Consider the following 107,957-nt stretch of genomic DNA (forward strand, 5'->3'; position numbering starts at 1 on the left):
ATAACCGGCGACACAGCCGTAGCGCTCGATCAGGCTGGCGAGAGCCTGATAAGCCCAGTCGGTTGGGTAAACATCAGAAAACTGGGTAATGCTGGTGACCTGCTCTTCGACGTCCACGCTGTCCGCGTAGTCGGTCACGCCGTCGATGTTCAGGTCTGCGGCATGTGCTCCACTAGCCAAAAGGCCAAGAGCAGCAGGCGCTACCAGCAATTGCTGGAAGAGTTTCATGAGATTCCTCACACAGGAAGTGCCCACATGGTGGGCTTATTTATTTTGGAGAGAAAAGTATTTTCGACTACATAAAACGATATTGACGAACGTGACTTTTTATACATGCATTCGGCTTAATTCGGAAAATCAGGCCAATCACAAGACCGGCCCGACGGGTTGGTGTGAGTTATCCGTCAGGACAACTCAGATTTCATAGCAGCAATGCATTCTTTTGCCATTGCCTTTTGTTCGACACCAAAGTGATTTTTTTTACAAGGCGGTTTGGTGTGTCAATTGTCTGTTTAAGAAGGATGAAACCCTTGGGCGTGCAGCATCAGTGGTGCTAATTTTGTCAGGTGTCTGTCATGAATGATGACGCGCGCTGAAAAGAACATCCTTGTGGGAGCACCAATTCAGAAAAAGAAAGGATGTAAGAAGTCAAAATGTTCGAAATGGAAGGGTGGTTCCTGCCGTTGTGGTAGAGATTAATCAGACAGAAAAATCACGACCGTTTCGCGTAGTTCATCGATTGTAATTTGTCGCTCTTTTCTCATTGCGCTTAATGTTCTGCTGACGGTTGATCGCGTAGCGCCAATCATTTCGGCTATTCGGGCATGAGGCAATAAAAATTCAAGTTGAAATCCTTCTGATGTTCTCTTTCCAAATCGTTCTGAAAGTAATTTAAGTAGTGCTAAAAGGCGATCCTCTGCTTTGGCTGGATTGCGTACGAAATGCAGAGCAAGAAGCCAATCACTCAAGAAGTCATCGTCGAGGTGCTCATGTTCTGCATCGAAGCAGATCGAAAGGTTTGTGTCTGTTAATGCTTCAATTGATAGCTGGCAGGACTTTGGATATCGAAATTTTCCACATTCCATCGGTGACATGATTGCCATGGTCACATCGGCTTGCTCGATTTCGTGGGATGTTGAAACTCTTAAAAGCCCTTCTTTGATATCGATGTCGATCCATTGATTCCTCGATGGTTGTGATAAAACGAGTGATTGAGCTTTTCTGAGGCTCAGATTGCTCGAATTGCTCCGCACGCCTGGTGAAGATGTGCCCATTAAGCCGAGGCCTCGTAGCATTTGTTACGGGGATTGGTGATTATTGAATTGCTAAATGATCTTAGGCTTGTATGTATGTCAATACGCATTGATTTCGCCTTTTAATTGTTGTCGATGTTATCAGCTCGGCTCTCAATCGTTGCTCTTTTTGCTCTTGTCGCTTCGGCTTTTTTCGGCTTGCGTCTGTCTCCTAAATCCGTCGACAATAGCTTTAGTTCGTCCCCGCGGCCTTCATCCAAAGAGTTGATTCGGAATCGTCAGATCTGAGGATTTCAAGATACTCATTGGTCATGGCTTGAGCATCTAGGTCTGAGCCTTTTAGTGACAGAAAAGAAATCCTGTTCATGCACCAGTCTTTCAGGTTGTTGAGATTGTGGATTCTTGCTCCAGGTAGGTTGTTTGGCTTCGCTGTCACTTTCCCTTTAAGTAGTTTTAGGCAGGTTGCATGTTTGGACGAAATCCCGTTGTTGATGCTCTACGAATTGGAGTGATGTTTGCTACTGGTTTGGTGACGTCGCTCTTTGCTGGTTATTTCAGTGTTGACCCTGGGTACCCCCTTGGGGTGACCATCCGTCCATCGCGGGCATATGTGCTGCTGTTTCCGATCAGAACAAGCGTGAGCATGTCTACGGAGTTGGGGTCCAGATTCTTCAGCGTGCTGTGTCGGATGTGTTCCTCCTGTCTGCCGAGTTGACGTGCCAGGACCACCGGGGTGCTTCCCGGTCGTTCCGCCAGCAGTAATTCTTTTGTCCGTTCCAGTTGCCAGTCACGATCCTTGGAACGTGGGTTGTAAAGCGCCACGACGAAATCCCCCGTCGCTGCAGACTTGACCCTCTGTTCGATCACCTGCCAGGGCGTGAGTCGATCGCTGAGGCTGATGGTGCAGAAATCATGCATCAGCGGTGCCCCGGCCTTGGCTGCAGCAAGCTGTAAGGCAGAAATTCCTGGATGCACCGTGAAACTTGGCCTCTCATCGGGAGGCTCTTGCAACCACAATTCCATTGCAAGCCCTGCCATTCCATAGATGCCGCTGTCTCCGGATGAAATCAGTGCCACGCGTGCTCCCTGCTTGGCCAGCGCCAAGGCCTCTGCGCAGCGATCCCATTCACGCGTCAGCTGGCCGTCGACGCGTACTTGTTCGGGTTGTCTCAACGGCTCGAGCAGGTCGAGATAAAGGCTGTACCCCACCCAGGCGACACAGCGTTCGAGAGCCCGACGGGCGTCGCCGCTCAACAGGGATGGGTCCCCTGGCCCACTTCCGATCAGGTGTAGTTCGCCTCGCTGGGGAGCGAAGGGAGCCACTGCTTCGGCAATGGCCACTGTGACGGCTCCCCGTTCCCCCTCGCCCGCGTAGGTGATCCGCTTGGCTTGCCTGAGAATGCCGTCATCCCCAGCGGCCAGCAGGGCAGCGGCTTCCGCCACCGAAGCCGTTCCCATTTCCTCCAGCACCTGCTGCGAGGGCGTCGGCACCGCGACCTGATGGAGTTGTTCAGAGCTGTAGGTCCGCATCGGCCACGACTCCTGCTTGCAGAGCTGCAGCAGTGCGGCTTCGTCGTTCTTGCGGTCAGCACTGGCCAGCCCAGCGATCGCTTCAGGGGCCAGGCCGGCCTCTTTCAGACTCTGTTGAATCGCCCGATCCACCAGCCGCTGGCTCGTGTCTCGTTCACATCCCACCCCAATCCAGAGGCTGGCCGGATGCCAGCGGCAGGGAGCAAGCAACTTGGGGCCGATGCTGAGCTGAACGTCCGAATGATCGATTGTTGGCGATGTGATCTGGCGAAGCAGTGTGTTGTCGCAGCCTTGATGCCATGCCTTGTTGCCACTGCTCTGGCTCGATAGGGCCTCTTCTCCCCGTGCCTGAGCCTTCATCAGGTCGCGCCAGGCTTCGACGCTGCCACCCCGCCGCCATCCCCAGAGATAGCCAAGACAGTCCAGGGCCAGCCGCCGCTCACTGGAGCAGGCGCCCGTCAGCACTGCTGCACCGCCAAGTTCAGCAGCGATTTCGCGTGCCAGTTGTTCCGCTCCGCTGCTGTGTCCGCCCAGCAGCGGAATGCACCAGCGCCCCTGAGGATCCAGAACGATCACAGCCGGATCATGCTGTTTGCCACGGATCTGCGGAGCGATCAGTCGCGTGACGGCGCCAACTGCTCCGACGATCATCAGGACATTGTTGTTCTGCCAGTGGCTCTTAAAGAAGTCAGAGCCATCATGTCCACTCTCCGCCAGCGCGTCGAGATGCCCGCGCTGCTGAAGGCGTTGCAGCAGATTCTGGCCGGACGATGACAGACCAAGGCCCAGGCGCCTGCCGGGAGAAGGCACAGAAATAGTCCTCAGTTCAGCTCAAGGAGTTCACGTGCTGATCCTCCCAGGCTGGACTGCGGGACCAGCAGCGGCTCCTCGCTGGAGGCTTGAACTCGTTTCAGGGTGTCTGCCTCTCGATCGGCTTCGGCCTTGATCTCTGGCTCAGGCTGACCGGACTCCAGGCTGAGGCCTGTCTCGGATTCAGCTCGGGACTCAGAAACGTCGTCCAGCTCTTTTGAAGTCGAACCTTGCGATTCAGAGTCCCCGGATTCAAAGCCCCCAGATTCAGACTCTTTGGAGATTGAAGCCCTGAAGTCCGTGTCTGAGGAATCGGAAGCTATCGACTCTGAGGCTGTTGTCTTTGAGGCTGTTGTCTCTGAGGCTGTTGCCTCTGAAGCTCTGGACTCTGTCGTTGATGAGATCAACGGTTCATCACTGTCGAGAACCGGCTCGGGTTGATCAGATTCATCTGCAATCGTCTCTGGATCCTGAACCGGAACGGCTGACTGCTCAGGAGCTGTTCCACTCAGGGTCGCCAGTTCACCATCGCTGAGATGGTTCTTGTACCAGGCAGCTCGCTCGGCTGAGCGGCCCTCGATGTGGATCAGTCGATTGTTGAAAACAGGGGTCAACGGTTCTCCCAGGCCATCCAGCAGCTCCATCTGCACGCTCACTCCCCCTGGCTGACTCGGGCCTTTCAGCCAAATCGCTTCCTGCTGGTCGACAAGCACGCTGTTGCCATCCAGGCTCAGGCGCAGTTTCCAGCGTTGATCACCCTCACGCAGATTCTGTAAAGGTGCATTCCAGATCAGCCAGTTGAGCAGAATCGGTTGGCCGCTGCGCCAACTCGTTGGGACAATGGGAACCAGCCAGGGAGCCTCCTGATCAGGCTGGGTACCAGGCAGGGACTGCCAGCGATGAAGCCGCCAGCTGATCGTTGCCCCAGGGGAGTTCACCGCTTCTCCCCAGGGGTAGGCGGCCCAGGCGCTCAAACGATGGCTGCCCGGATTCAGCTCGGCCAATGAAACCTTGAGCAAACCGTCATCGGACTCAGACAGTCGTCGGGGAGGCTGATCATCGATCTGCAACACCACATGGGGCCCGAATCCCAGGGCTGAGTCCTGATTGAGCGGCCAGTCCGAAATCTCCATCTCCAGAGTGATCGGATCCGCATCCACCACAGCGCCATCGACGGGAGAGAGGAGTCGCAGCTTGGGGCGATGTTTGTCGAGGGATCTTCGAAGTTCCTGAACGCCGCCTGGAGGTGCAATCTCCTGAAGTTTGTAACCAGTCCTTGGACTTGCCTGCGATGCCTGGCTGGCCTTGTTCGGCAACCAGTTCGGCAGGGCGTTGGCGGTTGAGACAGGGAGTATCAAGAGGGCTGCCACCAGCAAGCTTCCGAGCCATGGCCTCAGTGCGAGTCGTGCCATCGGGCGGCGGAGAATCCATCCATTCTGATTGCGACAGCTGTGTCGGTCAGTTGTTGACACTCAACAAGGAAAAATCCCCTTAATTGTATTAGTCAGGGTTTGAAGATTGTTTCTTCCCGCTGATTTCTAGCCTTCTTCAGACGCCAGTCGCTGACTGGCGCGCGATGGGATTGAACCTTTGTAACTCATAGGCATAGAAGGTCATCGTGCGCGCCTATGCTTCCGCAAGAGGTCCCCTTGTCGGGGCCCAAGCACCAGTTCGTACAAGAGGTTTCGGCCTCCGATCGAGCTGGCGCCCGGCGGTTCCGTCTCTATGAGGCGAGCTGTCAGGGCCCCGACAGGCTCAGGCCTTTCGGAAGGGGTGTCCCATCACCTCGATCCCGTCCCCTCGAGGAACGACTCGATGACCATCAGCCCACCAGAGCGTGGGAGCAGCGCGAAGAATCAGGTCGAAAAGGTCGACAATCCAGCGACCTTCGAACTGTTCGGCAAGCCCGGACATTTCGACCGATCCCTCGCCAAAGGTCCCAAAACCACTTCATGGATTTGGAACCTCCACGCCAACGCTCACGACTTTGACGCTCACACGAGTGACCTTCAGGAGGTCTCTCGGCGGATTTTCTCCGCACACTTCGGCCATCTGGCCGTCATCTTCATCTGGCTGAGCGGTGCCTTCTTCCACGGCGCTCGCTTCTCTAACTATTCCGGTTGGCTTGCCGATCCCACCCACGTGAAGCCCAGTGCTCAGGTGGTGTGGCCGATCTTCGGCCAGGAAATTCTTAATGGCGATATGGGTGCCGGCTTCCAAGGCATTCAGATCACCTCAGGCCTGTTCCACGTTTGGCGTGGATGGGGCATCACCAGCGAAACCCAACTCATGGCTCTGGCCATCGGTGCCCTGGTGATGGCCGGCCTGATGCTCAACGCCGGTGTTTTCCATTACCACAAGGCTGCGCCGAAGCTGGAATGGTTCCAGAACGTTGAGTCAATGTTGAACCACCACCTGGCAGGTCTGCTGGGTCTCGGTTCATTGTCCTGGGCTGGTCACCTCATCCACGTGTCCGCTCCCGTCAGCAAGCTGATGGATGCCATCGACGCCGGCCAGCCGCTGGTGGTCGATGGCAAAACCATCGCCACCGTGGCGGACATCCCCCTGCCGCACGAGTTCTTCAACCAGGACCTGCTGGCACAGCTCTATCCCGGCATCGGTGCAGGGATCGGTGCCTTCTTCTCAGGCAACTGGGCCGCCTACAGCGATTTCCTCACCTTCAAAGGTGGGCTGAATCCTGTCACCGGCAGCCTCTGGATGACCGACATCGCCCATCACCATGTGGCGATCGCCGTCCTGTTCATCGTCGCCGGTCACATGTACCGCACGAACTGGGGCATCGGTCACTCCATCAAGGAGATCCATGAAGGTCAGAAGGGTGATCCCCTGCTGTTCCCGGCTCCCAACGGTCATGACGGTCTCTATGAATTCTTGACGACCTCCTGGCACGCCCAGCTGGGCCTCAACCTGGCCATGCTCGGCTCGCTGAGCATCATCGTGGCTCAGCACATGTACGCCATGCCTCCGTATGCGTACATCGCCATCGATTACCCAACACAGATCGGTCTGTTCACCCACCACATGTGGATTGGTGGATTCCTGATCGTTGGTGGCGCCGCTCACGCGGCCATCGCCATGGTCCGCGACTACGACCCCGCCAAGCACATCGACAATGTGCTCGACAGGGTGCTCAAAGCACGCGACGCGATCATCAGCCACCTGAACTGGGTGTGCATCTGGCTCGGAGCCCACAGCTTCGGCCTTTATATCCACAACGACACCATGCGTGCCCTGGGCCGTCCCCAGGACATGTTCAGCGATTCGGCGATTTCAATTCAGCCGATTTTCGCCCAGTGGATCCAGAACGCCCACGCTGCTGCCGCTGGCAGCACAGCTCCCAACGCCCTTGCCGGTGTGAGCGAAGTGTTCAACGGTTCAGTGGTTGCTGTCGGCGGAAAAGTCGCCGCTGCACCCATGCCGCTCGGCACGGCCGACTTCATGGTCCACCACATCCACGCCTTCACGATTCATGTGACGGTGTTGATCCTGCTGAAGGGTGTGCTCTACGCCCGCAGCTCCCGCCTGATTCCAGATAAGGCCAACCTGGGCTTCCGTTTCTCCTGCGACGGCCCCGGTCGCGGTGGCACCTGTCAGGTGTCTGCTTGGGACCACGTGTTCCTGGGTCTGTTCTGGATGTACAACTCCCTGTCGATCGTGATCTTCCACTTCAGCTGGAAGATGCAGAGCGACATCTGGGGGACGGTGAATGCCGACGGTTCCGTCCAGCACATCACCAATGGCAACTTCGCCCAGAGCGCCATCACCATCAACGGCTGGCTGCGTGACTACCTGTGGGCTCAAGCCGTGCAGGTGATCAACAGCTACGGCTCCAACACCAGTGCCTATGGCCTGATGTTCCTTGGTGCCCACTTCATCTGGGCCTTCAGCCTGATGTTCCTGTTCAGCGGCCGCGGCTACTGGCAGGAGCTGATTGAGTCCATCGTCTGGGCTCACAACAAGCTGAAGGTGGCACCTGCCATCCAGCCCCGTGCGCTGTCCATCATCCAGGGCCGTGCCGTGGGTGTCGCCCACTACCTCCTGGGCGGAATTGCGACCACGTGGGCCTTCTTCCACGCCCACATTCTTGTGGTCGGCTGACCTCACTGACCTTTCCCTCTAATGGCAACGAAATTTCCTTCGTTCAGCCAGGGTCTGGCTCAGGACCCGACAACCCGCCGTATTTGGTACGGGATCGCCACGGCTCACGACTTCGAGAGCCATGACGGAATGACGGAAGAGCGTCTTTATCAGAAGCTCTTCTCCACCCATTTCGGACACCTCGCGATCATCGGCCTGTGGGTTTCGGGCAACCTGTTCCACATCGCCTGGCAGGGCAACTTCGAGCAGTGGGTCGCCGACCCCCTGCATGTGAAGCCCATCGCACACGCAATCTGGGATCCCCACTTCGGTCAAGGTGCCATTGACGCCTTCACCCAGGCGGGTGCTTCATCCCCGGTGAATATTGCGTTCTCCGGTCTGTACCACTGGTGGTACACGATCGGTATGCGCAGCAACGCCGAGCTGTATCAGGGATCCATCTTCATGATGATCCTTTCGGCCTGGGCTCTGTTTGCTGGCTGGCTGCATCTTCAGCCCAAGTTCCGACCCTCCCTGGCCTGGTTCAAGAACGCTGAATCACGCCTGAATCACCACCTCGCCGTACTTTTCGGCTTCAGCTCCATCGCCTGGGCCGGTCACCTGGTTCACGTGGCCATCCCTGAAGCCCGTGGTCAGCACGTTGGTTGGGACAACTTCACCAACGTTCTGCCTCACCCCGCCGGTCTTGGCCCTTTCTTCACCGGCAACTGGGGTGTGTATGCCGAGAACCCTGACTCCTTGAATCAGGTGTTCGGCAGCTCCGAAGGAGCCGGTACCGCGATCCTGACCTTCCTTGGTGGTTTCCACCCCCAAAGCGAAGCGCTCTGGCTCACCGACATCGCCCATCACCATCTGGCCATCGGTTGCATCTTTGTGATCGCCGGCCACATGTACCGGACCAACTTCGGCATCGGTCACTCGATCCGCGAGATCCTCGAAGCCCACAACCCACCCAAGGGCACCCCTGGTGACCTGGGCGCTGGCCACAAGGGTCTTTACGACACGATCAACAACAGCCTGCACTTCCAGCTCGGCCTGGCTCTCGCCTCCCTGGGCGTGGTCACCAGCCTGGTGGCGCAGCACATGTACTCGATGCCGTCGTATGCCTTCATCGCGAAGGACTACACAACCCAGGCAGCCCTCTATACCCACCACCAGTACATCGCCATTGCGTTGATGTGCGGCGCTTTTGCCCACGGTGCGATTTTCTTCATTCGTGACTACGACCCCGAAGCCAACAAGGACAACGTCCTGGCTCGGATGCTCGAGCACAAAGAAGCGATCATCAGCCACCTGAGCTGGGTGTCACTGTTCCTTGGCTTCCACACCCTCGGCCTTTACGTCCATAACGACGTGGTCGTGGCTTTCGGAACGCCTGAGAAGCAGATCCTGGTGGAGCCCGTCTTTGCTCAATTCGTCCAAGCCGCATCCGGTAAGGCGATCTACGGCTTCGATGTGCTGCTCTCCAACGCGTCCAGTTCAGCCAGCCTGGCCTCCCAGAACATCCCTGGCGAGCACTACTGGCTGGATGCCATCAACGGCAACACGGATGTCTTCCTGCCCATTGGCCCTGGAGACTTCCTGGTTCACCACGCCATTGCTCTGGGTCTGCACACCACAACCCTGATCCTGGTGAAGGGAGCTCTGGATGCCCGTGGCTCCAAGCTGATGCCAGACAAGAAGGACTTCGGTTACTCCTTCCCCTGCGACGGCCCTGGCCGTGGCGGTACCTGCGATATCTCGGCCTGGGATGCCTTCTACCTGGCGGTCTTCTGGGCTCTGAACACCGTGGGGTGGGTCACCTTCTACTGGCATTGGAAACATCTGGCGATCTGGTCCGGCAACGTGGCTCAGTTCAACGAATCCAGCACCTACCTGATGGGTTGGTTCCGCGATTACCTCTGGCTCAACTCCTCCCAGCTGATCAACGGCTACAACCCGTTCGGCAGTAACAACCTGGCCGTTTGGGCCTGGATGTTCCTGTTCGGTCACCTGGTGTGGGCCACCGGTTTTATGTTCCTGATCTCCTGGCGGGGTTACTGGCAGGAACTGATCGAAACCATCGTCTGGGCTCACCAGCGAAGCCCCATCGCCAACATGATGGGCTGGCGCGACAAGCCTGTCGCTCTCTCGATTGTTCAGGCCCGTGTGGTTGGTCTGGCCCACTTCTCAGTGGGTTACGTGCTCACTTACGCGGCATTCCTGATCGCGTCGACGTCAGGCAAGTTCGGTTGATTCATATCTGATCAACAGTCCATCTTCGAGTCGTTCTTGATGATTTCCTCGCCCGTTCGTCGGGCGAGGTTTTTTATGGCTCGACTCTCAGGATGGTTCAGGTTGTGCCGTGAAAGATCAACTGGACTGGAAGTTTCCGGTCTGAAAAGGAACCAGCTGTGAGACCAGTCATGCTGATGAGATAACGCCGCCCACGAAAAAGCCCCCTGGAGTGGGGGCTGGAGCAAGTGAATTTGGATAGTCGGCGGAGCGTTCAGGCTGCGCCGAGAAGCACATCTGTCAGCGAGCCGCTGTCAGCTGGGTCGACGGAACGATGATCATGCCCGGAGTGGTCATGGCCTTCATGATCATGATCATCTTCAACAGTAAATGGCTCGTCGGGAACGATATTCTTGTTGGATCCGCCTGAGTACTGAAGATCACCTTTGCTGAGCTTCGTGTCGAGAACTTTTGCGAGTGTGTGCTTGCCGGCTTTGATCAGTGAATCACCTTTTTTATTGGTGATCTTAATGTTGCCTTTGCCGTATCCATCAACCCGGATCACATCTTTTTTCTCATAGTCCTTGATCAGAGATGTGCCACCTCCTTCGATGTAGAAATAATCCTTACCGTTGCCGCCGATCATCGTGCAATCATCTCCGTCGGCATAGAGATGGTCGTTTCCATCGCCTCCGAGAAGGGTGTCTTTCCCGTACCAGGTGAAGATTCTGTCATGGCCCTTCCCTCCCTCGTATTTGTGCTTTTCCCAATGACCTGACATCAGGTCATCTTTGTTCGATCCTTTGACGAAAGTCTTTTTTGCTTTCGGAACTACAACATTGAAGTCGGCATAGTCAAGGACTTTGTCCGTCCAGGGATCGATGTAGTTGCCTTTGACATCGAGATTGTCATAGCCCTTCTCATAGAGTTCCTGAATGTCGTCATATAGGTCGCCAAGCTTGTCCTGGATATCAAGATCGGGGATCCATCCTTCGACTTCGTCCTTGACGTTGTCCAAACCATCTTGAACGTTGTCAGGAATTGCATCATCAACAATGTCGGTGACGTTGTCTTTGATGTTGCCTTTGCCCATAACTTGGTAGTTGGTTTGACAATTTCATCTTTAGCAAAGGCGGCGACGTTTCAACATGTTTCGCCGGCTGCGACCTGAAAAAAGGTGATTTCTGGATCAACTCCGTTGGCGGTTCTGATGCTTAGCGTTCCGGCGTTGCTACAGGTGGATGTTGGATCAATGGGAGCTTTTGCTGCGAAACATCGGCGAATGGCATGGCAGCTTCAACACCTACGACAGCGGGCTTCAGCTCAAAAGGCGTCAACCCTCGATCCTCACGCTTGAGCCAGCAGCGGCGGGTGTTCCGGTCAACCTCAGCCTGCTGTTCTGGCCGGACAATCCCTTGCCAGCTGAGAACCCCTATGGCGGTGAACCGGTCAAGCAGATCCGTCAGAGCTTTTATCAGCCGGATCAACAGCTCACCTTTTTCCCGACGGGAAGCTTCTGCCGCGGATCCCTTCAGCTGGCTCCCTTCATCAGGTTCTACGCCGAGTTCTGCTTCCTGCTCGGCGATCGGCGTCATCGCCAGGTGTTGCTCTGGGATGGCTCGGGACGCTTCGACCATCCAGTGCTGATCAGCGAAATGCGTGCTGGCAGCCAGGCTGGTCAGCTTCCACAGCTTCAGCCCGAGTGGCTGACAGGGCAATGGCAGGGGCGCCAAGTTGTGATCACGGCAGAGGGCGGGCCCGCGGACACGCAGGAGTCGGCCTGCTCGCTGCGGCTCACGCCCTCTGATCTCACCACGCTGCGTTGCCTTCCCGATGGTGGTGGCTTCATCGCACCCAGTCCGGTGACGCAGCGTTCTGGTTTCACCGTTGAGGCGTGGTGGCTGGCCTCTCCGCAGCATCTGGAACGCCTGCTTCGCCACTACAGCGACAGTGGATCCTTGCTGGCTTCACAACAGCAGGTGCTGCAGAAGCTGGTGGCCTGAGGACCCAGTCGCTATCGATGGAGGGTTGTCTCCTGCCGTTGATGCATCACCGCTCGATCTGGACGTTCGTCGTCTTGCTGCTGTCCTCTGCTGCATCCATGCCCTCGGCACATCCGGAGACGCGGCAGGTGTTCTGTCATCTCAATGTGAAGTCGTCGGTGATCAAGAAGACCCAGAACGCAGCCCGTTGCCAGTTCAGTCAGTACCAGGGCAACGCCTATGTGGTTCTCTACCCGGGCAATCGTTCACCGCTCGAATTTCAGTTCCCCACCAGCAAGCAGAACCTCACTTACCAGCGCACCAATGAAGACGGTGGCATCAAATTCAGCACGCCGACCCTCACGCTGAAGGTGTTCTGGGCTGATCCAGGCACCAATCATCGCTTCTGAGCAGGACGGCCCAGTTGATTAGCTGAGGCTTCGACGTTTCAGGATCAGATACACGGCCGGCACGACAAACAAGGAGAGCAGTGACGACACCAGCAGGCCGCTGAACACCACCGTGCCGATGCTGATCTGCTTGGCGGACCCCGTACCCGTCGCCAGTAAAAAGGGCAGGAAACCCGAAAGCGAGGTGATCGCCGTGAGCAGGATCGGACGCATCCGGCTCACGGCTGCACCGTGAATGGCCTCCCGCAAGGCAAGTCCAGCGGCCAAACGCTGATTGGCGAATTCCACGATCAAGATGCCGTTCTTGGCCGCGAGGCTCACCAGCACCAGAAGACCCATTTGGCCATAGACATCCAGCGGTAAACCGCGCAGCTTCAGGCCGATCAAGGCACCCATCAGCGCGATCGGCACCGTGAGCAGGATGATCAGTGGATCGACGAAACTTTCGTAGAGGCCGGCCAGCAGCAGATAGATCACCACCACGCCGAGGCTGAACAGAATCCAGGTCATCTCTGCGGCCTGGCGTTCCTCCTGGGCAAGCCCTGTAAAGGCGAGGCTGATGTTGTTGCCCCCTACCGAGTCGCCGGCTTGCTCAAGCAGCTCAATCGCCCGGCCCGTGCTCACACCCTCGTTGGGAACAGCTGTGATGGTGATCGAGCGGTTGAGGTCGTAATGCGGAATGCTGTTCGCTCCCTCTTCTCGCGTCAGGGTCGCCACAGTCGCGACCGACACCAGCTCGCCACTGCGACTGCGCACCTTCAATCCCGTTAAATCCTGGGGGCCAGCCCGTTCTCTCCCGTCAAGCTGGATATAGATCCGTCGGATTTCTCCGCCTTCGTAGGTGTCATCGACATAACGGCCTCCGATGGCGGTGCCGATGTTCTGCAGGGTGCTGGCCACATCCAGATCGAGAGCTGCCATTAGCTCACGATCCAGTTCCAGTCGCCAGCGTGGCGAGCTGGCATCAAATCTGGTGCTTACCCGCTCAAAGGCTTCGCTCTGTTTGGCCGTCTCAATGAAGCGTTGGGCCACCGATTCAAAGTTCTGGAGACTGAGACGTCCGCCACTGCGGTCGAGCAGCTCCATCGAGAGAGCCGATTCGCTGCTGAAGCCACGCACCGTTGGAGGGGTGGTCACAACGACCCTGGCGTTATCGATGCTGGAGCGGAGCGCTGAACTCAGCCGCCGTTTGACCGCTTCACTGCTTTGCTCCGCACCAGGCCGTTCCCGTTTGGGCAGGAGCCTGAGAAAGAAGGCCCCTTTGTCTTCACCGCTTTGGCCGAAGGAGAAGCCGGCATAGAAATTACCGGTACGGATCAAGGGCTCTTTGGCAATCACGCCACGGATCTGCTCCATCACGCGGCTTGTGCGCTCCAGACTGGCGCCCTCGGGGAGGCTGAAATAGCCGCGGATCTGGCTCTGATCTTCGTTGGGGATGAAGGCTGTCGGCATGTTGACGAGCCCGATTCCTGTCAACAGCAGGCCTGCCATCAGTAAAACTGCCACCAATCGACCGCGTTGCAGCCAGCGCTCCAGCAGCCGGGCGTAGCGCTCCTGCAGTGCTCCCATACCTCGGCGCAGGCCCCTGGAGACCCGTCGCAGCGCGCCGGGCAAGCGTCCATCCCCCCGATGCAGCACCCTGGCGCAGGCCATCGGTGTGAAAGTGAGGGCGTTCAGCGTGGAGAACAGGATCGCTCCGCTGATCGCCAGGGCGATCGGTTGATAGAGGCGGCCGATCGAACCTGGAATCAACAGAACGGGCAAGAACACCGCCGCCAGCACCAGCGAGGTGGCCACCACGGCACCGGCGAGCTCCGCCATCGCATCTTCCGACGCTTGCTGCGGTTCATCTCCGCGCTCGATGCGGCCGGAGATGTCTTCACTCACCACGATGGCGTCGTCCACCACGATTCCTGTGGCAAGCACCAGGCCGAAGAGGATCAAGGTGTTCAGTTCCGACCCGCTGAGGCGCACCACCATCAGGCTGCCCACCAGAGCCACAGGAACGGCGAGGCCTGGAATCATGGCCAGGCGCCAGCGCCCGAGGAACAGCAGCAGCACCATCAGCACGAGCAGCACCGCATCCCGGAGAGCCGAGAAGGTGAGCATCAGGTTGTCGCGAACCGTGTCGGCAACATCCGTGATCACCTGCATCTCCACGCCAGGCGGGTAGCTGGGCTCGCGTTCCTTCAACAGGGCCATCACGCGCTGGCTCACCTCGATGGCATTGGCGCCGTCCCGCTGATAGATGCCGACTCCCATCGAGCGTTGGCCCTCAAGGTTGATGGCCGTATTGCTATAGCGGCTCTGGCCCAGTTCAACCCGGCCGACATCCCGCAGTCGCAGCGTTCCTCCATCCCCCAGGCTTTTCACCACGAGGTTTTCAAGGTCCTCGACGCTGCGCAGTCGTCCTTCGGCATCGACGGGCAAGCTGATCAGCTGCCCCTCGGGAGCAGGTGACGCTCCCAGGTTGCCGATTGCAGCGAGCACGTTTTGTTCGGCAAGAGCCTGGGTGACGTTGTTGATCGTGAGATTCGCCTGCTCTAGTCGGCTGGCATCCAGCCAGAGGCGAAAGGCCAGTTCATCTCCTCCGAAAATGAACACCCGCCCAACGCCTGGAATCGTGAGCAAGGCGTTCCGAACGCTCTGATCGATCCAGCCGCGCAGGTAGGTCGAGGAATACAGCCCCTGCTCATGACTGAAGCCGAGGATCATCAGCAGGTCATCGGAGGAGCGGCTGACCTGCAGACCCTGACGAGAGACCGACTGGGGCAAGCGTCGGGTCGCCAGATTCACTTCGTTCTGGACCTTGATCGCATTCAGTTCAGGGTCTCCTTCGCTGAAGCGCAGACTCACGCTGGCGCCACCCTGTCGGCTGCTTGAGGTGATGCTTTCAACGCCCTCCAATCCGTTCAGCTGCTGTTCCAGGACGGCCGTGACGCTCTGCTCCACGACCTCAGGCGAGGCGGCTGGAAAGGTTGCTCGCACGCTCACCCGTGTTGGGGCGAGCTGGGGCATGTCCTCCAGTCCCAGGCCCATCATGGCCGTGAAGCCCGCCAACAGAATGAGCAGGCTGCAGACGATGGTGAGGACCGGTCTGCGCAGAAACGGCTGGGAAAGCGACCGCACCGACGGCACGCAGCTGGCAGGTGAATCCTGGCAGCAGAAAACCCCTGGTTGACGTTCACCGTCCCCCAGGGGTTTTGCTTAAGCGTAGATCTCAGTGATTCAGGGACCCTGAATGTCAGCCGACACTCCAGACACCCGAAGCGATCTTGAACAGATCCTGAACGTGCACTGTGCTGCACAGGAACCAGGCGAACACGGCGCCGCCGCAGCCGCCGAGCCAGAACCCGCTGGTGAAATCGGCCCAGCCGGTGCGGGTGAACAGGTCGGCCGGTGGATTGCCGACGGTGGCATCGGCAGGAGGAATGTTGGGCTGTTTGCCGGGCTGGTTGTACAGCAGGAACAGCAGGGTGAGGATGTGAACCGCTCCGATGGCCGCAAGAAGGCCAGCGGTCTGCTGGTATTCGGTGTTGCGCAGCGGGCCGCAGATGGTGAACGGTCCGAAGAGCAGATATCCGAAGGCCGCACCGGTCTCAAGACCGCGGAAGTTCGGTGAAATGCCCTGGCGGTACAGGGGCAGGTTGTTTATCAGCCCCTTGATGAAGTAACCGCTGTTCACCGGGGTGGCGAGGTTGCCGACGCAGGGGTCGGACACTGGAGTGACAGTCATTGACGTGAAGTGCTGAGGGTTGATGGCGATCCGCAGCCTGCGGTCACTCGGCAGCGGTGATCACTCGACCGACGAGGACGATGAACACTGCGGGAAAAACGATTCCTGTGATGGGGACGAAAATCGCAGGCAGCCATGCAGCGGCGAAATCTCCAGTCATGTCGAGGCCAAAAGCTTCGCCGGTACTGTAGAGATCACTGATCTGAAGGCTTCTCCCAAGCCCGATCGGCGACATAAAAGTTCAACCCAGATGCAGAACGTTCTCCTTCCAGGCGCCGCAGTTCTCCTGGTTGTTGCGGTGTGGTGGCGAGGCCGCTCGGGGCGACCGATGCTGCGCAGCACCGATGCCAGCAATGTTGCTGCGCTGAACAGGGTCCAGTTGTCGAGGGTGATTTCAGAGCCTGAAACCGCAGCCGCGGATCAACCGGTCCCTGTGGAGGTCTGGCAGCCCCCACGCACGGAGCGTGAGTGCCTGGAGCTCAAGACCCGTCTGCGATTGGCCATGAACGGAGGACCGGAAGAGCGCCTGGAAGCCGTCCGGATTGCGGCGCGCTGGGGCTCGGCGATGGCGCTGCCTTTGCTGCGGCGCGCCTTGCGCGATAGCGACAGCCGTGTTGTGGAGGAAGCCGCTGCTGCCATTGCACCCCAACGAGGGGCGACGCGACGCCTGCCTGTTCAGCCCGCTCGCCCGCCTCGCAATGTTGCCCGCACCCGATAAATCGGCCGGTCCTGACTCTCGTGATACGTGCGGATGAGTAGTTCCCCCAGCAGTCCGAAGCAGAACAGCTGGATCCCCGCCAGGCCCATCACCACTGCAAGGGTGAGCAGGGGGCGATTGCCGATGTCCTGCCCCATCAGCTTGATCACCAGCAGGTAGGTGCTTGCGATCAGGCTGGCAACGATCGCGAGCAGTCCACCGAAGCCGAAGACATACATCGGCCGGGTGAGAAAGCGCTTCATGAACCACACCGTGAGCAGGTCCATCAACACCCGGAAGGTGCGGTCGATCCCGTATTTGCTGCTGCCGAACTGACGTGCCCGGTGGTTCACCTTTACCTCGGTGATGCGGGCTCCTTCGATAAAGGCCAGTGCCGGCAAAAAGCGGTGCAGTTCGCCGTAGAGGCGCATGTCTGCCAGCACCTCCCGCCGATAGGCCTTGAGGGAACAGCCGTAATCGTGGAGGCGAACACCGGTGACGCGTCCGATCAGTCGGTTGGCGATCTTGGAGGGAAGCTTGCGCTGGATCGCTGCGTCCTGACGCTGGTGCCGCCAGCCACTCACCAGGTCGTACCCCTCCCTGAGCTTGCTCAGCAGCATCGGGATGTCGGAGGGATCGTTCTGCAGGTCTCCATCGAGGCTGACGATCACCTCGCCGCAGGCCGCATCGAAACCGGCTGCCATGGCTGCGGTTTGTCCATAGTTCTTGCGCAGCAGCACTGCCACCAGCTCTGGAATCTCGCCACTGAGTTGTTCCAGCACCTTGGCCGTGTCGTCGCTTGAGCCGTCGTTAACCAGCACCAGCTCGAAGCGTTCACCGCTTGGACGCAGAGCCTGCAGCAGCTGCTCCACCAGGTGCGGAAGACTTTCTTCCTCGTTGTAAAGGGGCACCACCACCGACAGATCCAGGTGGGAGGTCATTAACGACGGACGAAACACGGCCAGCAACTTAGGCGGCCTCTTTCCAACGAAGTTCTGCATCGGTCGCCTGGATCGCAATCTCTCCAGCAGACCTGCGTTAGGTGTGGATCACTGATTCCGCCGTCGACCATGGCTCTGCTCTGGGAGAACTTTGTTAGCCAGCTCGATTCCGTGCGAGCCAGCAGTTCGGTCTGGGCCCCGCCCGCCTCAGCCGATGCGATTGAGGACACCCGTGAGCAGCGTCTTCGTAAAGCCCTCGAAGCCGTGAAGAACACCGGAAACACCCAGATGATCGAGTCCTTGCAGGCGGCTCTGGAGGGGCGTCAGGCCAATCTCGAACTCCCAGATCTGCCGATCCCAGGGCAGACGGCCCTCAGCGGTCCGGAGACCTACCTCTCCCAGATCTCCGACAGCTTCAAGCCGAAGCGCTGATCCAAGCCTGCGCTTCAGTCCAGATGGCGTCCGTCATGGCTGCGCATCACCCGGCCGGCACCCCGCAGCTCGGCTCGGTAATGACAGGCAACGGGGTGATCATCACGGCTGTGAAGGCTGTCCACCCCGATGCCATCGCGGCCATGGTCGCGGCCGGAGCTGTGGCGGTAGCGCCCGCCACCGAGATAAAGGCCGACATGGGTGCATCGCCGCACTGATCCGAAGAAGAGCAGATCTCCTGGCAGAAGCAGCTGGACGTTGTCGGGACTCACGGCTACAGCACTGCAGAAGCGTTCCTGTTGATAGGCATCCCTCGGGATCCAGATCCCTTGGCTGGCGAAGGCCAGTTGCATCAGCCCGGAACAGTCGACGTTGGGACGCAGGGTTCCGCCCCACACGTAGACATTCGGCATCGCTTCAGTGGCTTCGCTCCAGCTCAGTACCGCCGGCAGTCGCTTCCTGATCATTGCTCGATCAATAGTTGGGGGTTGCCATGGCGCACAGCCATAGGCCTTGCCGACGAGATCCTCCGGATCCATCCAGCAGTGGTAGCCGTCCTCCAGTAACTCCACCCGAAGACGGGGCCCCATGGCTTCCAGAATCCGCAGTCGGCGGCCCCGCTGCGCCTGGGTGGCGAGTCCATGGCCAACGCTGCTGGCGTAGCCGTTCACATCGGTCTCCAGCTGCCACAGGCTGCCTGGAATCAGGCGGTCAGAAGCACACAGGGTTCCTAGGGTCGCCATGGTCTGTCGCAGTCGTCATGGCGTTCTACCGTCCTGATCCCGAGATGGCGTCACGACTAGAGACGCTGATGGATGAGCTCTCCGCTGACGGGCGTCCGGGCCTGCGGAACAGCCTGGCGGTGACCTGGATCCGCTACGAGGATCAAAGGCCTGAGGCAGGCCAGGGTCTTGGAGCTGGCTGGAACCAAGACCGCCTTCTCTATCCCGCCAGCGTGGTGAAACTGTTTTATGCCGTTGCTGCCGAGCGCTGGCTTCAGCAGGACCTCATTCCCGATGGCGAGGAGCTTCAACGGGCGCTGCGGGACATGATCGGTGATTCCAGCAATGACGCCACCGGTTTGGTGATGGATCTGCTGACCGGCACCTGCAGTGGTCCTGCTTTGCAGGAAAACGCCTGGCACCTCTGGCAGCGGCAGCGGCAGCTTGTTAACGAGTGGCTGGCCAGCCTTGCTTGGCCAGAGCTGGAAGGGGTGAACTGCTGCCAGAAAACCTGGGGGGATGGTCCCTATGGCCGGGAAAAGCTGTTTTACGGAGCCGACAACAGCAACCGCAATGCCTTATCCACGCAGGCCACCGCCAGAATGCTTGAAGCCGTGATGACCGGGGCCGTTGTCTCTCCACCTGCCTGCAGAAGGCTGCGAGAGCTGCTGGATCGCTCCCTTGATCCTGAACAGCGCAGGGCTGACCCTGAGAACCAGGTGGATGGATTTCTCGGAGAGGGACTGATTGAGGGCGCATGCCTTTGGAGCAAGGCCGGCTGGATGAGTCAGGCCCGGCATGACGCGGCGTGGTGGCAGCACGGCGACCAGCCGCCGATGTTGTTGGTGGCTTTCAGTTCAGGCCCGGATCGCGCCCGGGATGAGCAGCTCATGCCGGCATTGGCCCGCGCTCTGTGTGTCTTTCAGCCATCCGAGGGGGTATGAGCCGCCCCCAAAGGTGATTGCTGGGCTTGATTCGCAATTCAGAGACGCAGTCTTGGCTTGAGGTCTGAGGTCAGGTTGCATCAACCGTCTTTTGCCTGTTCCCGAGCCCAGGCTTCGCTGAAGCCTGCCGAAATAATGCCGATTGGAATTGCAATCACGGCGATGCCACTGATGGCAGTGACTGACGCGACCAGTCTCCCTCCGGGTGAGACCGGTATCGCATCACCGTATCCCACTGTTGTCACTGTGATGATTGCCCACCAAAGGCATCTTGGAATCGATCCAAATTGCTCTTGCTGAATTCTTCCTTCGGCGATATACATCAACACACTGCTGATGCAAATCACGACCCCGGAGTAGATTGCTGAAATTTGCAATTCTTCCTTTTTTGATGAAAGAATTCGATTGAAATATCTGATGCTTTTCTGTAGGTTTTTTGATCTGCCAACACGGGCGATGCGAACCAGGCGAAAAATCCTGAGCAGATAGAGTTCAGGGCTGACAATTCCCAAGATGGTTGGTGCAATAGCGAGCAGATCGAGAATAGCCATGGGGGTCACGGCATAGTAGGCAGCCCCGCGTATGCCTGGACGAGCGTTGGGTCTTAAGGGTGCAATCCAAAGGCGTAGAAGATATTCAATCATGAAAAGTATGGCGATAATTGTGTCTAAAATCTCTAAAAGATCTGCGTGATCAGCACGGATCACGGGCTCGGTCGCCAGCACGGCCACGATGATCGAAAAGGCAATGAGAAACCGGATGGCTTTGTTAAGCCACGTGGATGTCTTCGTTCCCTGATCCAGTTCAAGCCAGCTGAAAATTTGTTGTCTTAGGCCATTCACCTTGTTGTCACGGCGATGTGAAAACATTGTGGCCATCTCTTCTCTTCAATGCCATTCAGCCCGTTTGCATTCTTGATGGCACGTTGAAGCCAGCGTCATTGGAGTTGACGCTTGATTTGCATGGATCCGAGGGTTTTGTCGGCCTCAGGCTGACTTAGGGATCAAAAACTGGCCCTGAAAGAGAATGAATCTTTCAGGGCAGGTGTTGGAACGGAGAGGGAGGGATTCGAACCCTCGACAGAAGTTGCCTCCTGTAACTCCTTAGCAGGGAGCCGCTTTCAACCACTCAGCCACCTCTCCAGTGGCCAACCCACAGTATCAAGAGGTGGCGCGATCAACAGCCTCTTCTCAGACTTCGATGCGTGGCAATCGCTGCTTAAATCCGCAAAGGATTTCCCAGGGGATGGAGCCGCAGAGTTCGCTCCAGTCCTGGGGACTGATCTCAGCATCACCGTCACGTCCCAGCAGTGTCACGGTGCTGCCTGTCTCAAGAGATGGAGCTTCGGTGGCGTCCAACAGCACCTGATCCATCGTAATCGCACCCACCTGAGGCAGTCGCTGCGAACCGTGCAGGCCATGAATTTTGCCGCTCAGGGCTCGCAGAATGCCGTCGGCATAGCCAATGGCCACCACCGCCAGGCGGGTGGGTCGTTGGCTCACGAAACGGTGTCCGTAACTCACGCCAACCCCAGCCGGGATGTTGCGGATCAGCGTCACCCGGGCCCGCACGGCCAGGGCTGGCTGCAACGGGACCACATCATCAAGGTGTTTTGCCGGAGCCTGTCCATAGAGAGCCAGTCCCACCCGCACCATGTCGTGATGTAAGTGCCGGTTCAGCAGCGTCCCCGCCGAGTTGGCCAGATGGCGGCAAAGCCCCCTCCCTCGTTCAGGTAATTGGTCGAGCACCTCCTGGAACCGGCGCTGTTGCTGAGCTGTCACCGAAATGTCGTCGTCTTCGTGATCGTTGTCAGCGCAGGCCAGGTGGCTGTACAGGCCACAAAGCTCCAGATTTTCAAGCTGGCGAATCGCCTCCACCAGCCTTGGCCCCTCCTGCCAGTCGCATCCGAGGCGAGACATGCCTGTATCCAGCTTGAGCTGAACCGCAAAGCGCCGCCCGCTGCCCTCGGCAAGGTTTTGGCAGAGCAGGGCTTCACGCATGCTGCTCAAGGTCGGCATCAGTCCCCAGTGCATGCAGCTCCGTAGCTCTTCGGCTTGGGTGAGGTTGCCGAGCAGCAGCATCGGTGCCTTCAGCCCGGCGCGGCGCAGTTCAATTCCCTCCTCAAGCGTGGCGACCCCGAGGCTGGTGGCTCCACCGTTCAGGGCGGCCCTGGCCACCGTGATCGCGCCGTGGCCGTAGCCATCGGCTTTCACCACGGCCATCAGGTCGCTTGTCGCGCCGAGATGGCTTTTCAGGGCTGCGGCGTTCGCTTCGATCGCCTTCGGGGCCACTTCCACCCATGCCCGCTGGCGTGGGTCGATGGCCGCACCCACCTCCCTGGCCCCATCTGTCGCAGCGCGACTCAGCTCTGACATGGGTTTTCGGTGCTCGGGGTTACCGAGAAAGACCTTGTGTGCTCGTTAACATGACATCTAATCAGGGAGCTGGCATGGGCCAGGTTCTCGTTCTCAATGCGTCCTACGAGCCGTTGAACATCACAACCTGGCGTCGCGCCATGGTGATGATGCTCAAAGGAAAGGCTGAAAGTCTCGAGCAGGACCCCACCCGCGAGATCCGTCAGGGCACTCTTCTCCCAACGGTGATTCGTCTTCGGCAATACGTCCGGGTTCCCTTTCGACAGCTGCCTTTGACACGTCGCAATGTCTTTCACAGAGATGGACATTGTTGTCAGTACTGCGGTGGTCGAGGCGAACAGCTTTCGATTGATCATGTTTTTCCTCGCAGCCGAGGTGGTGATGACACATGGGAGAACGTCACCACCGCCTGCCTCAGTTGCAATGTTCGCAAGGGCAACCGCACGCCTAAGGAGGCTGGGATGCCTTTAAGGCGGGTTCCACGCCGGCCCTTGAGCAGTCTCAGTTTCGAAGCGACGCGCCAGATTCATTCTGGGAAGCACAGTGAATGGGCCAAATATGTGATCGGAGCCTGATCAGAACGCATCAGCTCTCATCCTGAGTTCCAAGCGCTTCCAGCTTGCGTCGTTGCTCCTCGGCGATGCAGGCTCCGATCAGATCCTCGAGTTGCCCCTCCAGCACAGGCTCGAGCGAGAAATTACGGCCCAGCCGGTGATCCGTGGTGCGGTTGTCTTTGTAGTTGTAAGTGCGGATCTTTTCACTGCGGTCGCCGCTCCCCACCTGAGCTCTGCGATCGCTGCTTTCGCGCTCTGCGGCGGCTGCCAGTTCACGTTCCAGCAATTTTGCGCGCAGGATCTCCAGCGCTCGTTCGCGGTTTTGCAGCTGTGATCGTTCCTGGGTGCAGAACACCCGGATTCCTGTGGGCTTGTGCAGCAAGTCCACTGCGGTTTCGACCTTGTTGACGTTCTGCCCGCCGGCGCCGCCGGAGCGGGCAGTGCTGATGTCGAGGTCCTTGGGATCAAGCTGGACTTCCACGGCGTCGGCTTCGGGCATGACAGCGACGGTGGCGGTTGAGGTGTGAACCCTTCCCTGGGATTCGGTGGCTGGAACCCGCTGGACGCGATGGACGCCAGCTTCAAATTTCAGCTGGCTGTACACGCTCTCCCCCTTCACAGAGAGGATCAATTCGCGAAAGCCACCCAGATCGGCTTCCGTTGAACTGACAGGTTGAACACTCCAGCCGAGTTTCTGGCTGTAGCGGTCATACATGCGAGCCAGATCACCTGCCCAGAGACAGGCCTCATCGCCGCCAGCCCCGGCGCGAATTTCCAGCATCACGCTGCGGTCATCCCGTGGATCACGAGGCAGCAGCGCCAGGGTCAGCCGCTCGATCAAGTCGCTGCGGCGGAGGTCGAGATCCTCTAATTCCTCCTGGGCGAGAGCCTCCATGTCCTGATCGCCACGACTGTCCTTCAGGAGTTGCCGGGCGTCGCTCTGTTCTCGCTCGAGGGTCTGCAGAGCCTCAAAATCCAAAACCAGAGGCTCTAGACGTGCGCGCTCACGAGCGATGGTCTCCAAACGCTTCGGATCAGCTGCCACATCCGGATCGGCCAACTGCCGTTCGAGGTTGCGGAAGCTGTCAGTGGCTGTCTCCAGTCTGGAGAGAAGGGTCGAGGCGTCCATGCCCCGGGCTCAGGATCAGGATTTGGCGTCAGCCTTGGCCTCAGCATCGGCCTTGGCCTTGTCGCCACCTTTCTTTTTGCTGCCCATGCCGTATTTGCGCATGAAGCGATCCACCCGTCCCTCGGTATCGAGGATCTTCTGGGTGCCGGTGAAGAAGGGGTGATTGCCACTCCACACATCAACGTGGATTTCGGGTTGGGTTGACCCTGTGGTCATCACCACTTCACCGTTGCAGATCACCTTGGCGTCGGGATACCAGGTGGGGTGGATGTCGGGCTTGGGCATGAAACGTAAGCGGTGGAAAATCTTGGGCTCAGCGCTTGGAGAACTGAGGGGCCTTACGGGCTTTCTTCAAACCGTACTTGCGGCGTTCCTTGGCCCGCGGGTCACGGCTGAGATGGCCTTCGGTCTTCAGCGGTTTGCGGTTGTCAGCCGAGAGTTCACAGAGGGCACGGGCCGCCCCCTGTTTGATGGCTCCGGCTTGGCCGGTGAGGCCACCGCCACGCACATTCACCAGCACGTCGTACTCAGTGGTCAGCCCAAGCGTCTCGAGGGGAGCTTTGACTGCGGAGATGTAGGCCGGGTTGTAATTCAGATAGTTATCACCGGGACGACCGTTGATGGTGATCGTTCCATTGCCGGGGACCAGGCGGACACGGGCTACGGACGTCTTGCGGCGACCGGTTCCCCAGTAGACGACGGAATTGCTGCTCATTGGGCTGAAGCGGATGGGTTGAGCTGAAGGGGCTGGGGCTTCTGGGCGGAATGTGGATGCTCGCTGCCCTTATAGACCTTCAGCTTGCGGAACATCTGGCGTCCAAGCGCGTTGTGGGGAAGCATGCCTTTGATGGCCTTTTCCACAATCCGTTCAGGGATCCGTTCTTGTAACGCAGCGAACGTCTCTGTTTTCATGCCGCCGGGGCGTCCCGAATGGCGGCGATAGAGCTTTTGCAGAGGTTTTTTGCCGCTCACCCTTACCTTGTCGGCGTTCACCACCACCACGAAGTCACCGGTGTCCAGGTGTGGTGTGAAGTTGGGATTGTTCTTGCCGCGCAGCACGGCAGCCACTTCTGTGGCCAGACGGCCAAGGGTCTGATTCTCGGCATCTACCAGATACCACTGGCGTTCGATCGAATCGATTGGGGGGAGTGAGGTCTTGTTCATCAAACCGGCAGGCCGGATCGGGAATGCATCTACGCAGGCGCAGAGGCTGGGCAGGACACCAGATCCAAGAGTTGGACCTGGAAAGGGCTCAAATAAAGAGCTTACTCCTTCACCGACACCCTTCTTCCAGGATTTGGTGTTGCTGATCGATTGTGCTTATCGACTCTCCGGCAGGGGGGGAGGATCGGGTGGTGAATCATTCCCGTTCAGTACGAACTGTGGCTGGCAGTCGTACCAGCCGGATTGGCTGAAGATCAGCTCTGGGTATCCGGCACGCAGCAGGCAGAGTCCTCGGGCAGGGGCCGCTTCCTTGACTTCGCTGCGACGTCGCTCCCGCCAACGCTCCTCAAATTGAGCCACGGTCTGGCGGTGCTCACCCACAGCAACAAGCTGGGCCATCAACAAGCGCACCATGCCGTACAGAAATCCACTGGCCTGGATCTCGACGACCACCAGATCGCCGCAACGATCCAACTGAATCTCCTGCACGGTGGTTCGGGCATGGGCTCGACGGCTGCCGGCGCGCATGTAGGCGCTGAAATCGTGGAGACCCAGGAGTCCACTCAGAGCCCGTCGCATGCGCTCCTCATCGAGACGATGGTGGTAGCGATGCCATGTCCACGGGGTCAGGAACAGATTCGGCCGTCGCCCGTTGTGGATGACATAGCGGTAGCGGCGATAAATCGCGTCGTAGCAGGCATGCCATTCCCGTGGCCTGGCAACGGATTCGCGCACCCGGATCGAGCCCGGTAGACGTCCATTCAGTGCAGGAGCCCATTTTTCGGCAGGAATCGGCCCGCTGCAGTCAAAGTGGACAACCTGGCCTGCAGCGTGGACGCCGGAATCGGTGCGGCCAGCCGCGAAGCTTTGAATCGGTCGATGCGGATCAAGTTGTTGGATTGCGTCTTCAAGAACCGCCTGGACACTGCGACCGTTGCGTTGCCGCTGCCACCCACAGAAATCAGTCCCGTCGTACTGAAGGCTCAGGGCAATCCTGCGAAGGCCTGGAAGCTCAGGAGCATCAGTCGAGAGGGCTTGCACTCAATGTCGGGGAGACGACATCGTCGTCTGGCTTCAGACCAGCTCGATGATGGCCATCTCGGCGTTGTCACCACGCCTGCGCACGGTGCGCGTGATGCGGGTGTAGCCGCCACGGCGGTCGGCGTAGCGATCAGGTGCTTTGTCGAACAGAGCATGCACCAGCTGCTTGTCGTAGATGTAGCCGAGAGCTCTGCGACGCGAGGACAGGCTGCCGTCCTTGGCCAGGCTGATCATCCGCTCAGCTTCGTCCCGAAGGGCCTTGGCACGAGCTTTGGTTGTGGTGACCCGCCCTTCACGGATGAGTTGGGTGGTCAGGGCCCTCAACATGGCCTTGCGCTGATCAGCAGGACGGCCTAGCTGCGGGACTCGGCATTGGTGTCGCATGGTTTGGAGGGAACGAGATCAGGGCGAAGGGATGGTTGGAAATCAGGCGGTGGTCCGGCTCTGAGGAATCGAGATGCCGATGCGCTCAAGGGCCTCAATCACTTCGTCCGCTGATTTAGAGCCGAAGTTCTTGATCTCCAGCAGATCTTCGTAGCTGAAGCCCATCAGATCGGAGACGGAGTTCACCTGAGCACGCTTCAGGCAGTTGTAGGCGCGCACCGAGAGGTTCAGTTCCTCAAGAGGAATCTGAGCTTCGGTGGAGGGCTCCGGCTCGATACCCGGCTCTTCCACCAGTGTCACGGTGGCGAGGGGCTGGAAGAGTTCAATCAGCTGATTCGCTGATTGCGCCAGGGCATCATCCGGGGTGATGGATCCATCGGTGACGATTTCCATCCGAAGCCGTTCGCGTGCCGATCCGCCTTCAGCGACGGCGGTTTCATCGATGGTGAAGTTCACCCGCTGCACTGGCATGAACACTGCATCGATCTGCAGGAGATCAATCGCACTGAGGTCCTCGTTGTTGCGATCAACCGGGCGGTAGCCAATACCGCGCTCGACATGAACCTCCAGTTCAATGCTGTGGCCATCGGCCACGGTGGCGATCGGACGATCTCCGTCGACTACCTGTACCTGGGAGGAGAACTGAAGATCCTTCGCCTTCACCTCGGCGGGCCCGGCAATCACGAGCCGTCCAATCTCCATTTCGGAGGAACGGCTGTTGACGGACAGCTGTTTGCAGTTCAGCAGGATGTCCAGAACGTCCTCACGAACGCCTGGGATCGTGGCGTACTCATGGTTGACACCCGCGACGCGGATGGCGGTCACAGCGCTGCCTTCAAGTCCCCCCATCAGCACGCGACGCAGGGAGTTGCCAAGTGTGGTGGCCTGGCCTCGCTCAAGGGGACCGATCAAGAACACGCCTGTCTGGGCGCGATCTTCGGCTACCTGATGCTCGATGCGATCGATCTGATACTGCAGCACGGTCTGATGCGGGAGTAGGGAACGGAGCTGAAAGCAGAGACGGTTCAGACGCGGCGGCGCTTGGGCCGACGACAACCGTTGTGAGGCAGAGGAGTGACATCCCGAATCAGGGTGATCTCCAGTCCGGCCACCTGAAGGGCGCGGATTGCGGTTTCACGGCCGGAGCCTGGACCACGCACCAACACCTCGATCTGACGCATGCCCTGGTCAAGGGCGCGGCGTGCCGCCGCTTCGGCGGCTGTTTGAGCAGCGAATGGCGTTCCCTTGCGAGCACCCTTGAATCCACTGGCACCGGCGGACGACCAGGAGATCACCTCGCCTGAGGTGTCGGTGATCGACACGATCGTGTTGTTGAACGTGCTCTGGATATGTGCAACGCCGTTGGGAACGTTGCGCTTGGCCTTCTTGGGACCTGATTTTTTGGCTGGTTTGGCCATGGGCCTGAAATGCTCGGGGGCTTTGGGAATAGGTGGGGCTTATTTCTTCTTGCCGGCGACGGTCTTACGGGCACCACGGCGGGTGCGCGCGTTGGTGCGGGTGCGTTGGCCCCGGACAGGCAGGCTCATCCGATGGCGGCGACCGCGCAGACAGCCGATGTCTTGGAGTCGCTTGAGGGCCATGCCCTCCTGTCGGCGCAAGTCACCTTCGATCGTGAAGGATTCAGTGGCACCTCGAAGTTTCTGAACATCTCCATCATCGAGATCCTTGACTCGGATGTCGGGATTCACACCTGATTTTGACAGGATGGTTCGTGCCCGGTTCGGGCCGATTCCATAGATGTAAGTGAGGGCCACTTCAACCCGCTTGTCGCGGGGAATGTCAACGCCGGCGATCCGTGCCAATGAATTTCAAGAGGGAAGGTACAGAGGCCTCCAGTTCGTAGGAGGCGGCAAACAGAGTGGCAGGGGCACATGTGACCCAAGCCTGGAAATCTCGCCGAGCTTCAGCCCTGGCGCTGCTTGTTGCGAGGACGCTTCTTATTGATCACGTAGATGCGACCTCTGCGCCTGACGATTTGATCGTCAGGACTAATTTTCTTAACCGACGATCGCACCTTCATGAGGCGTGGCTCTCCAGATTTCCAAACGACAACCCTAACACGCGGGTCAACTGAAGCTTTTCTCCAGCCGTTCAGCAATTGCGTCCATGCTTCCTTGTGCCTCAATGGAGGTCAGCAAACCCTTGGCCTTATAGAAGTCAATTAAGGGTGCAGTTTTGTCGCGGTAAACCTCAAGACGGTTGCGGATCACTGCTTCCGTGTCATCGGCACGGCCGCGGGCCAGCAGACGTTCGATCAGCACACCGTCATCCAGCTCCAGCAACACAACAGCATCAATCGGCTGCTGCAGTTCTGACAGGAGTTTGTCGAGAGCTTCTGCTTGCGGAACGGTTCTTGGGAAACCGTCCAGCAGCCAGCCACCCCCATTCAGGGCTTTCATCTGACTCTCGACGATGGCCAGCACAAGGGCATCGCTCACCAGTTCTCCGCGATTCATCACGGCTTCCGCCTCCTGCCCCAGAGCGGTTCCAGCGGCCACCTCGGAACGCAGAAGATCCCCCGTGGACAGATGTTTGATGCCGTGTGCCTGGCAGAGGCGGGCGGCCTGGGTGCCTTTGCCAGCTCCAGGCGGGCCAAGGAAAAGGAGGCGGGATTTCATGGCAGATGGATCGAAAGGCAGGGATGGTTGGTGGCGTCGCTCGCGTTAACGCCTGTCGCGTTCACTGACGCACCAGGCCCTCATATCGCTGGGAAATGACATAGGTCTGAACCTGTTTGGCCGTGTCGATGGCAACGCCAACAAGGATCAGCAGGGACGTTGCACCGAGCCCCTGGAAGGTCTGGACGTTGGTGGCTCTCTCAACAGCTGCAGGGATGATCGCCACCGCGCCAAGGAAGAGTCCCCCCAACAGGGTGAGCCTGTTTTGAACGCCAGAGAGGTAGTTCGCCGTGGCACTTCCCGGCCGTACGCCCGGGATCGCCACACCACCTTTTTTCAGGTTGGAGGCGATGTCTGTGGGGTTCACCGTCAACGAGGCGTAAAAGTAGGAAAAACCCAGAATCAAGGCAAAGAAAGCCAGGGCGTAGGGCCAGGGGTTTGAGGCGCTGGGATTGAGGGTGCTCGCGAAACGGATCAACAGTTCGCTCTTCGTGAAATTGGCGATCGTGCCTGGGATAAAGATCAACGCTGACGCGAAAATGATCGGCATCACTCCGCCCGCATTGAGTTTCAGGGGCAGGTAGCTCTGGCGTGTTGGCAGAACCCCGGCACCTCCCACCTGACGTTTTGCGCTCACGATCGGCAGACGGCGAGCACCTTCCTGCACAAAAATGATTCCGACGATGGTGACGAGAAACACAAGCAACAGCACGATGATTCCCAGGACATCGCTGCGGTCGCCTGTTTGCGCTTTCTCGATTGTTGAGCCAAGAGCTGTTGGCAGGGTGGAAACGATGTTCAGAAAAATGACCAGGGATGCTCCCTGACCGATGCCGCGCTCGGTGATCACCTCACTCAGCCACATCACGACCATTGAGCCCGTCACCAGGCACAGCGCCGTCTGCACCACAAACACCACCTCACTGAGGCTTTCCAGGGCGTACTGCCTGAGAATCATCGCGAACACCACGCTTTGGATCAGCCCCCAGCCCAGCGCGACATACCTGGTGATTTGAGCGATCTTGCGTCTGCCGGCCTCTCCTTCGTTCTTCTGGAGATCCTCCAGTTGCGGCAGAGCGGCCGTGAGCAACTGAAGAATGATGGAAGCGTTGATGAATGGAAGGATCCCGAGGGCAAAAACACCAAGGGTGGATAAACCTCCACCAGTGAAGATGTCGAGGAAGCCGATCAACGACCCACCCTGCTCAATGAAGCTGCGGAAAGCTTCGCGATCAATTCCTGGAATCGGGATGTAAATCCCAAGCCTCACGAGCAACAGAAGTCCCAGCGTGGTGAGCACCCTGTTGCGCAACCCTGGGTTGGTGACCAGCTGGTTGATCACCTCAGCGGCGTTGGGGTTACGTCCCCGACTGACGAGCATGTCCGGAAAGAAAAAGTTGAGCTGAAAGCAGCAAAGCCGCCCGTGGATGGCAATCCAACGAACGGCTCAGACCCTAGTGCTGAAGAGTGGTTGAACCACTGTTTTCAGTCGGGGATTTCGCAAGTACCACCGGCGGCCTCAATCTTGCTGCGGGCGGAGGCGGTGAAAGCGGCGGCCTGAACCGTCAGTTTCTTGGCGGTGAGCTCGCCGTTGCCAAGGATCTTGAGGGGATGCTTGGGGTTGGTGACCACGCCGTCTTTGACGAGAGAGTCGATGTTGATGGTGCTTCCATCCTTGAGGCCGTTGAGAGCCGAAACATTCAGCACTGTGAAGTGCTTTGGGTTAACCAGAGGGAAGTGCTTCAGCTTCGGGACCCTGCGGTACAGGGGCATCTGTCCACCTTCAAACCCTGGTCGGGTCGGGCGTCCAGAGCGTGATTTCTGGCCTCGCATTCCGAAGCCGCAGCTGGCGCCTTGACCAGCGGCAATGCCGCGGCCCTTGCGCAGTTTGCGGCGACGGGCGCCCTTGTTGGCCTTGAGGGAGTCGAGTCGGAGAGTCATCGCGAATCAGGAGTAGATCTGCTCGAGGGAGATTCCCCGTTCCTTGGCTGTCTCCTTATGGGTGCGGAGAAGCGAGAGGGCCACCATGGCAGCCCGGGCATTGTTCAGGGGTGTTTTGCTGCCGAGGCGTTTGGCCAGGACGTTTTTGATGCCGGCCAATTCGAGCACGGTGCGGATCGAACCGCCCGCGATCACACCCGTACCTGGGGCGGCGGGGCGGATCAGCACACTGGCTGCACCATCGCGTCCGTTGGACAGCGTCGGAATGGAGTTGTGACGGGTGAGAGGAACCTTCACCAGGTGCTTCTTGCCGTCGGCGACGCCCTTGCGGACAGCACCAATGACATCGCCGGCCTTGCCAACACCGACGCCGACCTGGCCCTTTTCATTGCCGACAACAACGATGGCTCGAAAGCTCATCTTCTTGCCGCCCTTCACGGTTTTGGACACGCGGCGGATCTGAACCACGCGTTCCTGCCATTCGGAATCACGCTCCTGGCCGCGGCGATCACCGCGTCGGCCACGCCGTTCGCCGCGATCGCCGCGGCCTCCACGGCGCTGTTCCTGCTGCTGCCCTTCGGCTGCGGCAGGAACATCAGCAGCGCCTGGAACGGCGTTGGGGTTTGTTTGCGAAGAATCAGTCATGGTGAGAGCAGGGATCAGAACTGAAGGCCCGCTTCCCGGGCGGCGTTGGCAAGGGCCTTGATTCGGCCGTGGTACAGGTTGCCGCCACGGTCGAAGACCACCTGTTGAATGCCCTTGGCGATGGCACGTTTGGCGACGAGTTCGCCAACGGCAACGGAGGCATCGCAGCAGCTGCCATTGGACTTGAGGCCGGTACGTAGCTCCTTGTCGATGGTCGAGGCGGAGCAGAGCGTGCTCTGAGCCTCATCATCGATGAGCTGGGCGTAGATGTGGTTGTTCGAACGGAACACAGCCAGGCGAGGTCTGGATGCGGTTCCATTGAGATCGCGACGCAGCCGACGGTGGCGTTTCTGCGTTTGTTGTTTGCGGGAAAGGGAGGACATGGGGAAAGAAGCGGAGGAACGTCAGGACAAGGGTTATTTCTTGCCGGACTTGCCCGCCTTGCGCAGGATCCACTCGCCCTCGTACCGGATGCCCTTGCCTTTGTAAGGCTCAGGGGGACGAATGGCGCGAACCTTGGCGGCTTCATTGCCAACCAGTTCCTTGTCGATGCCGGAGACAATCACCTTGGTGTTGTTCTCAACCTTGAAGGTGATGCCTTCAGGGGCATCCATCTCGACTGGATGGCTGTAGCCCGCGCTGACGACGAGTGTCTTCCCCTTGACCTGGGCCCGGGAGCCCACGCCGATGATCTCCAGACTCTTGCTGTAGCCGTTGCTGACGCCTTCGATCATGTTGGCGACCAAGGCACGGCAGAGTCCGTGACGTTCGCGGGATTGGCGCTTTTCACTGGTGGGAGACACCACAATGGTGCTGTCGACCTGGCTGACACTGACGCCCTCAGGCAGGGTGCGCTGCAGTTCTCCTTTGGGTCCTTTCACTGTGACGGTGAGGCCGTCGAGGGACACGGTGACCTTGTCGGGGACAGGGACCGGGTTTTTGCCGATGCGTGACATGGTTCTGCTCCTGATCAGTAGACGTAACAGAGCACTTCGCCACCAACGCCCTCGCGCCGGGCATCTCGGTCGCTCATCACCCCTTTGGATGTGGAGATGATGGCGACACCGAGACCCCCAAGGACCTTGGGCAGGCCACGGGTGTTCTTGTAGATGCGCAGGCCTGGCTTGCTCACCCGCTGCATCGAGCGGATGGTGGGGAGGCGATGCTTGCCGCTGTACTTGAGGGCGAGCACCAACTGGGTGCGCACGCCTTCGCCTTCCTCGCTGATTTCAGAGATGAAGCCTTCTTGTTGCAGCACCTTGGCGATGCTGCGGGTCATCCGCGAAGCGGGGATCTTGGTGCTTTCGTGACGTTTCTCACTCGCATTGCGAATGCGGGTGAGCATGTCGGAAATGGGGTCGTGGTTGGCCATAAGTGTCGACGGGGAGGGCTCAGTTGCTGCGGAACGGCATTCCCATCTCGCGGAGGAGGGCCCGGCCCTCTTCGTCTGTACGGGCAGTGGTCACGATGGTGATGTCCATGCCCCTAATTGCATCGATCTTGTCGAAGGAGATCTCAGGGAAGATGAGCTGCTCCCTAACGCCGAGGGTGTAGTTGCCACGCCCGTCGAAACTCTTCGGGTTGACACCACGGAAGTCACGGATTCTGGGGAGGGCCAGATTGATCAGGCGTTCCAGAAAGGCATACATCCGTTCACCCCGCAGGGTGACGGCACAGCCGATCGGCATGCCCTGGCGGATTTTGAAGGCAGCGATGGCTTTTTTGGCTCGTGTGACCATAACCTTCTGGCCAGTGATCTGAGCCAGCTCACCCACCGAGGCCTCTAGGGACTTGGCGTTCTGAGCGGCTTCACCAAGGCCCCGGTTAACGGTGACCTTGAGAACCTTCGGGACTTCGTGGACGTTCTTGAGGGAGAGATCTTTCTGCAACTTGGGCTGAATGGTCTCCCGGTAGCGCTTTTTCAGTGACATGTGGGGGAGTGGGGTGCTTCTGGTCGTGGTCAGAAGTCAGGCGAGCGACGCCGGACGGCATGGGTTGATCAGTCGATCAGTTCGCCGGTCTTTTTCAGCCGTCGCTTCTTGCTGCCGTCTTTTTCAACGACGATTTCGACTCGGCTGGCCACCTTTTTGGAGGTGGAGTAGAGCATCACGTTGGAGGCATGCAGGGCGGCTTCCTCGGTCACGATGCGACCGCTCTCGCCCTCTTGGTTGGGCTTCTCGTGGCGAGTGCGCATGTTGACGCCCTCCACGATCAGGCGGTTTTCATTGGGCAGGGTCCGAAGCACTGCACCGGTTTTTCCCTTGTCCTTACCGGCGATCACCTGAACGGTGTCGCCTTTGCGGATGCGCATCTTGATGCGATCGGTGGACGCGGCCTTGGGAGTTGCTGTCGCCATGGTCAGATCACCTCCGGAGCGAGAGACACGATTTTCGTGAAACTGCGATCGCGAAGTTCACGGGCCACCGGTCCAAAGACGCGCGTCCCTTTGGGGTTGTTGTCGGTGTTGATGATCACCGCTGCGTTGTCGTCGAACCGGATGGAATTTCCGGTGTCGCGACGCAGGGTTGCCTTGGTGCGAACCACCACGGCTTTCACAACATCCGATTTTTTGACACCCATGTTGGGCATCGCATCTTTCACAGTCGCGACGATGACGTCGCCGACATGGGCGTAGCGGCGATTGGTGCCCAGAACACGAATGCACTGGATGCGCTTGGCGCCGCTGTTGTCAGCGACCGTCAGAAAACTTTCCTGCTGGATCATTGGCTCACCTCCTTGGCCCGGGCCTCAGCTTTGGGGCTGTGACTCAGAACCTCGGCGATGGCCCAGCGCTTGTGACGGCTCATCGGGCGGGTCTCGGTGATTCGGACCCGGTCGCCGACGCGGCATGTATTGCCTTCGTCGTGGGCTTTGTAGCGAGTGGTTCGGCTGACCGTTTTCTGATAGATGGGATGGGGGAAGCGGCTTTCCACCGCGACCACCACCGTTTTTTCCATCTTGTCGCTGACGACGGTGCCGACCCTTTCTTTGAGTGCCATAGGTGGTTCTCCTTAGGGATCAGGACGCAGTGGAGCGCTGGCGCTCCGATTGCACCGTCAGCAGCTGGGCCAGCTTGATGCGGACCTCTTTGAAACGGTGCGTGTTGCTGAGCTGGCGAGTGGCCTGCTGGAAGCGCAGCTGAAACAGCTCGCGGCGCAGGCCGTCGATCTGTTCAGTGATGTCCGAATCGGACAGCTTGCGCACATCGGTGGCGTTGGGACGGGCCATGGTCAGGACTCCACGGTGACGGCTTCAGCAGCAGCCGGGGCTTTGGCACCTGCTTTCTGCTCAGATTCATCCAGCTGGATGAATTTGGTTTTCACGGGAAGCTTGTATTGCGCGAGGCGCATGGCTTCCCGGGCGATCTCCGGGGTGATCTCCTCGCCGCCCATCTCGAAGAGGATCCTTCCGGGTTTGATCACCGCCACCCAGAATTCGGGGTTGCCCTTACCGGAACCCATACGGGTCTCGGCGGCGCGCATGGTGACCGATTTGTCCGGGAAGATCCGGATCCAGATCTTTCCGCCACGTTTGACGTAGCGGGTCATGGCCCGGCGGCTGGCCTCGATCTGGCGCGAGGTGATCCAGCCGCACTCTTGGGCTTGCAGGGCGAACTGCCCGAAAGCGATGGTGTTGCCCCGGGTGGCGATGCCGCGCATGCGGCCCCGCTGCATTTTCCGGAATTTGACGCGTTTTGGACTCAGCATGGTTCAGGCCTCCTGTTCACCCCTCGTTGGAGCGGTCTTCGAACTGTTGGGGCCGACGGCTGGCCCGGCGGCGGGGAGATGCCCCCACCGGCATTGGCGGGGCTTCATCGCCCAGCACTTCACCCTTGAACACCCAGACCTTGATGCCCAGCACCCCGTAGGTGGTGCTGGCCACCTTGGTGGCGTAGTCGATGTCCGCCCTCAGGGTGTGCAAGGGGACCCGGCCTTCGCGGGTCCACTCTGTACGGGCGATTTCGGCACCGTTGAGGCGACCGGAGACCTGAATCTTGAGACCCAGGACGCCAGCACGCTGGGCGCGCTGCACCGCCATGCGGATGGTGCGGCGGAAAGCCACGCGTTTTTCCAGTTGCTGTGCGATGTACTCCGCAAGCAGAAACGCATCGCCGTCGACACGTTCCACTTCGACCACGTTGATTCGCACCTGGCGGCTGCGGTCGCCAACCGTTTTCTGAATGCCGGAGCGGAGTTCTTCAATACCGCTGCCCTGACGTCCAACCAAAACGCCTGGACGGGCTGTCTTCAACTCCACTTCAAGCTGATCAGCCTTGCGGGCGATCAGGACATCACTGATGCCGGCGGAACCGTATTTCTTGTGGATGAACTTACGGATCCGGTCATCCTCCTGAAGGAGGGCCGGATAGCTCTTGCTGGGGGCGTACCAGCGTGACCGGTGTTCCTGGGTGATTCCCAGGCGCAGACCGGTTGGGTTGATTTTGTGTCCCATGGGTCAGTGTCCTCGGGGGTCAGGAGTCGGTCTGAGCTGCCACAGCGATGCTGATGTGGCAGGTCTGCTTTTTGATCTGATAGGCGCGACCCTGAGCCCGCGGCCGGTATCGCTTCATGGAGGGCCCCATGTCGGCACTGGCACTGGAGATGACCAGTGACGCCGGATCAAGTCCGAGATTGTGCTCGGCATTGGCCACCGCGGAGCGAAGCACCTTGGTGATCGGCCCCGTGGAGCGGTATGGCATGAACTCGAGCATGATCAGAGCATCGCGGTATGTGCGACCTCGGATCTGATCGAGCACGCGCCGTACTTTCGATACGGAGCCACGGATAAAGCGTCCGTGGGCCTGAGCTGTTGCGGCATCAGGGGCCGCCGTGGATGACGTGGTCATGGCGTCAGCGGCCTCCTTTTTTGTCTTTGATGTGGCCCTTGAAGGTTCTGGTCGGAGCAAACTCCCCCAGCTTGTGACCCACCATCTGCTCGGTGATGAACACCGGGATGTGGGTTTTGCCGTTGTGAACGGCAATGGTGTGGCCAATCATCATCGGCAGGATCGTCGAGGCCCGAGACCAGGTTTTGATCACGGACTTGTCGTCGTTCTCGTTCTGCTTCTCAACCTTGCGAAGAAGGCTGTCAGCGATGAATGGACCTTTTTTGAGTGAACGTCCCATAGCGGTTTAAGCAAGCGGCAAAACGATGGTTGGCATCAGGAATCACGTCCGCCACGGCTCCGCTTGGACGTCTTGCGACGTTTCCGGAGCACGTATCGGTTGCTGGGCTTATTCCGCTTACGGGTCTTGAGACCGAGGGCGGGTTTGCCCCAGGGGGTGACCGGCCCTGATCGACCGATCGGTGCCCGACCCTCACCACCACCATGGGGGTGGTCGCAGGGATTCATCACACTGCCTCGGACCTGGGGGCGACGCCCCAGCCAGCGGCGGCGACCCGCCTTTCCGAGGCTGGTGTTCCTCACCTCGGAGTTGCCGACTTCACCGAGGGTGGCGTAGCACTCACGGCGGATTAGGCGCACTTCGGTGGAGGGCAGTTTCAGAGCGACGTAATCGCCCTCCTTTGCCATGACCTGTGCGCTGGCGCCGGCTGTGCGCACCATCTGACCTCCGCGACCGGCATACAGCTCGACGCAATGGACACTGGATCCCAGGGGGACTGACGAGAGCGGCATGGCGTTGCCGTTCTCAATCGGTGCCTCGGGTCCGGAGACAACGGTTTGACCGATCTCAATGCCGGCGGGCGCCAGGATGTAGCGCTTCTCACCATCGGCGTAGAAGAGCAGAGCCAGGCGAGCGTTGCGGTGCGGGTCGTAGTGAATGGCCGCCACCTTGGCGGGAACGCCGTGTTTGTTGCGGCGGAAGTCCACCAAGCGGTAGCGCCGCTTATGACCACCACCGCGATGGCGGCAGGTGATCACGCCGCGGTTGTTACGACCCTTGCGGCGATGTTTTGACACAACCAGGGTCTTTTCCGGCTTGCGACCGGTGACCTCACTGAAATCGGTGACCACCCGGGTTCGGGTTCCGGGGGTGTAGGGGCGGTAGTTACGGATTGCCATGACGAATCAGACCCCTCAGGACTCAGGGAAGAGTTGGATCGAGCTGCCCTCCGCCAAGCGCACCACGGCCTTTTTGACCTGGGCGCGCTTACCGGCGAAACGACCCATCCGGCGGCTGCGACGGGGAGGGTTCATGGTGCTGACGCCAGTCACCTTCACATCGAACATCTGTTCGATGGCGGCTTTGATGTCCGGCTTGGCAGCACGATGATCGACTTCAAACGTGTACTGGTTGAACTCGAGGGCCCGGGTGGCCTTCTCGGTGATCAGCGGCCGGCGGATGACATCCGCCAGACGTCCTTGGAAACGCTCAGTCATTTCCGTAGACCTCCTGGATGGTTGCAAGCGCGTCCTCGCCCAGCACCAGGGTGTTGGCGTGGAGCAGGTCAAAGACGTTGAGCTGATCAGCGGCGATCAGCTTCACCGTTTCGAGATTGCGCACCGAGCGACGCATCACATCGCTGGGCGTCTTCAACACAATCAGCACCTTGGAAGTCGCAGCAATGCCGAGACGGCCCAAAGCGTCCGTTACCTCACGGGTTTTCGGGGCCTCAAGCGCTGCTCCGAAGTCCTTGACGACTTTGACGTCCTCGATACGGGACATCAGAGCAGTCCTTAGAGCGAGGCGGCGCTCCTTGCGATTCATCGCAAGGTTGTATGTCCTTGGCTTGGGCCCGAAAATGATGCCGCCGCCCGGACGAAGCGGTGTGCGGATGGAACCCTGCCGGGCACGTCCGGTTCCTTTCTGTTTGTAGGGCTTGCGGCCACCTCCACGAACTTCCGATCTGGTGAGCGTGCTGGCCGTTCCCTGGCGGCTGTGCGCCTGCTGGCGGAGCACCGCCCGGTGCATCAGATCGACAGCTGTTGTCTCCTTTGCGACCTTCAGATCCAGGGTTGCCTTGCCGGCTTCCTTGCCCTGCCAGTCATGAACAATGCAGCTAGCCATCATTGACCTCCTTTGGCGCCCACGCGCTTGGCAGGCCGGATGTTGAGGAGGGCGCCGGGTTTGCCAGGAACGGAACCCTTCACCACCAGCAAATTGCGGTCGCTGTCAATTTTCAGGATTGTCAGCCCACGCGTGGTGATCTTCTTGCCGCCGAAGCGGCCGGCCATGCGCTTGCCGGGATAGATCCGACCTGGCGTCGTGCCGGCACCAGTGGAACCTGGTTCCCGGTGATTCTTGGAACCGTGGGTCATTGGGCCGCGGCTGAAACCATGACGTTTCTGGTAGCCCGCGAAGCCACGCCCCATGGTGTCGCCGCTGACGTCGACTTTCTGGCCGGTTTCGAAATCACCGACGGTGATCGCGCCACCGAGCTCCAAGCCCTCAACGGCATCGACGCGGTATTCGCGAAGGTGACGCAGCAGCTCATCGCCGGATTTGGACAGGTGGCCCTTCGCAGGGCGGTTGATCAGTTTCTCGCGTGTACCGCCGAAACCGATCTGCACCGCGGCATAGCCGTCGGTGTCATTGCTCTTCAGTTGGGTGATTCGACAGGGACCCGCCTCGATCAAGGTGACCGGGACGGCTTTGCCCTGCTCGTCGAAGAACTGGGACATTCCCAACTTCTTCCCAAGGATGCCGATGGACATGGGAGGTAAATAGCGCCAGCTGGACGACCGCTGTCCGGTGACCCGAACAGGGTTTGGCGTGCTGATCGTGTGGACGCAGTCGTGAACGAAACAGTCGTTCTGAATTGTTCAGAACAATGCTTCGAAGGGGCTAGCGAGCGATTCAGCAAGGCTGGGACTTGAATGACGGCTGTCAAAGACGACCGTTCAGTTTCCCGGCGTCTCCCAGGGGAGTCGCGCTGGCCTGGAGATCCGGCGCAATCGCCGAATCTGTCCCATCGACTGGAGGCCCGGCTAGCGGACGGGCACAGAACAATGGAACAAACAAAAACCATACATGACCGTCGATACCCTTCTGCTATGGGCCTCGCTCCTGCCAGACTCCTGCCAACACATGCCCAGCCATGCCGCTGCTTCTGACCGGTCGAGGATTCCGTCGGGATCTTGAAGCGAACGGCTGCCTGGCCGTCCACGCACCCCTAGAGGGAGGCGCTGAAACCCGGTTGCTGCGCCGTTTGCGGGGATCCGGCTATCAAACCCGCATCCTTTCGGCTCGAGGTCTCGGAGATCCCGAGGTGTTCCTGACTCAGAAACACGGCATCCGGCCGCCGCATCTTGGTCATCAGAGTGTTGGCCGGGGAGCGGCTGTTGGAGAGGTTCAGCAGGTTGTCCCGATGCTCGGAGACCTCTTTGAGACTGATTTACCCGTCGCGGTGTGGCTCCTGGAAGGTCAAGTGCTCTCCCGATCCGAATTGTTGTCTCTTTGCGATCTCTGTCGACGGGAGCCGCGCCTGCGCATCGCTGTTGAGATGGGAGGAGCAAGGAGCCTGAGATGGCAGCCGATGCGCGATCTGCTGCAAAGCTGAGTCCCGAGACGGCTCTGGCTCAGGGACGTTGGGTGAAGTTGATCTGTGGTGCCAGCAATCAGGACCTGCCGGCCATCACCGATCTCTGCACCGTGTTCGGTGCTGCAGGAGTTCACTGCATTGATGTGGCCGCAGACCCTGCCGTTGTTCAAGCGGCCAGAGTCGGTCTCGACTGGTTGTCTGCAAAAGGCCTGGAATCTCCCTGGCTGATGGTGAGCCTCAGCGATGGACGGGATGTTCATTTCCGCAAGGCATGGTTCGATCCTGCGCAATGCCCTTCGGACTGCCCGAGGCCATGTCAGACGGTGTGTCCGGCTGATGCGATTTCGATGCAAGGAGCTGTGAATGCCCAGCGCTGCTACGGCTGCGGACGCTGCCTTCCGGCTTGTCCCCGGGGGTTGATCGAGGAACACGATCACCACGTCAGCCTTGCTGATGTGAGCCGGCTGCTGGCGGAACTCTCTCCTGATGCCGTCGAGATTCACACGGCACCAGGACGGGAGGAGGCATTTGATGGCGTTGTGGGTGCACTGGCCTCAGCGGATGTTCCTCTCAGGCGTCTGGCTGTCAGTTGTGGCCTTGAAGGACACGGTTGGACGACGAGGCAGCTGAGCCGGGAGCTCTGGCAGAGATACCGAAGCCTCCGCCGTTTTGGCTTTCGCCCGCTCTGGCAGTTGGATGGCCGTCCAATGAGCGGTGACGTCGGGGCCGGCACGGCCCGTTCAGCGGTGCAGCTTTGGAGGGTCATGCGATCGCTGGCTCCTCCAGGGCCACTGCAACTGGCCGGCGGCACCAACGCCAGCACTCTTGGGTATCTCGCCCCGACTGATCGACCAGCCGGCATCGCCTTTGGAGGCGTGGCAAGGCGTCTGATGATGCCCTTGTTGCAGGAAGCACAGCTCCGCGGCGTTTCCCTCAGGGCATGGCCGGAAGGGTGGGATGAAGCCGTGCAACAGGCCAGAACGCTGATCCAGCCCTGGAGGAATCGTCCCTTGTCGTCCTTCAACTGCTAGAAGGCAGTCAGGGTCTGGATTCATGACGACAGAGCGGATCACTGATGACCTAGATCGTCTTCTCGATCTCCTGCCTGAACCCGTGCAGGTGGCGTTGACGTCGCTGGAGCGACGTGACCAGCTGCTGGAAGTTGTGCTCGATCTTGGACGTCGACCGGAAGCCCGTTATCCGGGCCGCGCACTCGAACTGGACGACACTCCCCTGTCACGGGACGATCTTCGGGCTGTTGTGTCCAGGCTCGGCCGTTTCGGTGCAGACAACAGGGCGGGAATTGAGCGCACCCTGCATCGCATCAGTGCGATCCGAAATCGTCAGGGGGAAGTGGTTGGTCTCACCTGTCGGGTTGGACGGGCCGTTTTTGGGACCGTCGCCATGGTGCGCGATTTGCTCGATTCGGGTCAGTCGCTGTTGCTCATGGGGCGTCCAGGTGTTGGTAAAACCACAGCACTTCGCGAGATTGCCAGAGTCCTCGCGGACGATCTGCACCGCCGCGTTGTGGTGATCGACACGAGCAATGAAATTGCCGGCGATGGAGACATTCCCCATCCAGCCATCGGTCGGGCACGGCGCATGCAGGTGGGCCGTCCCGAGCTGCAGCACCAGGTGATGATCGAGGCGGTTGAAAACCACATGCCCGAGGTCATCGTCATCGATGAAATCGGAACCGAGCTAGAGGCTCAGGCCGCCAGAACCATCGCTGAACGCGGGGTGATGCTTGTGGCCACGGCCCATGGCAATGCCCTGGCCAATCTGATCAAGAACCCCACCCTGAGCGATCTCGTCGGCGGTATTCAGTCCGTGACTCTCGGGGATGACGAAGCCCGCCGACGCCGCAGTCAGAAGACCGTGCTGGAGCGCGCCGCAGAACCGACCTTCCCCCTTGCTGTGGAAATGCACAGTCGCCACCGCTGGGCCGTTCATACAGATGTGGCCGCCACGGTGGACCTTCTGCTGCGAGGTCAGGTGCCCTTGGTTCAGCAGCGCGAGCTGGCCGTGGATGGTTCGGTGCAGTTGGTTGATCCTCCGGAACCCAATCGTCCAAGGCGTCCTGTTCTGGCTGCGGTGCCGATGCCACGTCCGGATGCTTCGAGGCCTGAGGAGTCAACGTCCAGTTCTGCGTCGTTGCCTGAGGACGTTGTGTCCAGTGACGACCTGCAGATCTTCTGTTGTGGCCTTTCCGTTGCGAACGTGGAACAGGCGATCCGGCGGCGTTGCTGGCCAGTGCAGGTAGTGGAGGACCTTGAAGAGGCCGATGTGGTTCTGAGTGTTCGACAGGGGTTGGGACGGGAACCGCAGCTCCGCCGCCAGGCCAGGGATCTTCGGGTCCCGATCCTGGTGATCAAATCCGACACGCTTGCTCAGATCGAGCGTGCTCTCGAGCGACTGCTGTCGCGTCGAGCTGATTCACCTGAGACAGGGGCTGACGCTCGTGACGACCATGACGATGAGCTGGCCGGCCTTGAGGAATGTCGGTTGGCCGTTGAACAGGTCGTGATGCCGGAGGGGCGGCCCGTGGAGCTGCTTCCACGCAGTGAGCGTGTGCGTCAGATGCAGGCTGATCTCGTCAGTCGTTATCGCCTGCGCAGTGATGTCTTTGGACAGGAAGGAACGTGTCGCCTCCGGGTGTTCCCGCCCTGACAGCTTGATCGGCGGACTCCGGCAATTGACGAAGGTGGCGCCACTGTGAGTAACTATTCACAAGCCGGAGCGTAGTCCGATTGCGGAGCCGCCCGGATCATTGGGCCGTCGCCAAGCGGTAAGGCAGCGGGTTTTGGTCTCGCCATTCCTAGGTTCGAATCCTAGCGGCCCAGTTTTTCCGTAATGACTGACCGTCCACTGCTCGTCTTCGATTTCGACGGGGTCATCGTCGATGGGATGGCTGAGTACTGGTGGAGTGCAAGCACGGCAGCTCAATCTCTGCTCCCCGAGGTTGAGCCTCCTGCCACCGCGATTGTCCCCGAGGCCTTCCGGCAATTGCGGCCGTGGGTACATCACGGCTGGGAGATGGTGCTGCTTGCAGCCGAAGTGGCTGATCTGGAGCCAGACGCCTGGATCCGTGATTACGACGCGATGCAGCAGCAGGCGATGCAGCGGCGCGGATGGGAGGCTGAACAACTGCAGGACGCCTTGGACCGGACCCGTCAAAAGGCGGTGCAAACCGATCGGAACGCCTGGCTGGCGCTGCATCAGCCTTACCCAGGCATGGTGGCTCGTCTTTCTGCTTTGGCCTCGGAAGGGGCTGACTGGGCGGTCCTGACAACCAAGAGCGAGGCATTCACGGCTGAATTGCTGGCGTCCATGGGTCTGCAGCCCTGGCGGCTTGATGGCCGAGAGTCCGGCTCCAAGCCTGAGGTGTTGCTCAAGTTGCAGCGTGAGCGTCCCCTGCGGGCCTTTCTCGAGGACCGTCGTATCACCCTTGAAACCGTCCTCGCGACTCCGGGGCTTGCGTCCTTGTCCTGTCTGCTGGTGAGCTGGGGCTACCTCAGGCCGATGGATCGATCTGATCTGCCTGAGGGCATTCATGTTCTGCAGCCGGCTGATCTCGCGGCCCCCTTGGCGGAGTGGCCTTGATCCGGTAGCGTACGCCTGTACTACTTGAGACGATTCGGCGCTTTCGTGGCATTGGATCTCTCGTTCTTTAGCTTCAGGTCGTTTCCATGCCTGCAGAGATGAAATCCAACGCTTCCGGTTCCGATCTCCGTTCCGGTGAAGGGCGTCCCGGCGAGCGTGACAAAGCCTTGAATTTGGTGCTCGGTCAGATCGAGCGCAACTTTGGCAAGGGGTCGATCATGCGTCTGGGAGATGCATCCCGCATGCGGGTTGAGACCATCTCGACCGGGGCTCTGACCCTGGATTTGGCCCTTGGTGGTGGCTATCCGAAAGGCAGGGTCGTTGAGATCTATGGCCCGGAAAGTTCCGGTAAAACCACGCTCACCCTGCATGCCATTGCTGAGGTGCAGAAACGAGGTGGCGTGGCTGCTTTCGTCGATGCTGAGCACGCTCTCGATCCCGTCTATGCCGCTTCGCTTGGTGTGGACGTCGAGAACCTGCTGGTATCCCAGCCCGATACGGGTGAGATGGCTCTCGAAATTGTTGATCAACTCGTGCGTTCGGCGGCCGTCGACATTGTTGTTGTCGACTCCGTTGCGGCTTTAACGCCCCGGGCTGAGATCGAGGGCGAAATGGGAGATCTGGCTGTCGGAAGTCAGGCCAGACTGATGAGTCAGGCGATGCGCAAGATCACCGGCAACATCGGCAAGTCGGGTTGCACGGTGATTTTCCTCAATCAGCTGCGTTTGAAGATCGGCGTCACCTACGGCAACCCCGAAACCACCACCGGTGGTAACGCTCTGAAGTTCTATGCCTCAGTGCGGCTCGATATCCGTCGCATTCAAACGCTCAAACGCGGTACTGAGGAGTTCGGAATCCGGGCAAAGGTGAAGGTGGCCAAGAACAAGGTCGCCCCCCCATTCCGCATTGCTGAGTTCGACATCCTGTTTGGCCGAGGGATCAGCACGGTTGGCTGTCTTCTGGATCTCGCTGAAGAGACGGGTGTCGTGATCCGCAAAGGCGCTTGGTACAGCTATGAGGGTGACAACATCGGCCAGGGTCGGGACAACACCATCATTTGGCTGGAACAGAATCCTGAAATCGCTTCAACGGTCGAACAACTTGTGCGACAGAAGCTGACGGAAGGCTCTGAAGTCACCTCCAACTCGATGCGTCCGCTGGCAGCAGCTGCCAGTCGCGGCACAGCTGAAAAAGCAGAGTCGAGTAAGCCGTCCAAAGCCGCTTAAGAGGGCGAGCTCGATTGGATCGCTGCCATCGCCGAGTGAGCTGTTTGAGCTTGCTCGGTTTTTTGGTTCTGGTGAAGCATCTGGGCGATCCTTTGGAGCTCCTGGATTGCTTCAGCACCTTCGAGTTTTACAAGTTCTCGCCCGTTCCTTGATTCGACCCAGCTGATCCCGAAGTCAGAGACGCGGAACCGAACCATGTGAGCGTCTCCGAGATCTGCAACAAAGGAGGCTCCGTGACCATCGCGGCCGTCTCCACAGACATAACAACTCGCTGTGACTCCTTTGCTCTGCAAGCCATCCGCTAGCGCCTGGAGGCTCATCACCAGATCCTGAACGACGGAGCGATAGTGCTCGGCAAGGCGTGGAAACATGCCTGAAGTCCTGATGCAATTCACGCTAAAGGTTTTCTTCAGGATCGTGGCGTCTCAGGGGGTATCCATCAGCGTCCACCAACCTGCCGCCGGTCCAACGAAGCGAACCGTGATCCAGAACACCACCAAAAGGGCAATGCCGATCCAGGCACCTCGCGTGGTGATGTTCACGAACTGCTTTGTCTGGTTCTGGGTCAGCGGCAGCCAGGGCACAAACCGTGGCGAATCATCCGCTTTCTTTTCTGGCTTCTGCAGTCGGGGTGGGAGTCCCTGGGCCGCTCGACGACGTGCTTCTCCCATTCTGTGCCCAGACGGTTAGAGCCAAGACTAAGAACGTTCGATCGCTCTCGCCTGTCAGTCTGGCAGGAGTCGATGCAGGGGAACCCAGGGTTGAAGGCACTGCAACACCAGTTCGCCCCAGCCGCGTCCACGCACCCGTCCGTCCAGGATCGCCAGACGACCACCGTTCCGCCGCAAGGGAGATGTCGCCGCGGGGATCAGGCTCAGTGCCTCAGGTAGCAACAGGTTGCGGAACCAGTCCTGACCTCGCTGTTTCAGCTGTTCCACCCGTGCCGATGTCAAAGGGTTCTCGAGGCTGGCGATCGGCAGCAGCCCGATGATGATCTGCTCCGGCTGGGGGAGTTGGTTCTGATGCTCCAGCCACCAGGTCCAGCGGGTAGCGATCACCCCGTTCGGCTCTGGAGCGGTGGATTCCTCGACGACGCGTGTGCCGAATTCAGCCGCCAGGGCGCTGGTCAGTCGTCTTCGCAGGTTCTGATCATCGAGAAGCAACACCGTCAGACCTGAGCGGCCGAGAATCAGGCGCCGGCTCTGTTCGAGCAGATGCTCCGCATAGATCTCTGTGTTTGGAAGTGGTTGACGTCTGGGAGCGAAAACTGACAGTGGCTCATCCAGATCTGGCTCCCTCAGGCAGGCGCTGACGTCAGGATGAAAGCCGGCCTCGTCAAGCTCCCGATCAAGGGAACTGCTTTCACCTCCGGTATTGAGGAGCAGCGCGGGACGGCTTGATAGCAGACCTTGAAGCAAGGCCAGCGGTTCCAATGGTTCCAGGCACCACGTCCACTGGAGCAGTTTGTGGTCAAGTTCGGCCCAGCTGCCCCATTGCGTGGGGTTCGCGTCCAGCCAAGTTGACCAGGGTTCAGGACAGGGACCGATCAAACGCAGGAGGTCTCTGAGTGCCTGTGGATCTCCACCCCTGAGCCGCACCTTTGCATCAACACGCGGTGCTTCGCTGAACAACCGGCGACCGATCCGGTCATGCAACTGCGTCAGGGCCTGATCAACCGCCGGATGGGCGCGACGCAGTTGTTCCCAGTCGCCGCTTCGAATGCGGATGGCCATGCTGCGGCGCAGCCGATGGCTGAGCTGCTCAATCTGCGGTACGAGCAGCTGTCGGTTTTCAAGTCTGTTGTGGCGCCAGGCCCGAACCAGCTCCTTGGTGTTGAGGAGCCAGAGCCCTTCTTGGGGAGGGGGCGAGTCCCCTTCCCAGCAGGGCAATCGGAAGCCGAGTTCCCGAAGCCGAGGCAGCTCAACTTGAAGCAGCTGTTGCCGTTGTCGTTCGTTGAGGACCAGAGCGGTGTTGCGCACCTCCAGGCACAGGGGCACGAGCAGGCCAAGCCACCAACGCTCCTGGTTGCTTGGGGCCAAATGGATCAGTGTTCGATCCTCGCGTCGCAGGCTGCGCCCCACCAGTCGGCTCAGGGTCAGATGGTGGGGCCAGTCGCAGGCCCCTTGTCGCAACAGCGACTTGAGTTGGAGGTGGGACTGCGCTTCCAGCATCGGGGCACATTAAAAGGAGTTGTCGGTGCAAACCGTGCATCGCAATCCATCGAGCAACATGACGGCAGCCGAGGGGGACAGCGATGGCGGCACAACAGAGAGTGGGGGTCGTCGGTCTTGGCCTGATCGGCGGTTCTCTTGGACTTGATCTTCAGGCCAGGGGCTGCTGGGTGCAGGGTCTTGTGCACCGTCATGAAACAGCGGAGAGGGCCATCGAACGTGGGCTTGTGAGTGCCGTCAGCACCGATCCGGCTTGCCTCGCTGGCTGCGACCTGGTGATCCTGGCCTTGCCGATTCCTCTGCTGCTCAAGCCGGATCCCGCGCTTGTTGATGCGTTGCCCAAGGACGCTGTGGTGACGGATGTGGCGTCCGTGAAAGCACCTGTTCTGGGGGTCTGGCGCGACTGTCACCCCCGTTTCGTTGCCAGTCATCCCATGGCAGGGACGGAGCAGGCGGGCGTTGAAGCCGGTCGACGGGATCTTTTCAAAGGACGGCCATGGATTGCCACGCCCGATGGCTCAACGGATTCAGATGCCCTCTCCAGCGTGAAGGCTCTGGCATCCGGCATCGGCTGTGTCTGGAAAACGGCTGCGGCCAGCCAGCATGATCAGGCGGTTGCTCTGATCTCGCATCTTCCCGTTCTGGTCAGTGCGGCACTGCTCCGTGCGGTTGGGGACGAGCGCGATCCAGGGGTGCGTCAGCTGGCGATGGATCTGGCTTCCAGCGGTTTCGAGGACACCAGCCGGGTCGGGGGAGGCAATCCGGCATTGGGAGTGGCCATGGCTGCTGGGAATACGGATGCTGTCCTGAAAGGTCTGGCGGCCTATCGCTGGAGCCTTGAACAGCTTGAGGAGGCTGTGCTCAATCAGAACTGGGAACAGCTTCGTCAGGAGCTTGAACGCACCCAAGCACTGAGACCCTCCTTCCTGGATGGTCGACTGGTCAGTTCAGACTGAAGGAGGCACCGCGATTCGCCATCAGCTGACGGCAGGCATTCAACGCTGAGAGGGTTACTCCCGCTGTCCCCTCACCTGGATAGAGGCTGTCGCCACAGAGCCAGAACCCTGGCATCGGCGTCCGTCCCGCCAATCCAAAGGGGCCGAAATGCCGGGGATGTTGGCCAAGTCCGCCAACGATTCCCTGAGGACGCCCCGTCCAGCCTGCGAAGCCGCGGGGGGTCGCGAGTTCAGCGTGCAACCACGCGGAAGGATCAAGGCCGAGCCACTGTTCCAGTTGCGATTGAATCGCCGTCAGCACCTTCCCCTTGCGACGCTGATAGGTCTCTTCATCCAACTGGCACCAGTCAGAGGTTGGCGTGAACACGCTGGCGATCAGGGTGGCCTGGCCGATGGGTGCACGCCCATCGCCATCGCGACTGATGGACACGAACAGCGAGCCCGGATCGTCACAGCTTCTCTGCAGATGGCCTGGGCAGTCGTTCGGCAGGGCCTGACGTTTCACAACGCCGTAGAACACAAGTGCGCCGCTTGGCTTGGGCAAGCGCTCCAGCCGCCGGCGGTATCCCGCCGGCATGTCCGCGGGCATCAGCTCAGTCAGGCATTGGGGCGGCAGGCTGCAGATCACCTCTTCAGCCTCCAGTTCCTTGACCCCTCGGGGACTTTTGACCGTCAGCCTCCACCCTGCTGAGCATCGGCGGATGCCCATCACCCGATGCCGCAGTGCAAGGGTGCCGTTGTGTTGTTGCAAGGCTGAGACGAGCCGATCGCTCAGGATCTGCATGGAGCCGTGCAGATGCCAGAGGCCCAGTGGCGCCTGAGCCATCTGCAGCACGGTGGCGCCGTAGAGAGCTGCCGTGCGATGGGCTGGCTCCTGGGAATAGAGCTTCAGCTGAAGATCCAGAAAGTGACGCAGCCGTCGATCACCCTCGCAGCCACAAAGGCCCTGGAGATCGGCCATGGTCAGCCCCGTCAGCAAGCTCGAGGCAAAGGTTTCTGGACGAAGAGACTTCAGCAGTTGTTGAAGGTCCCATCCGTTGCGGGGTGTGACGACCGGATCACGCGATGCAAAAGCCCAGTTGCTCTTGTGGATGGCAAGGCAGACCTGCCAGAACCTCTCACTTCCAGGGAACTGACGCTCGCGTTCGTGGGCCCATCGCTCGGGGTCGTTCCACAAACGGATCGGTTCTGAGCCATCGGCGAGATCCACCTCGCAACCAGGATCGAGGATGTCCGCCTCTGGGATCTGGACGCCCAGATGTCGGAAGACCCGTTCATGGCTGCCCCCCGGCTCCAGTCCTGCGACCTGGGTTGCCCCGACATCAAAGGTCCAGGGCCCACGTTTGAAGGTGCCAGCGCAACCTCCCGGCTGATGATGGGCCTCCAGCAGGGTGACCTGCACGTCCTGCCTGGCGAGCAGTCCAGCCGCGGTGAGGCCGGCAATGCCGCCACCGATCACAATCACATTGGTTGTGCCCAAGCGGTTCGCCTCCACCGCGGCATGCTGGCAACAGCAAAGGCCCTCTGCGGATGGACTCAAGCCTGCAAGAGGCCCTTGTCGCCCCCAACGGGCTTCTTGCCGGGGAAACCCTGGAGTCGGTGCATCCCGTGAGTGGTGGTTGCATTCATCGAGCCTGGCGTTTGTCCCTGCGTGGCGGTCGGACCGTGTTCGCCAAAAGTGGAACGTCGCAGGCGATCGATCTGTTCGAGGTTGAGGCGGATGCTCTGGAGTCCTTGCATGACCATGCCTCTCCAGAGTTGCTGGTGGTGCCTCGCCCTCTGGGCTTCTGCCAAACGGAAGCCCATGCCGTTCTGCTGTTGCCCTGGCTGGAGTTGGGCGCCGGCAATGCGACGGCTCTTGGACGTGGATTGGCGTTACTGCATCAGAGGTCGTCGGTTGCCCCCGAGTCTCACCGCTTTGGTTGGCATCGCGACGGTTTCATCGGTGCTGGCCCCCAGCCCGGTGGATGGCGTGATCGATGGGGGGATGCCTTCACAGAGCTGCGATTGCTCCCTCAGCTGAAGCTTGGTCGATCCTGGGGCTTGAACCTCGAGGACTGTCTCCCACTCCTGGAGGCTCTCGCCAGCCATCTGAATCGGCTTTTGATCACCCCCTCACTGGTGCATGGAGACCTCTGGGGGGGCAATGCAGGTGCTCTTTCGGACGGCCGAGGCACAATTTTCGACCCCGCAGCCTGGTGGGCTCACCACGAAGTTGATCTGGCAATGACGCACCTGTTCGGTGGATTTTCAAAGGATTTCTATCGTGCGTACAACTCAGTGATTCCTGCTCAGCAGGGATTTGAAGATCGAATCGAGATCTACAACTTTTATCACCTGCTGAATCACGCCAATCTCTTCGGCGGTGGCTACATCGAACAATCAAAGGCTTGTTTGAGAAGCCTTGTCAGACGCCTGATTTGAGCGTCATGGATCAACCGAGATATTCCTGCCTGAGGGTTTGAACTTTTTTGATCAGAGCGTTGCGCTTGTCGCTGGTGGTGAGATTTTTCCAGCTCCATTGACCGACGACGACCACACCCAGGAGTTCCAGCAGACCGGGAACGACAGGAAGAAGATTGATGGTGTCCAGAATCCCTTTGATCAGAATCTGGGCAACGATGACGGCAGCGAAGATTCCGACGATCTTGCCGATACGCCCCATCTGATTCCAGTCAACTTGGTCGAGGGTCTCGTTCACTTTCCCGAGCACATCGCTGTAGCGCTCCGCGAACGATGTGCCCTCATCAGGGGCCCCAGTTCCGCTATCAACTGCCGAATCCTGAGTTTCAGCGGCATCCTTCACTTCAGTGGTGGCGTCACTCATGGGGTCGAGGGGCTCACTTAAATGGTCAGCTGAGCGTATCGGTGAGATGCACTTTGTGCCATCGCTGCTGTGCCTGAATCATCAATGCCTCACGGTTCTTGATTGCAATTTCCGTGCAAGATATCCAGAGGAGGGATGCGCCCTGTTGCTTGGTCCCATCCCAACGCAATCGCATTGGCTGGTGAACACGGTCTGGCCCTGTTGCAACGTCTGGCAGCCGCCAGAGGAGCGGACCAGCTGTTTTGCCATTGATCCGCGGGAACAGCTGGCAGCACAGCGCTGGGCACGTGGCAAGGGCCTGCAGCCACTTGCCGTGGCCCATTCACATCCCGGAACAGCGGCGTTCCCATCAGAGCAGGACCGGCGGCTTGGTCTCCCCGAAGCACTGATGCTGATCACGGATCGCGATGGTCTTCCGCGCGCCTGGTGGCTGGATGCGGATCGTCGGGTCACGTCGATCCCGATGGAGGTCTGGGACAGTGGTCGAAGCCAGGGGGCCTGCTTGTGACCACCTCCTCGACAGGAAGCAACAACGATCTGACGCCCGCTGAACGGGAGCGTTACTCCCGTCATCTGCTGCTCCCTGAAGTGGGAACCGATGGTCAGAAGCGTCTCCGAGCTGCATCTGTCCTGTGTGTTGGTTGTGGAGGACTTGGCTCGCCCCTTCTTCTTTATCTCGCTGCAGCTGGTGTTGGTCGTATCGGCATTGTGGACGGTGATGTTGTCGAGCTCTCGAACCTGCAGCGTCAGGTGATTCATGGTGAAGGCTGGCTGGGTCGCTCGAAAGCGCAATCCGCAGCCAGTCGCATCGCTGATCTCAATTCGGGTTGCCGGGTCGACGTCCATGAGCAGATGCTCTCGATCGAGAACGCTCTGGATCTGATCGCTCCCTACGACCTGGTGTGCGACGGAACCGACAACTTCCCGACCCGTTTTCTGGTGAACGATGCCTGTGTGTTGCTTGGCAAGCCACTGATCTACGGCTCGGTGCAGCGGTTCGTCGGACAGGTCAGTGTGTTTAATCGAACGGCTGACAGCCCCAACTACAGAGATCTGTTGACGGAACCCCCGCCGCCCGGGGAAGTGCCCTCCTGCGCAGAAGCCGGTGTGATGGGCGTCATGCCAGGGCTGATCGGTTTGCTCCAGGCGAGCGAAGCCATCAAGCTGATCACAGACATCGGTCTCCCCCTCGATGGCCGTCTGCTTGTGGTGGATGCCCTGACGATGCGTTTCCGGGAGTTGACCCTCAAGGTGGATCCGGCTCGGCAGCCGATCGAGAACCTGATTGACTACCGCCAGTTCTGCCGCCCGGAGTTGCTTGCGATGGACAGCATCAGTGTCACCGAGCTCAATGCATTGCTGGAGGCCGAAGCGGATGATGTGGTCCTCATCGACGTGCGGAACCCCTCCGAGGCAGAGGTGGCGTCGATTGCGGGGAGTCATTTGATTCCCATGTCAACCATCGAAAACGGAGAGGCCGTGGATCAGGTGCGATCGCTGGCGCAGGGCAAACGTCTTTACGTGCACTGCAAGCTGGGTGGACGCTCGGCTCGTGCCGTTCAGATGCTGGGGAGCCACGGCATCGAGGCCATCAACGTCGACGGCGGCATCGACGCCTGGGCTCAGCTCATCGATGCGGAGATGGCCCGCTATTGATGGAGGTCAGTAGTCCACCCCGCGTTTGAGATCGACGCCCTGCTCGGCGTAATGCTTGTGGCACACCATTTCGGAGTGAATGCTGGCGAGGTCGAAGTAGGCAGGTGGCGTTTTGCACCGGCCCGTGATGATCACTTCCGTCTCCAGGGGTTTGCGCAGGAGTGTCTGAACAATCGGTTCTACCGGTAGAAGCTCAAGATCCACCGTCGGGTTGAGCTCATCGAGAATCACAGTTTTGTAGAGACCACTCGAAATGGCAGCCCGTGCGATTTCCCAGGCTCGCTCCGCTTCCACGTAATCGATCGGTTCTTGCTGGCCGCGCCAGACGATGGCATCCCGCCCGGAGCGCAGGTGATCCACCAGATGTGGGTAACTTTCCCGCAGGGCGGCGATGGCCGCGTCCTCGGTGTATCCCGTTCCCCCCTTGAGCCACTGCAGGATCAACACCCTGTGACTTTTGTCCTGACTGATGCCTCGCCCGATGGCCTGCAGCGCTTTGCCCAGGGCACTGGTTGATTTGCCTTTTCCCTCGCCGGTGTAGATCTCGATCCCACTGCTCATGGTCAAAGGGATCACGTGGTCGTTGTCCAGACCCGGACGACGATGGGCCCGCATTTCCGAATGGAGATCTGCCTCCTGGATCAGAGGGGCTGGTGCGGCACGACCGGTGACGATGATCTCCATTCCTTCCGGACGGTTCGCCAGGGTTCTGACCACGTCATCGATGTCCAGCAGTCCGAGATCCAGCACTGGATTCAGTTCATCGAGCACGACGACGGAGTAAAGGGCGCTGGCGATTGCCCCCTTGGCGATCACCCAACCCCTCTCGGCCTCTTCCCGGTCAAAACGGGTGGATTCCTCAGCGGTGAAATGGTCAGCCCGCCCTGTGCGGAGCTGATCGATCAGATGGGGAAATCCCTGCTGTAGTGCTTCTATCGCAGCATCTTCGTCGTAAGAGCGGCCAGGTCCTTTGAGGAAACGCAGCAGCAGAACCCGGGTCCGACGCTGTTCACAGATGCCGAGTCCAATGGTTCGAAGCACAACACCAAGGGCGGCCTGGCTTTTGCCCTTCCCCTCTCCGTCGTAGACGTGCAGCTGTCCCTGGCTGCGTTCTCGGCTGTCCGCCGCGGTAACAATGCCGATGCTCCGGGGCATGGACGCAGCTCTTACGGTTGGAGCCTAACGAGATCGTTCAGGTTGTCCCGCTGATGTTCCGGCTGCAGGAAACGTTGCCAGCTCGGGAGGCCGAACAGCTTGAGCGGCTGAGGCATTGGTTCAGGCAGTGGCAGCCTGATCGTCCATTGATCTGTGTGGCCTATTCCGGTGGTGTCGACAGCACCTTGGTGGCTGCAATCGCCCATGAGCAGCAGGGCGAATGTGCCCTTGCCGTGACTGGAGTGTCTCCCGCCCTGGCCCCCCACCTGTTGCAGGAGGCGAGAACTCAGGCAGGTTGGATCGGAATCCGGCACCAGGAGTGCAGGACCCGCGAACTTGATAATCCTGCGTACCGCAGCAATCCTCAGGATCGCTGTTACGCCTGCAAGCAGGAACTGCATGAGCACCTGAGTCAGGTGATTGCCGCTGCCGAGGGCGGCTTGGTGATCGATGGTGTCAATCTCGACGATCTCGGGGATCACCGGCCTGGAATCCAGGCCGCACGGGAGGCTGGCGTTCGTTCTCCCCTGGCGGAATTAGGAATCGACAAGGCCGCGATTCGCCAACTCTCACAAGCGCTGGGTTTCCCTTGGTGGGATAAACCTGCGCAGCCATGCCTGGCATCGCGGTTTCCCTACGGAGAATCGATTACGGCAGATCGTCTGCGCCGGGTTGGAGCTGCTGAGGCATGGCTGATCCAGCGAGGCTTCAATCGCATCAGAGTGCGTAGTCAGGGATTGGCGGCGCGCATCGAAATTCCGCGCGATCAGATCAGCACCCTGATTGCACTGGCCGAAAAAGAGCCTTTGGTGTCTGAGTTGATGGCTCTGGGATTCACGTCGGTGAGTGTTGACCTTGAAGGTCTGGTCAGCGGCAAACTCAATCGCCGCTGATCAGTTCAGAGTCATCTCAGAGCGGCATCCTCTCGATCACAACGGATCAGATCGAGATGGACATCGGGCTGGGCGTCCGAATTTCCGTTGTCAATGCAGCTGGCGTTTCCCGCAGAAAACTTCTGAGGGCATGCCGGCTTGCCCGTAGTTCTTCGCTCATCACACGGCAGGCTTCCTCCGGCATGGTGTGATCCCCACAGGTGAACACGTCAACGGCGGCGTAGCCGTTCTCCGGCCAGGTGTGAATCGAGATGTGGGATTCGGCCAAGAGAGCAAGGCCTGTCACACCCTGGGGCTCAAACCGGTGGGTGATGAGATTGAGGAGAGTGGCGCCAGCACGTTTTGCAGCGGTCGTGATGGCGGTTCTCAGAAAAGCTTCGTCGTTGAGTCTGGTCTGGTCGCAGTCGTAGAGCTCGAGGATGCAGTGTTTGCCAACCATGTCAGTGGCACCGGATGTGGCAGCTGGCTCGCTTCCGTTGGGTTGGTTGTCACCCCATCCCGGGTTGGGATGCAAGTCAGACAGGCTCTGCTTCATCAGGCGTCAGCGCAAAATGGCCTCAAAGACTATCTGACGTTCAGAGCATTGTTGAGGTCTGATTCATTCAGGATCTGAGCTTCCTGACGCCAGCCCCCGTCGAAGGCCTCGAGATGGGTGGCACTGACCAAACACTGGTGTGACGTCCCAACAGCTTCCAGCAGAAGCTGCTGTCGCGTGGGATCGAGTTCGGCCAGAACATCGTCCAGCAGAAGCAGTGGTGGTTCCCCGCAGAGCTGAGTCAAAAGCTCAAGTTCTGCCAGCTTTAGCGCCAGCACCAGAGTGCGCTGTTGGCCGGCCGACCCGAATCGACGCGCCGGAGATCCACTCAGCATCAGCTCGATTTCATCGCGGTGAGGTCCCACCCTGCAGCTGCCCAGCCGTTCCTCTTCGGGCCGCTGTTGTTTGAGCTGTTCTTCGATGGCCAATCGCCATGGCTCTTCAGCCTCGTCCGCCTCGAGGGTGCTGCCGGGCCGATACCTCAGTTCCAGTTTTTCGGTGCCTTGGCTGAGATGCTCCTGCCATTGCCGTGCCAATGGCTCCAGTCGATGCAGGGCACGTTGTCGCCGCCTGTGGATGCGCGTGCTCACAAGAGCCATCTGCAGGTCAAAAGCATCCAGTAGGCCGGCCCGCTCCTGGTTGCTCACGGTGGCGATGCGTTTCCACAGCTGACTGCGTTGACGCAGCAAGCGACTGAAGCGGCTGATCAGGTCGGCATAGATCGGCTCCAGCTGCAGCACCACGCGATCCAGCCACTGCCGCCTCAGGGCGGGCTCCCCCCGCACCAGGTCGAGATCGAGCGCGCTGAAACCGATGCAGCGCAGGGGGCCGATCAGATCCATCTGACGGTTCAGCAGCTTTCCGTTACGGCGGGCCTGGCGTCCCCCACTGCGCCGCAGTTCCAACTCCAGGCGATCTCCTTCTCTGAGCTCGGCTCGCAGTGTGGCCTGGGAGGCGGACCATTGGATCAGATCCCTGTCCTGGCTGCAGCGATGGGATCGCAGCGTGCCCAGCAGTTCCACGGCCTCCAGGAGGTTTGATTTCCCAATCCCGTTCGAGCCGATCACCAACAGCCTGGGGTGGGTCAGTTCCAGCTGCAGGTTTGTCTGGTTGCGGAACCCCCGCAGCGTCAGCTCTTTAAGCCGGATGGGTCCCTGAGCAACGTGTGGGTAAGGTACCCGTAACGGAACGACCTAGGGTCGATCTTCCGCTGCGGCCCCGTGCCGTTCAGTGGGCATGTAGCTCAGTTGGATAGAGCATCAGATTCCGGTTCTGAGGGTCGGGGGTTCAAGTCCCTCCATGCTCGTGTTTCATTCCGGCTTGCGGGCTGGCTTCAAAGGCAGTCCCATCGCGCGGATACCGCTCGGGTCGATCACAAAGCCATGGGTTTCGAGGGCGGCCACCGCCATTTTGGGCGCCGACACCGACAAACTGCAGCCCGGCAGATCCCTGCGCAGCATGTTCAGTGATCTGTGAACGAGCACGCTGAGGATTTGCTCTTGATCGGGCCCTGGCTTTGAACAGAGATTCCAGAGGTTGGCATTGAGTGCAAGGTCACTGGTGGCACGAACAAAACCAACCAGTTCGCCGCTGCTTTCTTCGAGCACGCTCAGCTGCCAGAGGCTGTTGTCGAGGGCGCGCTGCCAATCGTCTTGGGAATGCGTGGTTTCCTGGCAGAAGGCCAGCAACTTGTTGAGAGACTCTGGCGTCGGGGCGCTTGATGTCTCCAACCGATAGCCGTTGGGGAGCTTTGGTGGGACAGATTGCTGGAGGAAAGGAAGCACGAGCGGGCCCTCAGCCTGTGTTCCGCATGCCGGCAGCGATGCCGTTCAGGGTGAGCAGAGCCCCGCGCAGCAATTCGCTGCGGCTATAGGTGCGACGGTCCTCTTCCATTCCTGGCGCTTCACTCATGGGGGGTTGCCGGTTCTGATCACGCAGTCGTTTCAGCAGAGCAACCTGGAGGAAGCCGAGGGGCACGATCGTGCGGTTGCGCAGATCGACTGAGAGTTGCAGCGCTTGATCTGCCCCAAGCAGCCGCGACTGCCCGGTGATGTCCAGCACCAGGGAGCGCGTTAGCTCGTATTCATCAGCAATGGTGCGGAAGATCCGCTCAAATGCCTCTCGGTTTTCGGAGGCCCCCAGGCTGGTCATGTAGTGATGGGCCAGATCCAGGTCCACCTTCGACAGCGTCATCTCCACTTTTGAGATCAGCATTCGGAAGAACGGCCATCGCTGGTGCAGGCGCCTGAGCAGATCCAACTGCTCAGGGTCGTCTTTGACCTCCGTGGCCAGTGCGGTCCCAAAGCCAAACCAGCTGGGCAGCAGAAAACGGCTCTGGGTCCAGCCGAAGACCCAGGGAATGGCCCGCAGGCTGGAGAGATCCTTGGCGCCTGTCTTGCGCCGAGCCGGACGACTGGAGATCTGTAGCTTGCTGATTTCTTCGATTGGCGTGACCTGCTGGAAGAAGGGAACAAGATCGGGGTTGTCGTGCACCAGAGCGCGATAGTGCTCGCGCGAGTGACCGGCGAGGCGGGTCATGAGCTGGTTCCAGCTCGGCGTCGCATCCAGCTGATTGGTGACGAGGCTGTTTTGAACCACCGCCGTGGTCATCGTTTCCAGGTTGTACAGCGCCAGTTCGGGCAGGCTGTATTTGGAGGCCAAGACCTCTCCCTGTTCAGTGATCTTGATGCGTCCCTGGAGTGTTCCACTCGGCTGGGCCAGGATCGCCTGGTAGGCCGGGCCACCGCCCCTGCTCACCGATCCGCCGCGTCCATGGAAGAGGCGTAGGGCGACACTATGGCGGCTGGCCAGCTCCTGCAGGGCCATCTGGGCCTGGTGAATCTCCCAGTTGCTGGATAGGAAGCCGGAGTCCTTGTTGCTGTCCGAATAGCCCAGCATCAGTTCCTGAAGCGGCAGACGCTGCCCCCCGATAAGTGGCAGCAACTGTCTGTAGAGGGGGGATTCGAACAGCTCCTTCATCACCTCTGGAGCCCGCTGCAGATCTTCGACGGTCTCGAAGAGGGGGACAACCAGTAATGAGGCGTGGTGGGCCGTTGGATCCACCAGGCCTGCCTCCTTCGCCAGCAGCAACACCTCAAGGAGATCGGAGCCCGTGTGACTCATGGAGATCACATAGGAGTTGCAGATGCGTTGCCCGAACTCCTGTTGAAGCCGTCGCAGCATTCCGAAGACCGCCATGGTCTCGGCTGTTGCGGCTGACCAGTCGACACCAGTGGGGACGAGAGGACGGCGGGTCTGAAGTTCGCGATGCAGCCAATCAACCCGTTCGGCTTCGTCCATCTCGCCGTATGGCCTGGGGAGTTCCAGGTAGCGAGTCAGTTCATCGATGGCGTCGCTGTGCCGGGTGCTCTCCTGCCGGATATCGAGGCTGGCCAGGGAGAACCCGAAGATATGCACCTGATTCAGGAGCGTCTCCAGTTGTTCACAACTCAGCTCGGTGCTCACCAGGCTGTTGCGAATCAGCTCGAGATCGCTGCGGAACTCATCAACCGCCATGTAGTGAAGGGTCTCTCCGACCTGCAGCCGGTCGATCCCCTGTGAGGCCACCTCCTGGGGGGTCTGCCAACCAGCTTCCGACAGCTGGTTGTTGCGCAACAGCGTCAGTTGCAAACGCTCGAGCACATAGCTCAGCTTCAGTCGATAAGGCTCAAGCCGATACCGGGCTGCTCGGTCTTCGTAGATTTCCGGGAAGCGCAGCCGGTCCATCTCAAGGGACTCCAGCAGCGCAGGAGCCACCTGGCTCCATTGCATCGAAATGCTGAGTTGATTGCGCAGATCCTGTACGGAGCGGATGTACCGCTCCAGCATCAGCTGACGCTGGTAGCAGGCTGTTTGCCAGGTGATCTCGGGGGTGACAGAGGGATTCCCATCCCGATCTGAGCCAACCCAGGAGCCGAAGGTGCAGAAGGCAGCCTGCGGAAATCTCACATCCGGGTAATGACGGCTCAGGGCTGAGGTGAGGCGCCGCCGCATCTGGGGCATGGCATCGAACAGCACCTGCTGGAAGTGATGCAACGTCGAGTCGACTTCGTCCAGCACAGTCGGCTTGAACTGGTGCAGTTCGTCGGTGCGCCACCAGAGACGAATCTCCTCCTCGAGTTGCTGGCGCAGCACCTCCTGTTCCTGACTGTTCGGCAGGGAATCCGATTGCAGGCGCTGCAGCAGATTCGCGACCCGCCTTTGCTTGCGACGCACGGTGTGGCGCACGATCTCGGTGGGATGAGCCGTGAAGACCAGACGGATGTCCAGTTCCTGAAGAAGGCTTTCGATCTGAGCAGGGGGAACATTCAGTCGACGCAGCCTTTCAAACAGTTCCCCGAAGGTGGCGGGATCGGTCTGGCTGGCCAGAGGGGGAGCAAAGGGATCGAAGGGTTGGCCCTGGTTCTGCGGTTGGCTCCGCGATGGAAGCAGGCTGTCGAGGTAGCCGTCCTCCTCGATTCGCTGTTCAACGATGTTGATCAGCTGGAAGTACAGCGAGAAGGCTCGGGCGGCCGCGATGGCTTCAGCCAGATCCATCGCCGTGATCAGATCGACAATCGCCTGACTGGTGCTGTCGCCGTCGCGCCCTTCCAGAGCAACAGGGTCGCTGAGTTGTTTCAGGCGAAGAACCCGTTCGCTCTGTTCGGCAGGACATTCACTGCGAAGAACCGTCTGCCAGAGATCCTCAATGAGTTCGAGACGCTGTTGCAGCAGCCCGCCCTTGCCGGTGACCACACCGTCGGCCCTGAGCAGGTCGCCCCCGGGAGCGTGGACGGTGGGCTGTTGCATCGACGCTCCGCAGGACTCTTCTTTGGACATGATCATCCCAAAGCGGCGCTTTCGCCGTGAGCCACCAGTTCTTGCTGCTCCATCGCGATGGCCCCATCGCGCAGCAGTGCACTGATGGAATGGCCCTGAGAGTGCACATCCAACCACCGCATCGCCTGGTTGCCCTGTTTCAGAAGCGTTCTGATCGGTTGCAGACGCTCCAACAGGCCAAGGCTCTCAGCCAGGGGTTCCATGCTTTCAAGCAGCTCCAAGATCCAGTCCCGGCAACGGATCGAGCGCCCGTCTTGCCAATGATTCAGGCGGGCCTCCAGGCTGGTCTGGGACGCGGCTGCATCGTTTTGATCGGCAAGTGTGGCCAGTTCTGCCAGCGATAGTTCACTGCTGCAGAGAGGATCCAGGCGTGTTTGTTGCTCAATCAGCGCCATCACGCGCAGTTCCAGGAAAACCGTGATCGCCATCAGATCGGCCGGGTCTGTCACGAGATCGCAGATCCGCAGCTCCAATCGATTCAGGGAGTAGGGACGTTCGGGTCCGTTCGGGCGCACGGAGGTCCAGAGATGGCGTTCGTTGCGCATCGCACCGCTGGCCAGTTGCTCCTCAACCCACTCGATGTAATGCCGATGGTTGATGAACAGTGGAACGTGCTCCGGGGTCAGCGGGAACTGCTGCCAACGTTGTGAGTGTTGCCCGCTGAGTTGTCCACCGATGAAGGGTGAGCTGGCGCTGAGGGACAGCAGCAGGGCGGCCTCGCAACGAATCAGCCGTACCGCTGCGAACAGCAGCTCCGGATCCGTCAGACCAAGATTGATGTGGACGCTGGCGGTCACGACCCGGGTTCCGTAGGTCGATTCGATCAGCGAGTGATATGGATTGGTCGGATCGGAGCGTTCGAAGCGCTCGCTGTCTCCGAGACTGAGTGTGCTTCCAGGAAGCAGGGTCAGGCCCTGGGGCGCCAGCCACTGCCGGAGCGTTCTGCGAGGTTGCAGCAGAGCTTCCTCGATGCGGTCATAGGACGCCTCGGGTTCGGTGATGTATTCCAGATTCCGCCGGTCTGGTTCTGTGACGAAGCCCGGCAGCTCTTGGGCAACCTGAGAAGCCACACCAACGTTTTCTCCGGAGGGTCTGCCGGTGAACAACTCCACCTCAAAGCCTTTGAGCAACAGGGCAGGGCTCATGAACCCGGAGGATTGAGACAGGCAAGTGCCGTGAGCATGCCGCGTGCCTTGTTGAGGGTCTCCTCGTATTCGGCAGCCGGGATTGAGTCTGCAACGATCCCAGCGCCGGCTTGCACTTTGACGTTGGTTCCTCCATCAGCTGCGGGCTGAACAACCATGGTGCGGATCGTGATGGCCGTATTCAACGCACCACAGAGATCCACAGATCCATACACGCCGGAATAGGGACCGCGGGCATCGGGCTCAAGGGCATTGATCAACTGCATTGCCCGAATCTTGGGCGCTCCGCTGACAGTGCCGGCGGGGAAAGCCGCTTTGAGGAGCTCCCAGACATTGTTCGTGGCGGTCAGTTGACCTTCCACCTCGCTCACGATGTGCATCACGTGGGAGTAGCGCTCGATGACCATGAGGTCACTGACTTTGACACTTCCCGGTCGGCAGACGCGGCCAAGGTCGTTACGGCCTAGATCCACAAGCATCACGTGCTCGGCCCGTTCTTTCGGGTCTGCGAGGAGATCGATTTCCAGTTCCCTGTCTTCAGAGGATGTGCGCCCACGGGGCCGGGTGCCGGCGATCGGTCGCAGGCTGGCGCGGACCCCTTCAGCGGCCGGTTCCGCATGCACCATGACTTCAGGACTGGAGCCGATCAGTTGCCAGTCTCCGAAATCGAAGAAGGCCATGTAGGGAGACGGATTCACCATCCTCAAGCTCCGGTAGAGCTCGAGGGGCTGCTGAGGAACGGTGGTTTCCAGCCTTTGACTGATCACGAGCTGGAACACATCCCCTGCAGCGATGTGATCGCGGGCGGTGCGAACGGACGATTCGAACTCTGCGCGACTTCGATTGCTCCTGACATTCCTGACCTCCGACGTGGCGGGTGTCCATGGCAATGCTGCGACGGAGGGCAGCGGCGCATTCATGCGACGACGCAGGTCATGGATTCGCCCAAGCGCGGCTGTCCAGGCCTCCTCTTCGCTCTCTGCCCGATCGATGTCGGCGTAGGCAACAGCGGTGATCAGCCGTTTCACCTGATCAAAAATCAGGACGGCATCCATGAGCATCCAAATGCCATCAGGAGGATCGTCTGCTGCTCTGGGATGAACTGGAACCGTTGACTCAATCCACTGGATCAGTTCATAGCCCCACATTCCGTAAAGCTGCCCCAGTGGGGGAAGTCCAGGCAAGTTGCCACAGCGATAGTCGCTGAGGCACTGCTGGAGGGCCTCCAGAGGGTTGCCCTGAAAGGTGTCCTGATCACCATTGCGCCACCGCCTGGTCAAGCAGTCGCCCCTCGCCGATGCGGTCCAGAGTGGATCGCAGGCCACAACGCTCCACCGGCCCAGGGTCTCCCCACCCTCCACCGATTCGAGGAGGACTCCGGGAGGATGATCCGCTCCCACCTTGATCCAGGTGGTGAGAGGAGTCTCCAGGTCTGCCGGCCAGCTTTCCGCCAGTGGAATCAGGTTGGCGCCAGCAGCAGCAGCCTCGCGAAAGGCACTGCGATCAGGATTGAACATGCGCGCATCCTGCCAGCTTCAGCAGTGTTCAAAAAACACTGAAGAGTCTGGGATTCAGCCGTCGTAGGTGTTGCGGCCGCTGAATTTGATGTTCGCTGGATTGACGTTCTGGCCGATACGACGGGGATTGTGCCCGACTATGGGGCGACCTTCGTTGACCTTCTCAGGGAAAACGCCGTCGGCAGGGTGCAGGAACTCGGTGTCTCCGCCAGGGAAAATCCGGTAGATCTTGTAGTTCTCGATCCGAGGCTTGAACTTGGTTCTCAGCTGTGTTCCCAGTGCCAGGCACTGCTCTTTGCGGGCGAAATACATGAGGTTGTCGCCCTCGTTCATCATCGCCGCGCCTCCCGTTGGGAGCTCGAAGGCCTGGGCGCTCGCACTGTTCCAGGTGATCGCGTACTTCTCTTCGGTCTCAGCGGAATTCAACAGGCCGCCAGTGCTGCCGATGTACTGAGGAAGTTGACCGTTCAACGCCGATGCTGTCATGGGCTGCAGGACTCCAGACGGGCCATTACGACTGGAAAGTAGCACTGCGACCGGGCCCTGATTCCCACTCTGATCACAACCGTCACACCCCTTCATCCAGTCTCGAACGCAACAGGGAAAAACACAGTGAGATTTCGGTCTTCCCGTTGCCGGTAGCGTCCGCCAAGGCTGGCCAGCAGCTGGCGGGTTGCCTGCTGGCTCAGCTGGAGGCTGCCGGTACTGGGGTCCCAGCTCAGGACGGCACCGACCTTGGCTGTCTGGGAGGGCTCCTGTCCCGTCAGCTCGGATGGACCCGTTTCCCGACTCGGTGGCTGCGCAAGGATCTCAAGCTTGAGGCGAGCGCCTGCGGCACCAAGCAGCAGCGTCAGGCCGCTGCCCGACGGGAGCCCGCGACTGGCCCGGTCAATCAAACCGCCGAGCATCGGCTCCAAACGCCTTGGATCACTGAGCACGAGCGGAAGCCCTGCTTCCAGATCGAGTTTGAGCTCGATTCCTCGCCGTTCCAGCTGGTTGGTCCAGGCTGGCTCGAGCGACTCGAGAATCTGAGCTAAATCGGTGCGGGCCAGATTCGAAGGCTGCGGTTGCCTCTGCAATTCAGCGGCATGAAAGATCAGGCCGAAGCGGTCGATCTGTTCGCTGCATTCCACATCGATCTGGCGGAGCCGTTTCATCACCACCGACGGCAAATCGCGCCGTCTGATCAGGGAGCGGATCAGGGTGCGGATGGTTGCTAGCGGTGTGCGGACTTCATGGCTGAGTGCCTCCAGCAGGCCCAGGTCGTCCTGCGGATCGGATTCGCGTTGCGCGGAGTTTGTGGGTGTTTGCAGCGTGATGCTGGGAGCCATCGTGGTGAGCCTCTCCGCCAGTTGTGGCCAGAACCGCTTTGGCAGCGTTTCATCGGTGTGGAGTGGTCCGAGCTGTCTCAGGTCGTCCTGAAGTTGTTCCGCCATGGCGGGGTCCAGCTCCTGCAGCTGACGTCCAATCAGAGCCAGGCTGTCCCCAAGCGTGGTGGGGTCACTGCTCATCAGCAGCTGACGCTTGCCCTCTGATCCCTGCAGTGCCAGAGCCAGTTGAAGCTGGGGCGTGATCAGGATCAGCAGTGGATCCCTGCAATCCTCAGGATGCAAAGCCAATCGTCTGTAGTTGCGTCCAGTTGGGTGACGCACCGCAGTTCCGGTCCCGGGCAGAGCTGCCGAGACGGGCAGGAGTTGCTCCAGCTCCTCCGGAGCCCAGACCCAGCCGTGCAGCGATCCCAGCAGCTGAGGTTCATAGAGGGCTGGCAGCGGAGCCGCCAACCAAAGTCCGTTCTGAACATCCTCTGGAATGAGCAGATCCTGTTGCAGGGTTTCCAGTGCTGCCCACCAGAGCCGTCGGACTGAGGCTTCGTCGCAGCGGCCGATCGGGCGGTCGGCTGCCAGGCGCTGACGCAGCTCCTCGAAATGGAGGCCTGTCCCGCTCAACGTCGTCCCGGGCTCAGCCCTCGGCTCTGACGCACGACGGACAGGCAGAGGCCAAGAGCAATGAAGTTGACCACCATCGCCGAACGTCCGTAGCTGAGAAAGGGGAGGGGAATTCCTGTGACCGGTCCCAGGCCGATGGTCATGAAGATGTTCACAACCACCTGAAACATGATCATCGTGCCGATCCCGATCACCACCAGTGCCTCGAAATCGGAGCGGGCATGACGAGCCACCTGCAGGAGTCGGGCCATGAGCAGTGTGAAACCCACCACCACAAGGATGCAGCCGATGAAGCCGGTCTCCTCCCCAAGTGCGCTGAAGATGAAATCCGTGTGTTGCTCAGGAATGAATCGCAGCTTGGTCAGCTGACCCTGCATCAGTCCGGTCCCGAACAATCCGCCTGAGCCGATCCCCACCGTGCTCTGAAGCAGGTGATAGCCGCCTCCGAGTGGATCCTTGGATGGATCAAGAAACAGCACCAAACGATCCCTTTGGTAGTCCTTCAGCCCGTGCATCCAGAGCCATGGGGTCACGAAGGCCATGCTTCCGTGGACCAGCACTGTGACCGTTGCGGCCAGGCGTTTCCAGGGAAGTGAGCGGTAGGCCAGAAGCGCCATCAACGGAATCCAGATGGCCATTCCCCAGGGAAGCAGCCCGGCGAACAACGCTGTCAGCAGTGGTGACAGCAGCAGCACAACCCATTCGATGGGCATCCCCGACCAGTACAGCATCGTGAGCATCAGAGCCCCGAACACCAGTGAAGTGCCGAGATCGGGCTGGATGAAAACCAGCAGCCATGGGATCGAAATCACCCCGAGGGGGCGCATCAGATCAACGGGTCGTTCGACTGGATGGCGCGAGAGAACAGCGGCCACAAGCAGGATTGCGGCGATTTTCGCGAATTCCGATGGCTGCACGTTCACCCCTCCGATGCTGATCCAGCGCTGGGCTCCGAGTGCGGTGGTGCCAATCACCTTCACCGCCACGAGGCTGATCAGCGTCAGTCCGTAAATGGGGATCAGAAGTGGTTTCAGACGGTTCAACGGCAGCCGCTCCAGCACCAGCGCGATCAGCACACCGGCACCGGCTGTGATCCAGTGGTGGTACCAGTCGGCGTAGTTGGCCTGGCGCTGGGTGCTGGCGATAAGCAGGCCCGCAACCGCCACCATGGCCAATGGGACGCCCCAGAGAACCCATTCCCGCCGTCGTCTCCGACCCTTGCGGCTGGAGTACATCAGGCCCTGATGTCCGCCTGTTGCAGCACTGCGTCTGCCAGCGCCCCGAAGGCAGACGCGCTGGCGGATTCGCTGCGGCTGAGAACAATCGGCCGGCCTGAATCCCCACCCTCCTGAACCGGCATTTCCATGGGGATCTGAGTCAGCAGAGGGACGTCGTATTCATCAGCCAGGCATTGGCCTCCGCCGCTGCCGAACAAGGCGTATCGCTTGTCAGGCTGATCAGGGGGGATGAAGGCGCTCATGTTCTCAACCACCCCCAGAACAGGGATGTCGAGCTGACGGAACATGGCCAGCCCGCGGCGGGCATCCTGAAGCGACACCTGTTGCGGTGTCGTCACGATCACAACGCCTGCCATGGGAACAGCCTGTGCCAGAGACAACTGGGCATCGCCTGTGCCAGGGGGAAGGTCAACCACCAGGACGTCTCGATCACCCCATTCGGCCTGATATAAGAACTGACGAATAATTCCATTGAGCATCGGGCCACGCCAGATCACCGGTTGGTGCTCATCGATCAGAAGGCCCATGGACACCATGGCCACCCCGCAGCTGCTGATCGGGATGATCCGTTGGTCATCACCGCTGCCGATGACCTCCGGCGTCTGATCAGCGACCCCCAGCATGGTTGGGGCGTTGGGGCCGTAAATGTCGGCGTCAAGAAGGCCCACCCGTTGGCCCTGTTGGGCCAACGCGCAGGCCAGATTGACGGCGACGGTGCTCTTGCCGACACCGCCCTTGCCGCTGCTGACAGCGATGACCCGCTGAACACCTGGGATGCTCTGTCGCTCGGACTGCTGTCCATGACCCGCCTGGCCGATGCCGCCTTGACTGGCAGGTTGTCCGAGTTCGATCTGGATGTCGCTGATGCCATCCAGAGAATTCAGCAGCTCTTTGGCTTCTGTGGCGATCCGCTCTCGCTGGCTCTGGGCAAACCCGGGAAGCGAAAGTCGGAATACCACTCTCGGCGGTGCAACACGGACATGCTCGATCCATCCCAGATCGATGGCGGAGCGGCCGCTGCCGGCATCCTTCACCTGTTCCAGGCAGCTCAGCGCCTGCTCCGCCGTAACCATCTCACGTGGTGTCGTGAGCTGGATCCTAGGGGTGGCGCCCATGACAGTCCCTGACGGGTCCTTGTCGGTGTCTCCCCCGACCTGTTTAGGTGCTCAGATCCCCACCAGTTGCCTCCCATGGTTCGCAGCCTGCTCCGACGCGTCTTCGGCCCTGCCGGGAAGCAGGCTGGCGGCGCGTCCAATCCTGCGCCGGAGCCGCCCCCCAAGGATTCACGAGAGCGCGCTCGCAGCATGGTGATGGGCCTGCAGGACGAGATCTGTTCGGGTCTCGAAGCCCTTGATGGGGAGGGCCGTTTCACTGAGGAGAGTTGGGAGCGACCAGAGGGTGGTGGCGGTCGCTCCCGGGTGATGCGTGATGGTCGGGTCTTTGAACAGGGAGGCGTGAACTTCTCCGAGGTGCAGGGCCAGGAGCTGCCTCCTTCGATTCTGAAACAACGCCCGGAAGCCAAGGGGCATCCATGGTTTGCAACCGGGACGTCCATGGTTCTGCATCCCCGCAGCCCTTATATCCCCACAGTCCACCTCAATTACCGCTATTTCGAAGCCGGTCCGGTGTGGTGGTTCGGAGGTGGAGCCGACCTGACCCCCTACTACCCCTTTCTCGAGGATGCTCGCCATTTCCATCGCACGCTTCAGGCTGCCTGCGATTCGGTGCATCCCGATCTCCACAAGGTGTTCAAGCCCTGGTGCGACGAGTACTTCTTCCTGAAGCACCGCGGCGAGACCCGTGGCGTCGGAGGCATCTTCTACGACTACCAGGACTCCAATGGGATCCTTTACAAGGGGCAGGATGGCGGCGGTCCGGCTGCTGCAACGTCGTCCGAGCTGGGTCCGTGCCCCCTCGGCTGGGAGCAGCTCTTCTCGCTCGGACAGGCCTGTGGCCGAGCGTTTCTGCCCTCATACAGCCCCATCGTCGAGAAGCGGCAGGCGCTCCCCTATGGCGAGCGGGAACGGAATTTTCAGCTGTATCGGCGCGGTCGCTATGTGGAATTCAATCTCGTTTGGGATCGGGGAACGATCTTCGGGCTCCAAACGAACGGTCGCACTGAGTCGATTCTGATGTCGCTGCCCCCTCTCGTGCGCTGGGAGTACGGCTATCAGGCCGAGCCTGGGTCAAGGGAGGCGCTGCTGACAGAGTTGTTCACCAAGCCGCAGGACTGGCTGGGAGATCATTCTCTTGAGGATCGTTGCCGACCTCATCACGCGGTGTACTGACGCGGTTCAACGACAGGAACTCCAGCTTCATGGAGTTGGGTTGGGCCCGATCAGCTGCGACCCACACCCCTGGCCAAGGCATCCACCACGCGGCTGGCCAGGCATTGGATAGTTTCCTCGCGTCTGCTTGGATCCCTAAGCCGGTTTTCCAGCTCCCCCTGGAGCATGCCGATTTCAAGGATGCCGATGCCGCGGCGAGGACCGCCAAGGCCACCGCGGAAATTGCTGGGGAAGCGGCCGAAGGCGATGGCCAGGCTTTCATCCACCACATTGAGCCTGCGGTTGATTGCCGGAATCAGGCCCGAGCCGAAGCCATAGGGGCTGTAGGCATCGAAGTGAATCTCCAGGATGTAATCACCACGTGCCGACCGCATCTTGGCCTGGGTCCAGTTGGTGGCTGGGTCCCTGTGATTGCGGATCGTGAGTGACGGAGGCGTGTAGCCGCTGATGTTCAGGCCCCGTTGCCGTCCCAGCTGCACAACCTTCTGTTGCACCTTGAAGTTCCAGTACAGCTCATCGCGCATGCGGCCATCCATCGGACGCTGCTTCAGCACATCAACGGCATACCCAGGGGTGCCGGACCCATCCATGTTCTGGGAATCGGCATGGCCTGCCATCACGACAATCGGAAGATCGGGGCTGACTGGCGCGACGCCCTTCCAGCGACCTGGTATCCGGGTCCGCGGCCCCATCAGGGGATCGGGGTTGGTGATGGCAGGACAACTGGCAACGACGGGCTCTTTGCGCTCTGGAGGATTCGGCAGCCAGTTGCGCGGAGTTTCTGCCGCTTTGGCAAGCACGAGCAGCGACAGGGTTGTCAGGGAGATCGTGAGGGAGATCCGACGACTTCGGATCCAACCGGGTAATGGCATCGATCAGATCGGTGATGAAAGCAGTGAGCCATCACTGGCGAGCTCAAGGGACTCCGAGAGTTCGAGCTCGATGGCGATCAGCTCGTCGCGATGAGCACGCAGACGCAGGTAGCTGCCCGTGGTGAGAGTGGTATCGACGTCTTCAAGAAGACGAAGTTCGAGGTCTTCGATGCGTGCAGCCCGTTTGTCGTAAACGAGTCCTGCGACTGGACCAAGGCCAATCAGGAGGAGTGGCCAGCCATGCCATTGGGGGTTCAGCTGCTGAAGCACCAGGCCAAAGCAGGCGCCTCCGATGGCTGCCAGAACGGACAGCAGAACCGCCAGCGGACGACTTGCCGCCACCTGGCCACGGAAGCGCAAGACCTGACGTTCTGCATCGCCTCCAATGCGGCTCCAGCCGCGCTTCTCAAGCCACTGAGTGAGCGTCTCAAGCACCTCGAGAGGAGGTTTCGGAGAGCTCACATCCACAACCGTGGTCCGGTCTTTGCTGGCCGCCCGCAGGAAAAACACCAGCCCGATGGCCAGCAGCACCGTCAGTAGAAGGGTGGATTGAAATCCTGCGGGCATCTCGCCGAGGCGGCGTTGGCAGGAACTTATTCCACCGTCGCCTCAGGAAGCGTTCAGCTGAGCACGAGGCGATGCGAGTCGAGCCAGCTGTGCCAGGGAGACATCAGCTTTTCTGCCTCATTGCGGGCTGTCGGCTGCAGGTGGAGCATCCGTCTTGGTCGCCCACGGCTGGGGCATCGCTGGGTGTATGTGGTGATGGATCCCTGTTGCTCAAGGAATTCCAGCGCTTGTTGCAGGACGGTCTCGGAGAGCCGCAGCTGGGGCTCTTCACGGGTCAGTTTCTGTAGAAGTCCGGAGGGATAGTTGTCATCCTTCAGGAGGCATTCGAGAACCCAGCAGACCGCAAGTTCCAGATCGAGGAACTGTGGTGGCGGCTGCTGGAAGTACTGCTCGATATCCGCAAGGCAGTTGCGCGAGGGCTTTCGTCTGGAGAACAAAGCGGCTGTGTCGCTTTTTCCATGAAAGTCGATCTCATTTTGAGATTCAAGAGGGAATTTTGATCTTCTTGGTCATTCCGGCGGGCACACTGGCCGCGATCCATCCGTTCGCGCTTCCCAATGGCTGAGCCGCTGCCCGCTGCCGCAGAGTTTGCCGTCTTCGATGGGGACCTGGATCCGCTCTGGACCGAGCGTTATCTGGGGGTGTCTGCCCTGGCGGTGGACACCGAGGCGATGGGCCTGATCCACGGCCGCGACCGGCTCTGCCTGGTGCAGATCGCCGATGAGCACGATCGGGTGGCCTGCATCCGCATCGCTCTGGGGCAATCCGAAGCTCCGAGGCTCAAAAGTCTCATGGAAGCCAAGGATGTGGAGAAGGTGTTCCATTACGCCCGTTTTGATGTGGCAGCCCTGGCCAGCGGGCTAGGTATCGCTGTCAATCCTCTGTTCTGCACCAAGGTCGGCAGCCGTTTGGCCAGGACATACACCCCGCGCCATGGTCTGAAGGATCTGGTGATGGAGCTTGTCGGCGTGGAGCTGGACAAAGGTGCTCAGAGCAGCGATTGGGGTCGGGTTGATCAGCTGTCAGAGACCCAGCTCGCCTACGCGGCCAACGACGTCCGCTACCTGCTCCCCGCACGCCAGAGGCTCGAGGAGATGCTGCGCAGAGAAGGGCGCTGGGACCTGGCTTGCCGCTGCTTCAGCTGCATTCCCGTTGTCGCTGAGCTGGATCGTCTGCGGTTTCACCAAACCTTCGAGCACTAGTTTCGAGTGCTGGACAAGCTTCTGGCCGGATTAGTCCTCAAGCTGGAAATTGCCGTCCCCTTCACTGTTACTGAGCAGCGTGTTGAGTCGTGCTCTGGCTGCATCGCCATCCCGTCTCGCCTCCTCCAGCAAGGTTGCGGCAAGGGTTCTCCTGCGCTCGTTGTCGCGGGTTCCTTCCCGCGCTGCCATCTGATCAACTTTGCGGCGAGCACTGGCCAGACTGATTCCCAGCTCACTGGCCAGCTGGGCGCAAAGTTTCACGTAAGCGTGATCTTGGATCGCAGCCATCAAAGGTCCCCGCAGAGTTGCTTGAGAACCAGCCTCGCAAGCCGTTGGCTTCCCCCTGGCGGGCCCATCCGTCGTTGCCCGATCCTGCCGAGTCGTTCAACCAGCTCATCGTCGCTGAGCAGGCGGTCAAGCTTGCGGGCGAGCTCGATGGTGTCTCCGCAGGGATAGACGGCTCCTCCGAGAAGACGACTCTGACGTCTGGCAAATCCTTTTTTGAACTGTGGGCCAGGGCCTGGCAGGGACACAGCTGGGATGCCCAATCCCACCAGCTGTTCCGTCGCCGTACCGGCTGTAGCCAGGCCGGCTTCCACCCAGCCCGCCCAGCGATCGAAGCAGCGGCGCCCGATCAGAACCAGCAGAGGCCCTTTGACCCAGCAGGCTACGGCTCCCAGCTCGTCTGATGGCGGCAGGCTGCGCCGGAAACCGTCTTGCTTCAACAGTTGTTCCAGGACCTCGAGAGGGGGCTGGGATCCCACGGCCACCAGCAGTGCCACAGGTGTTGGGGAGGTCTCCAGTTGATGGGTCGCTGCCAGAAGACGGCGGAAATTGCTGCTCGCTTCCGGCATCCGACTGCCGCAGAGCATCAGGATCCGTCGGCAACGCTTCAGCGCAGCTGGTGGCGATTCCCGACACAGGCCATCCATCATCGGGTTCCCTGGCGCGACCGCCGATACCCCATGACGCTGGAGTCCTCGAGCCGTGAGGCGGTCTCTCATGGCCACCAAACGGCAACGTCTGGAGGTCATCAAGGCCCACTCCCAGGGATCCCATTCGCTGCCTTTCAAGCGGTGATACACATCGCTGAGGGCATGACCTGGGCCGCTGCGCCAGGTGTAATCGCTCTTTGGAGTTCCGAGGAACCCGAAGCATGCTCCACTGCTGCGAGCCAGCAGAAGCGGTAACAGGTCACCAATGGCCAGCATCACTCTGTTCTGGCGAGCCAGTCGTCGGCACAGCCTCCACTGCCGCCAGCTCAGCAGTGGCAGTCCGGCTGAGAGGTCTGAAAGGAGCCCCTTGAAGCTCTGGTTGCTGAAGCCTCCACTGGGCAACGTCGCCGAAGGACCGATTTTCTGCAGCCAGCCGCCCTCGACAGCCGCGTCAAAGGCTCGCCCCTTCCCCACCAGGGGCATCACTTCCAGAGACAGCTGAGGACGCAGCCGGTGGACGGCCTCGAGCACTCTGAGGGCAATCAGATCCTCACCATGACCGTTGCAGAGCACCAGCAAGGTGGTCCTGATGTGGCTGATACGATCGCCTGATGGGGACTGAGGTTCCCGTTCGGCGGCATGGCCAAGTGGTAAGGCAGAGGATTGCAAATCCTTTATCCCCAGTTCGAATCTGGGTGCCGCCTTCGATCGCATCTCAAAGTCTGGCTTCTGCGCTCAGGGTCCAACCGCTGCGCGATTGACTTCGGCAAGCGATCAGCTCCTGTGAAATCTTGCATGTCCCGCGCATCGGCCAGGCCTTGGGGAGGTTGTCCGGCAGCCCCCGAGCATTGAACTGGGCTGTGGAACCACTGATCACCGTTGCGGCCCATGGCGTGCCTGAAGGTTTGCAGTTCCCTTTATCGCAGGCAAGCGCAAGTTCTCCAGTGGGGTGGCTGGCGATGAACGTCACCCTGCTAGTAGATCCTGGTTCTCCTCCGGGGCCGGAGAAACGGATTCGCAGCCCAGTTCTGCCCCGTTGGGTCAGCTGAACACGGGAACAGTTGTTGACGGTTCCATTGCGATCCATCGAGCAATGGCTGGCCGTGGTTTCAAAGTTGCCGAAGTTGGGTTCCTGGACAGGCCTAGGTGCCTGGGCCATTGCCGACCGCTTAGACAGGACCACCAGCTGCATCGTCAAGAACAACGAGACCTTGATCAATCGCAGCATCAGTAATCACTGTCCGCAACGCACATTCCCAAACATCGGATTCCATTGGTTGCCGTGCGCTTGCAGTGCTGACAAAGCACTTTGTCGCTGTTGGACGTCTCACCTGCTTCAGCGGACAGGCTTGCTGAGGCCTCAGCTGAGGCTTGGACTGGCCTGCCGGACATGGTGACTGCAGAAAGTGAGACGATCATGGCTCGTAGCAGTGTGTTCCGGTTGAGCGGGATCGGATTCGGCACCTGGGCCTGGGGGAATCAACTGGTCTGGGGGTACGACCCAGAGAGGGATGACGATCGTTTGTCCCACACCTTTCGTGAGGCTGTGACCGCTGGCCTGACGCTGGTGGACACAGCTGATTCCTATGGAACAGGGCGCCTCAACGGGCGGAGCGAGACCTTGCTAGGTCGCTTCATCGCGGCATTAGCGCCAGCTCAGCAGGCCGGGCTCGTTGTTGCAACAAAACTGGCACCGTTTCCCTGGAGGTTGGGCCGTCGCGGGTTCCATCGCGCCTTCCAGGCAAGTTCTTATCGCCTGCAAGGACATCTTCAGCGGGTGCAGTTGCACTGGAGCACGGCTCGTTATGCCCCCTGGCAGGAGTCCGCGCTGCTTGACGGCATGGCGGATCTGGTTCTTCAGGGCAAGGTGCAGGAACTGGGCGTGTCCAATGTCGGGCCGTCACGCCTGGCCTGGATGCACAACCGACTGGCGGATCGGGGTGTGGTTTTGCGCAGCTTGCAGCTCCAGTACTCCCTTCTGGCTCCTGATGATCAACGCCTGGATCGGCTGCTGCGCCTCTGTTCTGAGCTCAAGATTGAGGTGCTGGCCTACAGCCCCTTGGCGTTTGGGATGCTTGGGCAGCTGCCCGATGCCAGCCCGGCACCTTCAACCCCTCTTCGCCGAGGTTTGTTCCGTCGACTCCTGCCTGCAAGCCTTCCACTCCGACGTGTGATGGAGGAGATCGCCCTCAGCCATCGGGCCTCGATGGTGCAGGTGGCTTTGAACTGGTGCCGATCGCATGGAACAACACCGATCCCCGGTTTGCGCAGTCCGGAGCAGGCCCGTGATGTGGCCGCGGCGCTCAAATGGTCGTTGACCGACGAGGAGGTTCAAAGACTTGACCTGGAGCGACAACGTTGCGGGGAAAGGATGCCGTCCAATCCCTTTCAGAGTTCCTGAATGTCAGTTATGCCCCGGCGGCGTTGTCCTCAGGGTCTGGACTGACCACAACCGGGAGACTGGCTTTGTCCTGGCGGAGAGGAACAACCTTTTCCGGTTTTGGGGTCTCCTGGACTGGCTTTTGTCGCTGTTCGCAGGCTGTGAGCGCTTCCTGAAGCAATGAATCAAACGTTGTGCCCGGGAGGCGATGTCGTGCAACCTCGAGGAAGGTTCTGGGCAACGACTCACCTGCCGCTCGACGCAATGCAGGGTTGTTGCGACGTTGCTCCTGTTCGCCCTGGATGGCACGAATGAAACGACGCGTGACTTCAAGCTTGGTTGATGCCTTGATCAGGGTGTCGCGGTCCTGCGCCGGCTGATTGGGATCCTGCTCAAGTTCAGTGACCCTACGCTCCAGGCTCACCAGCACTTCTTCAGCTTCCTTGCCGATCTGAGCTAGTTGTCCATCGGAGAGGTAAGGCAAATCAGCCACGAACACCTTCCCGTGATCTCTCAGGGTCAGAAAGGTCGGTCGCGGGCCCTGTCTGTGGCCGAGGCCCCGATCGTGAGCTGTCGGTAACGGACGGCGGGGAGGCGTCGGACCTGCAGACGAACGACGGCGCGTGACTCGTTGAGATTTATCAAAAGGCATCGGAATTAACCTGATGTATCGACGCTGCTATCGGATTGGCATCCGATGTGCTTTGCGCACCTTAATTCATCTGCTGGGCTTGATGTTCGGCATGCAGCTTCTTGATCAACACTGACGCAATCAGGAGCAATCAGGACGGAATGCCGATGAGTCCTGGTTTGCAACGTTCTGGGCCGGCTGACACCTCGCCGATCGGCCAGCTCTGAACCCCGTTGTTGTCACAGATCGCCATCGCGTCATTCACTTGATGGTCCGAAAGCACGAGGCAGAAGCCGACGCCAAGGTTGAAGGTCTGCCACATGTCCTGCTCTGGAATCGCACCGTTCTCCTGCAGCCAGTTGAAGAGCGCCGGTCGCGGCCAGCTCGAGGGATCAATCACAGCCAAGGTGCCGTCCGGTAAACAGCGCGGCAGATTTTCGGGAAGCCCTCCTCCAGTGATGTGAGCCATGCCGTGGATGTCGATGTCGCCTTCCAAAAGGCTTCTCACAAGTGATGGGTAGAGACGGGTGGGGCAGAGCAGATCCTCAATGAGCCGCCGGCCCTCGGGTCCGTAAGTGGTGTCTGCTGTTACTTCAGCGCTGTTCAGCACACTCCTCACAAGGCTGAAGCCGTTGCTGTGAACCCCGTTACTGGCAATGCCGATGATGCGATCGCCAGGTTGAACGCGCTGAGAAACGATCAGATCCGACTCCTCCACAACGGCGACACAGAATCCCGCCAGGTCGTAGCGACCCGCCGGGTAAAAACCGGGCATCTCGGCTGTCTCTCCGCCCAGCAAGGCGCATCCGCTCTGGCGGCAGCCATCAGCGATGCCGTCCACAACCTCCGCCATGGCTGATGGCGTCAGCGCTCCTGTGGCCATGTAATCCAGGAAGAACAGGGGGGAGGCCCCTGATGTGATCACGTCGTTCACGCACATCGCGACCAGATCAAGGCCGACTCCACGATGTTGGTGATGGATCTGAGCCAGGTCGAGTTTGGTCCCGACCCCATCGGTTCCAGCAATCAGGAGTGGCTGGCGCATTCCGGATGGAAGCCGCATGATGCCTCCAAACCCTCCAAGGCCCCCCAACACCTCAGTTCGGCGGGTGGATTCCACGGAGCCACGGATCCGATCAACAAAGTCTCGTCCGGCTTGCACATCCACGCCGGCAGCTTTGTAATCCATGGATTGCGGTCTTCCTGCACTTGATCCTGCACCGTCATGCGTTGAATGACGGTGAGCCAACTGTCTCGCCAGGGAATCAATGGCGCTTTTGGCTGTCATCAGCTCGGCTGATCGTTCGGTTGTTCTCGTCGGACGACAGACGCCAGTGTTGTAGGGCTTTTGGAAGGGATTCAGTCCCTGTAGATGGCTGTTCTTGGATGGGTTGAGGCCAGCCCAGGTGTTGTCAATTTTCTTACTTTTTTGAAGCTGTTTGACACGAAAAGGTTCAGGTTTTTCGCGGTCATTTGACAGCGCTCAGATCTGAATCGTTGGTTTTGCGCAATCTGATCATCCTGTTCGGTCTCTGTGGGACCGTGTCTGCCAGCCCAGCTCTGTATCCGGTTGTCGCAGGCGACCTTGAGGCTCGCGATCAAACGAACCCACTGGCGGAGACGGAGCGCGTTCAGGCTGATGCTGAGACTCTTTCCGCTGAGTCTCAAAAGGAAGAGGCCTCAGGTGAGTCATCGGCCTCATCCACGGAAACAATCAATTCAGAAGCAACCAACTCAGAAGCGAGCAGTTCTGAAGCGGCCACTGCTCAACCGGCTGCTGATCAACCGGCCGCTGATCAACCGGCCAAGGACGCTAATTCTTTGAAAGCGACCCTGACTCCAGTTGAGTTGAACGAATCACCCGAGCTCGAGCCGGCTCCCCCAGCGCCGAAGGTCAAAACGGTGCCTGATGTGGTGAAGATCATCACGGGAGAGGCCAGCTGGTACGGCCCTGGCTTTTACGGCAACCGCACGGCCAGTGGTGAGATCTATCGCCCCGGAACGATGACGGCCGCCCACCGCACACTGCCCTTCGGGACAAAGGTTCGGGTGACCAATCTCTGGAATGGTCGCTCGGCGGTGATTCGGATCAATGATCGGGGGCCCTTCGTGGGACATCGCGTCATTGATCTCGGCCATGGGGCTGCCAGCAGCCTTGGTCTGACAGCATCCGGAATCGCTCAGGTGCGTCTCGAGGTGTTGCGCTGACCCCGGTTCTGCTGCAAACAGCAAAGGACCTCCACTCCTGGTTGGCCGAAGGCCATGCCCCTCTTTCCTTGGTTCCCACGATGGGAGGCCTCCATGAGGGTCATGTCCGTTTGATGAGGCTGGCCACATCAAACTCCGACGGTTCGACTGTCGTCAGCCTGTTCGTCAACCCGCTCCAATTTGGTCCTTCGGAGGATTACGACCGCTACCCGCGCTGCTTGCAGGAGGATCTCGCCCTTGCAGCATCCGCCGGCGTGGACGCTGTATGGGCGCCGGACATCAGCGAGGTCTTCCCTGGTGGCCCCGAACACTGTTTTCGTCTTCAGGTCCCAGCTTTTCTTCAATCCCATCTCTGTGGACGGATGCGCCCGGGGCATTTCGATGGTGTTGCCACTGTTGTGGCTCGCCTCCTGGCCTTGGTGCAGCCTGATCGCCTGATCCTTGGAGAAAAAGACTGGCAGCAACTGACCATTCTCCGGCGTTTGGTGGCGGATCTGAATCTCCCGATCACGTTGTTGGGAGTGCCAACGGTGCGCGAGGCCGACGGCCTCGCGATGAGTTCACGCAATCAATACCTCTCTCCGGAGGACCGCGAACGGGCTGTGGCGTTGCCCCGAGTGCTTCAAGCGGTCCGTTTTGAAGACGATGTGACCGATGTGCGGCAGGCTCTCATCACCGCTGGGCTCGAGGTCGAGTATGTAGAAAGGGTTGCTCCTGCAAGCCTGCAGCCCTGCGGTCAGGAGACGGCGATTTCGCTGCTTGCAGCCGCAGTTCGCTGCGGAAGCACCCGTTTGATCGATCACGTGTTTCTGATGAGTCGAGCTCCTCTTGTCGCCATTGACGGACCTGCAGGGGCCGGCAAGAGCACGGTGACCCGTGCCTTCGCCGAGCGTCTCGGGCTGACCTATCTCGACACCGGGGCGATGTATCGCTCGGTGACCTGGTTGGTTCAACAACGCAAGCTCGATCCTGCTGATGCCGTTGCGATCGAGTCCCTGCTGATCGATTTCAAGCTTGATCTCCGTTCTCTGCCAGGAGGAGGCCAGCAGGTGCTGGTGAATGGGGAGGATGTCAGCAGTGCGATCCGATCACCGGAGGTAACAGCTTCTGTGTCGGCTGTGGCCGCCCATCGTTGCGTCCGCCAGGCGCTTACGGCTCAGCAGAAGGCCATGGGTGCCAAGGGTGGGTTGGTGGCTGAGGGCCGGGATATCGGCACCGCCGTGTTCCCCGATGCAGACCTCAAAGTGTTTCTCACCGCCACGGTCAGTGAGCGGGCACGCCGGCGGGCTTTGGATCTGGAGCAACGTGGATTCGAGCCCCCGAACCGCCAGGAACTCGAAACTCAGATCGCCGAGCGCGACCGGATGGACAGCAGTCGTGAGGAGGCTCCGCTGGTACAGGCGTCAGACGCTCTGGAACTGGTGACTGACGGCATGACGATCGATGCGGTGATCGACGAGCTGGTGGGACTGTTTCGTGCCCGGGTGGCTGAAGAGGCTTGGCCTACGCCGGAGGGCTGAGATCGTCGAGCAAGTTGGAGCAGGCATTCTCCAGCAGATCTAGGACGTGCTCAAAACCTTCTTCACCGCCGTAATAGGGGTCAGGGACTTCGGTTTCACTGAACTGACTCGTATAGCTCAGTATTGGCTTGATCTTGGCTGTGGCCCGGCGGCCCGCTTCGCTGGCAAGGCTCGTCACGGCCGCCAGGTTGGCATCGTCCATCGTGAGGATCAGATCAAATTCACTGAGATCGTCGAGGCTGATCTGTCGTGCGCAGCTGGGGAGCTGAATCCCTCGACGGTTCGCGGCAGCCTGCATGCGCCGATCAGCTGGATTGCCGACATGCCAGCCCCCTGTGCCGGCTGAATCCACCACGAAATGCTCGTTGAGCTCTCTCTCAACGAGCTGATGTAGAAAAACACCTTCGGCAGCCGGTGAGCGGCAGATGTTGCCGAGGCAGACGAACAAAATCTTCATGGCGCTTTGGGCTTTTGTTCTTGAATGGTATGGACAGATGTTGTTTTCGAAAGAGCTAATCCAATCCGTTCTTTGACTAAAAAGTCGTTCTCTGTTTCATAGGCATCAGCTAAGGACATTCGCGCATCATGATTTGCGATCTGTTCCAAAGCTGTAGTAGCGCTGTATCGCAATCCCCAATCTTCAGGATGAACAATCGTCCAGGTCAATTTGTTGACGATTTGACTGCGGATGGAAAGATCAATCATTTCAGATCCGATGCGCCCAAGCCCGCAAGCGGCAACCCTGCGGATGTTGCCTTGGCAGTGGTTGGCGATTTCAAGCCCAATGGCTTCCATCAGCACAGACGAAAACTCAGGACATCCTGTTGATGTCATGGTTTTGATCAGGCCCATAATCACGTCCTGGTCAGTTTCCTTTTGGTGGAGCGAAAGAATCATGGCAGGATCCTGACGGGACAAAGCACTCAAGAGATGAATTCCATACTCTCGATCAAAGGATGTACGACTTTTTAAAAGCCCAATAGCTTCGGCAATGATGTCTTGTACTGATTGTTTCTCATTTGAAACATCTGGTGGGTGAGGTGAAATTTGATGTTTCTGATTCAATAAATTTCCATTCGTTGTTTCTGCCACCAGTTGATCCATTGTCGCCATCCATTTGATTACTTGACTTGATAAAGGCTTTGCACTTGTTTGCCTGTTTTCAATGTTTGATGTGATTGATCGGCTCAAGATTTCTTTGAGTACATGCAACTTGATGTTGTTTGGAATATTGGCATTTTGAATGGACGAACCTTCTTCGAGTGTGGCTACCCGAGCCAAGTCAAAAGCTGCTGATTGTCGAGCGAATGGGTTGTCATGGCTTAGTAAGGAAAAGATCTGCGCTAGGTGAGCTTTGTCGTTCGTGCAGGCGTAGAAATAGGCGCTCGCAGCACCTTTTATTCGGGCAGAGTCGTCAAGAAGGTAAGGTCTTATTTTGTCTTTAATGCTCCATGCCTTGAAAAGAGTGAAGGCTTCAATCAAGGATTCAATGGGTTTTCCTTGCACTTCGGAATTGAAGTAACTGATAAGGGGGGCGATACATTCTTTTGATCCAAGGTTAATGAGAGAGCGAATACTCGCTTCGTGTAATTGGATGTCGTCGCTTTCTGTCAATGTCTTGACAAGTTCTTCGACGCAGATTTTGTTTTTAATCAGCCCTAATGATCGTGCTGCTTGACGCCTAAGGGGGAAGCCGCCGGTTGATGTTTCATCACGTCGATCGTGGAGGCAGCGAATCAGTGCGGGAACAGAATTCTGTACGCGATGTTTCCCTAGCCACCAGGCCGCGTGGTAGCGAATTCCAGGATCGTTGCTCTCAAGTGCAGCAAGTGCTGATTGCTCGGAGTTGATCAAGCTCAAAAGACTGGGTCGCAAACTCGACTCTTGCCATTATCTTAGATGGCACGATTTGGTTGCCGGAGCTGATCTGTTAAGACAGACGTCAATCCTTGTTGCTTACGCTGCAGCTCTCTCAGTGCGTGGGAACATGAGATCGCATTTGAAAGTGGTGACGTTTTTGAGGTCTTCGCAATCGCGTTGATCTCTCGAGGCAGATCAGTGGAAGCTCAAGAGCGGTCACATTTACTTGCCTCCACGAATTGATCCATTGCCTTTTTCAACCTGAATTCATGTCAAGCACGCAATCTCGGGCTCTTGATTTCGTCGCAGAAGCGGGAGGTCAGGTTTCACGCTCCTATCAGAGTCGCTTTTCAAAAACGAACAAGCCGGCTTTGACAGTTGCTGAATTCAAGCTGAAAAGCTGCAGCAACATGTCTATCGGCCTCGGTCCCAGAATTCACGAGGAATGCCCTTTTGGCAGTGTCTTTGGCGAATTGACGTCATTGGACACGTCCTCATTGGATGCCGTGATCACTGCTGCTTACAAGCAGGTTTTCGGCAATGTGCCACCAACACTGAATGAGCGCTGCACGGAGTTGGAAGCGTGCCTTCGTCAAGGTGACATCAATGTGAGGGGGTTTGTTGCAGGCCTTGCTAAGTCTGAATTTTATAAAAAGAATTTCTTTCATCAGGTTTCACCCCAGCGTGGAATTGAGTTGAATTACAAGCACCTTTTCGGTCGTCCTCCTGTAGATCAGGCGGAGATGTCGAAGAGTATTGCTCTACTTGCAGATCAAGGTTTTGATGCACTGATCGATCACCTCACCGGTTCAGCAGAATACGCTGAGGTTTTTGGGGACAACACGGTTCCTTATGTTCGAGCTTTTAAATCAGCGGCAGGAGCTTATACCTCGACCTTCCCATCGATGGTTGAGCTGCACCATCCATCGGCTTCAAGTGATCGGTCGCTTGGAAATAGAAGTTTGATCATGGGAAGGGTCGCTTCCCTGGGTCGTATCAAGACATCGACCAACCCAAATTATGTCTATACGAAGGCAATGGCTCCACAAATTAGCCCGAACTTCTTTGACAAGTATGCCAAAGCAAGCGTTCCTGTGAGTTATAACAATTTTAGTTATGCGAAAGTGGCTCGTGCATGAGTCAGTTGCTTATCAGGTGATATAAAGCCGGTCAATTGACCGGCTTTTTTATGAACAACTAGTTTATGAACGGCAAAATAAAAGCCCCCTTGATAGGGGGCTGACTGATCTGATCAGTTGTTTTTTGAAAAGAACTTAGATCAGAGCGTTGATGGCGTAATCGATGTAGCTGTTGGCTTCTGTAGCCGCATCGCCACTGAGGCCGTGGTTGCCCTTGATGTGCCTGAGAGATTCCACATACCAGGATGGGGAGAGCTCAAAGGTGCGGTTGATTTCAGCCAGACCAGCGATCAGGTAATCGTCCATCGGACCTGTTCCACCTGCTACCAGGCAATACGTGATCATCCGCAGGTAGTAGCTGATGTCGCGCGAACATTTCTCTTTGCCACGTGCATCGGCGGCGTAGTTCGCGCCTTGCATTTGAGTGGTGAAAGGGAATTTTGTGTAAACAGCTTGCGCTGCACCTGCAACCAGAGAGTCAGCTTTGCTGGTGAGCACTTTGGCGGCTTCGAGGCTGGCCTGGGCCCGGGTGAAACGGCCTGAAGCACCCTGGATTTCAGTGTTGCTCAGAAAGCGACCCTGGGAATCAGCAGCTGCTACAGCCTCGGTGAGAGGGGTTTTCATGATGGAGTGGGGAAATGTGGTGTGTCGTTAAAAGCGCAGAACCTGATTCAGGCCACAGAGGCGGCAGCGCGATCGAAGTAGGTACCGATTTCGCTGCTGAGTGAGGCGCAGTCTCCAGCTGTGATTCCGGCGCGGTCATTCACCAGGTCGAGAGCAGAGCTCTTCATCAGGTTCACACCAGCAGCCACGGAAGCTCCAGGAGTTCCGAGGGCCAGGTACGTTTCGCGAAGGCCGTTGAGGCAGCGATCTTCCATCACAGAAGCGTCGCCTGTGAACACGGAATAAGTGACGTAGCGGAGGATGATCTCCATGTCCCGCAGGCAGGCGGCCATGCGGCGGGAGGTGTAGGCGTTACCACCCGGTGCGATCAAGGCAGGCTGTTGAGCGAAGAGCTCGCGAGCAGCGTTAGCAACGATGGTGGACGCGTTGCTTGAAATACGGTTCACGGCGTCCAGACGCTTGTTGCTGTCGGAAACCACCGAGGCGAGAGCATCAATCTCACTGGTGCTGATGAACTGTCCCCTGGCATCGGCCTGGGCGACAACCTTGGTGAAGGCGTCGAACATTTGGAACTCCTTTGGGCAGCGTCTAAATGGGTGTCACAGACACCGGAGGGGACATCCTAAGGAGAGTCCCATCGGGTCGAGACGATTCTCGCGAAAGCTCCGAGGAGCTCTCGATGCCGGTTCATAATGTTTAATCCGTCTGTAGCAATTGCTGTTTTGCAGTTCGCTGAACCGAGCTGACGCCTACAGGTCAAAGAGCACGCTGTGGATGTAGGCCTCTGTCCATTCGCCGCCGTGAAAGCGCGTCAACATCCCCCGCGCAGGATCTTTCTCCGCTCTGTACGTGGTGTAGCGACGCTGCCCAGCAAGGAGATGCTGCTGCCGCTCCGCCGAGACGGCCTCCGCTTCTGAGGTGAGTTCGAGGTAGAGGTTGAGGTAGTCGTTGAAGGCTGGCCGAACGATGGACGCAATGATCTGATCTCCTTCCTCTCCGAGCGGTAGTCGTGTCCAGAGAAAAGCTGGTGAGAAGTAGGGCTGAGCTTCCTCCGGAATCGGTCCTCCATCAGGGAGTTCCTGGCGCCAACGTTCAAAGATTGGCATGAGTCGATCCCACACCGGCTGCGTGTGATCGGGATCGTTTTTGTCCGCTGGCTGTAGATCCAGAGCGAGGAGATGTCCTGAGGGAAGAGTCACCAGATCTCCACCGAAAAAAGGAAGATCGAACTGGCTGGACGGGTTGATCACAAAATTAAGAACCGATGCCGCCCGACCTGCATTCACACAGGCGGCCCGAACCTGTCGGTACTTCTGGGTTTGGCAAGCCCAGGTCGCTGTGGTGACGGGAAAGGGGTTGGCCTTCGAGCCCGTCTGGTCGTCCCGTTGCAGGAATTGGTTGTCAACGGGGTAGGGCTCAACGTTCAGGGGCTGCAAGGCCTGAACGGCGTCGTCCAGAAAGGGTTGCCAAGTCCAGCCAGCTAGGCGGACCGGGTCAGTGCTTAGAACACGAGATGTGGACATTCAGACCGTGGCAGGAAAGAGGAACTGATGAAGAAAGCGATCGGACCAGTCCTTCCCAAAGTGGCTGGTGAACAAGCCATGGGCCGGATCGCGCTCAGCGCTGTATCGGTCGTAGTCAATTTGGAGCTGTTGAACTTTTGCGGGAGCCATTGATTCGTTACCGCCAGAATCTTTGTCAGTTAGGTCCCAGTAACACTGCATAAAAAGGTCAAAGGCCTCGGGAAGTGAACCCGAGGCCTGTTCAGCTCCTCCACGACAGAACAACAACCATGGGGAAAAGTACTGATTTGGATCAAAGGACCGCATCGTCTCCTCACCACTCAGATCGGGATACCTGGCGTGCAGCTGTTTGAGTCCCTGAAAATGTCTCTCCAGGTAGGCCTCGTCCTGAATCAGGGGTTGGAAGTCCAGAACCGCGACCAGTTTCTGTCTGGCACCAAACCAGAGAAGATCTATACCAAGGATTGGCTGATCGTTGTCCAGCGCTGGGTATGCAACGGAATTGAGCACCTGCAGGCTGTCGCCTGCATCCAGGCGGGTGACCCGCCAGCGACGGAAGCCTGGAACAGACCAGAGCCAGCTTCGGATCAAGCTGCCGCGTTTTGATGACTGCTGTTCAGCGAAATCTCCAGGTGCTGCCAATTGCTCCCCGCCATGAGCAAGCAATCCTTTATTCAGTGTCTCAAGAAAAGGATCAAACATTCAGATCAACGCTCCCACCGTTGATTGAGCCGCGAGAGCTTCGGCAGATTCAGCAAGTTTCTGAATGTCAGCTTCCTCGTGACATCGCAATTCGGTGCAATACGTGGTCATCGACACCCCTCCCATGTATTGGACTGAGCTCACGCGCATCCGCACCTGATCAGTGACGAACCAACAGCGTTCAATGCCGACGTTCGTGTCGTATCGCGTCGTGATGGTGAGGACGCCGTCTTCTGCAAACTGATAGGTACTGAGAACTGGCTGTTTTTCAACGTACCCAACATCCCGCACCAGCAGACCGTGCAGGTTGTCGTCATCAGATGGGATGTCCACCACAACAGCGGCATAGTCCTCGTTGCGGACACCATGCTTGAGGTTGCTTTCCCACCAAAAACGGGCACCGCCGGTGGCTTTTGAGCTGCTCATATTGAGTGTTCGGCAGACTTTTTCCACCGCATGATCATCAGCAGCAAACGGTTCGATCACCAGGTTGGAATCAGCTGCTTCGTCGTCTTGGTGGTCGAGGTGATGAATCGAACGTCGATTCAGCCAAGTTCCTCGACTCGCTTCGAAGAAATCAGCCATTGTCATCGGTTGGAACATGGGTCGACCGTGGTGTTTCCAGGTGTCTTGATTCAGGACTTCGATGCCATGGCGTCACGCTGCTGAGTGAGCTGTTCGAGAATTTCCCCAAGCCTCTGCAATTCGGCGTGATCATCCACAGCAGCTTGGATTTTTTTCTGGGGCATCCGAAGCTTCTGTCCCATTGCTTTCACGTCGTTCTCGAGCCGCACTCTGTAAGCGGTGAGTTGTTCGATCGAATCCTGTAGTTCCTCAAGGCTGGGTTCCATCGTCTGGTCCCGCAAGATGGCCACATCATCAAGCATGGCCTCCCATCGGAGAAAGCTTGGCCGCGCTAGGTGACGAACCGTTGCGTGATGTCGCGATACCGGCCTGCCAGCTCGGAAGCACCCCTTACTGTTTTTAAGCGCTTCGCCTGTGGTGCCAGGCCTCCAGCCTCTTCAAACCGTTCATTCTTCGAATGATTTGGTTCGTCAAGGTGGGTCCAGGTTCAACCCAGAAGCCGTTCCTCTTCATTGTCTGGCTCCCCAATGCTCGACGCATTTTCCCGTTCCGTTGTCAGCGCCGACGCTAAAACCGCAGCTGTCGGTAGCGCTGACATCGCCGCTCTCCGTCAGTATGTGGCTGATGGCAACAAGCGCCTCGACGCTGTGAATGCCATCACGTCCAATGCTTATTGCATCGTGACTGATGCAGTGACCGGCATGATCTGTGAGAACACCGGTCTCATTCAAGCTGGCGGTAATTGCTATCCCACTCGCCGCATGGCCGCTTGCCTGCGTGATGGTGAGATCGTGCTCCGCTATGTCTCCTATGCCCTGCTCGCCGGCGATGCGTCCGTTCTGGATGATCGTTGCCTGAATGGCCTCAAAGAGACCTACATCGCACTGGGCGTTCCTACCCAGTCAGCAGCTCGTGCAGTGGCGATCATGAAGTCTGCTGCCACCGCTCTGATCGGTCAGACCAATACCCCTGAGAATGGCGGTACCAAGTTCCGCAAGATGGAAACCACCGTTGGTGACTGCTCTGCTCTGGTCGCTGAGGCTGCTTCCTACTTCGACCGTGTGATCAGCGCCATCGGCTGAGTCAATTCGTTCATTCCATCAACCAACTTTTCAGGATCTGATCGATGAAATCCGTCGTCACCACCGTTGTGACCGCTGCTGACGCAGCTGGTCGCTTCCCCTCCCAGAACGATCTCGAGGCCGTTCAAGGCAATATCCAGCGCGCAGCTGCACGTCTGGAAGCTGCTGAAAAGCTTGCCTCTGGTCTTGATGCCGTCACCAAAGAAGCCGGCGATGCCTGCTTCAACAAGTACTCCTACCTGAAGCAGCCAGGTGAAGCAGGGGAGAACCAGGTCAAGGTGGACAAGTGCTACCGCGATCTGGGCCACTACATGCGCCTCATCAACTACTGCCTGGTTGTGGGCGGCACTGGTCCTCTGGACGAGTGGGGAATTGCAGGTGCCCGTGAGGTTTACCGGAATCTTGCGCTGCCCACTTCCGCATACGTGGAAGCTCTCACCTACACCCGCGATCGCGCTTGCGCTCCTCGGGACATGAGCGCTCAAGCTCTCAACGAGTTCAAGAGCTACCTTGATTATCTGATCAACGCTCTTTCCTGAGTCTGATTCAATTCAGAATGGTTTCAAAGGGGGGCGTTCAGCCCCCCTTTTTGTTTGAAAACGTGTTTCTCCTCGACTTACCCGGACCTACTTTCTGCAACTGATCACGCATGAACGACGCTGAAATCCCGTCGCTTGACGAGTTGTTTGATGATCTTACAAATCACCCCAGCCCAAGAATTCAGGAGCAAGCTTCTTGGGTGATGGTGGATCACTATCCAGCGGAATCTATGCCGCGTTTAATTGATTTGATTGAGAATCCTGATCCAATTATTTACCGAGCTGCTGTTAAAGCGTTGGGCTTGTTTGGGCTGGATGCTCTTGATCCCTTGTGCAGTAAATATCGCTCAAGTAGTAACCCTACGGTGCGTGCTTGTTGCATCAAGGCGTTTGTACAGGTCTCCGCTAAACACCCTGATGAGGTATTCACAGATAATGCAATGAAGGTTTTGGAGGATGGATTGTCTGATGATGATCCTGTTGTCTCGCAGTCGGCGGTGATGGCAATTGCACAGGTGGGTAAGCAAAGCGCAACGCGTGCAGAAGCCTTGCCACTGCTCTTGAAAGTATCACGTGGAAACAACACTGCTCACGCAATATCTGCCATCATGGCATTAGGTGAAATCAAGAACATTGATGCAAATAATGCGCTACAAGATCTGATTAATGACTCTGCATTGGACCCAATTATTGGCGAAATTGCAAAGTCCTCACTGGAACGTTCTCAAATGCAAAAGCCTAAGAGCTAAGCTTATTTATCGATTTGATTGATGGCCACCGCAAAGACTGCTTTCACATCATTGTTGTTCTCAGCCTCTTGAGCTCTTCTTAACACTTCTAGCGCATCCTGTGCCTCAAGTTTCATCAACGACAATGCAGCATTTTTCCTGACCTGAGGGCAGGTATCTTCTAAAGAAGAACACAGAAGAGGTGTTGCTTCTTCTGGGTCCTGCAGCTTGCCCAAAAGTGTCGCCGCTTCAGCACGAACTTCTTGGTTCACATCGTTGAGGGATGAAACGAGTAACTCTTTGGCTTCTGTATCTTGTAATGATTGAATTTGATCTCCAAGAGCGGAGATGGCAGCAACCCTAATTTCAGCATGTTCTGATCGTGCAGCATCTCGCAATGCTTCAGGTGCTTTTGATCCAATGAAAGACAACCCAAGGTTGGCAAGTCCGATCTGAAATGGTGTGCAATTTGGGTCATTCAGAATCTTCAGAATCATGCCAATCGCTGGTGGCCCGATGGTTGCCATGGCGCCTGCAGATGATCCTTGAACAACTGGATCCTCATCTTCCATAAATGCTTCATAGAGATACGGGAGTGCATCAGCGCTGCCGATGATATTCAGGGTTTTAGCTGCAGCCCTGCGAACAATCACATTCGAGTGGCTCCTCAATGCAGAGCACAAAGCCGGCAAGGCTGCCTCTCCTACCGACCCTAGACTTTTGGCAAATGTTAAACGTAGTTTGCCCCGGTTATCACCAAGGCCCGCAATCATTCGATTAATCGATTCTTGATCTGTGTCCACAAGGCATCCGTCGCTCAACTGCTGTTGCAGCGACTCTGCCAACGATTGAGCCTCCTCAGTGCTGAGCTCGAGATTCTGATCATTCATAAACGTTGTGCCTGCTTCCCCATCGCGCGGGGCTGAACCTGATCCATTATCGTTCATGGTTCAGCTCGGATCGTCCCCGAATGACTCAGTTCGTGTTGTCTCATAACCCCCAGGTGGTCTCTCAATCGCTTCCGATCATGTCGGCATCTGAATTGGCCAATGGCCTAAGTGGTCAGGGAATGCAGGGAGTGAACGTCAGTGCTTTGCAGCATCCACATTGGAAAGTTCGGGTTGAATCTGACCTTGCTCCTGAAGCACTTGCTCAAACTCTGCTGCAAGCCTGGCGTCGTTTTCGCAAAAGTAATGGTGTTCAGGCCGATTTCACGATTCTGGCTCTAGGTGGACGCAAAGATGGGGCCGCGACGACAAACTCGTTACTGCAAACAGGGTCTTGGGGTGTGGATGTTGTTGAAACAGACCGGCCTTCTGAATTTTTAGGAAGTATTAACTGGGAAGGATTAAAAGCGGGTCGTCCGGCAGATGCAATCTTCGAGATTCATGATCTTCCTCAGTAATTAAATATAGAATAGATATTCCATGACTGGTAAATTTAATAATATCCATCCAGGTTTATCTCTTGAAAGTTCTCTAAGTATCCTGGCAACACCTGAGAAGGACTTGGAGTCTTCAAGCGATTACTACATGGCGGTGTGTCACCTGTTGAATTTCCCAGGTGTTCGTACTGAAGATGCTCTTCTGACTGTTGCAAACAATGAGTCAGACACGCAAGCGATTCGCTTGGCACGGCGAAAGTCACTCGAGATATTGGGCCGCTTAGGTTGCAGACGGGCCTTGCCAACTTTAACAATTTCTCTCGATCATTCTGATCCTTATCTAGTTGAAAATGCCGTCTGGAGCCTTCTTCAACTTGGTTGCGACGACCATGATGTCCATCAACGTCTAATTGAGCTTCTGGTTCAGAATCAGGTCAACCAGCGCATTCTTATTCAGTGTTTGGCTGGTCTTGGTGTTCAAGAGGCCATTGACGCCATCCAGCAATGCATCAAATCACCAACTGATTCTGTAAGGACGGCCGCGATCTCTGCCTTGTGCAGACTCACTGGTGATCGTCGTTCTCTTAATGTCCTCGAACCGGTTTTGTTTTCGGATAGCCAGATGGATCGCCAGATGGTGATCGAAGATCTGGCTGATTGCAAGGGCATTGAGCTCCTGGGTTCCGTTCTCAAGTCTCCAGTGTCTCCTGTTTTCCGTCTGCGCTTTGTCCAAGCGGTCTGGCCGTCGCCAGAAGCTGGGACCAGCACAGTGAAATCGGATTTGGTGACTGTTTTGGATCAAATCCTCATTGATTCACCTGATTCACTTTCGCTGAAACAGCGCTTCAATATCGAGTCGACTGTCAGTATCAGTGATTCTTTTGAAGGACTGTTCTCTAACGATTTTTCTCGCTGTTATCAAAGTCTGGTGCGTTTGAGCTGTATTGAGGGATCGAAGTTATGGCCTCTGTATCTGCAGCAATGGAATGATCGGGCTTTTAATGATTATGGGGCCCACTATTTCTTTGTCCGATTGATCGGACTCGTTCCCTCTTGGCCTGCTGACAGTATTTGTATCTTGGAAAATTTGTTATTGGAGGCCGTTGAAAATTTGAGGCCGCAATTCAGCAAATCTAGGCCCGTAGCATTGTTGTCATTGTTAGATCTATCGCCTCAGGCAATCTCTTGGCACAGGCTCGTTGATATCCTGGAATCTCCCAGCAGCCCCTGGCAGCTGCAATATGCTGTTTTGATGGTTGTTGAGCGGTTGGCAGGCCAGTACCAATCAGCTCTTCAGGACTATCTTGATGATTCTGGCAAGATTTCTATTACTCATCCATTTGTGTGCGACAAGCTTGACTGCATTGTTGCATAAAAAAGCGCTGCAAGATATTTGCAGCGCTGAATGATTTAGAGCTTGTACAGACCAATTAAGGGGCTAACCTATTTGCAACCCCAGGCGCGGAACACGACTGGCTTCTCTAATTTGGGAGGATTGTGGCCTTTAAATTCCTGTGTAGGCAATTTCACACTGACAGTGCCAGCTGTAATGGAGGTTTTGTTTAACATCCGAGCATTGAGCTGGCTGTAAATACGGCTTCTGGAGCCCAGAGCATTGTCGCTGACAACACGGCTGGCTTCAAGGTCCACCATGTTGTTGAAACTGGCTGTGGTCATTCCAGCCAGTGATCCAAGCGCACGGGGGTAAGGCACGATGTCACTGCCAAAGACCTCTGTGTATTCCGCCGAATCAGTCAGCGTGTCGACCACTGCATCGAATCCGCTACTCGCCAATAGTTCAATGTAATGAGTAACTTCTGCATGGTTCAGTGGGGGACGACCCAGAAGATGCTTGAAGTTCAGTTCAATCCCGCGCTGGGGAGAGACATTATGGAAGTACTGATCTTTATAGAACTGAGATTTTGCAAGTCCAGCGACGAAGTCGCGCACACAAATCTCACCATTTAAAAGACGTGCTTCCAACGAATCACAGCGCTGATTCAGCGTTGGGTTTTTGTTGCCGAAAACCTGCTTGTAAGCCGCATCGATCACTGTATCGAGAGCTTCGCGATCACTGGGATTGAACTCGTCGAACACAGGACGATGAGGGCACTCGCCATACTTTCGGGGCCCGATTGCAATGGCCATGTTTGAACATGCCTGCCGATTGAACTCTGCAATTGTCAGCGCAGCACCTGATGGGGAAGATTGAGCTGTTGAGTAACCAACAGGCTCATGGCGACGTGCATCAACCAGAAATTTCTTGGAGCGAGATTCAATTTTCAGCATGTTGAATGTTGGAGGATGAGGGGACATGTTGATGTGCTCGCTGCCTAGAGATCCTCTCGACACAAAGTCGTAAAGGTCGGCACGAACCCAAATTGAGTCGACTGACTTTATGGCATTATTTTTGCCAAATGCCAATCATGGATAATTTGAATTGAAAAGATAATTTTCTTCAAAGAAACGCTTTCGAGAGCAAGCTGTCAACTTTGCGCGCCCAAAGGGACTTTTTGATACAAAAAAAAGGGCAGGATGAACCTGCCCTTTGTTTAAGCTGAAAATGTAGATCAGCCGAGGGAGTTGATCACATAGTCCAGCAGACCGGTGTACTCAACAAGAGCCTGGGAGCTCATGTCACGAGGAGCACAGCCGCGGTTACGGATGTAGGTGAAACCAGCGATGTAGGTGCCGGCATCGATGCTGAGGGCCTTGTAAACCTCACGCTGGCCATTGATGGCGAGCTCATCGAGGGGGCCAGTGCCGCCGGTGACGAGGGCGTAGTTGATCAGGCGCAGGTAGTGAACGAAGTCACGCTTGCACTTGTCCTTGCCCTCGGTGGCGCAACGACGGGGCTGACGGCCGGTGGCGCCATTAGGGAACTGCTGGTAAACAGCGTCAACAGCTTCCTGAGCAACAGCGTCGTAGTTGCCAGCGAGCTTTTCAGCTGCTTCCAGGCGTGCAGCAGCACGCTGGATGGAACCCTGGACGGCTTCCAGATCGGAGCTGGAAGGGAAACGTGATGCGCTGTCAGCGGAGCCGATGACAGTGGTGAGTACAGACTTCATGAGAGTGAAATGAAGAAGGGTGAATCGAAACTGTTATTGACTCAGCTGATGGCGCTGATCACCATGTCGAAGTAGCTGGCTGCTTCAGCAGACAGAGCTGAGCAGTCACCCTGGGTGACGGCCATCTTGCGCTTCGGCTCAGTGGTGTTGTTGGTGTTGGTGACCATGGTTGTGGCAGCAGCCTTCATGATCGCCACAGCACGAGCGGCAGAACCGGTAGGAACGCCAAGAGCGGCATAGGTCTCGCGGAGGCCGTTCAAGCAGCGATCCTGCAGCACGGAGGCGTCGCCGGCCAGAAGGGCGTAGGAGACGTAACGCAGAACGATTTCACCATCACGCAGGCAAGCAGCCATCTTGCGGTTGGTGTACACACCACCGTTAGGAGCAGTCAGGCCGCTGTTTTCACAACAGATGCCAGCCACTGCATCAGACACCATGCAGCTTGCGTTTGAGGTGATGGCGTTGACAGCGTCAAGGCGCTTGTTGCCATCTGCGATGAAAGCCTTCAGGTCGGCAAGCTCAGAAGAGCCAATGAAGCTGCCGCTGGAATCAGCTGAGACAGCCTTCCGGGAGAATGCGTCGAGCATAGGTAAACCAATGCGTATAAGGGGAGGGGGATGCAGTCGGCATCGCAAAGGAGATTACAAGCGGCCTAAGAAACCCTCCCTTCACCTCTCATGATCTATACACAAGTTCACTTTAATTTTCCAGAAGAAAATCAAATCGAGTCCAGATCGAACATTATGACAATTCCTCAAGAACTCTTCGGCAAGCCCATTTCAATGGTACCCAACGAGCATTTTTGTTGAGTTCTGCTAAGAAATCCGTCTCGGCCATTAAGCCCAGCTGTAAGCAGCCCCAAGTGGCCGCCACACGAGATTTTGTGTATTGCGGAATTGTTTCGTGCAAGGATGAAATAATCAGCTCTTTGTGCTCGGTTAAAGCCATTAAGCCAGCGCACATCGTCAGGTAGTAGTGGATGACATAGTCGCTTCCTAGTTTTTGATGAAGGTTCTCAATGATTTGGCTTGCAGAATTTTGTGGTGTTTTTAAAAGACGCTTCGCCGCACCATATTGCTTTGCTTCATCTCGATGTTGGAGAAAATTTTCGATCGATTCTGCTGAGTCAGGGCAGACGTGCTCTTCTTTCAACACCAGGTCGTTTGGATTATCGATTAATAACTGACGGAATAATTTTCTTTCCTCCGGGCTTTCCTCGTCGTTTTCCAATTCAGGAATTAACTCCAATACACTCTTGGCTCGAAGGGGCATCGAAACCGGACATTGAATGAGCTTGTGGACCTGTTTGCGATCACCGCTGTCTCCAAGATCGATCACAGCCGCACGGCGTTGTCCAGGAGCATCACTACAAAGCTGCTCAACGAGTTGCGTCAATAGGTTCGTTTCACCGTGGCGCTTTGCGAAATAGCTCCGCGCAGCGCCAGAGACGAGAGGGTTGTCGTGCTTGATCAGAGCACGGATTTCGTCGATTGCGTTGTTTAATCCAAGCCTGGTGTGAGCCTGGATGATGACACGCTTGCGATTATCAGAGCCATCGAGTGCTGCTGCGAGGGAGTTGCTTTGTTGAGGAGTTAATTCTCCATTGATCTTGATGATGGCGTCGACGGCATCAATGATGGCGATCTCGTCTTCTCCGATCAGGCAACTTAGTAAATGCGGCAATGCGCGGGGATCACGTCGTCTGCCTAGTGCTTCGATGGCTTTGCGTCGTGTAATTCTTTCATATAAATCGTCGATCGTGAGACTCAGGCATGCGATCAGAGCTTGGAGAGATTCCTCAGAATGACAGGCTCCCAGACGCGTCGCTGCCATGTATTTTGAAACTGGATTATCCAGATGCGAAGCAGGTGACTTTATCTGCTGAAGTGCGCTTTCTTCACTGATTCCGGCGAAAAGCGAATCAAATCTTTCAGCCATTTCGACTTCAAGTATTGGGATTGATCGTAGCCGATGCCTGCTGAATTGAGATTTGTATCCTCAAGAGTGAATTGATTGTTCCTAATGTTATGAATCTGGCTCGCCAGGCATGCTGGGGTTCTCGCGACAGTATGATCTGGACGAGAATTTTTTTTATCGATGTCTGCTTCTGTTGAAGCTGAGGCCGCACTCTCAAAATTCATTGCGTCCTGTGAGAACAATCCTTCCAGTGTTCAATCTCTTCAAACCATCTCTGATCTTGATCAACTAAGGCAGTTTGTTGTTTCCGTAGATCCTTCAATTACTGGATTAGCTTTGATACCTCTTGATCAGGCGACGAGAAAACCAAAAATAACTGTGGATTCAGGCCATTTACAGGATGTAATCCCTTGGAGGCTGTTGCGTTGCCCTGGTGGTCCACTCGTCCTCCAGATGATATGCCAAAGTGCTAACTTCGCATTGTGGATTGAGAGCTGTTAAAGAATGTCACAAACCGAGCTTCAACGCTTCGTTAAAAGCATCGAGACCGAGCATGTACTTGCGACTGGGCTGAAAGCCCTGTCAAACCACCATGACGTTGTGCAGTTTGCATCAAGTCAAGGCTTTAATTTTTCTCTGAGCGAGTGGATTCGCTTTTGTTGGTTAGATCAACTTCAATTAACTGACAATGATTTGGAGTTGATATGGACAACAAAGAATGATCATTGGTCCTGGGCCTTTCGTCAGATTGCTGCTTGGCGGGCTTTGCTCATGGATGGTGCTAATCAAGATAGTTCTATGGATTCCACAGAGATAGTTTCAGCGCCTGTTTCTAATACTGCTGTTGTCGATAAAGATCAACTTTTAGAAGATTTTATAGCCCTTGCCCGCCAAGATCAAAGTCTTCAACTAAAGATTCGCGAAGCAAGAAATGATACTGAAATTTTAGAAATCGCAAACGCATATGGATTTGCAATAGATTCCATGACCTTACTCAAAAAGTGGAGTCAACATACTGATTTTTCTAAACCAACTTGGCAAGGTTGGTTTGAGTGATTATCGATTGATATCTGAGTAGCGTGTTTCAGATGAACCATGCTTCGCCCAATATTCAACAATCTTTTCGCCGCCGGGTCTTGGGACTGATGCTTTTGTACGCAAGATTTTAAAAGCCCGACCCGACCCCATTGGCCAATTTCCTACAGCTTCAACGCTTCTTACTTTTCCGCCAAGAGTCATCAGGCAGCATTCAAATCGTTCTAAATGTGATTGGTCGACAGTCTCAAAGATGAAATCTCGATCAAAGCAGATCAGATGTTGTGATCTAATCCATCCTCTCAGATATTTTTCTGCATCTTTTCTGTTCATTCTATATTATCTGACCCTGATTTTAACCAGTTCTCGTTGATGCTTTCATTGAGTTCTGCGATACGTTCAAAACGAAGTAATCCATGTTCGCTTCCCCAACATTGGACATCTGTTTCGAGGTCATAGCCTCTGTCGCGACTGTTCCACGATTGGGAGCTTAATTCGACTTCGCTGACAAGATATGTCAACTTTCCATCTCTTGGTACAAGACATTTCTTGCCTGGTTCAACTGATCCCTCATAGTATCCATCTCTCATTTCTTTGAAATGCATGGCGCAGCCACAGCGCTCTTCAATTTGTTCCGTTTTGATCTTATTGAGTAAATCTGGATAACGTCCTGCTCCAGCAATACGATGATGTTGTCGGTATCCAAAATTTTCAACAATCAATAACTCATCTTTCTGCCTCAAATTATGCATGCCTTGGCGATACGGATTCCAAGGATCGTGGTCATAACTCTGCTCAGAGTAAAGAGACGGTTTTCCAAAGATTTTGAATGGAAGTGGTCGAAAGTAGATGTTAATACGTGCAAAATCCTTTGGGTTATATTGTGCCTGTTGATAATTGCTGAAATGCCCGGCGAGTATCCGCGCAAATTTTAGAAGCGAATCCATCCGATGTAGATACGACGAACTTATCCTAAACGGCAAGTCGCCTTACTTCGGAGGCAAATGATGCTTGCAGGATCCCAGCCCCTTCGGACGTGCGAATGATAGAGGAGCGACAACGTACATTCTCTGAAACGAACCATATTCTTTCTTCTGCAATCGATTGACCATATTGTGTGTTTAAGATAAAAGTACCATCTTCAAGTAGTTGATAAGAGGATATTGCTTCTTCTGATTCTGCATAACCAATACTGCGAATTAGGCGGCCTTTCGAATTGTTTTCTGGGATAGGAATAAGGAGGCACTCTCCTTTGGATACTTCACCCGGATTCTCGGGTTCCCAGTCACTGTCAGCCTCCCACTTCATGAAAAAGGGACAGAGGTTTTCGGAACTAATACCAGATTTAGCTAACAATTCTACTACGCGAGGATCATTGCTTTTAATAGGGGTGATGCTAATTTCGCTAACGACGTCTTCGAAAATTTGAAAAGCAAGCGAATGGCCGCTCCGCATTGATTTCCACTCGCCAATGCTCTGAGCAACAAATTGCTCAATTGTCATGCGACAAATCACGCTTGCTTGAGTCTAGTTCTGCCTTCCTTGATGTTTGCACCATATTAACCATTGAATCAATCATCATAGACATTGAAGCCGGAACTTCCTTGATTGATTCATTGAATAATCTGTTGTAGTGGTTGCGTCCTGAGGCGCGAACGATAGCCATGGCTGAAAATGTTGGCGAGAAGATTTTAGATGTTTATAAGTGGTGTTATTCCTGTTTTAATTATTCGTTGTGATAGAGACGATTTTTCCACCTTGCTGATGAATGCTTTTGACAGTGGCTGACAATGAAGTTTGGCTCACCACAGACCGTTGCGCAACCCTGCGGTTAGCGCCTAGTTGTTTCCGTGATCTCCACAGCACAGTGAGAGTCGAACCAATGCCGACGCTTTTGCGTCCGACAAGATCTGGTGTTTCACCGGTGGCAAGACTGCTTAGCAATCTTGAACGAGAGACTCCATCAAATCCTGCAGTACCTGGGTCTACTGCATTAGCTCGATTATAAGCAAGTGTTGTGGAACCAACGGTTGTTTGCTTGTTTCTAAGAAATGGAACCTGATCGACTCCAAAGGTTTTCAGGTACTCATCGCTATAAGTGTAACTGGCGATTTCAGCATCAAATCCTTCATCCGCCATTAGGCGTACGTGCTCCATGACTTCGGCTTGGTCGTTAGGAGATCGACCCAGTAAATGTTTGAAGTTTAGTTCTACAAATCGGTAAGGGCTATTTCTCTCAAGAAATATTTTACGGTAAGTTTCTGACTGTGCCAGGGCTGTGATTAAGCCCTGCACAGTGAGATCACCATTCATGAATAGTGCGTCTATCGAAGGCAATATATCCAGCTCCATCAGATGCATGTTGCCAAACACCTGCCGGTAAGCGGCATCGAGAACCTCACGCGAGTGGCCCGGGTCGAGATTGGCTGTCGTTGCTTGGGTAATCATTGCTTGGAGTAATTAGGTCGATAAAACATCATTCCCGAATGTCTCGGGAATATCATTGCTAATGTCACATCACTTCTGTGATTGAAACGATTTTACCGCCACGGGCGTGAATATACTTCATTTGGGAGCTCATATCTTTTCCGGAGACGAGATAAGTGCTGCTGGCAGTTCGTTGTCTTGCGTTTCTCGTTTGAGCACTAACGACAATCCGGAACCTCTTCGTGGTTGGATCTGGTGAACCTGACTGTGCGCTGTTGCGATTGATGCGGCTTGTGGTGTTAGACCAACCGCTTGGAACCATGCCTGTCGCGACTGAGTTCACCAAGGCGGAACCCGTGAGGACGGTGTCGCTTGCTGCGAAACCTTCTGCTAGTGAAAGATGGCGGTTGAATGCCACCTGTGAACGGCCGTTTTCGCTCAGAATTCGCATGTAAGGGATGGTGTCCTCACCAAACACTTCTTGATACTCTGAGGAATCGATGTAGCTGCTGATTTCAGCTTCATAACCCTGATCGGCAAGAATTTGAATATGTTCGCTCACTTCCTGTTGGGATTTAGGTGCTCTCCCGAGGAAATGTTTGAAGTTCAGTTCAATGAAACGATAGGGTGCGTTGGTTTCAAAGAAGCGACGCTTGTATTCAGCTGAATTACCGATTGCACGCACGAATTCGCGTGTGCTGAGGTAGCCATCGCAGTAGCGGCTTTCAGCCGACATGGAACGTTCGAACTCCATGAGATGGGGATTACCCATCACTTGGCGATAGCAGGATCTAATCAGAGCACTGATCTGATCAGAGCTATCTCCAGGGCATCGCTGGAAAACTTCTTGTTCTCTTTGACCGAGGCCGAAGTTGACGTAGGCGTCGTTACGAATTGGAGCTGCATCTTTCCCTGAAGTGACTCCAGGTTTTTTAGGTGCAAAAGCGGCGCGCGCATAGATGCCTGAAAGTGACGTTGTTCCACCTGTTACTTGGCTTGGCGTGTTAATCCGCTGTGTGGTGTTCTTAGCCAAATTGCCCTGCAAGATGCTGCGGGCACCAACAGCACTATCACTGATTGCAAAACTTCTCTCAAGTGCCGCCATGTTGGGGAAACAAGCGGTAGACAGATCCGCTGGAGAGTTCCAGGCGCGGGCATAAGGAATGATGTCTTCGCCAAAGACTTCGGCGTATTCTGCAGAGTCAACAAGTGCATCAACGACGGCGTTGTGACCGCCTTCATTGAGAATGCCGATGAGGCGAGACATCTCAGATTGGCTCTGGGGAGGACGACCCAGCAGATGTTTTGTGTTGAGTTCAATGCCCCTCTGGGGAGCTACTCCCTCGAAAAATCTTTTCTTGTAGAAACTGCTCTTTGCTAAGCCACGGATGAAGTCGCGTACATTTAAGTCTCCGTTGCAGAGCTGGGCCTCAAGTTCAACGGATCGCTCGAAATCCATCACGTGTGCATTGCCATAGACCTGTCGGTAACCGGCTGCGATTGCCTGCTCAAGAGCTGCACTGTCGTTGGGGCTGTAGAGCTCTTGAACCACACCGTGGGGGCAATTTTCGTGTAAGCGAGGCCCAATCGCGATATTCATGTTGGCGCATGACTGACGTAGATATTCGCTGTTCGTCAGTGCTGGCTTGTTCTGTGTGGTACCTCCACGGTTGAAAGAAACAGGGCTTGACCACTTGCTGGCGGCACCGAATCCGGTTGATGCAGGCTTACTGAGTGTCATTGTGAATGTGTGGTGAGGTTGAGATTGGTTGGATGTCTTGACGAGGTAAGTCAGATCATCAACTTATGGGAGTAATGCTGGCGATTTTGCCGCCTTCTCGGTGGATGCGAATGAATTGTTCAGATAACTTGTCGAATGGGACGTAATAGACCCTGTTTGATTTCACATAGCGAGAAATACGTTTCAGGTTGTTTGATCTGTAGCCAGTCACTTCAACACGAAAAGTTTTCCCTTCAGCTCCCGCGCCAACGCCCAGGCGAGTAGGGGCTTCCTGAAGATTGGTTGCTGGTCGGAAGCTCCAACCGGTGCTTTCTTCAGACGAAGGCCGAACGACCGGAAGCGGTCGATTTTGGTATGCCGCTCCACCGAGCTTTGAGGCTTTACCGGAGAGATCACCCTTGAGACTGCTACTGCTGTTGCCCCGCAACAGCTGAAAACTCCATGTGAATTCCTGCATCGTTCCGCAGGATTCAGTTTTCCATCCGCGTTGATAGGGAACAATCCATTCTCCATAGGTGTCTTGATATTCTTTTGAGTCAATAAAAGTGTCTATATCTTTTTCAAATCCAGCAGAATCGAGTGTGTCGGAGTGGCCTCTCATTTCCTCGTAATCTGTTGGCGCACGTCCGAGTAAATGTCGAAATGTAAGCTCGATATAGCGGTAGCGAGAACAGCTATCGAAAAATCTTGTTCTGTAGAGGTCGCTTTTGGCGAGTTTGCGAACCAGCTCGCGAACGCTTAATTCGCCGAGTTTGAATTGAGATTCTGTGATGAGATCTCTCTCACTGTCCATGACGTAGGCATTGCCTAGCACCTGGCGGTAGGTGGCACGAATAATCTCAGCTTTTTTGAGATCATCATCTCCTGGCAGAAGTTCAACAACTGCATCAGTGTCGAAGCTTTCTACCCCAAGGAGCGAGGCCGGACCGAATGGCATGGACAGGATCCACTTATCGCCGTACCATGATCGGCCAATTGTCGTCATGTATACGGCGGTCTTTACAAACCTCAACCCGTACTGCTCCTGAGGCAACTCGGGGGCGTGAAGAGTTGAGCTTTGATTAGAGATCCTGAAGATTCTCGAGGCTGAGACGTGTTGTCTTCCTCGTGATCGGGTTCCAATGGTCGAGTTGCTCTGATGGTCGTGTCAGCAACATTGAGATCATTGTTTCAAAATTTTTGCAGTACGAAAAATCTGCACCTTTGATTGAATCCGCAGTTTCGAAATCTGCGTTTTCAAGGTTGGCGCCGCGGAAATCGGCCAGATCCAGTTGCGATGTGCCAAAGCGTGCTCGCTTGCAGCAGGCTCCTTTGAAGCTGGCATTGCGAAGGTCTGCACCAACAAATGAAACGTCATCGAGAACGGAACCGCTTAAATCGGCACCACTGAGATAGGCCCCCAAAAAACTGGCGCCCCTGAGATCAAGCCCTCGGAGGTCTGCGCCGTTGAAAAACTGTCCGTTCAGTCGTGCTCCAGGACCAACGGCGCCAGACGAGGCATATTGGAATTCACTCGGCCAACGAGTCGCCCAGTCAAATCTTGCGAGCCGAAGATCGGCACCTTCCAGGTTGGCATTGCTGAGATCTGCTCCCCTCAGATCAACGCGGCAAAGCTTTGCCTGGCTCAAGTTTGATTCTTTAAGATCTGCGTTTTTCCACGATGCGCCCCTTGCATCGATGCCTTCGCTCCCATCTCGATCAAGAAAAAACGGTTGTTGTTGTTCAGATGTAACCCAATTCTTGATCAAAATAGCTTATAAGTAAACAAGAATCATACAGTGCGGCGTCCGACTGGTATGGCATTTGTTTGCCTTCATTGCGTTATTTGGATCAATCATTAATGATGTGAAGTAAGTATTGAGTATCTTGTAGATTTCTTTTCATTCGAAACTGATGTATCTCTCTGCTTTACAGTCGTTGCTCTAAAGGCTGTTTCTTCATTATGAGCAAGAGCGAGTTACGGAGATTCATTCATGACGCCAACCGATCGGATGAAATCAAGGCAAAGCTCTCGACTGCTGGTCCCGAGCAGATTCTTCAGATTGCTCAAAGTTATGGGTTTAATTTCTCCGATGAAATAAAAGGTAGGTTCATCAATCGATGGTATGGAGTGTATTTCTGCCCGGATCGCGAAGAGGTTGATCAGCTGTGCCCATGTCTAAAGCCGAATGGATTCCCCACGCTTGCCCATTACTCTCAATCAACTTGTAATGTTGAAATGCAACAGGAGGAGAAGAATTTTCGTTCAGGAGAAAAGTATTTTCGCTGAATGTCTAAGGGTAACCAAATGAGCTGGCTTACAGCCCAAGGAATTTTGCGGGAATGCCATCAAGCCCGTTGTAGCCGAGCATCTGAGCGATCAAATTGATGGTCATGCCACCCAGGTGAATAGCTGCAATAAGAATCAAGCCGCGCCAAAGCTTTTCAAATGTTGCGGGAGGGTTGCCCTGGGACCATGCGCTCGACTGCTCTGGCATGAATCAGCTAGTTGTTCTTGGATAAAAATACGTTTTTGAGATTTTCATGGAGCATTCCTCATTACTTCTTTACAAAAAATCTCGTCACGCCCACCACTGTGGCGGGATTTCCTCAGACCAGTCTTCCTCGCGATGGAAGTGGAAGTCTCCAGCGACTGATCCCCAGATCCGTTGGTGTGTTGTCAGGTCATAGCCCCGGTCCAGGGTGGTCATTCCCTCAGGACTGAGTTGAAAATGGCTCTTCAGGTAGGTGTCGACGCCGTTTCGATGCACGATGCAGCGACAACCCGGTTCGGTGGCGCCGACAAACGTTGAAGGGCCGCTTGGGGTGACGTCGTAGGCGCAACCTTCAAGGGCATCTAGCGCTGTTTCTGCAATAGCGTTGCGAACCGCACGAACTTCAGACGCGCCCTGAAAACGTTGTGGCTCCTTCAGGCGAAAGTTGATCACACGAATGGACGTCGTCTCCCCATGGAGAGTCGGCCGCAGAATTCGAACCCGATAGGGCTGATTCGGGTCGACGGCATAACCCTGTTCGAGCAACAGCGTGGGCGTTGAAAAGTGCGGTAAGGCCCTGTATTTGAGAATGATGTGGGCAAAGAATGGGGGATTCTCAAAGGCCTGCTGCTGATTGCTATGCCGTCCGGTGAGCAAGCTGCAGAACTGCTGAAGGAGCTCACTGCCGACCTGTGGCATGGACCGAAAACAGGAGCGCTGGCCTTGAACCTAGTCAGCTCTCTGCCACCACGTGTTGGGCCGATCAGGTGCGCAGCATCTCGCCGGCGATTGTGAGCAGCACCCGTCCGAGCTCGAACGCACCAACGGTCGCCAAGACCAGCCAGGCTTTCAGGGCCCATGCAGGCGGTTGTCCATTGACCCACACCGGGGAGGTCTGCATCTGCGATGCGACGAGCAGATCCATCCGATTCGGGCTCGGTGCCCGATCCTGCAGGGAATCGCGCCAGTCGGCTCCATAGCGAGGGAATTGTTGGTAAACCGGGGTTTCACCAAGAGCTCGGCCCGGCAGAACACGCGACCTCTGCTGCGGGACCAGGTCATAGCCAAAACAATTCATGTATTCCGGGCTGTCCAGCAAGGTGTCGATAAAGGCTGCGAAGCCCTTCTCTCCAATCACGATCGACCAGGCTCGGCGTTCGCTGTCTCCGTGGGTCGGGCGGCCGAGTACACGCCCTACAACCTGATCCACCATCCGGTAGTTCGAACTGCACTGGTAGTAGCCCTGCTGAAATCGCTCGGAGAGGAGCAGGCCACGGATGAAATCCCGAACAGTGATATTGCCGCTGCGAAGCTGAGACTCAAGGAAGGGCTCCCGATCAGAGAGCATGGCGTGGAAGAACACCTGGCGGTAAGCCTGTTCAATCAGGGTGTCCATCTCGCCGCGGATCGTCTCGTCTCCAGCAGCTGAAGAGGTATAGATCTGACCTCGAACCGTGCTGTTATCGCCTGCGAGATTGCTGACGCGACCGTTCTGCGTGATGAGCTGGTACTCAAGGAGCGGGATGGCCATGAGATGAGCCGTAAGTAGAAATACTTGGTTGAGATCTTGATTTGGTTCTGCGGTGCTCCGCTGGTCTCTTATCAGCTCTTAACTGCAGATTTGTTGAGCTGGGCGCTGAGGTGCCGGAAGCAGTCGCGAATGAGTTGCTGATCGCTTTCCTGCGAGATCCCCTCCAACACAAGCTCTTTCAGTTGATCGAGGGCGATGTTCATCCCTTCTGTGGGCACGTTCATCTGCCGATACAGCTCTCGCAGTGCCGCCATTCCTTGCGGGTTTGTAAAGGTGCTCTGATTGCAGGCCACTGCGTAAATGATCACGCGGAGAAAGTTCCAGCAATCTCGCCAACAGGCCTCCGCCCTCTCTGCCGGAAACAACGCACCACCAGGTTCCACCAGCTGCGGCTGTGCTTCAAGCAGGTGGGCCCTCGCTTTGTTCACCAACTGATCTGCCCTGTTCAGCAGATTGCCGGGAAGCCCGCCATCCACGGCGGATGCCTGGCAGATGCCTTCCAGTTCCTCGTGCGTGAGCAGTCGTTGGGCCTGGTCTGCCTTGCTGATGATGGTGCGAGTGGTTTGCGGTAGTGCAAGGTTCGTGCTGAGGCCCTGCACCTGGGCGTTTTGGATCAGGGTCTTGACGTCGGGCTTTTGGGAGCTCAAGGGTTGGTGATGGCAACCGGGGTAGCGATCAGCCAGCCGTGGCGCTCAAGGTAAAAAGCCCACACCAGATCTTTCCCCAGCCCCGGGCAACGGTTGACGGCAGCGTCCGTGAGTTCCGGCGCCACACCCAGTTGCGACAGAAGTAAGGCGACGGCCTCAGGGCTGGAGGCCGTGGCGGTGCGGATGGCTGATCCAACGACCCAGGTCAGACGTGTGTCCTTGAGATCTCCTCTGCTTTTCTCGCAAGCCAGAAGCAGATTGGCCGGTGTGGTGTGTTGCTCGAAAGTCTCCTGCCAGAGCGCGATGTTGTCATCGAGAAGATTGATTCGAAAACAACCTTCTCCCACGGGTAAATCCAGCTCGCCTCTAGTGCCCGCCTGTTCCTGCAGCGCAGCAATTCTTGAATCAGCCAGTGCGTTCATCGAAAAACGCCACGAAAGTTGGATCTGTCCAGTGTCCCGGAATTTCTCCACCCCAGTCCCCGGTTCGTTGGAATCGACATGCAGATCACGACACACACTGCAGGTGTCATCAAGGGGATTCTTTGGAGGAAGCGGCCGAGGATTTCTTTTTCAGCAGGCCGGTGAAGGTGGCAAGGGCAAACATCGCAAGCAGCGCAATGCCCAGCGAGACACTGGCGCCCTTGGTGACTCCGGCTCCAACGGCAACAAGAATCGAATCACTGATCAGCACGCTGATCAGCAGGGCTGGCGCAAAGATCCGCCAATGGGTGCGGCTGATGCCGATGGCATAGCTGAGGAAATCGAACAGGCCGGTCATGAGCAGTCCGGTCATCAGGAAGAAATTGCCTTCCAGCTGGTTCTTGCTGAAGCCGTCGATCTTCTCCATGGCGCCGGCACCCACGAGACGGCTCACTGGACCTCGCCCCCAGCGTCGGGCGATGTAGAAGGCCGAACTGCAGAACACCAGGTCGGAAAGAATGATGGTCAGATAGCCAACCTTGAAGCCCAGAAGGGACCCCGCCAGGAGTGAATAAACGGAACTCGGTAGAGCGGGAAGAATGATGCTGATGCCACGCAGGAGAAACAGGCCCAGCGGGGCCCAGATTCCCATCTCGTTCACAGCGTTTTGAAGTGGTGCGATGCCGTAGCGCTGGAGATAAACAACAACGACGACAACAACGGCGACCCAGGCGCTGATCTTCAGTGCTGTCTTCAGCCTGGACATCTCATTGGCTCGAAAGCACTCGGGAATGTAGGGCAGTCGTGGTGTGCCTCACTGCCGTGTGGACACAAGGCACAGCATCGATACCATCAGCGAGATCTCTCCACACGAGGCCAGCCCGGTGACCACCACCTCCCCGCGCACCGCGTTTGAGCAGCAGTTGTGCACCCATCTGCTCAGTCTCAGTGAATTGGTGGAGACCCTGGCCGACCGTTTGATCGATCTGGACGCCAGGCTGGCCGAGGTTGAGGGGCAGCAGGTTGCTGATGCCGAGATCGCCGCAGTGAGTGATGACGCAGGCGAACTGCTTTCCGCGAGTGAAGAGAAAGTTCGAATGCTGCGGGAACGTCTGAACCCCAGCCAGGTGATGTCCCTTCACACCGTGGATTCGCCAGATTCCGCCGCTGACGAAGCCCCTCATCCCGAGGCGTTGAGGGAGGACGAATGCGTTGAGGACGAACGCGTTGAGGACGAGGCTATTAGTGATGACACTGAATACGTGGATGACCCGCAGATCGATCTGCTGTCGGCCTGATCAGTCCAGCTCTAGAAGGCGAATGCGAAAACCAGCCACTTGACGTGCCATTTCAGGTGAACTGATCAGAAATGGATGGTCTGCCATCGCGGCCAGTACAGCTTCGAGATGGTCCGCCTGGCTGGCGGTGGAGCCTTTGCCGCTTCGAAGTTGTTTCCACGTGCGGTCGAAGACCATCGCGAAGCTGTCGGCGTTGTTAAACAGCCTGTCTGTCGCCGCATCGGGGGGGATGAAGGACACAGGACATTCGGCATCAAGGTGATGCCAGGACCCAGATTTGAACTGGGGACACGGCGATTTTCAGTCGCCTGCTCTACCAACTGAGCTATCCCGGCGTGTCGCCTAAGCGACCGCGACATCTTAAATCACGGCCTGGGGGCGGTGTACGGGCAAGACAGATCAGCCCCGCGACTCGATGGCCCGATGCCTCGAGGGCGGAACAGGCCGCAAGTGCTGTCCCACCGGTCGTGAGAATGTCGTCGGCAAGCCAGATGACCTGATCGTTGCCTTGCCAGTCAGCTCTGGTTTCGGCGCGGAAGGCCCCCTGCAGATTGGCGAGCCGTTGGTGGCGGTTCAGGCTGTGCTGACCAACGCCAGCCCGGGTGCGCTGCAGCGTGGGACGAAACTCCATTCCCATCCCGGCTGCGATCAATTCAGGAAAGGACTGCCGCTGGCGACGTCTCCAGCTTGGTATCGGCACTAACACTGCATTCCTTCCCAGGGTGCAGCGATCGGCCAGAAGCTGAACCAATCCCTGCAGCTGAGTTGTATCAGGAACCAGGCGCTGTCTGATGACAAGCTTGCGGAACTCTCCTGAGTAAGAGGCCAGTGCCTGAAAGGGCAAAGGGTCTGTCCCGTTCAGAAGAGCCGTTGGAATCTCCAGTCGCCTGCGACAGAGATCGCAGGGACGTCCTCTTGCGCTGGCTTCAATGCCTTGCCGACAGAGCGGGCAGCAGGGTTCCACCAGGAGGCTGCGGGCCGCTTCGAGAATGCAGTTCAGCAGTGTGGGGTTCGCAACTCCTGATCAGGATTCCCCTCAGCCGTTTTCTTTCGGCATGGCCCGAAGCATCGAGACCAGGGTGCGATGGGCATCATCGCTGTCGGTGAGGTTGTGATCGAAGCGGATGCGAACGGATTCGCCATCCACCTCCAGTTCCATGTCCTCAGGGGTGACAGACACCATGCGTGCGTTTGTTGGGGCACTGACGCCCCCGTAATGACGCGCGTAGGCCAGCACAGCCTCGGCGTGATCGTCATTCATGTGTCGGCAGATCCGAGTGCTGACGTCGGTGGTCAGTGGGTCGGCAGTCATGACGGAAACGGTTCTTTTGCAAACTCTGGCAGTGATCGGGTCAGCCGAAGCGATCCAAGAGCAGCAAGCCGAGCCGAATTCCACTGAACGCTACGTAGCCGGCCAGGATCACGAACAGTCCGATGGCCAGACCATCGCGCAACTTGTTGGGCATGACGCTCCAGCGGTGCGTTGAATTCTCACCCGGCGACGGCATCCAGTGCTAGACGTGCGACCCCGGCGGCTGGCGGATGAAAGCAACTCACGACCGGAACCCTTAACCGGCGTTCGCGAAGTCTTCTCCACTGCGGATTGCGGGCCCCGCCTCCGAGGCTGATCACCCGGCTGGGAGGTGATGCCCCGAGCTCCGTGAGGCAGTGCCAGCCCTGTTGTTCAATATCCGCCAAACCCTCCAGCAATCCGTGGAGGTAGAGCGCGTCGCTGACTGGGCGAGGCTCCAGAACGGGCTCAAGGTCCGGGTCGTCGACGGGGAAGCGTTCGCCTCGTTTTGGGTATGGACGAAGGCTCAGGCCACTGTCCGTTTCTGGATCAATCTGCCGGCTGAGTTCCTTGAGCAGCTCGTCATCAAAAAAACGGCTTAGTACGCCACCGCCAGCATTGGAGGCTCCTCCACACAGCCAGCGTCCCCCTACCCGGTGACTGGTGATCCCCGGTCCCCGGATGGGTCGTTCCGTGAAACGCTTCATCACCAACGTGGTCCCCAAAACCGTGATTCCGTCGTCGTCTCCGGGATCCGCCGCCAGTACAGCTGCGTTGGAATCGGTTGTTCCTGCGATGACCTTCAGCTGTTCGGGCAAACCCAGTTCAACGGCGCGCTCAACGGCAATTCGCCCAAGCGTTGATCCGCTGGGACTGATCTGAGGCAGGGCATGCATCCATGTCTGCTCAACAACTCCAGGAAGCCAGGCGTTGTGCTCGAGATCCCATCCAAGCCTGATGTTGTTCCCTTCTTCTCCCCAACGCCAGTCGTTCAAAAGCCAACCGTTCAGCCAGTCCGCCTGATGGCGCACCAGCAGATCGCCGCCGTACTGCTGAATCAATTGCAAGCAGCGGGCAAGGCTGCTGCTCGTGCTGGCAGCCGGTCCACCATCAGGGACCAGCTGTTGAAGTTGTTCCGCGTGAACTGGAAAGGCTTCTGAGTATTGGAGTGCTCGGCTGATCGGTGCTCCATCGGGCTGGCAGGCCAACAGGGTGCCTGAGGTGCCATCCACAGCCAAGGCAAGCAATCGGCAACGCATTCCTTCAGGAATGGCGTGAATGAGCTCCCTGCATCCCTGCTGCCAATCTTCCGGCCGCGTCAGCCCTGTTCGATAGCGAGACGATTGGCTGTGCAGAATCGTTTTCTGCTCATTCAGCACGGCAACCCTGATGCCGCTGGTCCCCAGGTCGATACCCAGAACCAGCGGACTCTCCCCCATCGGGTTCAGGCGGTGACGCCCTGCTTGAGACGGTTGGATTCCGCCTGCAGGAGCTCAGCACTCTTGTCGGCGACATCTTCCCAGGGTGCCTGGAGATCGTTCCGT

Annotated in this window: 129 protein-coding genes, 5 tRNA genes and 1 pseudogene (1 of these 135 only partly in view); 35 read left to right on the top strand and 100 right to left on the bottom strand. The window is 57.6% G+C overall.

Going from position 1 to position 107,957, the window contains the following annotated elements:
- From SYN9616_RS18010 to SYN9616_RS0113665, 4 genes and pseudogenes are all read right to left on the bottom strand, one after another.
- A pseudogene (locus SYN9616_RS18010) lies at positions 1–228 on the bottom strand (porin); the annotation flags it as partial.
- A 467-nt stretch (positions 229–695) separates the two neighbouring features.
- Entirely contained in the window at positions 696–1,274 is a 579-nt protein-coding gene (locus SYN9616_RS16720) for a helix-turn-helix domain-containing protein (protein ID WP_198015191.1), read from the bottom strand.
- Positions 1,275–1,802: 528 nt separating this feature from the next.
- Entirely contained in the window at positions 1,803–3,593 is a 1,791-nt protein-coding gene (cobJ, locus tag SYN9616_RS0113660) for a precorrin-3B C(17)-methyltransferase (protein WP_255326796.1), read from the bottom strand.
- Positions 3,594–3,604: 11 nt separating this feature from the next.
- Positions 3,605–5,005: a hypothetical protein gene (locus SYN9616_RS0113665; RefSeq protein WP_028953593.1), complete on the bottom strand. Its 1,401-nt coding sequence runs from the start codon at positions 5,003–5,005 to the stop codon at positions 3,605–3,607.
- Positions 5,006–5,408: 403 nt separating this feature from the next.
- Here SYN9616_RS0113665 and psaA point away from each other — a divergent pair, with 403 nt between their 5' ends.
- Positions 5,409–7,712, top strand: a complete 2,304-nt coding sequence (gene psaA, locus SYN9616_RS0113670) for a photosystem I core protein PsaA (protein WP_028953594.1) — start codon at positions 5,409–5,411, stop codon at positions 7,710–7,712.
- A 21-nt stretch (positions 7,713–7,733) separates the two neighbouring features.
- Positions 7,734–9,947 (top strand): photosystem I core protein PsaB, encoded by a 2,214-nt coding sequence (gene psaB, locus SYN9616_RS0113675; protein WP_028953595.1) that lies wholly within the window; start codon positions 7,734–7,736, stop codon positions 9,945–9,947.
- 253 nt (positions 9,948–10,200) lie between these two features.
- Here the strand turns inward: psaB and SYN9616_RS0113680 are convergent, their stop codons facing one another.
- The gene (locus SYN9616_RS0113680) at positions 10,201–11,019 is read right to left on the bottom strand and encodes a hypothetical protein (protein ID WP_028953596.1); all 819 of its coding nucleotides are present in this window, start codon (positions 11,017–11,019) and stop codon (positions 10,201–10,203) included.
- A 148-nt stretch (positions 11,020–11,167) separates the two neighbouring features.
- On the opposite strand from SYN9616_RS0113680, the gene SYN9616_RS0113685 reads away from it, so the two are divergent.
- Both SYN9616_RS0113685 and SYN9616_RS0113690 read left to right on the top strand, forming a co-directional pair.
- Positions 11,168–11,929, top strand: coding sequence for a DUF3598 family protein (locus SYN9616_RS0113685; protein WP_028953597.1), 762 nt, complete (start codon positions 11,168–11,170; stop codon positions 11,927–11,929).
- Between the two features lie 17 nt (positions 11,930–11,946).
- Complete coding sequence (locus SYN9616_RS0113690; RefSeq protein WP_028953598.1) at positions 11,947–12,318, top strand: hypothetical protein; 372 nt, start codon at positions 11,947–11,949, stop codon at positions 12,316–12,318.
- An 18-nt stretch (positions 12,319–12,336) separates the two neighbouring features.
- Here the strand turns inward: SYN9616_RS0113690 and SYN9616_RS0113695 are convergent, their stop codons facing one another.
- The 3 genes from SYN9616_RS0113695 to SYN9616_RS0113705 form a co-directional block, all read right to left on the bottom strand.
- Complete coding sequence (locus SYN9616_RS0113695; RefSeq protein ID WP_028953599.1) at positions 12,337–15,447, bottom strand: efflux RND transporter permease subunit; 3,111 nt, start codon at positions 15,445–15,447, stop codon at positions 12,337–12,339.
- A gap of 115 nt (positions 15,448–15,562) precedes the next feature.
- Positions 15,563–16,054 carry a photosystem I reaction center protein subunit XI gene (locus SYN9616_RS0113700; protein ID WP_028953600.1) on the bottom strand — a complete coding sequence of 164 codons (492 nt, stop codon included), beginning with the start codon at positions 16,052–16,054 and terminating at the stop codon, positions 15,563–15,565.
- A 43-nt stretch (positions 16,055–16,097) separates the two neighbouring features.
- Positions 16,098–16,214 carry a photosystem I reaction center subunit VIII gene (locus SYN9616_RS0113705; RefSeq protein WP_006851672.1) on the bottom strand — a complete coding sequence of 39 codons (117 nt, stop codon included), beginning with the start codon at positions 16,212–16,214 and terminating at the stop codon, positions 16,098–16,100.
- 90 nt (positions 16,215–16,304) lie between these two features.
- On the opposite strand from SYN9616_RS0113705, the gene SYN9616_RS0113710 reads away from it, so the two are divergent.
- Entirely contained in the window at positions 16,305–16,772 is a 468-nt protein-coding gene (locus SYN9616_RS0113710) for a HEAT repeat domain-containing protein (protein ID WP_028953601.1), read from the top strand.
- On the opposite strand, the gene SYN9616_RS0113715 is transcribed toward SYN9616_RS0113710, so the two are convergent.
- Positions 16,730–17,692 (bottom strand): glycosyltransferase family 2 protein, encoded by a 963-nt coding sequence (locus SYN9616_RS0113715; RefSeq protein WP_028953602.1) that lies wholly within the window; start codon positions 17,690–17,692, stop codon positions 16,730–16,732. The two genes, SYN9616_RS0113710 and SYN9616_RS0113715, sit on opposite strands and share 43 nt — an antisense overlap.
- Before the next feature lie 129 nt (positions 17,693–17,821).
- On the opposite strand from SYN9616_RS0113715, the gene SYN9616_RS0113720 reads away from it, so the two are divergent.
- Complete coding sequence (locus tag SYN9616_RS0113720) at positions 17,822–18,124, top strand: hypothetical protein (RefSeq protein ID WP_028953603.1); 303 nt, start codon at positions 17,822–17,824, stop codon at positions 18,122–18,124.
- A gap of 14 nt (positions 18,125–18,138) precedes the next feature.
- On the opposite strand, the gene SYN9616_RS0113725 is transcribed toward SYN9616_RS0113720, so the two are convergent.
- Positions 18,139–18,867, bottom strand: coding sequence for a C40 family peptidase (locus SYN9616_RS0113725; RefSeq protein WP_028953604.1), 729 nt, complete (start codon positions 18,865–18,867; stop codon positions 18,139–18,141).
- Between the two features lie 17 nt (positions 18,868–18,884).
- On the opposite strand from SYN9616_RS0113725, the gene SYN9616_RS0113730 reads away from it, so the two are divergent.
- Positions 18,885–19,790: a serine hydrolase gene (locus SYN9616_RS0113730; RefSeq protein WP_028953605.1), complete on the top strand. Its 906-nt coding sequence runs from the start codon at positions 18,885–18,887 to the stop codon at positions 19,788–19,790.
- 80 nt (positions 19,791–19,870) lie between these two features.
- Here the strand turns inward: SYN9616_RS0113730 and SYN9616_RS0113735 are convergent, their stop codons facing one another.
- The 3 genes from SYN9616_RS0113735 to alr form a co-directional block, all read right to left on the bottom strand.
- Complete coding sequence (locus SYN9616_RS0113735; protein ID WP_232200507.1) at positions 19,871–20,668, bottom strand: ion transporter; 798 nt, start codon at positions 20,666–20,668, stop codon at positions 19,871–19,873.
- Between the two features lie 175 nt (positions 20,669–20,843).
- Positions 20,844–20,932: transfer RNA gene (locus SYN9616_RS0113745), tRNA-Ser, on the bottom strand.
- A gap of 48 nt (positions 20,933–20,980) precedes the next feature.
- A complete protein-coding gene (gene alr / locus SYN9616_RS0113750; protein ID WP_051411052.1) occupies positions 20,981–22,165 on the bottom strand; it encodes an alanine racemase in 1,185 nt (394 codons plus the stop codon).
- Positions 22,166–22,239: 74 nt separating this feature from the next.
- On the opposite strand from alr, the gene SYN9616_RS0113755 reads away from it, so the two are divergent.
- Complete coding sequence (locus tag SYN9616_RS0113755) at positions 22,240–22,740, top strand: HNH endonuclease (RefSeq protein WP_028953608.1); 501 nt, start codon at positions 22,240–22,242, stop codon at positions 22,738–22,740.
- A gap of 10 nt (positions 22,741–22,750) precedes the next feature.
- Here the strand turns inward: SYN9616_RS0113755 and prfA are convergent, their stop codons facing one another.
- From prfA to rplC, 30 genes are all read right to left on the bottom strand, one after another.
- Positions 22,751–23,848 (bottom strand): peptide chain release factor 1, encoded by a 1,098-nt coding sequence (gene prfA / locus SYN9616_RS0113760; protein WP_028953609.1) that lies wholly within the window; start codon positions 23,846–23,848, stop codon positions 22,751–22,753.
- Between the two features lie 15 nt (positions 23,849–23,863).
- Positions 23,864–24,133: a 50S ribosomal protein L31 gene (rpmE, locus tag SYN9616_RS0113765; protein ID WP_028953610.1), complete on the bottom strand. Its 270-nt coding sequence runs from the start codon at positions 24,131–24,133 to the stop codon at positions 23,864–23,866.
- A 28-nt stretch (positions 24,134–24,161) separates the two neighbouring features.
- Positions 24,162–24,563: a 30S ribosomal protein S9 gene (gene rpsI, locus SYN9616_RS0113770; protein WP_028953611.1), complete on the bottom strand. Its 402-nt coding sequence runs from the start codon at positions 24,561–24,563 to the stop codon at positions 24,162–24,164.
- A complete protein-coding gene (gene rplM, locus SYN9616_RS0113775; protein ID WP_028953612.1) occupies positions 24,560–25,012 on the bottom strand; it encodes a 50S ribosomal protein L13 in 453 nt (150 codons plus the stop codon). Before rplM ends, rpsI begins: the two co-directional genes overlap by 4 nt.
- Positions 25,013–25,168: 156 nt before the next feature.
- On the bottom strand, positions 25,169–26,053 hold the full coding sequence (gene truA, locus SYN9616_RS0113780) for a tRNA pseudouridine(38-40) synthase TruA (protein WP_028953613.1): 885 nt from the start codon (positions 26,051–26,053) through the stop codon (positions 25,169–25,171).
- Between the two features lie 33 nt (positions 26,054–26,086).
- Entirely contained in the window at positions 26,087–26,437 is a 351-nt protein-coding gene (gene rplQ / locus SYN9616_RS0113785; RefSeq protein ID WP_028953614.1) for a 50S ribosomal protein L17, read from the bottom strand.
- A gap of 42 nt (positions 26,438–26,479) precedes the next feature.
- Positions 26,480–27,418: a DNA-directed RNA polymerase subunit alpha gene (locus SYN9616_RS0113790; RefSeq protein WP_028953615.1), complete on the bottom strand. Its 939-nt coding sequence runs from the start codon at positions 27,416–27,418 to the stop codon at positions 26,480–26,482.
- A gap of 44 nt (positions 27,419–27,462) precedes the next feature.
- Positions 27,463–27,855 carry a 30S ribosomal protein S11 gene (gene rpsK, locus SYN9616_RS0113795; protein ID WP_028953616.1) on the bottom strand — a complete coding sequence of 131 codons (393 nt, stop codon included), beginning with the start codon at positions 27,853–27,855 and terminating at the stop codon, positions 27,463–27,465.
- A 39-nt stretch (positions 27,856–27,894) separates the two neighbouring features.
- Positions 27,895–28,260, bottom strand: a complete 366-nt coding sequence (gene rpsM / locus SYN9616_RS0113800; protein ID WP_028953617.1) for a 30S ribosomal protein S13 — start codon at positions 28,258–28,260, stop codon at positions 27,895–27,897.
- A 101-nt stretch (positions 28,261–28,361) separates the two neighbouring features.
- On the bottom strand, positions 28,362–28,478 hold the full coding sequence (gene rpmJ / locus SYN9616_RS16725; protein ID WP_011295453.1) for a 50S ribosomal protein L36: 117 nt from the start codon (positions 28,476–28,478) through the stop codon (positions 28,362–28,364).
- Positions 28,479–28,524: 46 nt separating this feature from the next.
- Positions 28,525–29,076, bottom strand: coding sequence for an adenylate kinase (locus SYN9616_RS0113805; protein WP_028953618.1), 552 nt, complete (start codon positions 29,074–29,076; stop codon positions 28,525–28,527).
- A 61-nt stretch (positions 29,077–29,137) separates the two neighbouring features.
- A complete protein-coding gene (secY, locus tag SYN9616_RS0113810; protein WP_028953619.1) occupies positions 29,138–30,457 on the bottom strand; it encodes a preprotein translocase subunit SecY in 1,320 nt (439 codons plus the stop codon).
- A 104-nt stretch (positions 30,458–30,561) separates the two neighbouring features.
- Positions 30,562–31,017 (bottom strand): 50S ribosomal protein L15, encoded by a 456-nt coding sequence (rplO, locus tag SYN9616_RS0113815; RefSeq protein WP_028953620.1) that lies wholly within the window; start codon positions 31,015–31,017, stop codon positions 30,562–30,564.
- 6 nt (positions 31,018–31,023) lie between these two features.
- Positions 31,024–31,662 (bottom strand): 30S ribosomal protein S5, encoded by a 639-nt coding sequence (rpsE, locus tag SYN9616_RS0113820; RefSeq protein ID WP_028953621.1) that lies wholly within the window; start codon positions 31,660–31,662, stop codon positions 31,024–31,026.
- Positions 31,663–31,676: 14 nt separating this feature from the next.
- Entirely contained in the window at positions 31,677–32,045 is a 369-nt protein-coding gene (gene rplR, locus SYN9616_RS0113825) for a 50S ribosomal protein L18 (RefSeq protein WP_028953622.1), read from the bottom strand.
- A gap of 33 nt (positions 32,046–32,078) precedes the next feature.
- Positions 32,079–32,618: a 50S ribosomal protein L6 gene (rplF, locus tag SYN9616_RS0113830; protein WP_028953623.1), complete on the bottom strand. Its 540-nt coding sequence runs from the start codon at positions 32,616–32,618 to the stop codon at positions 32,079–32,081.
- 14 nt (positions 32,619–32,632) lie between these two features.
- A complete protein-coding gene (gene rpsH / locus SYN9616_RS0113835) occupies positions 32,633–33,034 on the bottom strand; it encodes a 30S ribosomal protein S8 (protein ID WP_028953624.1) in 402 nt (133 codons plus the stop codon).
- Positions 33,035–33,053: 19 nt separating this feature from the next.
- A complete protein-coding gene (rplE, locus tag SYN9616_RS0113840; RefSeq protein ID WP_028953625.1) occupies positions 33,054–33,593 on the bottom strand; it encodes a 50S ribosomal protein L5 in 540 nt (179 codons plus the stop codon).
- Positions 33,594–33,661: 68 nt separating this feature from the next.
- Entirely contained in the window at positions 33,662–34,018 is a 357-nt protein-coding gene (gene rplX / locus SYN9616_RS0113845; protein WP_028953626.1) for a 50S ribosomal protein L24, read from the bottom strand.
- A gap of 2 nt (positions 34,019–34,020) precedes the next feature.
- Entirely contained in the window at positions 34,021–34,386 is a 366-nt protein-coding gene (gene rplN, locus SYN9616_RS0113850; protein WP_028953627.1) for a 50S ribosomal protein L14, read from the bottom strand.
- Positions 34,383–34,661 carry a 30S ribosomal protein S17 gene (gene rpsQ, locus SYN9616_RS0113855; RefSeq protein WP_028953628.1) on the bottom strand — a complete coding sequence of 93 codons (279 nt, stop codon included), beginning with the start codon at positions 34,659–34,661 and terminating at the stop codon, positions 34,383–34,385. Before rpsQ ends, rplN begins: the two co-directional genes overlap by 4 nt.
- A 19-nt stretch (positions 34,662–34,680) precedes the next feature.
- On the bottom strand, positions 34,681–34,890 hold the full coding sequence (rpmC, locus tag SYN9616_RS0113860) for a 50S ribosomal protein L29 (RefSeq protein WP_028953629.1): 210 nt from the start codon (positions 34,888–34,890) through the stop codon (positions 34,681–34,683).
- 2 nt (positions 34,891–34,892) lie between these two features.
- On the bottom strand, positions 34,893–35,369 hold the full coding sequence (gene rplP, locus SYN9616_RS0113865; RefSeq protein ID WP_028953630.1) for a 50S ribosomal protein L16: 477 nt from the start codon (positions 35,367–35,369) through the stop codon (positions 34,893–34,895).
- A gap of 16 nt (positions 35,370–35,385) precedes the next feature.
- A complete protein-coding gene (gene rpsC / locus SYN9616_RS0113870) occupies positions 35,386–36,114 on the bottom strand; it encodes a 30S ribosomal protein S3 (RefSeq protein ID WP_028953631.1) in 729 nt (242 codons plus the stop codon).
- Between the two features lie 19 nt (positions 36,115–36,133).
- The gene (rplV, locus tag SYN9616_RS0113875; RefSeq protein ID WP_028953632.1) at positions 36,134–36,508 is read right to left on the bottom strand and encodes a 50S ribosomal protein L22; all 375 of its coding nucleotides are present in this window, start codon (positions 36,506–36,508) and stop codon (positions 36,134–36,136) included.
- A gap of 4 nt (positions 36,509–36,512) precedes the next feature.
- Entirely contained in the window at positions 36,513–36,788 is a 276-nt protein-coding gene (gene rpsS, locus SYN9616_RS0113880) for a 30S ribosomal protein S19 (protein ID WP_028953633.1), read from the bottom strand.
- Positions 36,789–36,823: 35 nt separating this feature from the next.
- On the bottom strand, positions 36,824–37,687 hold the full coding sequence (gene rplB / locus SYN9616_RS0113885; RefSeq protein ID WP_028953634.1) for a 50S ribosomal protein L2: 864 nt from the start codon (positions 37,685–37,687) through the stop codon (positions 36,824–36,826).
- Between the two features lie 15 nt (positions 37,688–37,702).
- Entirely contained in the window at positions 37,703–38,005 is a 303-nt protein-coding gene (locus SYN9616_RS0113890) for a 50S ribosomal protein L23 (RefSeq protein WP_028953635.1), read from the bottom strand.
- Positions 37,998–38,633, bottom strand: coding sequence for a 50S ribosomal protein L4 (rplD, locus tag SYN9616_RS0113895; protein WP_028953636.1), 636 nt, complete (start codon positions 38,631–38,633; stop codon positions 37,998–38,000). Before rplD ends, SYN9616_RS0113890 begins: the two co-directional genes overlap by 8 nt.
- Positions 38,633–39,280 (bottom strand): 50S ribosomal protein L3, encoded by a 648-nt coding sequence (gene rplC, locus SYN9616_RS0113900; protein WP_028953637.1) that lies wholly within the window; start codon positions 39,278–39,280, stop codon positions 38,633–38,635. The genes rplD and rplC overlap by 1 nt, the downstream gene beginning before the upstream one ends.
- Positions 39,281–39,663: 383 nt before the next feature.
- On the opposite strand from rplC, the gene SYN9616_RS0113905 reads away from it, so the two are divergent.
- From SYN9616_RS0113905 to recA, 6 genes are all read left to right on the top strand, one after another.
- Positions 39,664–40,125 (top strand): NAD(P)H-quinone oxidoreductase subunit N, encoded by a 462-nt coding sequence (locus SYN9616_RS0113905; protein WP_028953638.1) that lies wholly within the window; start codon positions 39,664–39,666, stop codon positions 40,123–40,125.
- Positions 40,092–41,138 carry an LdpA C-terminal domain-containing domain gene (locus tag SYN9616_RS0113910; protein WP_028953639.1) on the top strand — a complete coding sequence of 349 codons (1,047 nt, stop codon included), beginning with the start codon at positions 40,092–40,094 and terminating at the stop codon, positions 41,136–41,138. The genes SYN9616_RS0113905 and SYN9616_RS0113910 overlap by 34 nt, the downstream gene beginning before the upstream one ends.
- A gap of 22 nt (positions 41,139–41,160) precedes the next feature.
- Complete coding sequence (locus SYN9616_RS0113915) at positions 41,161–42,777, top strand: AAA family ATPase (protein WP_028953640.1); 1,617 nt, start codon at positions 41,161–41,163, stop codon at positions 42,775–42,777.
- A gap of 101 nt (positions 42,778–42,878) precedes the next feature.
- Positions 42,879–42,950: transfer RNA gene (locus SYN9616_RS0113920), tRNA-Gln, on the top strand.
- Between the two features lie 10 nt (positions 42,951–42,960).
- The gene (locus SYN9616_RS0113925) at positions 42,961–43,710 is read left to right on the top strand and encodes an HAD family hydrolase (protein WP_028953641.1); all 750 of its coding nucleotides are present in this window, start codon (positions 42,961–42,963) and stop codon (positions 43,708–43,710) included.
- 86 nt (positions 43,711–43,796) lie between these two features.
- Positions 43,797–44,936: a recombinase RecA gene (gene recA, locus SYN9616_RS0113930; protein WP_028953642.1), complete on the top strand. Its 1,140-nt coding sequence runs from the start codon at positions 43,797–43,799 to the stop codon at positions 44,934–44,936.
- On the opposite strand, the gene SYN9616_RS0113935 is transcribed toward recA, so the two are convergent.
- From SYN9616_RS0113935 to SYN9616_RS0113945, 3 genes are read right to left on the bottom strand one after another with little or no spacing between them, the layout of a single operon-like run.
- Positions 44,933–45,307 carry a DUF1815 family protein gene (locus SYN9616_RS0113935; RefSeq protein ID WP_028953643.1) on the bottom strand — a complete coding sequence of 125 codons (375 nt, stop codon included), beginning with the start codon at positions 45,305–45,307 and terminating at the stop codon, positions 44,933–44,935. The two genes, recA and SYN9616_RS0113935, sit on opposite strands and share 4 nt — an antisense overlap.
- Before the next feature lie 54 nt (positions 45,308–45,361).
- Positions 45,362–45,607: a DUF2839 domain-containing protein gene (locus tag SYN9616_RS0113940; RefSeq protein ID WP_028953644.1), complete on the bottom strand. Its 246-nt coding sequence runs from the start codon at positions 45,605–45,607 to the stop codon at positions 45,362–45,364.
- 54 nt (positions 45,608–45,661) lie between these two features.
- On the bottom strand, positions 45,662–47,107 hold the full coding sequence (locus tag SYN9616_RS0113945) for a helicase (protein WP_028953645.1): 1,446 nt from the start codon (positions 47,105–47,107) through the stop codon (positions 45,662–45,664).
- An 83-nt stretch (positions 47,108–47,190) separates the two neighbouring features.
- Between SYN9616_RS0113945 and SYN9616_RS0113950 the strand changes: the two genes are divergently transcribed.
- A complete protein-coding gene (locus SYN9616_RS0113950; protein ID WP_028953646.1) occupies positions 47,191–48,063 on the top strand; it encodes a prephenate/arogenate dehydrogenase in 873 nt (290 codons plus the stop codon).
- On the opposite strand, the gene crtD is transcribed toward SYN9616_RS0113950, so the two are convergent.
- Positions 48,050–49,543, bottom strand: coding sequence for a C-3',4' desaturase CrtD (gene crtD / locus SYN9616_RS0113955; protein WP_037991580.1), 1,494 nt, complete (start codon positions 49,541–49,543; stop codon positions 48,050–48,052). The two genes, SYN9616_RS0113950 and crtD, sit on opposite strands and share 14 nt — an antisense overlap.
- Before the next feature lie 50 nt (positions 49,544–49,593).
- Between crtD and SYN9616_RS0113960 the strand changes: the two genes are divergently transcribed.
- Positions 49,594–50,487: a fructosamine kinase family protein gene (locus SYN9616_RS0113960; RefSeq protein WP_028953648.1), complete on the top strand. Its 894-nt coding sequence runs from the start codon at positions 49,594–49,596 to the stop codon at positions 50,485–50,487.
- Positions 50,488–50,497: 10 nt separating this feature from the next.
- On the opposite strand, the gene SYN9616_RS0113965 is transcribed toward SYN9616_RS0113960, so the two are convergent.
- Complete coding sequence (locus SYN9616_RS0113965; protein ID WP_028953649.1) at positions 50,498–50,890, bottom strand: CAAD domain-containing protein; 393 nt, start codon at positions 50,888–50,890, stop codon at positions 50,498–50,500.
- A 46-nt stretch (positions 50,891–50,936) separates the two neighbouring features.
- On the opposite strand from SYN9616_RS0113965, the gene SYN9616_RS15910 reads away from it, so the two are divergent.
- Positions 50,937–51,398: a M67 family metallopeptidase gene (locus tag SYN9616_RS15910; protein ID WP_232200519.1), complete on the top strand. Its 462-nt coding sequence runs from the start codon at positions 50,937–50,939 to the stop codon at positions 51,396–51,398.
- Positions 51,395–52,546, top strand: a complete 1,152-nt coding sequence (gene moeB, locus SYN9616_RS0113975) for a molybdopterin-synthase adenylyltransferase MoeB (RefSeq protein WP_028953651.1) — start codon at positions 51,395–51,397, stop codon at positions 52,544–52,546. Before SYN9616_RS15910 ends, moeB begins: the two co-directional genes overlap by 4 nt.
- A gap of 6 nt (positions 52,547–52,552) precedes the next feature.
- On the opposite strand, the gene SYN9616_RS0113980 is transcribed toward moeB, so the two are convergent.
- On the bottom strand, positions 52,553–53,701 hold the full coding sequence (locus tag SYN9616_RS0113980) for a cob(I)yrinic acid a,c-diamide adenosyltransferase (RefSeq protein ID WP_028953652.1): 1,149 nt from the start codon (positions 53,699–53,701) through the stop codon (positions 52,553–52,555).
- Between the two features lie 53 nt (positions 53,702–53,754).
- On the opposite strand from SYN9616_RS0113980, the gene larE reads away from it, so the two are divergent.
- Positions 53,755–54,594, top strand: coding sequence for an ATP-dependent sacrificial sulfur transferase LarE (larE, locus tag SYN9616_RS0113985; protein WP_028953653.1), 840 nt, complete (start codon positions 53,755–53,757; stop codon positions 54,592–54,594).
- A 46-nt stretch (positions 54,595–54,640) separates the two neighbouring features.
- On the opposite strand, the gene speD is transcribed toward larE, so the two are convergent.
- Positions 54,641–55,129 (bottom strand): adenosylmethionine decarboxylase, encoded by a 489-nt coding sequence (speD, locus tag SYN9616_RS0113990; RefSeq protein ID WP_028953654.1) that lies wholly within the window; start codon positions 55,127–55,129, stop codon positions 54,641–54,643.
- A 29-nt stretch (positions 55,130–55,158) separates the two neighbouring features.
- Positions 55,159–56,262 (bottom strand): DNA replication/repair protein RecF, encoded by a 1,104-nt coding sequence (gene recF, locus SYN9616_RS0113995; RefSeq protein WP_071991485.1) that lies wholly within the window; start codon positions 56,260–56,262, stop codon positions 55,159–55,161.
- Between the two features lie 99 nt (positions 56,263–56,361).
- Here recF and SYN9616_RS0114000 point away from each other — a divergent pair.
- Positions 56,362–56,435, top strand: a tRNA-Arg gene (locus SYN9616_RS0114000).
- 4 nt (positions 56,436–56,439) lie between these two features.
- On the opposite strand, the gene SYN9616_RS0114005 is transcribed toward SYN9616_RS0114000, so the two are convergent.
- The 8 genes from SYN9616_RS0114005 to SYN9616_RS0114040 all read right to left on the bottom strand — a co-directional run bounded on the left by SYN9616_RS0114005 (position 56,440) and on the right by SYN9616_RS0114040 (position 66,866).
- Positions 56,440–56,913 carry a GNAT family acetyltransferase gene (locus SYN9616_RS0114005; protein ID WP_028953656.1) on the bottom strand — a complete coding sequence of 158 codons (474 nt, stop codon included), beginning with the start codon at positions 56,911–56,913 and terminating at the stop codon, positions 56,440–56,442.
- Between the two features lie 10 nt (positions 56,914–56,923).
- Positions 56,924–59,917 carry a phosphoenolpyruvate carboxylase gene (gene ppc / locus SYN9616_RS0114010; RefSeq protein WP_037991582.1) on the bottom strand — a complete coding sequence of 998 codons (2,994 nt, stop codon included), beginning with the start codon at positions 59,915–59,917 and terminating at the stop codon, positions 56,924–56,926.
- 32 nt (positions 59,918–59,949) lie between these two features.
- Positions 59,950–61,092 carry a glutamate--cysteine ligase gene (gshA, locus tag SYN9616_RS0114015; protein WP_028953658.1) on the bottom strand — a complete coding sequence of 381 codons (1,143 nt, stop codon included), beginning with the start codon at positions 61,090–61,092 and terminating at the stop codon, positions 59,950–59,952.
- Entirely contained in the window at positions 61,089–62,609 is a 1,521-nt protein-coding gene (locus SYN9616_RS0114020) for an anthranilate synthase component I family protein (RefSeq protein WP_028953659.1), read from the bottom strand. The genes gshA and SYN9616_RS0114020 overlap by 4 nt, the downstream gene beginning before the upstream one ends.
- Positions 62,610–62,663: 54 nt before the next feature.
- On the bottom strand, positions 62,664–63,095 hold the full coding sequence (locus tag SYN9616_RS0114025; protein ID WP_028953660.1) for a photosystem I reaction center subunit II PsaD: 432 nt from the start codon (positions 63,093–63,095) through the stop codon (positions 62,664–62,666).
- Positions 63,096–63,187: 92 nt separating this feature from the next.
- Entirely contained in the window at positions 63,188–64,555 is a 1,368-nt protein-coding gene (locus SYN9616_RS0114030) for a sensor histidine kinase KdpD (RefSeq protein WP_028953661.1), read from the bottom strand.
- On the bottom strand, positions 64,552–65,790 hold the full coding sequence (gene rodA / locus SYN9616_RS0114035; protein WP_028953662.1) for a rod shape-determining protein RodA: 1,239 nt from the start codon (positions 65,788–65,790) through the stop codon (positions 64,552–64,554). Before rodA ends, SYN9616_RS0114030 begins: the two co-directional genes overlap by 4 nt.
- Positions 65,790–66,866, bottom strand: coding sequence for an Mrp/NBP35 family ATP-binding protein (locus tag SYN9616_RS0114040; protein WP_028953663.1), 1,077 nt, complete (start codon positions 66,864–66,866; stop codon positions 65,790–65,792). The genes rodA and SYN9616_RS0114040 overlap by 1 nt, the downstream gene beginning before the upstream one ends.
- A gap of 117 nt (positions 66,867–66,983) precedes the next feature.
- On the opposite strand from SYN9616_RS0114040, the gene hemF reads away from it, so the two are divergent.
- Complete coding sequence (gene hemF, locus SYN9616_RS0114045) at positions 66,984–68,081, top strand: oxygen-dependent coproporphyrinogen oxidase (protein ID WP_028953664.1); 1,098 nt, start codon at positions 66,984–66,986, stop codon at positions 68,079–68,081.
- A 50-nt stretch (positions 68,082–68,131) separates the two neighbouring features.
- On the opposite strand, the gene SYN9616_RS0114050 is transcribed toward hemF, so the two are convergent.
- Genes SYN9616_RS0114050 through SYN9616_RS0114060 form a run of 3 tightly spaced genes read right to left on the bottom strand, consistent with a single transcriptional unit; the run spans position 68,132 to position 69,957 of the window.
- Positions 68,132–68,953: a hypothetical protein gene (locus tag SYN9616_RS0114050; protein WP_028953665.1), complete on the bottom strand. Its 822-nt coding sequence runs from the start codon at positions 68,951–68,953 to the stop codon at positions 68,132–68,134.
- A 3-nt stretch (positions 68,954–68,956) separates the two neighbouring features.
- Entirely contained in the window at positions 68,957–69,520 is a 564-nt protein-coding gene (locus tag SYN9616_RS0114055; RefSeq protein ID WP_028953666.1) for a cofactor assembly of complex C subunit B, read from the bottom strand.
- A 53-nt stretch (positions 69,521–69,573) separates the two neighbouring features.
- Positions 69,574–69,957 carry a helix-turn-helix transcriptional regulator gene (locus SYN9616_RS0114060; RefSeq protein WP_028953667.1) on the bottom strand — a complete coding sequence of 128 codons (384 nt, stop codon included), beginning with the start codon at positions 69,955–69,957 and terminating at the stop codon, positions 69,574–69,576.
- 120 nt (positions 69,958–70,077) lie between these two features.
- On the opposite strand from SYN9616_RS0114060, the gene SYN9616_RS0114065 reads away from it, so the two are divergent.
- The gene (locus SYN9616_RS0114065; RefSeq protein ID WP_028953668.1) at positions 70,078–70,722 is read left to right on the top strand and encodes a ribonuclease D; all 645 of its coding nucleotides are present in this window, start codon (positions 70,078–70,080) and stop codon (positions 70,720–70,722) included.
- A 30-nt stretch (positions 70,723–70,752) separates the two neighbouring features.
- On the opposite strand, the gene SYN9616_RS0114070 is transcribed toward SYN9616_RS0114065, so the two are convergent.
- Positions 70,753–71,010, bottom strand: a complete 258-nt coding sequence (locus SYN9616_RS0114070; RefSeq protein WP_028953669.1) for a hypothetical protein — start codon at positions 71,008–71,010, stop codon at positions 70,753–70,755.
- Entirely contained in the window at positions 71,010–72,236 is a 1,227-nt protein-coding gene (locus tag SYN9616_RS0114075; RefSeq protein ID WP_028953670.1) for a lipid-A-disaccharide synthase-related protein, read from the bottom strand. The genes SYN9616_RS0114070 and SYN9616_RS0114075 overlap by 1 nt, the downstream gene beginning before the upstream one ends.
- A gap of 54 nt (positions 72,237–72,290) precedes the next feature.
- Between SYN9616_RS0114075 and SYN9616_RS0114080 the strand changes: the two genes are divergently transcribed.
- A tRNA-Cys gene (locus SYN9616_RS0114080) sits at positions 72,291–72,361 on the top strand.
- Between the two features lie 11 nt (positions 72,362–72,372).
- Here the strand turns inward: SYN9616_RS0114080 and SYN9616_RS0114085 are convergent.
- Positions 72,373–72,816 carry a hypothetical protein gene (locus tag SYN9616_RS0114085; protein WP_156918836.1) on the bottom strand — a complete coding sequence of 148 codons (444 nt, stop codon included), beginning with the start codon at positions 72,814–72,816 and terminating at the stop codon, positions 72,373–72,375.
- A 258-nt stretch (positions 72,817–73,074) separates the two neighbouring features.
- Here SYN9616_RS0114085 and SYN9616_RS0114095 point away from each other — a divergent pair, with 258 nt between their 5' ends.
- Positions 73,075–74,058: an aldo/keto reductase gene (locus SYN9616_RS0114095; RefSeq protein ID WP_028953672.1), complete on the top strand. Its 984-nt coding sequence runs from the start codon at positions 73,075–73,077 to the stop codon at positions 74,056–74,058.
- Positions 74,059–74,065: 7 nt separating this feature from the next.
- Here SYN9616_RS0114095 and SYN9616_RS0114100 read toward each other — a convergent pair whose 3' ends face one another.
- Together SYN9616_RS0114100 and purM are read right to left on the bottom strand one after the other, a co-directional pair.
- Positions 74,066–74,689, bottom strand: a complete 624-nt coding sequence (locus SYN9616_RS0114100; RefSeq protein WP_028953673.1) for a hypothetical protein — start codon at positions 74,687–74,689, stop codon at positions 74,066–74,068.
- Positions 74,690–74,819: 130 nt separating this feature from the next.
- Positions 74,820–75,857, bottom strand: coding sequence for a phosphoribosylformylglycinamidine cyclo-ligase (gene purM / locus SYN9616_RS0114110; RefSeq protein ID WP_028953674.1), 1,038 nt, complete (start codon positions 75,855–75,857; stop codon positions 74,820–74,822).
- Positions 75,858–76,171: 314 nt separating this feature from the next.
- Between purM and SYN9616_RS0114115 the strand changes: the two genes are divergently transcribed.
- Entirely contained in the window at positions 76,172–76,876 is a 705-nt protein-coding gene (locus tag SYN9616_RS0114115; protein WP_028953675.1) for a septal ring lytic transglycosylase RlpA family protein, read from the top strand.
- Between the two features lie 11 nt (positions 76,877–76,887).
- Complete coding sequence (locus SYN9616_RS0114120) at positions 76,888–78,396, top strand: bifunctional pantoate--beta-alanine ligase/(d)CMP kinase (RefSeq protein WP_156918839.1); 1,509 nt, start codon at positions 76,888–76,890, stop codon at positions 78,394–78,396.
- Here the strand turns inward: SYN9616_RS0114120 and SYN9616_RS0114125 are convergent.
- Complete coding sequence (locus SYN9616_RS0114125; protein ID WP_028953677.1) at positions 78,380–78,853, bottom strand: low molecular weight protein-tyrosine-phosphatase; 474 nt, start codon at positions 78,851–78,853, stop codon at positions 78,380–78,382. The two genes, SYN9616_RS0114120 and SYN9616_RS0114125, sit on opposite strands and share 17 nt — an antisense overlap.
- A complete protein-coding gene (locus SYN9616_RS0114130; RefSeq protein ID WP_051411053.1) occupies positions 78,850–80,250 on the bottom strand; it encodes a HEAT repeat domain-containing protein in 1,401 nt (466 codons plus the stop codon). The genes SYN9616_RS0114125 and SYN9616_RS0114130 overlap by 4 nt, the downstream gene beginning before the upstream one ends.
- A 275-nt stretch (positions 80,251–80,525) precedes the next feature.
- On the opposite strand from SYN9616_RS0114130, the gene SYN9616_RS15915 reads away from it, so the two are divergent.
- Positions 80,526–81,395 carry a phycobilisome rod-core linker polypeptide gene (locus SYN9616_RS15915; RefSeq protein WP_051411054.1) on the top strand — a complete coding sequence of 290 codons (870 nt, stop codon included), beginning with the start codon at positions 80,526–80,528 and terminating at the stop codon, positions 81,393–81,395.
- A 135-nt stretch (positions 81,396–81,530) separates the two neighbouring features.
- On the opposite strand, the gene cpcA is transcribed toward SYN9616_RS15915, so the two are convergent.
- From cpcA to SYN9616_RS0114165, 6 genes are all read right to left on the bottom strand, one after another.
- Positions 81,531–82,019, bottom strand: coding sequence for a phycocyanin subunit alpha (cpcA, locus tag SYN9616_RS0114140; RefSeq protein WP_028953679.1), 489 nt, complete (start codon positions 82,017–82,019; stop codon positions 81,531–81,533).
- A gap of 47 nt (positions 82,020–82,066) precedes the next feature.
- Positions 82,067–82,585, bottom strand: a complete 519-nt coding sequence (locus SYN9616_RS0114145; protein ID WP_028953680.1) for a phycocyanin subunit beta — start codon at positions 82,583–82,585, stop codon at positions 82,067–82,069.
- Between the two features lie 183 nt (positions 82,586–82,768).
- The gene (locus tag SYN9616_RS0114150; RefSeq protein WP_028953681.1) at positions 82,769–83,542 is read right to left on the bottom strand and encodes a phycoerythrobilin:ferredoxin oxidoreductase; all 774 of its coding nucleotides are present in this window, start codon (positions 83,540–83,542) and stop codon (positions 82,769–82,771) included.
- Positions 83,543–84,244 carry a 15,16-dihydrobiliverdin:ferredoxin oxidoreductase gene (locus tag SYN9616_RS0114155; RefSeq protein WP_028953682.1) on the bottom strand — a complete coding sequence of 234 codons (702 nt, stop codon included), beginning with the start codon at positions 84,242–84,244 and terminating at the stop codon, positions 83,543–83,545.
- On the bottom strand, positions 84,245–84,829 hold the full coding sequence (locus SYN9616_RS0114160; protein WP_198015193.1) for a phycobiliprotein lyase: 585 nt from the start codon (positions 84,827–84,829) through the stop codon (positions 84,245–84,247). It lies immediately after the preceding gene.
- A gap of 50 nt (positions 84,830–84,879) precedes the next feature.
- Positions 84,880–85,131 carry a hypothetical protein gene (locus tag SYN9616_RS0114165; RefSeq protein WP_232200523.1) on the bottom strand — a complete coding sequence of 84 codons (252 nt, stop codon included), beginning with the start codon at positions 85,129–85,131 and terminating at the stop codon, positions 84,880–84,882.
- Between the two features lie 225 nt (positions 85,132–85,356).
- Here SYN9616_RS0114165 and cpeB point away from each other — a divergent pair, with 225 nt between their 5' ends.
- The 3 genes from cpeB to SYN9616_RS0114180 all read left to right on the top strand — a co-directional run bounded on the left by cpeB (position 85,357) and on the right by SYN9616_RS0114180 (position 87,199).
- Positions 85,357–85,911 (top strand): class 1 C-phycoerythrin subunit beta, encoded by a 555-nt coding sequence (gene cpeB / locus SYN9616_RS0114170; RefSeq protein ID WP_028953685.1) that lies wholly within the window; start codon positions 85,357–85,359, stop codon positions 85,909–85,911.
- A gap of 44 nt (positions 85,912–85,955) precedes the next feature.
- Positions 85,956–86,450, top strand: coding sequence for a class 1 C-phycoerythrin subunit alpha (cpeA, locus tag SYN9616_RS0114175; protein ID WP_028953686.1), 495 nt, complete (start codon positions 85,956–85,958; stop codon positions 86,448–86,450).
- Between the two features lie 110 nt (positions 86,451–86,560).
- Positions 86,561–87,199: a HEAT repeat domain-containing protein gene (locus SYN9616_RS0114180; protein ID WP_028953687.1), complete on the top strand. Its 639-nt coding sequence runs from the start codon at positions 86,561–86,563 to the stop codon at positions 87,197–87,199.
- A 2-nt stretch (positions 87,200–87,201) separates the two neighbouring features.
- On the opposite strand, the gene SYN9616_RS0114185 is transcribed toward SYN9616_RS0114180, so the two are convergent.
- Complete coding sequence (locus tag SYN9616_RS0114185; protein ID WP_232200527.1) at positions 87,202–88,125, bottom strand: HEAT repeat domain-containing protein; 924 nt, start codon at positions 88,123–88,125, stop codon at positions 87,202–87,204.
- Positions 88,126–88,148: 23 nt separating this feature from the next.
- Between SYN9616_RS0114185 and SYN9616_RS0114190 the strand changes: the two genes are divergently transcribed.
- The gene (locus tag SYN9616_RS0114190) at positions 88,149–88,583 is read left to right on the top strand and encodes a DUF2656 family protein (RefSeq protein ID WP_028953689.1); all 435 of its coding nucleotides are present in this window, start codon (positions 88,149–88,151) and stop codon (positions 88,581–88,583) included.
- Between the two features lie 22 nt (positions 88,584–88,605).
- Entirely contained in the window at positions 88,606–89,937 is a 1,332-nt protein-coding gene (locus SYN9616_RS17490; RefSeq protein WP_156918841.1) for a HEAT repeat domain-containing protein, read from the top strand.
- Between the two features lie 68 nt (positions 89,938–90,005).
- On the opposite strand, the gene SYN9616_RS0114200 is transcribed toward SYN9616_RS17490, so the two are convergent.
- The 4 genes from SYN9616_RS0114200 to SYN9616_RS0114215 form a co-directional block, all read right to left on the bottom strand.
- Positions 90,006–90,878 (bottom strand): phycobilisome rod-core linker polypeptide, encoded by an 873-nt coding sequence (locus SYN9616_RS0114200; protein WP_232200532.1) that lies wholly within the window; start codon positions 90,876–90,878, stop codon positions 90,006–90,008.
- A gap of 254 nt (positions 90,879–91,132) precedes the next feature.
- Positions 91,133–91,630, bottom strand: a complete 498-nt coding sequence (gene mpeA / locus SYN9616_RS0114205; RefSeq protein ID WP_028953691.1) for a class 2 C-phycoerythrin subunit alpha — start codon at positions 91,628–91,630, stop codon at positions 91,133–91,135.
- A gap of 41 nt (positions 91,631–91,671) precedes the next feature.
- On the bottom strand, positions 91,672–92,217 hold the full coding sequence (locus tag SYN9616_RS0114210; RefSeq protein ID WP_028953692.1) for a bleomycin hydrolase: 546 nt from the start codon (positions 92,215–92,217) through the stop codon (positions 91,672–91,674).
- Between the two features lie 154 nt (positions 92,218–92,371).
- A complete protein-coding gene (locus SYN9616_RS0114215) occupies positions 92,372–93,568 on the bottom strand; it encodes a HEAT repeat domain-containing protein (RefSeq protein ID WP_028953693.1) in 1,197 nt (398 codons plus the stop codon).
- Positions 93,569–94,051: 483 nt separating this feature from the next.
- On the opposite strand from SYN9616_RS0114215, the gene SYN9616_RS16740 reads away from it, so the two are divergent.
- Positions 94,052–94,603 carry a Nif11-like leader peptide family natural product precursor gene (locus tag SYN9616_RS16740; RefSeq protein WP_028953694.1) on the top strand — a complete coding sequence of 184 codons (552 nt, stop codon included), beginning with the start codon at positions 94,052–94,054 and terminating at the stop codon, positions 94,601–94,603.
- Here the strand turns inward: SYN9616_RS16740 and SYN9616_RS18020 are convergent, their stop codons facing one another.
- The 8 genes from SYN9616_RS18020 to SYN9616_RS15935 form a co-directional block, all read right to left on the bottom strand.
- A complete protein-coding gene (locus SYN9616_RS18020) occupies positions 94,604–94,915 on the bottom strand; it encodes a CpeR family transcriptional regulator (protein ID WP_071991489.1) in 312 nt (103 codons plus the stop codon).
- Positions 94,912–95,529 (bottom strand): chromophore lyase CpcT/CpeT, encoded by a 618-nt coding sequence (locus tag SYN9616_RS16750; protein ID WP_071991490.1) that lies wholly within the window; start codon positions 95,527–95,529, stop codon positions 94,912–94,914. The genes SYN9616_RS18020 and SYN9616_RS16750 overlap by 4 nt, the downstream gene beginning before the upstream one ends.
- A gap of 25 nt (positions 95,530–95,554) precedes the next feature.
- Entirely contained in the window at positions 95,555–96,085 is a 531-nt protein-coding gene (locus SYN9616_RS0114235; RefSeq protein WP_028953696.1) for a phycobiliprotein lyase, read from the bottom strand.
- Complete coding sequence (locus SYN9616_RS17495) at positions 96,075–96,248, bottom strand: hypothetical protein (protein ID WP_156918842.1); 174 nt, start codon at positions 96,246–96,248, stop codon at positions 96,075–96,077. The genes SYN9616_RS0114235 and SYN9616_RS17495 overlap by 11 nt, the downstream gene beginning before the upstream one ends.
- Before the next feature lie 56 nt (positions 96,249–96,304).
- Positions 96,305–97,030, bottom strand: coding sequence for a phycobilisome rod-core linker polypeptide (locus SYN9616_RS0114240; RefSeq protein ID WP_037991090.1), 726 nt, complete (start codon positions 97,028–97,030; stop codon positions 96,305–96,307).
- Positions 97,031–97,094: 64 nt separating this feature from the next.
- Positions 97,095–98,750, bottom strand: coding sequence for a phycobilisome rod-core linker polypeptide (locus SYN9616_RS0114245; RefSeq protein WP_028953698.1), 1,656 nt, complete (start codon positions 98,748–98,750; stop codon positions 97,095–97,097).
- A gap of 58 nt (positions 98,751–98,808) precedes the next feature.
- Positions 98,809–99,687 carry a phycobilisome linker polypeptide gene (locus SYN9616_RS0114250; protein WP_028953699.1) on the bottom strand — a complete coding sequence of 293 codons (879 nt, stop codon included), beginning with the start codon at positions 99,685–99,687 and terminating at the stop codon, positions 98,809–98,811.
- A 124-nt stretch (positions 99,688–99,811) separates the two neighbouring features.
- Complete coding sequence (locus SYN9616_RS15935) at positions 99,812–100,498, bottom strand: pentapeptide repeat-containing protein (protein WP_255326797.1); 687 nt, start codon at positions 100,496–100,498, stop codon at positions 99,812–99,814.
- A 194-nt stretch (positions 100,499–100,692) separates the two neighbouring features.
- Between SYN9616_RS15935 and SYN9616_RS15940 the strand changes: the two genes are divergently transcribed.
- Positions 100,693–101,019, top strand: coding sequence for a Nif11-like leader peptide family natural product precursor (locus tag SYN9616_RS15940; protein ID WP_037991093.1), 327 nt, complete (start codon positions 100,693–100,695; stop codon positions 101,017–101,019).
- A 28-nt stretch (positions 101,020–101,047) separates the two neighbouring features.
- On the opposite strand, the gene SYN9616_RS0114260 is transcribed toward SYN9616_RS15940, so the two are convergent.
- From SYN9616_RS0114260 to SYN9616_RS0114285, 6 genes are all read right to left on the bottom strand, one after another.
- Positions 101,048–101,227: a hypothetical protein gene (locus tag SYN9616_RS0114260; protein ID WP_028953700.1), complete on the bottom strand. Its 180-nt coding sequence runs from the start codon at positions 101,225–101,227 to the stop codon at positions 101,048–101,050.
- Positions 101,228–101,311: 84 nt separating this feature from the next.
- Positions 101,312–101,923, bottom strand: coding sequence for a chromophore lyase CpcT/CpeT (locus SYN9616_RS0114265; protein ID WP_028953701.1), 612 nt, complete (start codon positions 101,921–101,923; stop codon positions 101,312–101,314).
- 64 nt (positions 101,924–101,987) lie between these two features.
- Entirely contained in the window at positions 101,988–102,755 is a 768-nt protein-coding gene (locus tag SYN9616_RS0114270; protein ID WP_028953702.1) for a phycobilisome rod-core linker polypeptide, read from the bottom strand.
- A 71-nt stretch (positions 102,756–102,826) separates the two neighbouring features.
- Positions 102,827–103,402: a phycobilisome polypeptide gene (locus SYN9616_RS0114275; protein WP_028953703.1), complete on the bottom strand. Its 576-nt coding sequence runs from the start codon at positions 103,400–103,402 to the stop codon at positions 102,827–102,829.
- Positions 103,399–103,824 (bottom strand): hypothetical protein, encoded by a 426-nt coding sequence (locus SYN9616_RS0114280; RefSeq protein ID WP_028953704.1) that lies wholly within the window; start codon positions 103,822–103,824, stop codon positions 103,399–103,401. The genes SYN9616_RS0114275 and SYN9616_RS0114280 overlap by 4 nt, the downstream gene beginning before the upstream one ends.
- 109 nt (positions 103,825–103,933) lie before the next feature.
- Complete coding sequence (locus SYN9616_RS0114285) at positions 103,934–104,590, bottom strand: TVP38/TMEM64 family protein (RefSeq protein WP_028953705.1); 657 nt, start codon at positions 104,588–104,590, stop codon at positions 103,934–103,936.
- A gap of 118 nt (positions 104,591–104,708) precedes the next feature.
- Here SYN9616_RS0114285 and SYN9616_RS0114290 point away from each other — a divergent pair, with 118 nt between their 5' ends.
- Positions 104,709–105,122 (top strand): hypothetical protein, encoded by a 414-nt coding sequence (locus tag SYN9616_RS0114290; protein ID WP_232200537.1) that lies wholly within the window; start codon positions 104,709–104,711, stop codon positions 105,120–105,122.
- On the opposite strand, the gene SYN9616_RS0114295 is transcribed toward SYN9616_RS0114290, so the two are convergent.
- The 6 genes from SYN9616_RS0114295 to metK form a co-directional block, all read right to left on the bottom strand.
- Positions 105,123–105,362, bottom strand: coding sequence for a hypothetical protein (locus SYN9616_RS0114295; RefSeq protein ID WP_028953707.1), 240 nt, complete (start codon positions 105,360–105,362; stop codon positions 105,123–105,125). It abuts the gene before it with no gap.
- Positions 105,363–105,384: 22 nt separating this feature from the next.
- Positions 105,385–105,457: transfer RNA gene (locus SYN9616_RS0114300), tRNA-Phe, on the bottom strand.
- The gene (locus tag SYN9616_RS16755; protein WP_084218366.1) at positions 105,448–106,086 is read right to left on the bottom strand and encodes a ComF family protein; all 639 of its coding nucleotides are present in this window, start codon (positions 106,084–106,086) and stop codon (positions 105,448–105,450) included. Before SYN9616_RS16755 ends, SYN9616_RS0114300 begins: the two co-directional genes overlap by 10 nt.
- A gap of 72 nt (positions 106,087–106,158) precedes the next feature.
- Positions 106,159–106,434: a DUF2470 domain-containing protein gene (locus SYN9616_RS0114310; RefSeq protein WP_028953708.1), complete on the bottom strand. Its 276-nt coding sequence runs from the start codon at positions 106,432–106,434 to the stop codon at positions 106,159–106,161.
- A 179-nt stretch (positions 106,435–106,613) separates the two neighbouring features.
- On the bottom strand, positions 106,614–107,852 hold the full coding sequence (locus tag SYN9616_RS0114320; RefSeq protein ID WP_028953709.1) for an FGGY-family carbohydrate kinase: 1,239 nt from the start codon (positions 107,850–107,852) through the stop codon (positions 106,614–106,616).
- 5 nt (positions 107,853–107,857) lie between these two features.
- On the bottom strand, positions 107,858–107,957 hold the end of the coding sequence (metK, locus tag SYN9616_RS0114325; protein ID WP_028953710.1) for a methionine adenosyltransferase. 1,160 nt of this gene lie beyond the right edge of the window; 100 of the gene's 1,260 nt are visible here — the last part of the coding sequence; its start codon lies beyond the right edge, outside the window; it ends in the stop codon at positions 107,858–107,860.

This window comes from Synechococcus sp. CC9616 (assembly GCF_000515235.1).
GTDB lineage: Bacteria > Cyanobacteriota > Cyanobacteriia > PCC-6307 > Cyanobiaceae > Parasynechococcus.

Coding starts and splice junctions, on each gene's coding strand:
- SYN9616_RS0113945 (WP_028953645.1), bottom strand. CDS start 47,107: ATGCTGGAAGCGCAGTCCCACCTCCAACTCAAGTCGCTGTTGCGACAA.
- rpmJ (WP_011295453.1), bottom strand. CDS start 28,478: ATGAAGGTGCGATCGTCGGTTAAGAAAATTAGTCCTGACGATCAAATC.
- SYN9616_RS16720 (WP_198015191.1), bottom strand. CDS start 1,274: ATGGGCACATCTTCACCAGGCGTGCGGAGCAATTCGAGCAATCTGAGC.
- SYN9616_RS0114180 (WP_028953687.1), top strand. CDS start 86,561: ATGAACGACGCTGAAATCCCGTCGCTTGACGAGTTGTTTGATGATCTT.
- SYN9616_RS17490 (WP_156918841.1), top strand. CDS start 88,606: ATGACTGGTAAATTTAATAATATCCATCCAGGTTTATCTCTTGAAAGT.
- SYN9616_RS0114245 (WP_028953698.1), bottom strand. CDS start 98,750: ATGACACTCAGTAAGCCTGCATCAACCGGATTCGGTGCCGCCAGCAAG.
- SYN9616_RS0113690 (WP_028953598.1), top strand. CDS start 11,947: ATGGAGGGTTGTCTCCTGCCGTTGATGCATCACCGCTCGATCTGGACG.
- SYN9616_RS18020 (WP_071991489.1), bottom strand. CDS start 94,915: ATGAACAGAAAAGATGCAGAAAAATATCTGAGAGGATGGATTAGATCA.
- SYN9616_RS0114280 (WP_028953704.1), bottom strand. CDS start 103,824: ATGAACGCACTGGCTGATTCAAGAATTGCTGCGCTGCAGGAACAGGCG.
- speD (WP_028953654.1), bottom strand. CDS start 55,129: ATGAAGCAGAGCCTGTCTGACTTGCATCCCAACCCGGGATGGGGTGAC.
- SYN9616_RS0114285 (WP_028953705.1), bottom strand. CDS start 104,590: ATGTCCAGGCTGAAGACAGCACTGAAGATCAGCGCCTGGGTCGCCGTT.
- rpsH (WP_028953624.1), bottom strand. CDS start 33,034: ATGGCCAACCACGACCCCATTTCCGACATGCTCACCCGCATTCGCAAT.
- rplE (WP_028953625.1), bottom strand. CDS start 33,593: ATGTCACTGAAAAAGCGCTACCGGGAGACCATTCAGCCCAAGTTGCAG.
- gshA (WP_028953658.1), bottom strand. CDS start 61,092: ATGAGCCCTGCCCTGTTGCTCAAAGGCTTTGAGGTGGAGTTGTTCACC.
- SYN9616_RS0114215 (WP_028953693.1), bottom strand. CDS start 93,568: ATGGCTGAAAGATTTGATTCGCTTTTCGCCGGAATCAGTGAAGAAAGC.
- psaA (WP_028953594.1), top strand. CDS start 5,409: ATGACCATCAGCCCACCAGAGCGTGGGAGCAGCGCGAAGAATCAGGTC.
- SYN9616_RS0114310 (WP_028953708.1), bottom strand. CDS start 106,434: ATGACTGCCGACCCACTGACCACCGACGTCAGCACTCGGATCTGCCGA.
- SYN9616_RS0114020 (WP_028953659.1), bottom strand. CDS start 62,609: ATGTTCAATCCTGATCGCAGTGCCTTTCGCGAGGCTGCTGCTGCTGGC.
- rplF (WP_028953623.1), bottom strand. CDS start 32,618: ATGTCACGCATCGGCAAAAACCCGGTCCCTGTCCCCGACAAGGTCACC.
- rplO (WP_028953620.1), bottom strand. CDS start 31,017: ATGACTCTCCGACTCGACTCCCTCAAGGCCAACAAGGGCGCCCGTCGC.
- SYN9616_RS0113755 (WP_028953608.1), top strand. CDS start 22,240: ATGGGCCAGGTTCTCGTTCTCAATGCGTCCTACGAGCCGTTGAACATC.
- SYN9616_RS0114070 (WP_028953669.1), bottom strand. CDS start 71,010: ATGGCTGCGATCCAAGATCACGCTTACGTGAAACTTTGCGCCCAGCTG.
- alr (WP_051411052.1), bottom strand. CDS start 22,165: ATGTCAGAGCTGAGTCGCGCTGCGACAGATGGGGCCAGGGAGGTGGGT.
- rpmC (WP_028953629.1), bottom strand. CDS start 34,890: ATGGCCCGTCCCAACGCCACCGATGTGCGCAAGCTGTCCGATTCGGAC.
- rpsC (WP_028953631.1), bottom strand. CDS start 36,114: ATGGGACACAAAATCAACCCAACCGGTCTGCGCCTGGGAATCACCCAG.
- SYN9616_RS0113715 (WP_028953602.1), bottom strand. CDS start 17,692: ATGACCTCCCACCTGGATCTGTCGGTGGTGGTGCCCCTTTACAACGAG.
- rplD (WP_028953636.1), bottom strand. CDS start 38,633: ATGGCTAGCTGCATTGTTCATGACTGGCAGGGCAAGGAAGCCGGCAAG.
- SYN9616_RS0114240 (WP_037991090.1), bottom strand. CDS start 97,030: ATGATTACCCAAGCAACGACAGCCAATCTCGACCCGGGCCACTCGCGT.
- larE (WP_028953653.1), top strand. CDS start 53,755: ATGTTCCGGCTGCAGGAAACGTTGCCAGCTCGGGAGGCCGAACAGCTT.
- SYN9616_RS0114025 (WP_028953660.1), bottom strand. CDS start 63,095: ATGACAGCATCGGCGTTGAACGGTCAACTTCCTCAGTACATCGGCAGC.
- SYN9616_RS15915 (WP_051411054.1), top strand. CDS start 80,526: ATGTCAAGCACGCAATCTCGGGCTCTTGATTTCGTCGCAGAAGCGGGA.
- SYN9616_RS0114095 (WP_028953672.1), top strand. CDS start 73,075: ATGGCTCGTAGCAGTGTGTTCCGGTTGAGCGGGATCGGATTCGGCACC.
- SYN9616_RS0114185 (WP_232200527.1), bottom strand. CDS start 88,125: ATGAACGATAATGGATCAGGTTCAGCCCCGCGCGATGGGGAAGCAGGC.
- SYN9616_RS0113965 (WP_028953649.1), bottom strand. CDS start 50,890: ATGAGTGACGCCACCACTGAAGTGAAGGATGCCGCTGAAACTCAGGAT.
- SYN9616_RS0114155 (WP_028953682.1), bottom strand. CDS start 84,244: ATGTTTGATCCTTTTCTTGAGACACTGAATAAAGGATTGCTTGCTCAT.
- SYN9616_RS0113665 (WP_028953593.1), bottom strand. CDS start 5,005: ATGGCACGACTCGCACTGAGGCCATGGCTCGGAAGCTTGCTGGTGGCA.
- SYN9616_RS0114125 (WP_028953677.1), bottom strand. CDS start 78,853: ATGAAGATTTTGTTCGTCTGCCTCGGCAACATCTGCCGCTCACCGGCT.
- rpsI (WP_028953611.1), bottom strand. CDS start 24,563: ATGAGCAGCAATTCCGTCGTCTACTGGGGAACCGGTCGCCGCAAGACG.
- SYN9616_RS0113910 (WP_028953639.1), top strand. CDS start 40,092: ATGGCAGCCGATGCGCGATCTGCTGCAAAGCTGAGTCCCGAGACGGCT.
- prfA (WP_028953609.1), bottom strand. CDS start 23,848: ATGGACGCCTCGACCCTTCTCTCCAGACTGGAGACAGCCACTGACAGC.
- SYN9616_RS0114250 (WP_028953699.1), bottom strand. CDS start 99,687: ATGCCATTCGGTCCGGCCTCGCTCCTTGGGGTAGAAAGCTTCGACACT.
- cpeB (WP_028953685.1), top strand. CDS start 85,357: ATGCTCGACGCATTTTCCCGTTCCGTTGTCAGCGCCGACGCTAAAACC.
- SYN9616_RS0114165 (WP_232200523.1), bottom strand. CDS start 85,131: ATGCTTGATGATGTGGCCATCTTGCGGGACCAGACGATGGAACCCAGC.
- SYN9616_RS15910 (WP_232200519.1), top strand. CDS start 50,937: ATGCACTTTGTGCCATCGCTGCTGTGCCTGAATCATCAATGCCTCACG.
- rpmE (WP_028953610.1), bottom strand. CDS start 24,133: ATGCCCAAGCCCGACATCCACCCCACCTGGTATCCCGACGCCAAGGTG.
- psaB (WP_028953595.1), top strand. CDS start 7,734: ATGGCAACGAAATTTCCTTCGTTCAGCCAGGGTCTGGCTCAGGACCCG.
- SYN9616_RS0113805 (WP_028953618.1), bottom strand. CDS start 29,076: ATGAAATCCCGCCTCCTTTTCCTTGGCCCGCCTGGAGCTGGCAAAGGC.
- SYN9616_RS0113710 (WP_028953601.1), top strand. CDS start 16,305: ATGCAGAACGTTCTCCTTCCAGGCGCCGCAGTTCTCCTGGTTGTTGCG.
- SYN9616_RS0113890 (WP_028953635.1), bottom strand. CDS start 38,005: ATGACTGAGCGTTTCCAAGGACGTCTGGCGGATGTCATCCGCCGGCCG.
- SYN9616_RS0114200 (WP_232200532.1), bottom strand. CDS start 90,878: ATGTCCCCTCATCCTCCAACATTCAACATGCTGAAAATTGAATCTCGC.
- SYN9616_RS16740 (WP_028953694.1), top strand. CDS start 94,052: ATGTCACAAACCGAGCTTCAACGCTTCGTTAAAAGCATCGAGACCGAG.
- SYN9616_RS0114265 (WP_028953701.1), bottom strand. CDS start 101,923: ATGCCACAGGTCGGCAGTGAGCTCCTTCAGCAGTTCTGCAGCTTGCTC.
- rplV (WP_028953632.1), bottom strand. CDS start 36,508: ATGACCACGTCATCCACGGCGGCCCCTGATGCCGCAACAGCTCAGGCC.
- rplP (WP_028953630.1), bottom strand. CDS start 35,369: ATGCTGAGTCCAAAACGCGTCAAATTCCGGAAAATGCAGCGGGGCCGC.
- mpeA (WP_028953691.1), bottom strand. CDS start 91,630: ATGAAGTCTGTACTCACCACTGTCATCGGCTCCGCTGACAGCGCATCA.
- SYN9616_RS0113680 (WP_028953596.1), bottom strand. CDS start 11,019: ATGGGCAAAGGCAACATCAAAGACAACGTCACCGACATTGTTGATGAT.
- SYN9616_RS0114235 (WP_028953696.1), bottom strand. CDS start 96,085: ATGACAATTGAGCAATTTGTTGCTCAGAGCATTGGCGAGTGGAAATCA.
- secY (WP_028953619.1), bottom strand. CDS start 30,457: ATGCTCGTCAGTCGGGGACGTAACCCCAACGCCGCTGAGGTGATCAAC.
- SYN9616_RS0113705 (WP_006851672.1), bottom strand. CDS start 16,214: ATGACTGGAGATTTCGCCGCTGCATGGCTGCCTGCGATTTTCGTCCCC.
- hemF (WP_028953664.1), top strand. CDS start 66,984: ATGGTTCGCAGCCTGCTCCGACGCGTCTTCGGCCCTGCCGGGAAGCAG.
- SYN9616_RS0114065 (WP_028953668.1), top strand. CDS start 70,078: ATGGCTGAGCCGCTGCCCGCTGCCGCAGAGTTTGCCGTCTTCGATGGG.
- rodA (WP_028953662.1), bottom strand. CDS start 65,790: ATGTACTCCAGCCGCAAGGGTCGGAGACGACGGCGGGAATGGGTTCTC.
- cpeA (WP_028953686.1), top strand. CDS start 85,956: ATGAAATCCGTCGTCACCACCGTTGTGACCGCTGCTGACGCAGCTGGT.
- SYN9616_RS0114040 (WP_028953663.1), bottom strand. CDS start 66,866: ATGGTTACGGCGGAGCAGGCGCTGAGCTGCCTGGAACAGGTGAAGGAT.
- ppc (WP_037991582.1), bottom strand. CDS start 59,917: ATGCAACAGCCCACCGTCCACGCTCCCGGGGGCGACCTGCTCAGGGCC.
- rplQ (WP_028953614.1), bottom strand. CDS start 26,437: ATGCGACACCAATGCCGAGTCCCGCAGCTAGGCCGTCCTGCTGATCAG.
- SYN9616_RS0113940 (WP_028953644.1), bottom strand. CDS start 45,607: ATGGGAGAAGCACGTCGTCGAGCGGCCCAGGGACTCCCACCCCGACTG.
- SYN9616_RS0114145 (WP_028953680.1), bottom strand. CDS start 82,585: ATGTTCGACGCCTTCACCAAGGTTGTCGCCCAGGCCGATGCCAGGGGA.
- SYN9616_RS0114160 (WP_198015193.1), bottom strand. CDS start 84,829: ATGGCTGATTTCTTCGAAGCGAGTCGAGGAACTTGGCTGAATCGACGT.
- SYN9616_RS0113735 (WP_232200507.1), bottom strand. CDS start 20,668: ATGGCCACAATGTTTTCACATCGCCGTGACAACAAGGTGAATGGCCTA.
- SYN9616_RS0114085 (WP_156918836.1), bottom strand. CDS start 72,816: ATGGCCCAGGCACCTAGGCCTGTCCAGGAACCCAACTTCGGCAACTTT.
- SYN9616_RS0113935 (WP_028953643.1), bottom strand. CDS start 45,307: ATGTTTCCACGCCTTGCCGAGCACTATCGCTCCGTCGTTCAGGATCTG.
- SYN9616_RS0114100 (WP_028953673.1), bottom strand. CDS start 74,689: ATGCCTTTTGATAAATCTCAACGAGTCACGCGCCGTCGTTCGTCTGCA.
- SYN9616_RS0114320 (WP_028953709.1), bottom strand. CDS start 107,852: ATGGGGGAGAGTCCGCTGGTTCTGGGTATCGACCTGGGGACCAGCGGC.
- SYN9616_RS16750 (WP_071991490.1), bottom strand. CDS start 95,529: ATGGATTCGCTTCTAAAATTTGCGCGGATACTCGCCGGGCATTTCAGC.
- rpsQ (WP_028953628.1), bottom strand. CDS start 34,661: ATGGCACTCAAAGAAAGGGTCGGCACCGTCGTCAGCGACAAGATGGAA.
- rplB (WP_028953634.1), bottom strand. CDS start 37,687: ATGGCAATCCGTAACTACCGCCCCTACACCCCCGGAACCCGAACCCGG.
- SYN9616_RS0114055 (WP_028953666.1), bottom strand. CDS start 69,520: ATGCCCGCAGGATTTCAATCCACCCTTCTACTGACGGTGCTGCTGGCC.
- SYN9616_RS0113730 (WP_028953605.1), top strand. CDS start 18,885: ATGGCGTTCTACCGTCCTGATCCCGAGATGGCGTCACGACTAGAGACG.
- SYN9616_RS0114050 (WP_028953665.1), bottom strand. CDS start 68,953: ATGCCATTACCCGGTTGGATCCGAAGTCGTCGGATCTCCCTCACGATC.
- SYN9616_RS0113720 (WP_028953603.1), top strand. CDS start 17,822: ATGGCTCTGCTCTGGGAGAACTTTGTTAGCCAGCTCGATTCCGTGCGA.
- SYN9616_RS0113950 (WP_028953646.1), top strand. CDS start 47,191: ATGGCGGCACAACAGAGAGTGGGGGTCGTCGGTCTTGGCCTGATCGGC.
- rplC (WP_028953637.1), bottom strand. CDS start 39,280: ATGTCCATCGGCATCCTTGGGAAGAAGTTGGGAATGTCCCAGTTCTTC.
- SYN9616_RS0113725 (WP_028953604.1), bottom strand. CDS start 18,867: ATGGCGACCCTAGGAACCCTGTGTGCTTCTGACCGCCTGATTCCAGGC.
- SYN9616_RS0113925 (WP_028953641.1), top strand. CDS start 42,961: ATGACTGACCGTCCACTGCTCGTCTTCGATTTCGACGGGGTCATCGTC.
- rplR (WP_028953622.1), bottom strand. CDS start 32,045: ATGTCCTCCCTTTCCCGCAAACAACAAACGCAGAAACGCCACCGTCGG.
- SYN9616_RS0113915 (WP_028953640.1), top strand. CDS start 41,161: ATGACGACAGAGCGGATCACTGATGACCTAGATCGTCTTCTCGATCTC.
- SYN9616_RS0114260 (WP_028953700.1), bottom strand. CDS start 101,227: ATGCCAGAGCAGTCGAGCGCATGGTCCCAGGGCAACCCTCCCGCAACA.
- rpsE (WP_028953621.1), bottom strand. CDS start 31,662: ATGACTGATTCTTCGCAAACAAACCCCAACGCCGTTCCAGGCGCTGCT.
- rpsK (WP_028953616.1), bottom strand. CDS start 27,855: ATGGCCAAACCAGCCAAAAAATCAGGTCCCAAGAAGGCCAAGCGCAAC.
- SYN9616_RS0114190 (WP_028953689.1), top strand. CDS start 88,149: ATGACTCAGTTCGTGTTGTCTCATAACCCCCAGGTGGTCTCTCAATCG.
- SYN9616_RS0113700 (WP_028953600.1), bottom strand. CDS start 16,054: ATGACTGTCACTCCAGTGTCCGACCCCTGCGTCGGCAACCTCGCCACC.
- rpsS (WP_028953633.1), bottom strand. CDS start 36,788: ATGGGACGTTCACTCAAAAAAGGTCCATTCATCGCTGACAGCCTTCTT.
- SYN9616_RS0113905 (WP_028953638.1), top strand. CDS start 39,664: ATGCCGCTGCTTCTGACCGGTCGAGGATTCCGTCGGGATCTTGAAGCG.
- SYN9616_RS15940 (WP_037991093.1), top strand. CDS start 100,693: ATGAGCAAGAGCGAGTTACGGAGATTCATTCATGACGCCAACCGATCG.
- SYN9616_RS0113980 (WP_028953652.1), bottom strand. CDS start 53,701: ATGCCCCGGAGCATCGGCATTGTTACCGCGGCGGACAGCCGAGAACGC.
- rplM (WP_028953612.1), bottom strand. CDS start 25,012: ATGAACAAGACCTCACTCCCCCCAATCGATTCGATCGAACGCCAGTGG.
- SYN9616_RS0113685 (WP_028953597.1), top strand. CDS start 11,168: ATGTTGGATCAATGGGAGCTTTTGCTGCGAAACATCGGCGAATGGCAT.
- SYN9616_RS17495 (WP_156918842.1), bottom strand. CDS start 96,248: ATGGCTATCGTTCGCGCCTCAGGACGCAACCACTACAACAGATTATTC.
- SYN9616_RS0114270 (WP_028953702.1), bottom strand. CDS start 102,755: ATGGCCATCCCGCTCCTTGAGTACCAGCTCATCACGCAGAACGGTCGC.
- SYN9616_RS0114150 (WP_028953681.1), bottom strand. CDS start 83,542: ATGTCCACATCTCGTGTTCTAAGCACTGACCCGGTCCGCCTAGCTGGC.
- recA (WP_028953642.1), top strand. CDS start 43,797: ATGCCTGCAGAGATGAAATCCAACGCTTCCGGTTCCGATCTCCGTTCC.
- SYN9616_RS0114210 (WP_028953692.1), bottom strand. CDS start 92,217: ATGCTCGACGCATTCTCCCGGAAGGCTGTCTCAGCTGATTCCAGCGGC.
- purM (WP_028953674.1), bottom strand. CDS start 75,857: ATGGATTACAAAGCTGCCGGCGTGGATGTGCAAGCCGGACGAGACTTT.
- cpcA (WP_028953679.1), bottom strand. CDS start 82,019: ATGAAAACCCCTCTCACCGAGGCTGTAGCAGCTGCTGATTCCCAGGGT.
- rplX (WP_028953626.1), bottom strand. CDS start 34,018: ATGGCGACAGCAACTCCCAAGGCCGCGTCCACCGATCGCATCAAGATG.
- SYN9616_RS0113960 (WP_028953648.1), top strand. CDS start 49,594: ATGGACTCAAGCCTGCAAGAGGCCCTTGTCGCCCCCAACGGGCTTCTT.
- rplN (WP_028953627.1), bottom strand. CDS start 34,386: ATGATCCAGCAGGAAAGTTTTCTGACGGTCGCTGACAACAGCGGCGCC.